99 protein-coding genes, 2 tRNA genes and 3 pseudogenes (2 of these 104 only partly in view) are annotated in these 113553 nt (G+C 67.1%); 65 read left to right on the plus strand and 39 right to left on the minus strand.

The genetic code is table 11. The features are described 5' to 3' along the window. Positions 1-582 carry the 3' portion of an aspartate aminotransferase family protein gene (locus tag NWE53_RS05290; protein ID WP_265053323.1) on the plus strand. It extends 825 nt beyond the left edge of the window, so 582 of the gene's 1407 nt are visible here — the last part of the coding sequence; the start codon falls outside the window, past its left edge; it ends in the stop codon at positions 580-582. 94 nt (positions 583-676) lie between these two features. On the opposite strand, the gene NWE53_RS05295 is transcribed toward NWE53_RS05290, so the two are convergent. Next, positions 677-1267, minus strand: a complete 591-nt coding sequence (locus NWE53_RS05295) for an amino acid synthesis family protein (protein WP_265053324.1) — start codon at positions 1265-1267, stop codon at positions 677-679. Between the two features lie 145 nt (positions 1268-1412). Here NWE53_RS05295 and NWE53_RS05300 point away from each other — a divergent pair, with 145 nt between their 5' ends. The 10 genes from NWE53_RS05300 to gabT all read left to right on the plus strand — a co-directional run bounded on the left by NWE53_RS05300 (position 1413) and on the right by gabT (position 13114). Beyond that, positions 1413-3224: a helix-turn-helix domain-containing protein gene (locus NWE53_RS05300; protein ID WP_265053325.1), complete on the plus strand. Its 1812-nt coding sequence runs from the start codon at positions 1413-1415 to the stop codon at positions 3222-3224. A 127-nt stretch (positions 3225-3351) separates the two neighbouring features. Further along, entirely contained in the window at positions 3352-4332 is a 981-nt protein-coding gene (locus tag NWE53_RS05305; protein ID WP_265053326.1) for a flavin reductase family protein, read from the plus strand. A gap of 15 nt (positions 4333-4347) precedes the next feature. Beyond that, positions 4348-5859 carry an aldehyde dehydrogenase gene (locus NWE53_RS05310; protein ID WP_265053327.1) on the plus strand — a complete coding sequence of 504 codons (1512 nt, stop codon included), beginning with the start codon at positions 4348-4350 and terminating at the stop codon, positions 5857-5859. A gap of 19 nt (positions 5860-5878) precedes the next feature. Beyond that, positions 5879-6967, plus strand: coding sequence for an LLM class flavin-dependent oxidoreductase (locus NWE53_RS05315; RefSeq protein ID WP_265053328.1), 1089 nt, complete (start codon positions 5879-5881; stop codon positions 6965-6967). Between the two features lie 3 nt (positions 6968-6970). After that, the gene (locus NWE53_RS05320; protein ID WP_265053329.1) at positions 6971-7819 is read left to right on the plus strand and encodes an alpha/beta fold hydrolase; all 849 of its coding nucleotides are present in this window, start codon (positions 6971-6973) and stop codon (positions 7817-7819) included. Then, positions 7816-8130, plus strand: coding sequence for an NIPSNAP family protein (locus tag NWE53_RS05325; RefSeq protein ID WP_265053330.1), 315 nt, complete (start codon positions 7816-7818; stop codon positions 8128-8130). The genes NWE53_RS05320 and NWE53_RS05325 overlap by 4 nt, the downstream gene beginning before the upstream one ends. A 158-nt stretch (positions 8131-8288) precedes the next feature. Then, positions 8289-9476: a quaternary amine ABC transporter ATP-binding protein gene (locus NWE53_RS05330; RefSeq protein ID WP_265053331.1), complete on the plus strand. Its 1188-nt coding sequence runs from the start codon at positions 8289-8291 to the stop codon at positions 9474-9476. After that, positions 9469-10422, plus strand: coding sequence for an ABC transporter permease (locus NWE53_RS05335; RefSeq protein ID WP_265053332.1), 954 nt, complete (start codon positions 9469-9471; stop codon positions 10420-10422). Before NWE53_RS05330 ends, NWE53_RS05335 begins: the two co-directional genes overlap by 8 nt. A 141-nt stretch (positions 10423-10563) precedes the next feature. Continuing rightward, on the plus strand, positions 10564-11601 hold the full coding sequence (gene proX / locus NWE53_RS05340) for a glycine betaine/L-proline ABC transporter substrate-binding protein ProX (RefSeq protein WP_265053333.1): 1038 nt from the start codon (positions 10564-10566) through the stop codon (positions 11599-11601). Positions 11602-11824: 223 nt separating this feature from the next. Further along, positions 11825-13114: a 4-aminobutyrate--2-oxoglutarate transaminase gene (gene gabT / locus NWE53_RS05345; RefSeq protein ID WP_265053334.1), complete on the plus strand. Its 1290-nt coding sequence runs from the start codon at positions 11825-11827 to the stop codon at positions 13112-13114. A gap of 146 nt (positions 13115-13260) precedes the next feature. Here gabT and NWE53_RS05350 read toward each other — a convergent pair whose 3' ends face one another. From NWE53_RS05350 to NWE53_RS05375, 6 genes are all read right to left on the minus strand, one after another. Continuing rightward, on the minus strand, positions 13261-13503 hold the full coding sequence (locus NWE53_RS05350) for a hypothetical protein (RefSeq protein ID WP_265053335.1): 243 nt from the start codon (positions 13501-13503) through the stop codon (positions 13261-13263). Positions 13504-13554: 51 nt separating this feature from the next. Continuing rightward, positions 13555-14997 carry a metal-dependent hydrolase family protein gene (locus NWE53_RS05355; protein WP_265053336.1) on the minus strand — a complete coding sequence of 481 codons (1443 nt, stop codon included), beginning with the start codon at positions 14995-14997 and terminating at the stop codon, positions 13555-13557. A gap of 148 nt (positions 14998-15145) precedes the next feature. Beyond that, positions 15146-15412, minus strand: coding sequence for a YMGG-like glycine zipper-containing protein (locus NWE53_RS05360; protein ID WP_265053337.1), 267 nt, complete (start codon positions 15410-15412; stop codon positions 15146-15148). 274 nt (positions 15413-15686) lie between these two features. Beyond that, positions 15687-17516: an SLC13 family permease gene (locus tag NWE53_RS05365; RefSeq protein ID WP_265053338.1), complete on the minus strand. Its 1830-nt coding sequence runs from the start codon at positions 17514-17516 to the stop codon at positions 15687-15689. 50 nt (positions 17517-17566) lie between these two features. Continuing rightward, positions 17567-18772 carry a M20/M25/M40 family metallo-hydrolase gene (locus NWE53_RS05370; RefSeq protein WP_442864965.1) on the minus strand — a complete coding sequence of 402 codons (1206 nt, stop codon included), beginning with the start codon at positions 18770-18772 and terminating at the stop codon, positions 17567-17569. Positions 18773-18827: 55 nt separating this feature from the next. Next, positions 18828-20378, minus strand: coding sequence for an AbgT family transporter (locus NWE53_RS05375; protein WP_265053340.1), 1551 nt, complete (start codon positions 20376-20378; stop codon positions 18828-18830). Between the two features lie 169 nt (positions 20379-20547). Between NWE53_RS05375 and NWE53_RS05380 the strand changes: the two genes are divergently transcribed. The 11 genes and pseudogenes from NWE53_RS05380 to NWE53_RS05430 all read left to right on the plus strand — a co-directional run bounded on the left by NWE53_RS05380 (position 20548) and on the right by NWE53_RS05430 (position 35933). Then, positions 20548-21891, plus strand: coding sequence for an alpha/beta hydrolase (locus NWE53_RS05380; protein ID WP_265053341.1), 1344 nt, complete (start codon positions 20548-20550; stop codon positions 21889-21891). A 176-nt stretch (positions 21892-22067) separates the two neighbouring features. Beyond that, a complete protein-coding gene (locus tag NWE53_RS05385; protein ID WP_265053342.1) occupies positions 22068-23087 on the plus strand; it encodes a helix-turn-helix transcriptional regulator in 1020 nt (339 codons plus the stop codon). A 25-nt stretch (positions 23088-23112) separates the two neighbouring features. Next, positions 23113-24333: an MFS transporter gene (locus NWE53_RS05390; protein WP_265053343.1), complete on the plus strand. Its 1221-nt coding sequence runs from the start codon at positions 23113-23115 to the stop codon at positions 24331-24333. Positions 24334-24564: 231 nt separating this feature from the next. Then, entirely contained in the window at positions 24565-25665 is a 1101-nt protein-coding gene (locus NWE53_RS05395) for an efflux RND transporter periplasmic adaptor subunit (RefSeq protein WP_265053344.1), read from the plus strand. Then, positions 25662-28742, plus strand: a complete 3081-nt coding sequence (locus NWE53_RS05400) for an efflux RND transporter permease subunit (RefSeq protein ID WP_265053345.1) — start codon at positions 25662-25664, stop codon at positions 28740-28742. The genes NWE53_RS05395 and NWE53_RS05400 overlap by 4 nt, the downstream gene beginning before the upstream one ends. Beyond that, positions 28739-29887: an efflux RND transporter periplasmic adaptor subunit gene (locus tag NWE53_RS05405; RefSeq protein WP_265053346.1), complete on the plus strand. Its 1149-nt coding sequence runs from the start codon at positions 28739-28741 to the stop codon at positions 29885-29887. Before NWE53_RS05400 ends, NWE53_RS05405 begins: the two co-directional genes overlap by 4 nt. A 91-nt stretch (positions 29888-29978) precedes the next feature. Then, entirely contained in the window at positions 29979-31472 is a 1494-nt protein-coding gene (locus tag NWE53_RS05410; protein ID WP_265053347.1) for a M17 family peptidase N-terminal domain-containing protein, read from the plus strand. Continuing rightward, on the plus strand, positions 31469-31978 hold the full coding sequence (locus NWE53_RS05415) for a DUF1269 domain-containing protein (protein WP_265053348.1): 510 nt from the start codon (positions 31469-31471) through the stop codon (positions 31976-31978). Before NWE53_RS05410 ends, NWE53_RS05415 begins: the two co-directional genes overlap by 4 nt. Continuing rightward, positions 31975-33705, plus strand: coding sequence for a hypothetical protein (locus tag NWE53_RS05420; RefSeq protein ID WP_265053349.1), 1731 nt, complete (start codon positions 31975-31977; stop codon positions 33703-33705). Before NWE53_RS05415 ends, NWE53_RS05420 begins: the two co-directional genes overlap by 4 nt. 106 nt (positions 33706-33811) lie before the next feature. After that, positions 33812-34809, plus strand: a pseudogene (locus NWE53_RS05425) (patatin-like phospholipase family protein). A gap of 65 nt (positions 34810-34874) precedes the next feature. Next, positions 34875-35933, plus strand: coding sequence for an AI-2E family transporter (locus NWE53_RS05430; protein ID WP_265053350.1), 1059 nt, complete (start codon positions 34875-34877; stop codon positions 35931-35933). On the opposite strand, the gene NWE53_RS05435 is transcribed toward NWE53_RS05430, so the two are convergent. Then, complete coding sequence (locus NWE53_RS05435) at positions 35923-37668, minus strand: metallophosphoesterase family protein (protein WP_265053351.1); 1746 nt, start codon at positions 37666-37668, stop codon at positions 35923-35925. The two genes, NWE53_RS05430 and NWE53_RS05435, sit on opposite strands and share 11 nt — an antisense overlap. 269 nt (positions 37669-37937) lie before the next feature. On the opposite strand from NWE53_RS05435, the gene NWE53_RS05440 reads away from it, so the two are divergent. Genes NWE53_RS05440 through NWE53_RS05475 form a run of 8 tightly spaced genes read left to right on the plus strand, consistent with a single transcriptional unit; the run spans position 37938 to position 45247 of the window. Beyond that, a complete protein-coding gene (locus NWE53_RS05440) occupies positions 37938-38447 on the plus strand; it encodes a Na+/H+ antiporter subunit E (protein ID WP_265053352.1) in 510 nt (169 codons plus the stop codon). Then, positions 38440-38727, plus strand: coding sequence for a monovalent cation/H+ antiporter complex subunit F (locus NWE53_RS05445; RefSeq protein WP_265053353.1), 288 nt, complete (start codon positions 38440-38442; stop codon positions 38725-38727). Before NWE53_RS05440 ends, NWE53_RS05445 begins: the two co-directional genes overlap by 8 nt. Next, on the plus strand, positions 38724-39017 hold the full coding sequence (locus NWE53_RS05450; protein WP_265053354.1) for a cation:proton antiporter: 294 nt from the start codon (positions 38724-38726) through the stop codon (positions 39015-39017). Before NWE53_RS05445 ends, NWE53_RS05450 begins: the two co-directional genes overlap by 4 nt. Continuing rightward, entirely contained in the window at positions 39014-39946 is a 933-nt protein-coding gene (locus tag NWE53_RS05455; RefSeq protein WP_265053355.1) for an MnhB domain-containing protein, read from the plus strand. Before NWE53_RS05450 ends, NWE53_RS05455 begins: the two co-directional genes overlap by 4 nt. After that, on the plus strand, positions 39943-40278 hold the full coding sequence (locus NWE53_RS05460) for an NADH-quinone oxidoreductase subunit K (RefSeq protein WP_265053356.1): 336 nt from the start codon (positions 39943-39945) through the stop codon (positions 40276-40278). Before NWE53_RS05455 ends, NWE53_RS05460 begins: the two co-directional genes overlap by 4 nt. Continuing rightward, positions 40275-41798: a complex I subunit 5 family protein gene (locus NWE53_RS05465; RefSeq protein ID WP_265053357.1), complete on the plus strand. Its 1524-nt coding sequence runs from the start codon at positions 40275-40277 to the stop codon at positions 41796-41798. The genes NWE53_RS05460 and NWE53_RS05465 overlap by 4 nt, the downstream gene beginning before the upstream one ends. After that, positions 41795-43426 (plus strand): complex I subunit 5 family protein, encoded by a 1632-nt coding sequence (locus NWE53_RS05470; protein ID WP_265053358.1) that lies wholly within the window; start codon positions 41795-41797, stop codon positions 43424-43426. Before NWE53_RS05465 ends, NWE53_RS05470 begins: the two co-directional genes overlap by 4 nt. Before the next feature lie 21 nt (positions 43427-43447). Further along, positions 43448-45247 carry an SLC13 family permease gene (locus tag NWE53_RS05475; RefSeq protein ID WP_265053359.1) on the plus strand — a complete coding sequence of 600 codons (1800 nt, stop codon included), beginning with the start codon at positions 43448-43450 and terminating at the stop codon, positions 45245-45247. Between the two features lie 19 nt (positions 45248-45266). Here NWE53_RS05475 and NWE53_RS05480 read toward each other — a convergent pair whose 3' ends face one another. Next, positions 45267-45557 (minus strand): GlsB/YeaQ/YmgE family stress response membrane protein, encoded by a 291-nt coding sequence (locus NWE53_RS05480; RefSeq protein ID WP_265053360.1) that lies wholly within the window; start codon positions 45555-45557, stop codon positions 45267-45269. Between the two features lie 446 nt (positions 45558-46003). Further along, on the minus strand, positions 46004-46891 hold the full coding sequence (locus NWE53_RS05485) for a LysR family transcriptional regulator (RefSeq protein WP_265053361.1): 888 nt from the start codon (positions 46889-46891) through the stop codon (positions 46004-46006). A gap of 85 nt (positions 46892-46976) precedes the next feature. On the opposite strand from NWE53_RS05485, the gene NWE53_RS05490 reads away from it, so the two are divergent. Beyond that, on the plus strand, positions 46977-47552 hold the full coding sequence (locus NWE53_RS05490; protein ID WP_265053362.1) for an NAD(P)H-dependent oxidoreductase: 576 nt from the start codon (positions 46977-46979) through the stop codon (positions 47550-47552). Position 47553: 1 nt separating this feature from the next. Here the strand turns inward: NWE53_RS05490 and NWE53_RS05495 are convergent, their stop codons facing one another. Then, positions 47554-48354, minus strand: coding sequence for a class I SAM-dependent methyltransferase (locus tag NWE53_RS05495; protein ID WP_265053363.1), 801 nt, complete (start codon positions 48352-48354; stop codon positions 47554-47556). Positions 48355-48536: 182 nt separating this feature from the next. Between NWE53_RS05495 and NWE53_RS05500 the strand changes: the two genes are divergently transcribed. The 6 genes from NWE53_RS05500 to NWE53_RS05525 all read left to right on the plus strand — a co-directional run bounded on the left by NWE53_RS05500 (position 48537) and on the right by NWE53_RS05525 (position 52462). Continuing rightward, positions 48537-49055, plus strand: a complete 519-nt coding sequence (locus tag NWE53_RS05500; protein ID WP_265053364.1) for a GAF domain-containing protein — start codon at positions 48537-48539, stop codon at positions 49053-49055. A 9-nt stretch (positions 49056-49064) separates the two neighbouring features. Next, positions 49065-49415: a winged helix-turn-helix domain-containing protein gene (locus NWE53_RS05505; RefSeq protein ID WP_265053365.1), complete on the plus strand. Its 351-nt coding sequence runs from the start codon at positions 49065-49067 to the stop codon at positions 49413-49415. A 328-nt stretch (positions 49416-49743) separates the two neighbouring features. Next, a complete protein-coding gene (exbB, locus tag NWE53_RS05510; RefSeq protein ID WP_442864971.1) occupies positions 49744-50814 on the plus strand; it encodes a tonB-system energizer ExbB in 1071 nt (356 codons plus the stop codon). A gap of 3 nt (positions 50815-50817) precedes the next feature. Continuing rightward, positions 50818-51267, plus strand: a complete 450-nt coding sequence (gene exbD, locus NWE53_RS05515; RefSeq protein WP_265053367.1) for a TonB system transport protein ExbD — start codon at positions 50818-50820, stop codon at positions 51265-51267. Then, complete coding sequence (locus NWE53_RS05520; protein WP_265053368.1) at positions 51264-52130, plus strand: energy transducer TonB family protein; 867 nt, start codon at positions 51264-51266, stop codon at positions 52128-52130. The genes exbD and NWE53_RS05520 overlap by 4 nt, the downstream gene beginning before the upstream one ends. A gap of 83 nt (positions 52131-52213) precedes the next feature. Next, entirely contained in the window at positions 52214-52462 is a 249-nt protein-coding gene (locus NWE53_RS05525) for a hypothetical protein (protein ID WP_265053369.1), read from the plus strand. 396 nt (positions 52463-52858) lie between these two features. On the opposite strand, the gene NWE53_RS05530 is transcribed toward NWE53_RS05525, so the two are convergent. The 3 genes from NWE53_RS05530 to NWE53_RS05540 all read right to left on the minus strand — a co-directional run bounded on the left by NWE53_RS05530 (position 52859) and on the right by NWE53_RS05540 (position 57378). Then, positions 52859-54277, minus strand: coding sequence for a M20 family metallopeptidase (locus NWE53_RS05530; protein WP_265053370.1), 1419 nt, complete (start codon positions 54275-54277; stop codon positions 52859-52861). A gap of 166 nt (positions 54278-54443) precedes the next feature. Beyond that, positions 54444-54854 carry a Cu(I)-responsive transcriptional regulator gene (cueR, locus tag NWE53_RS05535; protein ID WP_265053371.1) on the minus strand — a complete coding sequence of 137 codons (411 nt, stop codon included), beginning with the start codon at positions 54852-54854 and terminating at the stop codon, positions 54444-54446. Position 54855: 1 nt separating this feature from the next. Beyond that, positions 54856-57378 (minus strand): heavy metal translocating P-type ATPase, encoded by a 2523-nt coding sequence (locus NWE53_RS05540; RefSeq protein ID WP_265053372.1) that lies wholly within the window; start codon positions 57376-57378, stop codon positions 54856-54858. On the opposite strand from NWE53_RS05540, the gene NWE53_RS05545 reads away from it, so the two are divergent. Further along, positions 57368-57580, plus strand: coding sequence for a hypothetical protein (locus NWE53_RS05545; RefSeq protein ID WP_265053373.1), 213 nt, complete (start codon positions 57368-57370; stop codon positions 57578-57580). The genes NWE53_RS05540 and NWE53_RS05545 overlap by 11 nt on opposite strands. A 30-nt stretch (positions 57581-57610) precedes the next feature. Here NWE53_RS05545 and modC read toward each other — a convergent pair whose 3' ends face one another. The 3 genes from modC to modA are packed head-to-tail and all read right to left on the minus strand — an operon-like array spanning position 57611 to position 60200. Beyond that, entirely contained in the window at positions 57611-58705 is a 1095-nt protein-coding gene (gene modC / locus NWE53_RS05550; RefSeq protein ID WP_265053374.1) for a molybdenum ABC transporter ATP-binding protein, read from the minus strand. After that, positions 58702-59400: a molybdate ABC transporter permease subunit gene (modB, locus tag NWE53_RS05555; protein ID WP_265053375.1), complete on the minus strand. Its 699-nt coding sequence runs from the start codon at positions 59398-59400 to the stop codon at positions 58702-58704. Before modB ends, modC begins: the two co-directional genes overlap by 4 nt. After that, positions 59397-60200 (minus strand): molybdate ABC transporter substrate-binding protein, encoded by an 804-nt coding sequence (gene modA, locus NWE53_RS05560; RefSeq protein ID WP_442864972.1) that lies wholly within the window; start codon positions 60198-60200, stop codon positions 59397-59399. Before modA ends, modB begins: the two co-directional genes overlap by 4 nt. A 126-nt stretch (positions 60201-60326) precedes the next feature. Here modA and NWE53_RS05565 point away from each other — a divergent pair, with 126 nt between their 5' ends. Both NWE53_RS05565 and tsaA read left to right on the plus strand, forming a co-directional pair. Further along, positions 60327-60533, plus strand: a complete 207-nt coding sequence (locus tag NWE53_RS05565; RefSeq protein ID WP_265053376.1) for a TOBE domain-containing protein — start codon at positions 60327-60329, stop codon at positions 60531-60533. A 5-nt stretch (positions 60534-60538) separates the two neighbouring features. Then, a complete protein-coding gene (tsaA, locus tag NWE53_RS05570; protein WP_265053377.1) occupies positions 60539-61030 on the plus strand; it encodes a tRNA (N6-threonylcarbamoyladenosine(37)-N6)-methyltransferase TrmO in 492 nt (163 codons plus the stop codon). Positions 61031-61178: 148 nt separating this feature from the next. On the opposite strand, the gene NWE53_RS05575 is transcribed toward tsaA, so the two are convergent. The 3 genes from NWE53_RS05575 to NWE53_RS05585 are packed head-to-tail and all read right to left on the minus strand — an operon-like array spanning position 61179 to position 63320. Beyond that, complete coding sequence (locus NWE53_RS05575; RefSeq protein WP_265053378.1) at positions 61179-61700, minus strand: cupin domain-containing protein; 522 nt, start codon at positions 61698-61700, stop codon at positions 61179-61181. Between the two features lie 13 nt (positions 61701-61713). Next, entirely contained in the window at positions 61714-62571 is an 858-nt protein-coding gene (gene sseA, locus NWE53_RS05580) for a 3-mercaptopyruvate sulfurtransferase (protein WP_265053379.1), read from the minus strand. 32 nt (positions 62572-62603) lie between these two features. Continuing rightward, positions 62604-63320, minus strand: coding sequence for an alanyl-tRNA editing protein (locus NWE53_RS05585; protein WP_265053380.1), 717 nt, complete (start codon positions 63318-63320; stop codon positions 62604-62606). 169 nt (positions 63321-63489) lie between these two features. Between NWE53_RS05585 and NWE53_RS05590 the strand changes: the two genes are divergently transcribed. Further along, positions 63490-64275 carry an SDR family NAD(P)-dependent oxidoreductase gene (locus NWE53_RS05590; protein WP_265053381.1) on the plus strand — a complete coding sequence of 262 codons (786 nt, stop codon included), beginning with the start codon at positions 63490-63492 and terminating at the stop codon, positions 64273-64275. 6 nt (positions 64276-64281) lie between these two features. On the opposite strand, the gene NWE53_RS05595 is transcribed toward NWE53_RS05590, so the two are convergent. Continuing rightward, a complete protein-coding gene (locus tag NWE53_RS05595; RefSeq protein ID WP_265053382.1) occupies positions 64282-65736 on the minus strand; it encodes a cryptochrome/photolyase family protein in 1455 nt (484 codons plus the stop codon). Positions 65737-66220: 484 nt separating this feature from the next. Here NWE53_RS05595 and NWE53_RS05600 point away from each other — a divergent pair, with 484 nt between their 5' ends. Further along, positions 66221-66844 (plus strand): hypothetical protein, encoded by a 624-nt coding sequence (locus NWE53_RS05600; RefSeq protein WP_265053383.1) that lies wholly within the window; start codon positions 66221-66223, stop codon positions 66842-66844. A 381-nt stretch (positions 66845-67225) separates the two neighbouring features. On the opposite strand, the gene NWE53_RS05605 is transcribed toward NWE53_RS05600, so the two are convergent. Further along, a tRNA-Cys gene (locus NWE53_RS05605) sits at positions 67226-67299 on the minus strand. Positions 67300-67469: 170 nt separating this feature from the next. Between NWE53_RS05605 and NWE53_RS05610 the strand changes: the two genes are divergently transcribed. The 4 genes from NWE53_RS05610 (at position 67470) to NWE53_RS05625 (ending at position 70732) form a co-directional block, all read left to right on the plus strand. Continuing rightward, positions 67470-67544, plus strand: a tRNA-Asn gene (locus NWE53_RS05610). A 185-nt stretch (positions 67545-67729) separates the two neighbouring features. After that, positions 67730-68371 carry a protein-L-isoaspartate O-methyltransferase family protein gene (locus NWE53_RS05615; protein WP_265053384.1) on the plus strand — a complete coding sequence of 214 codons (642 nt, stop codon included), beginning with the start codon at positions 67730-67732 and terminating at the stop codon, positions 68369-68371. 172 nt (positions 68372-68543) lie between these two features. Beyond that, positions 68544-69938 (plus strand): TolC family outer membrane protein, encoded by a 1395-nt coding sequence (locus NWE53_RS05620; protein WP_265053385.1) that lies wholly within the window; start codon positions 68544-68546, stop codon positions 69936-69938. A gap of 191 nt (positions 69939-70129) precedes the next feature. Continuing rightward, complete coding sequence (locus NWE53_RS05625) at positions 70130-70732, plus strand: PopZ family protein (protein ID WP_265053386.1); 603 nt, start codon at positions 70130-70132, stop codon at positions 70730-70732. 25 nt (positions 70733-70757) lie between these two features. Here the strand turns inward: NWE53_RS05625 and NWE53_RS05630 are convergent, their stop codons facing one another. Both NWE53_RS05630 and NWE53_RS05635 read right to left on the minus strand, forming a co-directional pair. Beyond that, positions 70758-71057: a hypothetical protein gene (locus NWE53_RS05630; protein ID WP_265053387.1), complete on the minus strand. Its 300-nt coding sequence runs from the start codon at positions 71055-71057 to the stop codon at positions 70758-70760. Between the two features lie 23 nt (positions 71058-71080). Then, positions 71081-71563 (minus strand): pyridoxamine 5'-phosphate oxidase family protein, encoded by a 483-nt coding sequence (locus tag NWE53_RS05635; RefSeq protein ID WP_265053388.1) that lies wholly within the window; start codon positions 71561-71563, stop codon positions 71081-71083. A 179-nt stretch (positions 71564-71742) separates the two neighbouring features. On the opposite strand from NWE53_RS05635, the gene dps reads away from it, so the two are divergent. The 5 genes from dps (at position 71743) to NWE53_RS05660 (ending at position 78963) form a co-directional block, all read left to right on the plus strand. Further along, the gene (gene dps / locus NWE53_RS05640) at positions 71743-72300 is read left to right on the plus strand and encodes a DNA starvation/stationary phase protection protein Dps (protein ID WP_442864973.1); all 558 of its coding nucleotides are present in this window, start codon (positions 71743-71745) and stop codon (positions 72298-72300) included. Between the two features lie 149 nt (positions 72301-72449). Further along, positions 72450-75269: a valine--tRNA ligase gene (locus NWE53_RS05645; protein ID WP_265053389.1), complete on the plus strand. Its 2820-nt coding sequence runs from the start codon at positions 72450-72452 to the stop codon at positions 75267-75269. 150 nt (positions 75270-75419) lie between these two features. Continuing rightward, positions 75420-76001 carry a YqaA family protein gene (locus NWE53_RS05650; RefSeq protein WP_265053390.1) on the plus strand — a complete coding sequence of 194 codons (582 nt, stop codon included), beginning with the start codon at positions 75420-75422 and terminating at the stop codon, positions 75999-76001. A 285-nt stretch (positions 76002-76286) separates the two neighbouring features. After that, positions 76287-78017 (plus strand): dihydroxy-acid dehydratase, encoded by a 1731-nt coding sequence (ilvD, locus tag NWE53_RS05655; protein ID WP_265053391.1) that lies wholly within the window; start codon positions 76287-76289, stop codon positions 78015-78017. Next, complete coding sequence (locus NWE53_RS05660) at positions 78004-78963, plus strand: tetratricopeptide repeat protein (protein WP_265053392.1); 960 nt, start codon at positions 78004-78006, stop codon at positions 78961-78963. Before ilvD ends, NWE53_RS05660 begins: the two co-directional genes overlap by 14 nt. A 36-nt stretch (positions 78964-78999) precedes the next feature. On the opposite strand, the gene xth is transcribed toward NWE53_RS05660, so the two are convergent. Continuing rightward, positions 79000-79779, minus strand: coding sequence for an exodeoxyribonuclease III (gene xth / locus NWE53_RS05665; protein WP_265053393.1), 780 nt, complete (start codon positions 79777-79779; stop codon positions 79000-79002). Between the two features lie 136 nt (positions 79780-79915). Next, on the minus strand, positions 79916-80353 hold the full coding sequence (locus tag NWE53_RS05670) for a BA14K family protein (protein WP_265053394.1): 438 nt from the start codon (positions 80351-80353) through the stop codon (positions 79916-79918). Positions 80354-80601: 248 nt separating this feature from the next. Here NWE53_RS05670 and NWE53_RS05675 point away from each other — a divergent pair. Continuing rightward, positions 80602-81173, plus strand: a pseudogene (locus NWE53_RS05675) (TIGR00645 family protein). Between the two features lie 228 nt (positions 81174-81401). Here the strand turns inward: NWE53_RS05675 and trpE are convergent. Both trpE and NWE53_RS05685 read right to left on the minus strand, forming a co-directional pair. Continuing rightward, positions 81402-82916: an anthranilate synthase component I gene (gene trpE, locus NWE53_RS05680; RefSeq protein WP_265054825.1), complete on the minus strand. Its 1515-nt coding sequence runs from the start codon at positions 82914-82916 to the stop codon at positions 81402-81404. 2 nt (positions 82917-82918) lie between these two features. Then, the gene (locus tag NWE53_RS05685; RefSeq protein WP_265053395.1) at positions 82919-84832 is read right to left on the minus strand and encodes a SurA N-terminal domain-containing protein; all 1914 of its coding nucleotides are present in this window, start codon (positions 84830-84832) and stop codon (positions 82919-82921) included. Between the two features lie 192 nt (positions 84833-85024). Between NWE53_RS05685 and tpiA the strand changes: the two genes are divergently transcribed. From tpiA to NWE53_RS05700, 3 genes are all read left to right on the plus strand, one after another. After that, on the plus strand, positions 85025-85789 hold the full coding sequence (gene tpiA / locus NWE53_RS05690) for a triose-phosphate isomerase (protein ID WP_265053396.1): 765 nt from the start codon (positions 85025-85027) through the stop codon (positions 85787-85789). Between the two features lie 141 nt (positions 85790-85930). After that, positions 85931-86344 (plus strand): preprotein translocase subunit SecG, encoded by a 414-nt coding sequence (secG, locus tag NWE53_RS05695; RefSeq protein WP_265053397.1) that lies wholly within the window; start codon positions 85931-85933, stop codon positions 86342-86344. Positions 86345-86508: 164 nt separating this feature from the next. Then, on the plus strand, positions 86509-88137 hold the full coding sequence (locus NWE53_RS05700) for a CTP synthase (protein WP_265053398.1): 1629 nt from the start codon (positions 86509-86511) through the stop codon (positions 88135-88137). Between the two features lies 1 nt (position 88138). Here the strand turns inward: NWE53_RS05700 and NWE53_RS05705 are convergent, their stop codons facing one another. Then, positions 88139-88522: a GFA family protein gene (locus NWE53_RS05705; RefSeq protein ID WP_265053399.1), complete on the minus strand. Its 384-nt coding sequence runs from the start codon at positions 88520-88522 to the stop codon at positions 88139-88141. A 116-nt stretch (positions 88523-88638) separates the two neighbouring features. On the opposite strand from NWE53_RS05705, the gene NWE53_RS05710 reads away from it, so the two are divergent. The 4 genes from NWE53_RS05710 to NWE53_RS05725 all read left to right on the plus strand — a co-directional run bounded on the left by NWE53_RS05710 (position 88639) and on the right by NWE53_RS05725 (position 91783). Beyond that, positions 88639-89040 (plus strand): DUF350 domain-containing protein, encoded by a 402-nt coding sequence (locus tag NWE53_RS05710; protein WP_265053400.1) that lies wholly within the window; start codon positions 88639-88641, stop codon positions 89038-89040. Positions 89041-89047: 7 nt separating this feature from the next. After that, a complete protein-coding gene (locus tag NWE53_RS05715) occupies positions 89048-89656 on the plus strand; it encodes a DUF1190 domain-containing protein (protein WP_265053401.1) in 609 nt (202 codons plus the stop codon). Position 89657: 1 nt separating this feature from the next. After that, positions 89658-90827: a glutathionylspermidine synthase family protein gene (locus tag NWE53_RS05720; protein ID WP_265053402.1), complete on the plus strand. Its 1170-nt coding sequence runs from the start codon at positions 89658-89660 to the stop codon at positions 90825-90827. Positions 90828-90901: 74 nt separating this feature from the next. Beyond that, a complete protein-coding gene (locus tag NWE53_RS05725; RefSeq protein ID WP_265053403.1) occupies positions 90902-91783 on the plus strand; it encodes a VOC family protein in 882 nt (293 codons plus the stop codon). Positions 91784-91942: 159 nt separating this feature from the next. Here NWE53_RS05725 and mdoH read toward each other — a convergent pair whose 3' ends face one another. Further along, complete coding sequence (gene mdoH, locus NWE53_RS05730) at positions 91943-94126, minus strand: glucans biosynthesis glucosyltransferase MdoH (protein ID WP_442864974.1); 2184 nt, start codon at positions 94124-94126, stop codon at positions 91943-91945. Further along, complete coding sequence (locus NWE53_RS05735; RefSeq protein WP_265053404.1) at positions 94114-95673, minus strand: OpgD/OpgG family glucan biosynthesis protein; 1560 nt, start codon at positions 95671-95673, stop codon at positions 94114-94116. Before NWE53_RS05735 ends, mdoH begins: the two co-directional genes overlap by 13 nt. Positions 95674-95986: 313 nt before the next feature. Here NWE53_RS05735 and glmU point away from each other — a divergent pair, with 313 nt between their 5' ends. After that, positions 95987-97354 carry a bifunctional UDP-N-acetylglucosamine diphosphorylase/glucosamine-1-phosphate N-acetyltransferase GlmU gene (glmU, locus tag NWE53_RS05740; RefSeq protein ID WP_320109579.1) on the plus strand — a complete coding sequence of 456 codons (1368 nt, stop codon included), beginning with the start codon at positions 95987-95989 and terminating at the stop codon, positions 97352-97354. A gap of 122 nt (positions 97355-97476) precedes the next feature. Further along, complete coding sequence (glmS, locus tag NWE53_RS05745; protein ID WP_265053406.1) at positions 97477-99303, plus strand: glutamine--fructose-6-phosphate transaminase (isomerizing); 1827 nt, start codon at positions 97477-97479, stop codon at positions 99301-99303. A gap of 153 nt (positions 99304-99456) precedes the next feature. Here the strand turns inward: glmS and NWE53_RS05750 are convergent, their stop codons facing one another. Next, positions 99457-99843 carry a YbaN family protein gene (locus tag NWE53_RS05750; RefSeq protein ID WP_442864975.1) on the minus strand — a complete coding sequence of 129 codons (387 nt, stop codon included), beginning with the start codon at positions 99841-99843 and terminating at the stop codon, positions 99457-99459. Positions 99844-99969: 126 nt separating this feature from the next. Here NWE53_RS05750 and NWE53_RS05755 point away from each other — a divergent pair, with 126 nt between their 5' ends. After that, a complete protein-coding gene (locus tag NWE53_RS05755) occupies positions 99970-100701 on the plus strand; it encodes a DUF502 domain-containing protein (protein WP_265053407.1) in 732 nt (243 codons plus the stop codon). Positions 100702-100707: 6 nt separating this feature from the next. Here NWE53_RS05755 and NWE53_RS05760 read toward each other — a convergent pair. Together NWE53_RS05760 and recG are read right to left on the minus strand one after the other, a co-directional pair. Beyond that, positions 100708-101546: pseudogene (locus NWE53_RS05760) on the minus strand (AraC family transcriptional regulator). Between the two features lie 88 nt (positions 101547-101634). Beyond that, a complete protein-coding gene (gene recG, locus NWE53_RS05765; protein ID WP_265053408.1) occupies positions 101635-103737 on the minus strand; it encodes an ATP-dependent DNA helicase RecG in 2103 nt (700 codons plus the stop codon). 172 nt (positions 103738-103909) lie between these two features. Between recG and NWE53_RS05770 the strand changes: the two genes are divergently transcribed. The 3 genes from NWE53_RS05770 (at position 103910) to NWE53_RS05780 (ending at position 109168) form a co-directional block, all read left to right on the plus strand. Then, the gene (locus tag NWE53_RS05770; RefSeq protein ID WP_265053409.1) at positions 103910-104206 is read left to right on the plus strand and encodes an FAD assembly factor SdhE; all 297 of its coding nucleotides are present in this window, start codon (positions 103910-103912) and stop codon (positions 104204-104206) included. Between the two features lie 121 nt (positions 104207-104327). Next, complete coding sequence (gene mfd, locus NWE53_RS05775) at positions 104328-107876, plus strand: transcription-repair coupling factor (protein ID WP_265053410.1); 3549 nt, start codon at positions 104328-104330, stop codon at positions 107874-107876. A 341-nt stretch (positions 107877-108217) separates the two neighbouring features. Beyond that, the gene (locus NWE53_RS05780; RefSeq protein ID WP_265050007.1) at positions 108218-109168 is read left to right on the plus strand and encodes an IS110 family RNA-guided transposase; all 951 of its coding nucleotides are present in this window, start codon (positions 108218-108220) and stop codon (positions 109166-109168) included. 43 nt (positions 109169-109211) lie between these two features. On the opposite strand, the gene pcaG is transcribed toward NWE53_RS05780, so the two are convergent. The 5 genes in view from pcaG to NWE53_RS05805 are tightly spaced (at most 39 nt apart) and all read right to left on the minus strand, a layout consistent with a single transcriptional unit that may run on beyond the window. Further along, the gene (gene pcaG / locus NWE53_RS05785) at positions 109212-109928 is read right to left on the minus strand and encodes a protocatechuate 3,4-dioxygenase subunit alpha (RefSeq protein ID WP_265053411.1); all 717 of its coding nucleotides are present in this window, start codon (positions 109926-109928) and stop codon (positions 109212-109214) included. Then, a complete protein-coding gene (pcaH, locus tag NWE53_RS05790) occupies positions 109912-110631 on the minus strand; it encodes a protocatechuate 3,4-dioxygenase subunit beta (protein WP_265053412.1) in 720 nt (239 codons plus the stop codon). The genes pcaG and pcaH overlap by 17 nt, the downstream gene beginning before the upstream one ends. 39 nt (positions 110632-110670) lie before the next feature. Beyond that, positions 110671-112578 carry a bifunctional sugar phosphate isomerase/epimerase/4-hydroxyphenylpyruvate dioxygenase family protein gene (locus tag NWE53_RS05795; RefSeq protein ID WP_265053413.1) on the minus strand — a complete coding sequence of 636 codons (1908 nt, stop codon included), beginning with the start codon at positions 112576-112578 and terminating at the stop codon, positions 110671-110673. A 13-nt stretch (positions 112579-112591) separates the two neighbouring features. Further along, positions 112592-113422, minus strand: a complete 831-nt coding sequence (locus tag NWE53_RS05800) for a shikimate dehydrogenase family protein (RefSeq protein ID WP_265053414.1) — start codon at positions 113420-113422, stop codon at positions 112592-112594. Continuing rightward, positions 113419-113553, minus strand: partial view of a Gfo/Idh/MocA family protein gene (locus NWE53_RS05805; protein WP_265053415.1) — the end only. It continues 930 nt past the right edge of the window; the window shows 135 of its 1065 coding nt (coding positions 931-1065); its start codon lies off the right edge, out of view; the stop codon is at positions 113419-113421. The genes NWE53_RS05800 and NWE53_RS05805 overlap by 4 nt, the downstream gene beginning before the upstream one ends.

Here is a 113553-nt window from a genome sequence, read left to right on the forward strand (position 1 = left end):
TCGCATCTCTATGGCATCGAGCCCGATCTCATCACCGTCGCCAAGGGGCTGACCTCGGCCTATTTCCCGCTCTCGGCAGCGATCGTCGGCGAGAAGGTCTACAAGGTGATGGAGGAGGGCGCGGACCGCGTCGGTGCCTTCTCTCACGGCTACACCTATTCCGGCCATCCGATCGGCGCTGCGGCGGCCAATGCCGTGCTCGATATCGTCGAGAAGGAGGATCTGGCGGGCAAGGCGCGCGATGTCGGCGGTTATTTCCAGGAGCGGCTGAAGGCGACCTTCGCGCAGCTCCCGATCGTCGGCGAGGTTCGCGGCGTCGGCATGCTGGGCGCGCTCGAATTCGTCGCCAATCGCGAGGCCAAGACGCGCTTCGATCCCGGCCTCAAGGTCGGCGCCCGCATCTCCAAGGCGGCGCGCGATCGCGGGCTGATCGCCCGCGCCATGCCACATGGCGAGATCCTCGGCTTCGCGCCGCCGCTGGTGACGAGCCGCGACGAGATCGACGAGATCGTCGCCATCGCCGAGAAGGCCGTGCGGCAGGTGATGGAAGAGCTTGCCCGCGACAAGGTCGCGCTCGCCTGAGATGATGACGCGGTCCTCACAGGACGGACATGAAAAAGGGGCCCGCCGATCCGGCGGGCCCCGCAAGGCCGGAAGCGTTGCCCGGCCTGATGGCTCAGGCGTCCTCCAACTCCCGCTTCATCTCCTCCATGTCCTGGAAGCGGTCGGCGAGGCGGGGATGGGCGCGGCTGTTGTCGGCGGCGCCGATGGCGACCAGTACCTCGTCGGCGGCGGGGGCATCCGGAATCTGGAACTGGGCGGTGAGGAAGTGCGAGCGCTTGCCGGTCTCGCTCTTGTGGATCATCGGCAGCGAGAGCAGGGCGCCCGGCGCGTTGCGGGTGTTGGTGAAGCTCAGATAGGCTGTGCCCTTGACGGCATCGCGGAACATGTTGCCGAAGCGCAGCGTGTGGATCAGCGCCGAGGCATGCTCGATCTCGCCATTGGTGCCGACGGCCGCTGCCTTGCCATAGGCCTCGACCTGCTCGGCCGGCATCACCGCGACGAGGCGCTTGGTCAGTTCTGCGCCAAGATGCGGGGCGATCCGGAATATCTCGGGGCGCAGGTTCTCGACGAAGCCCTGGCCGGCCCACGGATTGCGCAGCACGGCGGCGACGATGACGAAGCGCACCGGCTTGTCGGCAGCCTTGCCGCCCTCGATGAAGGTTTCCTCGACGAAGGTCGAGATCTTGCGCAGGCCGTAATCCATGGCGTGTCCACCTGTTGCGATCGTGAAAGGGTGGCGAAGCGTAGCGGCGGCATTCCAGTCGCGTCTTCCATCGGATCGCGGGAAGAAATGCGTGGATGGACCTGCGATGCGGCGTAAGATCGAGCGTGGTGAATAGGAGAAGCCCATGGCGGATCAGGCATCGCAGATGCGCTCGCTGCGCGACGTCGCCAGCCAGATCAACTCGGGCGGCGATCTCGATACGGTGCTCCGCGATCTCATCCGCGCGGCCTGCGAACACGGCGGCTGGGCGCTTGGCTCGATCATGGCGATCGATGCCCCCCACGGCGAGGCTCATGTCGTCGTCCGGCACGATCCCACCCTGCTGCGTCGGCGTCTCGAGAACCGCTGGGAACTGGCCACCAGCCCGGCCCTGATTGCGCTCCAGCGCAACGAGCCCGTCTACATCCGGGATGCGCGTGCTTCGGACGAGTTCCCCGGCTATCGTCGCGAGGCCTTCGAGCGCGACTATCGCACCGTGCTGGTGCTGCCGATGAGCTGTTCCGACGAACAGGGCCGGCCGATGGTGCTGAACGTCGTCGCCCGCGACGTGACGGATGTCTCGGCAGACGATCTCGCCTTCATGAGCATGATCGTCCATCTCGGCGGCATCGCCGTCGAGCGCGAGCACCGCCTGCGCGCGCAGCGCCAGGCGGCGGAGCAACTGCAGAATGCCTTGCAGACGCAGACCATGCTGCTGCAGGAGGTGCTGTCCGGCGGATCGGCCTCGGCACTGTCCGAGATGCTCGCGGAGCTCCTCCCGGATGCGATCCTCGTCGTCGATTTTGCCGGCAATGCGCTCGCGGCGAGCCGCTCGCCGGCGCCTCTGCATTTCGACGACACGGCCTGGCAACGGGCGCTCGATGGTCCAATCGGCAGCCAGATCACCGCGGCGGCTCGTGACGCCGTGGCGGCGGGGCGGGCCGAGCCACAGAGCCTGCGGCTTGACGATGCGGGCCGGCGGCTTCAGGTCATGGCCCGCATAGACGCGCTCAACGTCGACGGGCAACCGGTCGGCGCTCTCGTGATCTTTCCGGAGGCGGGCGAGGCGACGGGTGACCTCCAGCGATTGCTGCTCGACAGCGTGAAGTTCGCGCTCAGTGTCCAGATGATGCGCAGCGTCATCCGGTTTCGCTTCGAGACGCGCACGCTCACCGAACTGTTCTTCGAGATCGTCGAACGGCGCTGGCGCGATGCGGATGACATCATCCAGCGCGGCCGCCGGCTCGGGCTCGCGCTGGCCGCACCCGCCCGGATGATCGTGGTCGACTTCCCTGATGGTGCGTCCCTGCCGGCCGATATCGGCGTCGATTCCCACCACGCCGTGACGCGGCTCGCGCGGCAGATGAACCTGGCGGTCAGCGTGGTCGCGGTCGGCGGCGGCCTTGTCTGCCTCGTTCCGGAGGAGAAAAGCGGAGAGGCCGAGCGGGCGGGGCGGCTGGCGCGGCGCATGGTCGAGGCGCTCAGGCACAGCTTCAACCGGGAGCCGATCGTGGTGCTGGGCGGCATCTGCGACGGGCTCGACAGCTACCCGAAGGAATGGGAGCGCTGCTGGCGCATGATCCGCATCGCGCGCTCCTTCGGGCGCAGCGGAATCCTGTCGGCCTTCGATTTCGGGCCGATGCCGATGCTGATCGGTGCTGCCGAGTCGGTGGATGTGCGCAGCTTCGTCGACGGGGCGATCGGCGCGGTGATTGCGCATGATCGCAAGCACGAGACGCCTTACCTGGAGACGCTGTCCGCCTATCTGCGCGAAGGCTGCCGCGCGCAGGCCTGCGCCGATGCGATGGGGCTGCACGTCACGACCCTGCGCTACCGGCTCTCCCGCATCCAGGACCTCTTCGGCATCGATCCCGAGACGGCCGACAAGCGCTTCGCCATCGAGCTCGCCATTCGGCTGCACGGCGTCATCGAAAGCAGCCAGGTGCCGGCGGCCTGAGGTTTTCGCCGGCTCCATCGGTTCAGCGAAACATTTCCTCCATTCCTCCCATCGTTCATAGGAAGAAGCGGGCCTATCCGAAGCCTAACCTCTCGCCACGATCCCCGCATTGATCGAGGTGAGGCGGATGCTCGCTCCCGCGGAAAAGACAGCCAACCTGATCGACCCGGTCGCTCTGCGCCGCGCGTTCGGAACTTTCGTCACCGGCGTCACCGTCATTACGACGCGCGATGCCGACGGCACGCCGCGCGGCATGACCGCGAATTCCTTCACCTCGGTCTCGCTCGACCCGCCGCTGCTGCTCGTCTGCGTCGGCAAGGGTGCCCACAGCTACGGCGCCTTCAACAGCTCGGACTCCTTCGCCGTCAACCTGCTGCACGAGGCGCAGACGGACGTCTCGAACTTGTTCGCCTCCAAGGCGGCGAACAAGTTCGACACCGTCAGCCATGACCGCGTCCATACCGGCGCGCCGATCCTGACCGATTGTCTGACCTGGTTCGATTGCACGATGCACAGCCGCGTCGATGCCGGCGATCATGTCGTGCTGATCGGCGAGGTGCAGGCTTTCGGCACCAGCCCCACGGCGCCGCTCGGCTTCTGCCGCGGCCGATACGCCAATGTGAAGGATCCGCTGCCACCGGGCTGGCTCGAATCGCAAGGCATGATCGTCGGCTACCTGATCGAGTCCGACGGGCATCTGCTGCTGCGTTCGGACGGGAAGGGCGGCTGGGGGCTGCCCAGCGCGAAGCGCCGCATCGCCGACAACGAATTGAAGCTCGACGGCGGCGACGCGCTGACGCTCGTACCCGACGATACCTTCCTCTACTCCGTCTTCGACGTCAGCGATGGCGATCCCGGCTATCTGATCTACCGCGCCCGGCTCGCGCAGGATTCCGCCTCGGTCGCGCTGTCGCCAGGGCTCAAGTTCTTCCCGATCGACCAGCTTCCCTACGACGCGATCCCGACCCGCGAGATCAGCTCGATGCTGCGCCGCTATGCCCGGGAGAGCGCCAGCAAGCGCTTCGGAATCTACATGGATTCCAACGATGGCGGCCGCCTCGCCATGGTCGGCGAGGCGCAGCCCTGGGCCACCCTTCCGCAATCCTGAGCCGGCAGAGCGAGCATGAAGACCACTGTCCAATCCCTCGAAGGTTCGCGCCAGGGCCTGTTCATCGACGGCGCCTTCGTCGCGCCGAAGAGCGGCGTCTACGTGCCGTCCTTCGATCCGACGACGGCCGAACCCTGGTACGAATTCGCCCAGGGCGATGCCGCCGATGTCGATGCCGCCGTTCGCTCGGCCCGTGCCGCCTTCGTCAACCCGGCCTGGCGCCGCATGACGCAGACGGAGCGCGGCAAGCTGGTGCGCCGCCTCGGCGAGCTCGTGCTCGAAAACGCCGACGAGCTGGCGATGATCGAATGCCGCGACAACGGCAAGCTGCTCAAGGAGATGCGCGCCCAGATGCGGGCGATCCCGGACTCCTATCTCTACTTCGCCGGGATGGCCGACAAGCTCCAGGGCGACACGATCCCGGTCAACAAGCTCGACTCGCTGAACTTCAACCTGCGCGAGCCGCTCGGCGTGATCGGCATGATCATCCCGTGGAACTCGCCGCTGATGATGCTGACGGGCACGCTCGCGCCCTGCCTCGCCATCGGCAACACCATCGTCGTGAAGCCCTCCGAACACGCGACGGCGTCGAGCCTCGCGCTGGCGGAACTCGCGATCGAGGCCGGCATTCCGCCTGGTGTCGTCAACGTCGTCACCGGAGATGGTGCCGTCACCGGCGAGGCGCTGACGCGCCATCCCGGCGTCGCGAAATACGTCTTCACCGGCTCGACCTTCACCGGCCGCAAGATCGCCGGCAACGCCGCGCAGAACCTCGTGCCCTGCCAGATGGAGCTGGGCGGCAAGTCCCCCCATGTCATCTTCTCCGATGTCGATATCGACCGCGCCGTCAACGGCGTCGTCTCCGGCGTCTTCGCGGCGGCCGGCCAGACCTGCGTCGCCGGCTCGCGCTGCTTCGTCGAGCAGCCGATCTACGATCGCTTCGTCGAGGCGCTGGTCGACCGCACGCGCCGCATCAAGGTCGGCCATCCGCAGACCGAGGACACCGATATCGGCCCGGTCGCGCTGGCTTCCCAGCTCGCGAAGGTCGAGGACTATGTCGGCTCCGGCGTGCGCGAAGGCGCCAAGGTCGCGGTCGGCGGCCGCAAGCCGCAGGACGGCGAGCTGGCGCGCGGCTGGTATTTCGAGCCCACGGTGATGACCGAGGCCAGCAACGACATGCGCTTCATGCGCGAGGAGATCTTCGGACCGGTCGTCGGCGTCGTGCCGTTCAAGACCGAGGAGGAGATGATCCAGCTCGCCAACGACACGGAATACGGTCTGGCTTCCGGCATCTGGACCAGGGACATCGACCGGGCCATGCGCTTCGCCCGCAACATCGATGCCGGCACCGTCTGGATCAACACCTACCGCTCCGCCGCCTACATGTCCGCCAATGGCGGGATGAAGAACAGCGGCTATGGCCGTCGCGGCGGCTTCGAGGTCATGCGCGAGTTCTCGCGCCTGAAGAACGTTCTCATCGACTATTCGGGCGCCATGCAGGACCCGTTCGTGATCCGCCTGCGCTGAGCTAGAACGGAGGAAAGCCATGAAATTCGCCGTTTCCATCAGTATGGAGCGCTTCTCGCCGGGCGAGTCCGTGCAGGACGCCCTCAGAAACTTCCGCGCCCTGGCGAAGATCGCCGACGAGGGCGGTTTCGAGACTCTCTGGACCGCTGAGCACCACACCATCGAGTGCACGATCTCGCCGAACCCCTTCCAGACGCTGACCTGGCTTGCCCAGCATACCGACCGCATCCGGTTGGGCACCGCGACGCTGGTCGCGCCTTACTGGTCGCCGATCCGGCTCGCCGGCGAGGCGGCGCTTTGCGACCATCTCACCGGCGGACGCCTCGAATTCGGCATCGCGCGCGGCGCCTATCAGTACGAGTTCGACCGCATGGCCGGCGGCATCCCGCAGCAGCAGGGCGTCGCCTACATGCAGGAGCTGGTGCCGGCCGTGCAGAAGCTCTGGGCTGGCGACTACGCACATGACGGCCACTACTGGAAGTTCCCGCTCGCGACATCGGTGCCCAAGCCCCTGCAGCAGCCGCACCCGGCGATCTGGGTCGCGGCGCGCGATCCCGGCACCTTCGACTGGGCGGTCGGCATCGGCGCCAACATCCTCTCGACCCCGCTTTCGGCGCCGCCTGCCGAAGTCGGCGTGCTCGGCGAGAAATTCCGCAAGGCCGTCGCCGACCATCCCGAGCGCCCGCGTCCGCGCCTGATGATGCAGCGGCGCACCTGCGTCTACGACCGTAAGGAGGACTGGGAGCTCGCGGTGCGGCACTCGGTCGATTACGGCGGCTATTTCGAGAACCTGATGCAGAACAGCGGCACGGTGACGAACGGCTTCCCCGAGGCCATTCCCTTCGAGACCATCGCCAACCGCGACAACTACAATCCGCAGGCGGTGCGCGACAATCTGATGTTCGGCACGCCGGACGAGGTGATCAGGAAGCTGCAGGTCTACGAGGATGCCGGCGTCGACCAGTATACGCTCGGCCTCTCCTTCAACCTGCCCTTCGAGCTGCAGGTGAAGACGCTGCGCCTCTTCATCGACGAGGTGATGCCGCATTTCGCCGCCCGCGAGCGGGACAGCGCCAAGGCGCCGCGCCTGGCTGCTGTGGGGCACTGAGCCATGGCCGGAGGCTCGACCGCTCGGCGTCTCGAGGCTGCGGAAGGGGCGCAGAGCCTGACCGTCGGCGGCGTGACGCTCAACTATCGCGTGGTGGGGCAGGGCGAGCCGCTCATCTGCATCCATGGCGTCGGCTCTTATCTGGAGGCCTGGGAAGGCGTTGCCGAGCGCCTCTCCGACCGCTTCCGCATCCTGACTTTCGACCTGCGCGGCCATGGCCGGTCGAGCAAGGTGCGCGGGCGCTACGAGATCGACGATTTCGTCGGTGACGTGCTGGCGCTGGCCGACCATGCCGGCTTCGACAGTTTCAATCTCGCCGGCTTCTCGCTCGGCGGGCTGATCGCGCAGCGCATCGCGCTGACGCATCAGCAGCGCATCCGCCGGCTCGTGCTGCTCGCGACGGTGGCCGGGCGGACGGAGGAGGAGCGCGAGCGGGTCGAGGCGCGGCTCGCGGCCCTGCAGGCCGGCGATCGCGGCTCGCATTACGACGCCTCGCTCTCGCGCTGGCTGACCGAAGGTTTCCAGGCAGAGAACCCTGAGCTCATCACGAAGCTGCACCAGCGCAACGCGGAGAACGACCCGGAGTGCTATGCTGCGGCCTATCGCGTGCTGGCGCAGACGGATTTCGGCGGGCTGCTCGACCAGATCCGCGTCCCGGTCCTGATCGCGACCGGCGAGGAGGATGCCGGCTCCAATCCGCGCATGGCGCTCTACATGCACGAGCGCATCACCGGCTCGAAGCTGCATATCCTGCCGGGCCTGCGTCACTCGATCCTAACCGAGGCGCTCGGACAGGTCGCCGGGCTGATGCGCGATTTCCTCGGCGACGGCAGGGAGGAACAGCAAGCATGATCGTAGAGGAACGCATCTACCGCATCCGCAACGGGCGCATGGGCCGCTATCTGCAGCTCGTGCGCGAGGAGGGGCTGGCGATCCAGCAGCCGATCCTCGGCCAGCTGGTCGGCTACTTCACGACCGAGATCGGGGCACTCAGCCATGTGACCCATCTCTGGGCCTATGCCGATTTCGAGGACAGAACACGCCGGCGCCAGCAGCTCGCGGATGATCCGCGCTGGCAGGCCTTCCTGCCGAAGCTTTCGGAGAACATCGAGCAGGCCGAGAACCGGATCCTGCTGCCCACGGATTTTTCGCCGCTGCGCTAGCGGCGGCCGCGCGCGTGTTCCTCCGGGGGGACGAGGGAGGGTTTCGATCCTCCATCGGATCGGAGGAAGACGCGTCATCTCGGCCGGCACTTAATCGGTGTCGGCAGGCAGGTCGAGCAAGCCCGGTTCAATCGGGCGCCGAGAAGAGGGGGCGGGACATGACCGAGCGACTGCAGATCCAGAATCTGTACAAGATATTTTCCAATACGCCTGCGCCCGCGCTGGAAATGCTGGCGAAGGGCGGCAACAAGAACGAGGTCTTCGAGAAGCTCGGCGCGGTGGTCGGGCTCAACGACGTCTCGCTGAGCGTCCCGCAGGGCGCCATGTACATGGTCATGGGCCTTTCGGGTTCCGGCAAGTCGACGCTGGCCCGCTGCATCAACCGGCTGAACGAGCCGAGCGCCGGCAAGATCCTGCTCGACGGGCGCGACATCGTCCCGCTCGGGGAGGAGGATTTGCGAGAGGTGCGCCGCACACGCATCTCGATGGTCTTCCAGCATTTCGCGCTGCTGCCCAACAAGCGTGTCATCGAGAATGTCGAGTTCGGCCTGAAGCTGCGCGGCATCGCCCCGGCCGAGCGCCGTCGCCGTGCCGAGGAGGTCCTGACCGTCGTCGGCCTCGGCCGCTGGGGATATCATTACCCGCACGAGCTTTCGGGCGGCATGCGCCAGCGCGTCGGCCTCGCCCGCGCGCTCGCGACCGATGCCGACATCCTGATCATGGACGAGGCCTTCAGCGCGCTCGACCCGCTGATCCGCACGGAGATGCAGGACGAGCTGCTGCGCCTGCAGCGCACGCTGAACAAGACGATCCTGTTCATCACCCACGACTTCCAGGAGGCGCTGAAGCTCGGCACCCGGATCGCCATCATGTCCGAGGGCGAGTTGGTCCGCGAAGGCACGCCGCAGTCGATCGTGCTGGAGCCGGGCAGCGACTATGTCGCCGCCTTCACCCGCGAGATCGACCGGGCGCGCCTGTTCGACGCGCGCTCGGTGATGCGGCCGGCCGAGCCGATCCTGCAGTCCGAGCGCGGCACGCTCGTCGGCGAGACGGGTGGTTTCGGATTCGTGCTGGACCGCGACGGCAAGGTGCTCGGGGCGCTCGATGCCGAGGCCTGTGGCCGTGCCCGCGCCAGCGGAGAAATCGCTGTGCCGAGCGGCGACTATGTCAGCGTCCGGCCCGGCGCGAAGCTCCTGGAGGTCGCGCGCAGCTATCGCGACGGCCAACCGATCGCGGTCGTCGACGAGCAGGGCAAGTTCATGGGCTCGCTCGGGGCCGACGACATCCTGGCCCGCATCTCCTCCACCACTCCCAAGACCGTTCCCGCTGGAGAGCGCCATGTTTAAGGCCGACGATCTTGCCGTCTTCCCGATCGACGCCTGGATCCAGCAGGGCGTCAGCTGGGTCGCGCTCAACCTGCGGCCGATCTTCCTGGCCATCAAATGGCCGGTCGAGAGCCTGCTCAGCCTGAACGACTGGGTTCTCCACGCCATTCCGTTCCCACTTTTCGTGGTCGGCTTCTTCCTGCTGGCCTGGCGGCTCTCGACAGTGGGCATCGCCGTGTTCAGCGCCGTCTCGCTGATCGTCATCGCCATGCTCGGCGTCTGGAACGAGGCGATGACGACGCTGTCGCTGATCTCGACCGCGATCGTGTTCTGCGCGGTGATCGGCATCCCGATGGGCATCTGGTGCGCGCGCAGCGACCGGGTCTGGAACGTGGTGCGCCCGATCCTCGACATCATGCAGACGACGCCGAGCTTCGTTTATCTCGTTCCCGTCGTGATGCTCTTCGGCGTCGGCACGGTGCCGGGCGAAGTCGCGGTCGTCACGGCCGCCGCGCCGCCGCTGATCCGCTTCACCAATCTCGGCATCCGCATGGTCGAGCACGAGATCGTCGAGGCCGGCCTCGCCTTCGGTGCCGACAAGCGCCAGCTCCTCTTCGAGATCCAGCTGCCGCTCGCGATCCCGACCATCCTCGGCGGCCTGAACCAGACGGTCCTCACGGCGATGGTCCTGTCGGTCGTCGTCGCGATGATCGGCGCCGAGGGCCTCGGCCTCGTCGTGCTCCAGGGTCTGGGTCGCCTCGATGTCGGCCGCGCTGCGGTCGGCGGCATCGCCATCGTCCTGCTCGCCATGGTGCTCGACCGGATCACGCAGAAGCTCGCCGCGCCGAAGGCAGGCGGCAGGTCGGCCGCGCGCGCCTCGCTGCTCGGCACGGTGGCGCGCCTGTTCAAGGGCGGGCGGCCCGATGATGCCGGCGCGGTGGCCGCATCGGCCAAGCAGGCTGTCTGACGCATCGCCAGATGCGCCGGCAAACCGGGCCGGAGTGCGGTTGCACCCGGCCTGGAAGGCCCGCCGCGAGGCGGGAAGGGGAATAACAAAAAGCAGCGCAAGGCAGGCCGGCACGAAGTGCCGGACAACGAGGAGAACGAGATGATGACCATCAACAGGCTTAAGGTTCTGACGGCCGCCGCCGCAGTAGGCGTGCTCGCCTTTGCTGCCGCCCCGTCGCAAGCGCAGGAGCTGCCGGGCAAGGGCAAGACGATCCGCTACGCCCAGAGCGACAGCCTCGGCGCGAACTATGTCACCGCCCAGATCGTGATGAAGGCGCTGAAGGAGCTCGGCTACGACATCAAGCTCAGCACCGTGAACACGACGCTGTTCTTCCAGGCCGCGGCGCAGGGCGACCTCGACCTCGCGACCGACGTGAACTTTCCGCAGCGCGAGCCGGGTTTCCGGGCGGTCGAGAAGGATGCGGAGATCGTCGGCGGCGGCCTGATCGTCGGCGGCGGAATCAACGGCTATCTGATCGACAAGAAGACGGCCGACGCCAACAACATCACCTCGCTGGTCCAGATGAAGGACCCGAAGATCGCGGCCCTGTTCGGCAAGGACGGCAAGGCCGATCTCATCAATTGCGACCCCGGCTGGAGCTGCGGCGACGTCGTCGATTTCCAGCTCGACAAGTTCGGCCTGAAGGACAATGTGAAGTCCATCCGCGGCAAGTACGAGGCGCTGATGGTCGAGGCCGTGGCGCGGGTGAAGCGCGGCGAGCCGGCCTTCTTCTACGCCTGGAGCCCGTCCTGGGTGAACAACGCGCTCGTCCCGGGCAAGGACGTCGTCTGGCTGCCGACGCCGGAGGATGCGCTGCCGGCTTCCGTCCCGAACAAGGGCTCGGCGCTGGTCAAAGGCGTCAAGGGCTGCGCCGGCGGCGCCGATCCCTGCCGCATGGCCATGGCTTCCTGGAACTGGGGCTCGGTCGCGAACAAGAAGTTCATTGCCGCCAACCCGGCCGTCAAGGCGCTCATCGAGAACATGAAGTTCCCTCTCGAGGAGTGGTCGTACTGGGAGTTCAACATCAACAAGAACGGCGGCAACAACGCCCTGATCACCAAGATGGCCGACGAATGGATCGGCGCGCGCAAGACGCAGTTCGACAGCTGGGTCGCGGCCGGGCGCGCGGCGAAGTAAGCCGAAACTCCAGTCTGAGCTTTCAGGGGCGAGGCCGGTCTCCGGCCTCGCCCCTTTCTTTGTTTCCGGACGGCAAGCACTGGCCGTGGCCGGCAGCATTCGCTGCGGCGAGCCCGCCCGCATACAGCCAAAGATGCCGGATGGCGCGCAGGCTCGGCAGTCCTGGCCGGCATGATCTCCTAAGCTCCAGACCATCGAAGGACGTGTTCAGGAGAAGAGACCGATGCCGAGCGCTTCACGCACCAATGCCGAGCTTTTGACGGCGCGCGAACGCAATGTCCCGCGTGGCGTCGTCACCGCCCATCCCGTCGTCGCGGCGCGCGCCGAAGGCGCCTATCTCTGGGACGTCGAGGGGCGCCGCTATCTCGACTTCGTCGGTGGCATCGGCGTGCTGAATGTCGGCCATAACCACCCGCGGGTCGTCGCCGCGGTGACAGAGCAGCTCACGCGGGTGAGCCATACGGCATTCCAGGTCGCTGCCTACGAGCCCTACATCGCCTTGGCGGAGCGGCTGAACCGCCTCGTCGGCAAGGGCGAGCCCCACAAGACCATCCTGCTGACCTCGGGCGCCGAAGCGGTCGAGAACGCCATCAAGATCGCACGAGGCTACACCAACCGCCCCGGCGTCATCGCCTTTCGTGGCGGTTTCCATGGCCGCACCCTGCTCGGCGTCTCGCTGACGGGAATGAGCCAGCCCTACAAGCAGAATTTCGGCCCCTTTGCCGGCGAGATCCATCACGCGCCCTATCCGGACGCCTATCGCGGCGTAACGACCGCTGCCGCGCTGGCGGCGCTCGATGAACTCTTTGCTACCCAGATCGCGGCGGACCGCGTCGCAGCGATCATCATCGAGCCGGTGCAGGGCGACGGCGGCTTCCTGCCTGCTCCGCCAGCCTTCATGCAGGCACTGCGTGCGCTCACCGAACGCCATGGCATCGTCCTGATCGCCGACGAGATCCAGACCGGCTTCGGCCGGACGGGGAAACTCTTCGGCTTCGAGCATTCCGGCATTCAGCCCGACCTTGTGACGGTGGCGAAAAGCCTCGCTGGCGGCCTGCCGCTCTCCGGCGTCGTCGGCAAGGCCGCGATCATGGACGCGCCGCTGCCGGGCGGGCTCGGCGGCACCTATGGCGGGAATGCGCTTGCGTGCGCGGCTGCTCACGGCGTTCTCGACGCCTTCGAGCAGGATGGATTGCTCGCCCGCGCCGAGGCGCTCGGCAACCAGCTTGGCGCCGGGCTCGAGCGGCTCGCCGCCGCCTATCCGGCGATCGGCACCGTGCGCGGTGTCGGATTCATGCGGGCCATCGAGTTCGTCACCGACCAGGCCAGCAAGACGCCGGACGCAGACACCGCCCAGAAGGTCATCGACGAAGCACGCGAGGGCGGGCTGCTGGTGATCAAATGCGGCGTTCACCGCAACATCGTGCGCTTCCTTGCTCCGCTGGTGCTCAGCGACGCCGATCTCGCCTCGGCGCTGGACACGTTGGCGGTCGCATTGAAGAAAGTATGCTGATCTCGGTGGGGCAGAGCCTGTTCGAGCCCGCTGTTACCGGCAGCTGAGGGAATGCTGCATCAAGGACCTGAGCCGCATTTCAGATAGCCCACTCACATCGTGATCCGCGGTACTGAAAGGGGCGGGCCGAGCGAGGCCTGCCTCGATCAGCGATGCCGCCGCGGCGCACGCCGCCGGTGACGTTGGCGCGGCTGATGCTGACGCTGGCGGTTGTAGTGCACTTGCGGCCGCTGGCTGAAGGCGATGTCGGCCTCGTCCAGCGCGCGTGCCGTCTCCTTGGCTAGCGGGCGGTCATCGCCCGGTGGAACCGTCGCTCCGATGGCGATGCCGCTCGGCGCGAGGCCAATTCCACCTAAAAGTCCGAACAGGAAAGACCGCCTGGTCGTCATGCTGTTGCGCTCCCTCATCGTGCGACGACGCACGGCATCCTGTCGGCTCGGCTAGGAAGCCAGCGAATTCCTGTAGAGCTTGCCGTCCTTCATGATGACGGCGAGGTTCCTGTCGGGCTGCTCGATCAGCCTGAGATCATCGAGCAGGTTCCCGTTCACGACGAGGATGTCCGCCAGCGCTCCAGCCTCGATGACGCCGAGCTTGCCGGGGTAGGGGTTGCGCGGTCCGGACAAGGCCAGGAGCTCGGCATTGCCCGCGGTCGCCATGCGCAGCGCCTCGGCGTTGCTGTACCATTGGCCAAGATGGGTGAGCATCACGCTCTGGCGCGGCGTCAAAGCGGGCGAGAACAGCAGGTCCGATCCCCAGGCCGTCTTGATGCCGTGCTTTCGGACGAGCGCGTAGGCCCGCGGCGTGTTGCCGAAGACCTCCAGCATCCTCTCGCGGCTCGGCCCCGTCAGCGGCACCGCATCCGCCTCGCTCAGGAAGGGCTGGATGCTGAGCCAGATGCCCTTCTGGGCCATCAGCCCGGCCGTTTCCTCATCCATCAGATGGGCGTGCTCGATGCAGGTCGCCCCCGCCGCGATGGCGCGCTGGACCGTATGCGGCGCATAGGCATGGACGGTGACATAGGTGTTCCAGTCGCGGGCGATAGCGACGGCGGCCCTGAGATCGCTCTCGCTGAAGGTCGTCATGTCGAGCGGGCTGCGCGGCGAGGAGACGCCGCCGCCGCCGACGATCTTGATCTGTGAGGCGCCCTGCACCAGCTGCTCGCGGATCCGCATGCTGAGATCGCCGAGGCTGTCGGCGATCGCCGCGCCGCCGATGGTCTCGATCAGGCTGAGGCGCCCGGAATCGCGCGGAATGTCGCTCGGCATGCGCAGATCGGCATGCCCCCCGGTCGTCGTGATCATCGCGCCGGAGGGGAAGATGCGCGGCCCCGGGATGATGCCCGTATCGATCGCCTGCTTGAAGGCGAAGACCGGGCCGCCGAGATCGCGCACGGTGGTGAAGCCGCGGAGCAGCGTGCGGTTGGCTTCGGCGGTCGAGGCCGTGAAGATCGAGCCGGGCTCGCCGGACATCAGCATCGGCGCCGGCACCGCCGCGAACAGCGTGTGCCAATGGGCATCGATCAGGCCCGACATCAGCATGCGGCCGCCGCAATCGATCACCGTCCATTCCGGCTTCGGCGGAGCGTTGCTGGTATCGACCGCGGCGATGCGATTGCCTTCGACCAGGATCTGGACATTCGTCCGCAAGCTGTTCGACTTGCCGTCGAACAGGCTGGCCTGCCGGAACAGGATTGCGGCAGGCTGAGCGGTGCCCTGCGCCAAACTGGGCGCTGCCGCCGCACCGGCGAGCAGGGCCGCGCCCGACAGCAGGCCGCGGCGCGTGAACGCATCCAGACGACGAGACGCCTGGACGAGCATCGGATTGGAGCAGCCGCAAGCCGCGTCATGGATCAGATGCTGATATTTGCTGCCTACGCGGATCATGGCTCCCTCCGATCGGCCGACGCTTTCCGCGGGGTGCTGGTGCGGCGCCTCGCGGGGCGCGCGTCATGAAGGATAGAATGAGCCGTCTACCGGCGAGCGCAATTGCCGGTGCCGCCTTTGAGCTGGCCGCACCGGGAATTGGGCGCCGTCAGGGGCAGCGCGCCTCGAAGGTACGGCCTTCGCGGTCGCGATAGATGCAGTTGTTGGGGGTGGTCGCACGTCCGATCACCGCGCCGGCAACGCCGCCGACGGCTGCGCCGATCGCCGCGCCACGGCCACCGCCCGCGATGCCACCGATCACGGCTCCCGTACCAGCGCCGATGACACCGCCGCCCAGCGTCCGCTGATCGGCCGAGTTGGCATTGCAGCCCGCAAGCGCCAAACCGACGGCGAGCACGGCAAATTTCCAGCGCATTTCGATTTCTCCTCGTGTTCAGGCTGACGCGCCAAATGAGTTCCGTATCGAACGGGACGCGCAAATGGGAGGATCGGATGAATGTCGATCTCCCCGCGCGCCGAGCGATGAACAATTCTGCTCCGGCTCAATATTAGCGCCTGACCTTGGCGCTGCATCGGCCGAGAATCCCAAACCCTAGACCCGTCGTCTCAAACCGACGGCGGGAGATCTTTCCAAAGGCAGGAGATCTTTCAGCTCCAACCCGAGAACAGGCCGATGGCGAAGTCGTCCCTCAGAAGCGCCAGATCAGCGGCACGATGAAGACCGCGACGACGAAGAACCAGATCAGGAGCGGCAGGCCGAGCTTCCAGTAGTCGCTGAAGACGTAACCGCCGGGGCCCATCACCATCAGGTTGGTCGGCGTCGCGATCGGCGTCAGGAAGGCGCCGGCGGCCGCGACGGCCGTGCTCATCAGCACGGGCCGGGGCGAGATGCCCATGGAGGCGGCGGCGGCAACGCCGATCGGAATGACGATCAGCGCCGTCGCGGTGTTGCTGATGAGCTGCCCCATGATCGCGGTCAACACGAACAATCCGGCGAGAAGCGCCGTCGGCCCGGCATCGCCGACGAGTGCGACGAGCCGGTCGGCCAGCATCTTCGCCGCGCCCGTCTCGATCATAGCGGTCGAGAGCGGCATCATCGCGCCGACCAGGATCACGGTCGTCCAGCTGATCGCGCGGTAGGATTGTTCGACGGTCATGATGCCGCACAGGATGATCGCGCCGGCCGCAAGCAGCCCGGCCACGGCGGAGGGAACGATGCCCGTCGCAAGCAGCAACACCATCCCGAACAGTATGATGATCGCCTGCTTGGCTCCCGGGCCCATCGGAACGGCCTGCCGCCGCACCAGCTCCGGCGAGCTGACGACCAGCACGTCGGGATCGTCGAGATGGGTGTCGAGCGCCTTCCAGGTGCCCTGCAGCAGCATGGTGTCGCCGGCCTGCAGCACGACGCCCGCCGCCTTCGTCGCGCCAGTGCTGGGAGCTTCGCCCCCACCGCGCTGGACCGCGAGGATGATCAGGTCGCCGCTTTCGGTGACCATGCCCGGAAACACGCTCTGGCCGATCAGGCCCGAGCGCGGCGGGATCACCACCTCGGCGAGGCCGGAGCGACGGTTGAACAAGGTCTCTTCGCTGTCGCCTGCGCCTTCCTCGCGGAAGGCGAGATGCATCTGTGCCGCGAAATTGGCGGCAACTTCAGCATCGCCGCGCAGCAGCAGATGGTCGCCCTCGGCGATCGCCGTCCGGCGCAGCGGCCCGGCCGTGTCGCCATCCTGGATCGCCACGAGCTGAAGCCCGGGCCATTCGCCCAGATCGATCGCATTGGACGGCGTCCCGATATAGGGACAGGTCGCGCGGATGCGCAGCTGATGGATGCCGCTCGCCAGGCCGTACTGCTCCACCAGCGTCTTGGCGTGGCGGCTGAAATCGGCCGGCATCGTCGCGCCGTTGCGCTGGGGCAGCAGCTTCTCGCCGAACAGGACGATGATCGCCATGGTGCCGGCGAGCAAAGGAATGCCGGCCAGCGCGAACTCGAAGAAGCCGAAGCCGCCGACGCCGGCATCGAGCCCGGCTTCCGAGACCAGCACGTTCACCGGCGTTCCGGTCAAGGCGAGCATGGAGCCGGCATGGCCGGCGAAGACCAGCGGCATCAGCAATTGCGAGGAGTTGCGCTTGAGGCGGACCGCGATGACGACGACGACGGGGAGCAGCGCCGCGACGGCGCCGTTGAGGCTGATCAGCGCGACCAGAAGTGCGACAAGCCCCATCATCAGCACCAGGAGCCGCGTCCGGCTCTCCTCACCCGCGCCCTTGATCAGGAGCTGCCCCGCCCACGCCGTGACGCCCGTGACCTCGAGCCCCGAACTGACGACGAAGAGCGACGCGATGAAGATGACCGCGGGATCACCCAGGCCGCCGAGCGCCTGCGGCAAGGTGAGCACGCCGGTCGCCCAGAGGCCCAGAGCCGTGCCCATCGCGACGAGCACGACGGGCACCTTGTTCGTGATGAACAGAACGACGGCAATGGCGATGATGATGCCAGTATAGGCGATCGGGCTCACGCATCAGCTCCTTGTAGGTCCTGCTCGATCGCAGACCCGTTTGCAGGGTCTCAGTCTTCGAGCGTCGCCATCAGGATGCCGAGACGGCAACCCTTCTCGTACTCGGTGAGATTTACGTATTCCTTGATCGTGTGGATCTCGGCCTGGCCGGCACCGATGGTGATGGTCGGCACGCCGTGCTTGTCGAGCCAGTTCGCATCGAGGCCGCCATTGGAGAACAGGTAGTTGGGCTCGATGCCGAGAAGGCCAAGCGCCTTGGCAGCGCGCTTCACCACCGGCGAATCCTTGGCCAGCTCGAAGGGCGGATAGGCCGGCTTATGGGTGAAGGTCACCTTCGCCGTTTCGCCGCCATCGTCCTTGACCTCTGCCTGCGCCTTGGCGAAAGCGGCCTTGAAGGCCTCGGCGATTTTCGTGGCGAAGGCGGCCTCGGGGCTGCGCGCCTCGCCACGGATATAGGCGTAGTCGGTGACGACATTGGTCGCGTCGCCGGCGGCGGTCGTGCCGCCCTTGCCGCCGAAGATGCCGACATTGCTGGTGCCGCGGCCATCGGGCTTGACGATCTTGCCGAACCAGCCCTCGCGGCGCGCCTCGGCAATGGCGATCGAGCCGACGAGCGTCGCCGAGATGCCCTTTTCGGGAGCGACGCCGGCATGGGACGCCTTGCCGGTGATCTCGACCTCCCAGTTCTCCTGGCCGACCGCGCCGATCAGCAGCTCGGAAGCGAGTTGGCCGTCGACATTGATGCACATGACCGCGCCGCCGAGATCCTTGGGGTTCAACTCGCGGGCGCCATGCAGGCCGCTTTCCTCGCGCACCGTGAACAGCAGCGTGATCGGCGGGTGAGGCAGCTTGTGCTTGATCAGCGTTTCCGCGAGCACGACGAGCAGCGCGACGCCGGTGCGGGCATCGCCGCCCAGCGCCGTCGTGCCGTCGGAGACGATGCGGTCGCCCTCGCGCTTCGGCTTGGCGCCGGCGCAGAGCGGCACGGTGTCGAGATGGGTCGAGAACAGCAGGCGCGGGCCGGCCTTCGTCCCGGGCAGGTCGACGATCAGGTTGCCGGTCTCGGTCGGCAGCGGAATGCGCTTGTTGGCGTCGTCGAAGCGGATGGCGGAGGCCGGAACGCCCACGGCCTTCAGCGCCTCGCTGACGGCGGCGCCGATATTGGCTTCCTTGCCGGTCACGCCTTCGACCGAAAGGAAGCGCATGAGGTGCGCGATGGCGGCTTCGACGTCGAGAGGGATCGATGGTGTCGTCATGATCTGCATCCGGTCGGTTTGAGAGTGGCGTCGGGAGGGATGAGCGCCTGTGCGATCACAGCCCCCAGGGCAGGCCGAGCATCTTCCAGACGGCGAAGAGTGCCGTCCACAGCACGAACATCCACACGACATAGGGCAGCATCAGCGAGACCACGGTGCCGACGCCGGCATTCCTGTCGTATTTCTGGATGAAGCCGACCACGAGGGCGAAATAGGCGTTGAGCGGAGTGATCGCGTTCATCGGGGAATCGCCGATGCGATAGGCCGCGAGCACGGCTTCCGGCTCGACGCCGAGCTTCATCAGCAGCGGCACGAAGACGGGGGCGAAGATCGCCCATTTCGCGATCGCGCCGGTCAGCAGCAGGTCGATGAGCGCGACCACCACGATGAAGCCGATCAGCAACGGCAGCGCGCCGATATTGGCGGCCTGCAGCACGCCTGAAAGGCTCAGCGCCATCACCGTGCCGATATTGGTGTAGGTGAAGTAGGCGACGAACTGGCTCAGCACGAAGAACAGGAAGATCGTGCCGCCCATGCTCTTGATCGATTTCTCGATCGCGGCGATGACCTCGGACAGCGTCTTCAGCGTGCCGGCGCCGATGCCATAGGTCCAGCCGGTGACGAGGAACATCAGCATGATCAGCGCGATCAGGCCGTTCATGAAGGGCGAGTTGCCGATCAGCTCGCCGGTCGTCGGGTTGCGCAGCGGGGCGCCCGAGGGCAGCGTCAGAAGGCAGAACACCACGATCAACCCTAGGAGGCCGAACCCCGCGAAGCGAAGGCCGCGCGTCTCCGCCTCGGAGAGCACCGCGCCTTGCTCGGTGACCGTTCCCTCGGCCGCCAGCTTGGGATCGTAGGGGCCCAGACGCGGCGCGATCATCTTGTCGGTAATGAACGCGACGATGACGGTCAGGAACAGCACCGAGGCGATCGAGAACCAGAGATTGGAGGCGAGGCCGATCGTGCGGTTGGGGTCGACGAGGCGCGCCGCGTCGTTGGTGAACTCGACCAGAACCGCATCGAGCGGCTTGATCAGCATGTTGACGGTGAAGGCGCCCGCGACCGCTGCGAAGCCCAGGGCCAAGCCTGCAACCGGATGGCGTCCGACGGCGAGATAGGCGATGCCGGCCAGCGGGATCAGGACGAGGTAGCCCGCATCGGCCGCGATGCTGGCGATGATGCCGACGAAGGCGAGGATGTAGGTCAGCGCCCAGTGCGGCGAGACGATCACCAGCTTGCGGATCAGCGCGGTGACGAGCCCGGATTCCTCGGCGACGCCGGCGCCGATCATCGCGACGATCATGAGCCCCACGGCCGTGAAGCTCATGAAGTTGGGGATCAGCGACGAATACATGAAGCGGATGCCGTCGATGGTCAGAAGGCTCCTGATCGCCGTGCTCGCCGTCTCGATCTTGTGCGTGTCTGGGTTGATCCGCTCGAAGGTGACGGCCGCTCCGAAGAGGCCCAGCACCGCGGACAGGGCGATGACGATGCCGATCAGGATGAGGAAGATGACGACGGGGTGGGGAACCATGTTCCCGACCTTCTCGACGGTGTCGAGGAACCTTTGCATGACCGTCTTCGGCGCAGCGGTGGCAGTCGTCATCGCATATCCCCCTTGAGCCAAAGCCTGCGACGCCAGATTCAGCGATATGCGCACGCGAGCCGGCGTTTCCCGGACCGACAAGACTCCGAGTCTCCACGGCGAACCATAAATCCGGATGCGGGGAGGGCATCGGCAGAGAATCCCAAACTCTGGACCACCTGTCCCAAAGTTGAGGCCGTCACCCGCGCTGAAAGCCCTTGGACTTGCCGCCGGCAGTGCTGTTTTCTACGGTCCGCCCGCATGCGAACCCCGCCTACAGGTCATGGACAGAATCGAAGCGATGCCAGGTCGAGGCAAAGTTCAGGGCCGCGCGATCCGGGGCAGGTCTTGCTTCGCGGCTTACGGCCTGCTTTCGCCGGGCCGGCGCTTGCTTAGCGGTCGCATGGCGCTTTTTCGGCTGTCTTCCCTGGCACTGACCGTCGGCCTGGGCGCTTGCGCGTCGGTTCCCCAGGGCCTGCTGCGCCCTGTCGCCCCCGCTCCCGGGACAGAGAAAGTCAACATGCTGGCGGCGACGACCCGCGCGCCGTCGCCCGATCCCGGCATCCTGTTCAGCGGCGATCGGGGGGAGGGCGTTTCGTTCAGCAACATCGTCGTCTCGATCCCGCGCGACCGCGAGGTCGGCACGATCCAGCTGCCCCGATCGGTTCCCGGCAATGCAGCGACCGATTTCGTCGTCACCTCGTCCACGCCGCTGTCGAAACCAAAGCTCGCCGACTGGTTCCGGTCGACGAGCGGCCGCTCGAAGCGCGTCTTCGTGTTCGTCCACGGCTTCAACACGCCGTTCGACCGCGCGGTCTTCCGCTTCGCGCAGCTCGCGCACGACGCAGATGCCGATGCCGCGCCCGTACTGTTCTCCTGGCCGTCGCGCGGCTATCTGCTCGACTACAGCCGCGATTTCGACAACGCCTCCTATTCGCGGTCTGATCTGGCGGATCTGCTGCGCGTGGCCGCCGCGAGCCCCTCGGTCCGCGAGATCGTGATCCTCGCTCATTCGATGGGGAGCTGGCCCGCGGTCGAAGCCGTCAGGCAGATCGCGCTGAGGGACGGTGGCGTCCCCGGCAAGATCAGCAACCTCATCCTGGCGTCGCCCGATCTCGATGTCGGCGTGTTCCGGCGCCAGCTCGAGGATATGGGCCCCAGGCGCCCGCGGGTCACGCTGTTCACCGCGCAGCACGACCGCGCCTTGCAGTTGTCGCGCTTCATCTCGCGCGGCGCGACGAGGCTGGGCGGCATCGATCCAACGCAGGAGGAATACAGGAGCCAGTTCGCCGGGCTGTCCGGAATCACCGTCCTGGACCTCACGGCCATCAATGCGGGTGATCGCATCAACCACGATCTCTTCGCTGCCAGCCCGGACGCGGTCCGCCTGATCGGCGACAGGTTGCTGCAAGGGCAGGTGGTCACGGACTTCGATGTGCCGGCTCCCCTGGTCGCGGCGGGGGCGATCGGCTCGGCGGCGACCCTCCTGGTTACGGCTCCGATCAGGGTGTTCGATGCCGCGGGCAGCCCTTAGGGTTGACGCGATCTGTGCCAGATGCCAATATTTAAACGATGCTTTTAAGCTTAAAATACTGATCGACGAGTACTGCTATCACCATTCTATATTGACCTCAGTCAATTTCGGTCGAATTTGATCGGTGTTAAATCCATAGCCTATCTCTGTAGAACGCAGAACGATCGGAGTGTCCGATGCCGGCTTTCTCTCATGGCGGGGTGAGGAAGGACGTCAACTTGTTTTCCGTGGCGCATTTCTGCACCACGGGGCTGAAGGCCGAAGAACAGTTCGATGCCTGGCGGACCCTGCACAGGGATACGATCGAGCTTCTGCCGACGCGCGAGACATCGGCCGGCTTTGCGGCCGAGTTCTCCTCCTGGCAGCTCGGCGAACTGGTGCTGACGCATATCGCCTATTCGGGCGCGCCCGACAGGCAATGGCGACACCATCCCAAATCCTATCTCGATCACTGGTGTCTGGTCCTGGCGCGGACGGCGTCTGCCAGCGGCTGGACCAGCGAGGATCTGAGCTTCCGTTCGCTGGCGATGCCCTTTGAGGGACGCGCAGAGGATAGCGAGGTCATCACCCTCTACATCCCGCGCGATCAGCGCCCGACCGACGAGCAACGCTTCGACGGCGTCCATGGTCTCGAGGTGAGCCAGGATTTCGCACCCTTGCTCATCGGCTACATCGACAGCCTGGTCCGGCAACTGCCGCATGTCTCGCCCGAGCATGCCGCCAATCTCGAGATGCCGACCCGGGCGCTGGTCGCGGCCTGCATCATTCCGCAGTCGGTGTATCAGGAAGCGGCGCGGGCCTCGCTCGGCTCGGTTCTCGTCGACAGGGCGCGCAACGTTGTGCGGCAGAACATGGCTTCGCCCGATTTCGGCCCGGAGCGATTGGCCCGCCTGCTGGCGATGTCCCGCTCGAAACTCTACCGGCTTTTCGAGCAGAGCGGCGGCGTCGCCCATTTCATCAACCGCGAGCGCCTGCGCGAGGCGCATCATCGGCTGAGTTCGCATCGCGAAACGCTCTCCATCCATGCGATTGGGAACGAGGTCGGCTTCATCGATCATTCCACCTTCAGCCGGGCCTTCAGGCGGGAGTTCGGCTACAGCCCGACCGAGGCGCGCGAGCGCGGCCTCGCCCAGTCCTTCGTCGACGAGCCTGAGACGGCCGGCAGTGCTGAGCCATGCCTCTCCCGCGCGTCCTGAGCCCATCTCGATCGGCCGAAGCCGCGTGAGCCGCCTGTCCGCCGATACCGGCACAGCGGCCCTTGCCACGGGTGCGGCCGGCGGACGGCTGTCGTTTCTCTACGCGTTCCTGTTCTTCGAGCTGGGCGTCAACCTTCCCTTCTTTCCGCTCTGGCTGCAGTCGCAGTCCCTCGGCAGCGACGCGATCGGCATCATCCTCGCCGCGCCGCTGCTGACACGGATCGTGGCGAACCCGATCGTCGGGGCGCTGGCCGATCGAAGCGGGCGCATATCCCTGGCGCTGGCGATCTGCGCGATAATGGTTGCGGCGGGGACCGGCCTGCTGGCTCTCGCGGCGAGCTTCTGGACAATCCTCGCCGTCGTCGTCGCAATCGCCCTGGCACAGGGACCCTTGATCGCGCTCGCCGATGCCGTGACGCTCGGCCGCCTCGCCGAAACGCCGCGATCCGAGCTGGCATATGGCCGGATCCGCCTCTGGGGATCGATCGGCTTCGCCGTCGCCAACCTGGCGGCAGGCTGGGCGCTCGAATGGTTCTCGGCCTCGTCGGTCATAGCGTTGCTGCTGGTATCGGCGACGCTCACGGCCATTGCGGCCGTGGGTTGCATGGGGTCTGCGCCGGGCAGCCCCGAAAGAATGCCGCGAGAGGACGAGGGACTGATGCGCCCCCTTCTTCTCGCCGGCACGATCGCCGGCGCCGCCCTGGTGCAGGCGAGCCATGCCGCGTTCTATGGTTTCGGTACGCTGCACTGGCAGGCGCTCGGGATTTCCGGCGCGACGATGGGCGGGCTCTGGGCTCTCGGCGTGCTCTCCGAGATCGTCCTGTTTGCCTTTCTGGGCTACCGCATGCGCGGGCCTGCAAGCGCTGCCGGCCTGCTGGTCGTGGCGGCGGCGATAGCGATGCTGCGCTGGAGCTGCATGTCGCAGGACCCCGGCGTCGCCGCGCTCGTTCTTCTGCAGCTGACTCACGGCATGACCTTCGGTGCCGTCCATCTCGGCAGCATCTTCCTGCTGGCGCGGCTCGCACCGGGCGGGATGCAGGCGCGCGCCCAGGCCTGGCTTGCCGGCGGATGGGCCGGCGTGATGGCGGTCCTGACGACGCTCAGCGGCCGGCTCTACGAAAGCTGGGGAGAGCAGATCTACCTCGTCATGGTCGTCGCCGCGGCGGCCGGGCTGCTGCTGCTATCCGCCGTCGCCCTCGGGCTGCGTAGCGCCCCGGTGCAACAGCCGGCAGGCTCGGCGCCGTGAGGAGCGTTCCCAACAATGGGATGACCAGCCCAGAGTTGGGATTCTGAGCTAATCCGAACCCCTTCCGGTGTTGCTAGCGTCGAGGCGTCGTCCCGAAAAGCTTCGCAGGGCGCAAGCGCGCTTGCGGATATGCGGGCGCGGCAGCGGGCAGAGGAACAGTTCGATGCAGAGGCGAGGCTTGCGGGAGTGGATGCGCTGCCGCAGCGCCGGGAGGCGGCCGAGGGGGCAGGCATGAGGCATAGTGGAGCTTCGTCACGCCTGGGCTGCTTTGCCGCCGCGACCGTCATCGCGTTTGCCGTCGCCTCCTGCAACCGGGAGGAACAGGCGACGCCTGCGCCCGTGCGCGTCGTCCGAACCATCACCGTCGAGCCGCCCCGCCAGGCGCCCGACCTGACCTTCACCGGCCATATCGAGGCACAGGACCAGGCTTCCCTTTCGTTCCGGATCGGCGGCCGGCTGGCGGAGCGCCTCGTCGGCCTCGGCGCAAGCGTCCGGGAGGGAGAAACCGTGGCGCGGCTCGATCCCGAGAACGAGCTCAACGATCTCCGCTCGGCTCAGGCCGTGCTGACGGCGGCGCAGGGCGACCTGCGCAAGGCGGAAAACCAGTTCCAGCGGCAAAGCCATCTGCTCGAGCGGCACATCACCACGCAGGCCGATTTCGAGAGTGCCAAGCAGGCGCTCACAGCCGCCCGCGCCCAGGTCGATGCCGCTCAGGCGCGCGTCCGGTCGGCCGAGGATGTCGTCGGCTTCACGACGCTGAAGGCCGATGCGCCCGGCATCGTCACGCGCGTCGGGGCCGAGCCCGCCGAGGTCGTCGCCGCCGGCCGGATGATCGTCCAGCTCGCCAGGCGCGAGGGCCGCGACGCGGTCTTCGAAATCCCGGCCGATCTGGCGCGCCAGCTCACGCCCGACATGCAGGTGCGGGTCGCTCTGGCCGGTGAGGCAGGGGCCGAAGCGACCGGCCGGGTGCGCGAGATCGCGCCGCAGGCCGACCCCGTCACCCGCACATTCCAGATCAGGGTGGGTCTCACCGATCCGGCGCCGGCCTTCCGTCTCGGCGCGGCCGTCTCGGGCTCGATCCGTGACAGCGGCGGCGGAGCGATCGCCATCCCCGCCACCGCGCTGACACAGCGGGACCAGGGCATCGGCGTCTGGGTGGTCGATCCCAAGGCCCTGACCGTTTCCCTGCGCAAGCTCGACGTGACCAGCTCCGACCCGGCCGCCGCCCGGATCGCCAAGGGTTTGGACATAGGCGACATCGTCGTCACCGCCGGCGCCGGGCTTCTGCGTGAAGGCCAGCGCGTGCGCCTGATCGGAGCGGAGCCGCGATGAGCTTCAACCTCTCGGAATGGGCGCTTAAGAGCCGCTCGGTCGTGATCTACCTCATGATCGTCGCGGTTGCCGCAGGCGTCTTCGCCTTCATCCGGCTCGGCCGCAACGAGGATCCGGCCTTCGTCATCAAGACGATGGTCGTCTCGGCGATCTGGCCCGGCGCCACCATGGAAGAAACGCTGAGCCAGGTGACCGAGCGTCTCGAGCGGCAGCTCGAGGAGACGCCGGGCCTCGACAGCCTGCGCAGCTTCACCAGGCCCGGCGTGACGACGATCTTCGTCAACCTGAAGGGCGAGGTTCCCGGCCGCCAGGTTCAGGACACCTGGTACAGGGTGCGCAACCTCATCGCCGACATGCGGCACACGCTGCCTTCGGGCACGCTCGGGCCGTTCTTCAACGACCGCTTCGGCGACACCTTCGGCATCATCTACGGCTTCACCTCGGACGGCTTCAGCAGCCGGGACCTACGGGACCATGTCGAGACCATCCGGTCTCGGCTGCTGCTCGTACCTGATGTCTCGAAGATCGAGATCATCGGCGCGCAGGACGAGCGCATCTTCATCGAATTCTCGGTGCGGGAACTCGCCAATCTCGGCCTAAATCGCTCCGCGCTGCTCGCGGCCCTGCAGGCCCAGAACGTGGTCCGGCCGGCGGGCGAGGTGCAGACGCAGGACGAGAAATTCTCGGTGCGGGTCTCCGGCGCATTCCAGTCCGAGTCCGATCTGCTGAACATCAACTTCCCGGTCGGGGACCGGATGGTACGCCTTGCCGACATCGCGACTATCAGCCGCGGCCAGGCCGACCCGCCAACGCCGATGTTCCGCGTGAACGGGCGGGAAGCGATAGGACTCGGCATCGCCATGCGCGATGGCGGCGACATCCTGGCGCTCGGCAACAACGTCAAGAAGGCGATGGCAGAGGTCACCGCCGGCCTGCCGCTAGGCATCGAGCCCTATCTTGTCGCCGACCAGGCCGTGACGGTCTCGCATGCGATCGACGATTTCATGATGTCGCTCTGGCAGGCGGTCGGCATCATCTTGGTCGTCAGCTTCATCAGCCTCGGCGTGCGGCCGGGCCTCATCGTCGCGCTCGCGATTCCGCTGACGCTCGCCATCGTTTTCGCCTGCATGCTGGTGGCCGGCATCGACATGCAGCGCATCTCGCTCGGCGCCCTGATCATCGCGCTGGCGCTGCTGGTCGACGACGCCATGACCACGACAGACGCCATGGTCACGCGGCTCGCCGCGGGCGAGGAGAAGATGAAGGCGGCGACCTTCGCCTTCGAGAAATACGCGACCGCGATGCTGGCTGGCACGCTGGTGACGATTGCCGGCTTCGTGCCGATCGGCTTCGCCGCGAGCTCCGCCGGCGAATACACCTTCTCGCTCTTCGCGGTGGTGACGATCGCGCTCGTCGTCTCCTGGTTCGTGGCCGTCCTCTTCGCGCCCGTGCTCGGCGTCGCCATGCTGAAGGCGCCCGACGCTTCAGCGCAGAGCAAGGAGCCGGGGCGGGTCGAGCGCGGCTTCCGCTCGTTCCTTTCGGGGGCGATCAAGCTGCGCTGGGTGACCATCGCGGTGACGCTTGCCCTGTTCGCTGCGTCGATCCTTGCGCTGCCGCTCGTGCCGCGGCAATTCTTCCCGGCCTCGGACCGCCCGGAGCTGCTCGTCGATCTCACTTTGCCGCAGAATGCCTCGATCTATGCCAGCGAGGACCTCGTCAACCGCTTCGAGGCGTCGCTCAAGGGCGATCCCGATGTCGAGCGCTGGAGCACCTATGTCGGCCGCGGCGCGATCCGCTTCTACCTGCCGCTGAATGCGCAATTGCCGAACGACTTCTTCAGCCAGGCCGTGATCGTCGCCAAGGACGTGGCGGCGCGCGAGCGGCTCCAGAAGAAGCTCGAAGCGCTTCTCGCCAAGGAATTCCCCAACGTGGTCGGGCGCGTCTCGCCGCTTGAGCTCGGTCCGCCCGTGGGCTGGCCGGTGCAGTATCGCGTCAGCGGGCCCGATATCGCGGAAGTCCGCACCGTCGCGATGAAGCTCGCGCAGGTGGTGGCGGCGAACCCCAAGGCGCAGCAGATCAATTTCGACTGGATCGAGCCGGCGCGGGAGCTGCGCCTGCGCCTCGACCAGGACGAGGCGCGTCGTCTCGGCCTCAGCTCGCAGGCCGTCGCCGCGATCGTCAACACCGTGGTCTCCGGCACGGTCGTGACGCAGGTTCGCGATTCCATCTATCTCGTCGATGTCGTCGTGCGGGCCCAGGATTCCGAGCGCGCCTCGCTCGACACGTTGCGCAGCATGCAGGTCGCGCTGCCCAACGGCCGCTCGGTGCCGGTGTCGCAATTCGTCAGCTTCAGCTACGGGCTGGAATCGCCCCTGATCTGGCGGCGGGACCGCGTGCCGAACCTGACGGTGGCGGCCGATGTTCCACCGGGCACCTTGCCGGACGTGGTGGTGAGCGCGCTGCAGCCTTCCGTCGACGCGCTCCGGAAAACGCTGCCCGCCGGCTATGACATCGCCGTCGGCGGCACGGTCGAGGAAAGCGCCAAGTCGCAGGCCTCGGTCATCGCGGTCATCCCCGTGATGCTGCTGATCATGTTCACGGTCCTGATGGCTCAGCTCAGGAGTTTCAGGCTCTTCGCGATCGTGCTCAGCATCGCGCCGCTCGGTCTCATCGGCGTCGTCGCAGCGCTGCTGCTGTCAGGCAAGCCGCTGGGCTTCGTCGCCTTGCTCGGCATTCTCGCCCTGATCGGCATCATCACCAAGAACGCGGTGATCCTGGTCGGTCAGATCGAGGACGAGCGGGCGGCCGGCAAGAGCGTCATCGAAGCCGCCGTGGACGCTGCCGGCACGCGCTTCCGGCCGATCGTGCTGACCGCCATCTCGACCGTGCTCGGCATGATCCCGATCGCACCGACCGTGTTCTGGGGCCCGATGGCCTTCGCGATCATGGGCGGCCTGCTGGTCGCGACGGTCCTGACCCTCGTCCTCCTCCCCGTCCTCTATGTCACCGTCTTCGGCGCCCCCTCGGCGCGCGGCAAGGCGCAGCGGACGGCCAGCGCGGGAGCGTCCCGGTCATGAGCGCAATCTCGACGAGGCATATGCCGAGGAGCCGCCTGGGGCGGGTGGCCGCCGTCACGATGCTTGGTGCGGTCCTTGTCTCCTGCGGCAACGAACAGGCGCCGCAATCCGAGGGGCGGCCCGTCGGGGTCGTCACGGTCGAGGCGGGGCAGTTCGCCGACGATATCCAGCTCAGCGGTGAGATCCAGGCGAAGAAGGATGTCGGGCTCGGCTTCCGCATCGGCGGGCGGGTGCTCGAACGGCCCGTCAATGTCGGCGACCGGGTGACGGCGGGACAGGTCGTCGCCAGGCTCGAGCCCGCCCTTGAACAGAATGCGCTGGCCGCGGCCAAGGCAGCGTTGGAGGCCGCGCGCGGCGAGGTCAACACGGCGCGCAACACCTTCGAGCGTCAGGAGCGGCTGATGAATCAGGGCTTCACCACCCGGCCGCGCTTCGACCAGGCGCTTCGCGCCCAGGAGACGGCGCAGGCGCAGCTGGAGAATGCGGAGGCGCAGCTCGAACTGGCGCGCGACCGGCTCGGCTTCACCGAACTGCGCACCGACGTCGCAGGCGTCGTGACGGCACGGCGGATCGAGCCGGGCGAGGTCGTGCAGTCCGGCCAGATCGTCGTCCAGATCGCCCGCGACGACGATCGGGACGCGGTCTTCAACGTACCGGCGTCGGTGCTGGACACCCATCTTTCCGACGCGAAAATCCGCGTCGCGCTGGCGGATGCGCCCGCCGTCACCGCCTACGGCACGGTGCGGGAGGTGGCGCCCCAGGCCGACCCCGTGACCCGGACCTTCGAGATCAGGGTCGGGTTGCAGAATCCGCCGGAGACGATGCGGCTCGGTTCCACCGTGGTCGGCACCATCGAACTCACGACCGCGGCGATCGTCTCGATTCCGGCGAGCGCGCTGACGCAGCAGGGCCGGTCGCCCGCCGTGTGGATCATCGACCCCGCCAAGTCGACCGTCTCGCTGCGCAGCGTCGACGTGCTGCGCTTCGACCCCGGCAAGGTGATCCTCTCCCAAGGGCTGGAGCCCGGCGAAACAATCGTCTCGGCCGGAATCCAGACTCTGCACCCTGGCCAGCGCGTCAGGCCCCTGCGCGGGGACGGAGATCGCCCCCGACAGCAGGCAGCGGCCGCGGCTCGCCGGCCGTGACCATCGGCAATATGAGACCGGCGCGGTCACCGCGCCGGGACGTTTCAGAATCCAGCCCGCCGACATGATGTTTCCTTTGCAGAGGGCATCGATGGAGATCATCCCGGCCGTCGGAGAAGCCGAGAAACTCGGGACCGAGCTGCTCGTCCTGGGCGTGTTCTGCGACGGCCCGCTGACGGGCTCGGCGCGGGCCGTGAACGACCGCTCGGCAGGTCGGCTGGCAGTGTCCATCGCCCAGGCCGATCTCGGTGAAAACGTCGGTGCGACGCGCCTGATCGAGGCGTTGCCCGGTGTCGCGGCGCGACGCCTTCTGCTGGTCGGCCTCGGGCGGGCCGAGACCTTTTCGGAGCGGGCCTACCGGCAAGGACTCGCGGCGGTCGCGAAGGCCCTGAACCACGATCCGGCAAGAGAGATCGTGGTCACGCTGGCGGAGAACGAGGTTCCGCGCCGGGCGCTGAGCTGGCGGATGCAGCAGGCGGGGCGGATTCTCGCCGATGGCCGCTACGACTTCGGACTTCCCGACCGGGCGATGCGCGAGGAGCAGCGCAGCATCATGTTGCTCGTCCCCCACGCCCTGACCTCCGAGCTCGTCGCGGCGCTGCGGCAGGGCGTGGCGATCGGGGAGGGCGTTTCCTTCGCCAAGGAGCTGGGAAACCTGCCGCCGGATCTGTGTACTCCGGCTTTCATCGCCCGGACGGCGTCGGCAATGGCAAGCCAGTTCGACTTCAGCGTCGATGTGTTGGGGCGGAGCGATTTCGAGAATCACGGAATGGCGACGTTCCTTGCATGGGAGAAGGCCTCGGCCGGCGCCTGCAAGTTGATCGTCCTGCGAAGCGACCGGCGCATGGCGGCCGGCCGACCGATCGTCTTGATCGGCAATGGCGGGGCGGAGCTCGACCTTCAGCACGAGCAGCGCCTACGTCACGCCCCGATCCGCGACATGCGCGGCATCGCCGGCGTGCTGGGCGCGATGCGGACGGTCGAGCGGCTCGGCCTCGCCCTCAATGTCGTCGGCCTCATCGTCGCCAGCGAGGGCGGGGCGCCGCGCGGCGGATGCCGGCCGGCCAGGCCGAAGGAGATCCGCTCTCCCCATGTACCCGCGCCATCGCTGCTGGCCGACGTGCTGAGCTATGCCGCGCAATTCTCGCCGAACTGCGTCATCGATGTCGCGGCGCTGACCCGCGCCTCTACAGCCGCGCTGGGCAGCCATGCCAGCGGCCTTTTCGCCAATGACGACGCCCTGGCATCGGAGCTGGTGAAATGCGGCGGAAGCTCCGGCGACGCCGTCTGGCAGCTGCCGCTCTGGGATGACCATCCGCGATCTTCCGCGATGCATGGCGTCGAGTCCGACCCTGTAGACGGCCCGCCGGAGGCGATTGCCGCCGCTTCGGATCTCGCCCGCTTCGCCACCGCCTATCCCTGGGCCCATCTCGACATCTCCGGCACGGGCTCGACTGCCGGCCGGATGCGCAGCGCGACGGGGCGCCCGGTGCCGCTGCTTGCAGAATTCCTGATCGGCCGGGCACGGGCGGTGCCGGGCAATGCGATCTTTTCCCCCCGCTCAAGAACGGAGCTTCATTCATGAGTGATCTCGTTTTCATCGCCTTCCCGACCGAGCAGAAGGCCGAGGAAGTCCGCCAGAAGGTCCTTTCGCTCCAGCGCGAATACCTGATCGAGCTCGGCGACGCCGTCGTGGTCGTCAAGGACGACAAGGGCCAGGTGAAGCTCAACCAGATGATCAACCTGACCGCGACGGGCGCCGCCTCGGGCGCGCTCTGGGGCACGCTGATCGGCTTCATCTTCCTGGCGCCGCTGGTCGGCACGGCGCTCGGTGCCGCCTCCGGCGCGCTGAGCGGCAAGTTCACGGACATCGGCATCAACGACCAGTTCATGAAGGATGCCGCCTCGGCATTGCAGCCGAACACGGCGGGCCTCTTCCTGCTGATCCGCAAGATGACGACGGACAAGGTCCTCGCTGACCTCAAGGGTGTCGGCGGCACTTTGATCAGCACCTCCTTCGACGAGACGAAGGAAGGCCAGCTACGCGAGGCCCTGTCGGCCGTGGCGAGCACCGAGGCGTCGCCGGCGTGACCTCCGACTGGAGCCTGGGCGCGGAGGCCGCCATGTGGGCGGCCTCGACGGCGCGCCTCGACGATTTCCGTCCTCTGCTGCCGGCAGAGGAGGAGATCGTCGCCCGGCTCCAGTCCGGCAACTTCGACCGGCTCGGCGACGGCATCCTGCCCACCGAGCCGGACCCTGCGCGCATCGTGCGGGCCACCTTCCTGCGCTTCCTGATTCTGGGCGGCGAGGCCGGATGCCGCCCGCATGAGAAGGGCGTCCTCGTCCGCGGCGCCTGGATCTCGGAGGTCCTCGACCTCGAAGCCTGCCGCGTCTTTCGCGACATCGGCCTGAACGATTGCCGTTTCGAGGCGACGCCGATCCTGCGCGCCGCCATCATCAACCGGCTCTTCCTGGACGGCTCGCGGCTTCCCGGCCTGCAGGCGGAGCGGCTGGAGGCGCGCGGCGGCGTCTATCTGCGCGGGGCAGAGGTCGAAGGCGGGATCGACCTCGACCAGGCGCGCCTCGGCGGCAATCTCGAATGCGACGGCGCGACGATCCGCGATCGCGGCGGCTACGCCCTGCTGGGTCGCAGCCTGGAGGTGCGCAACGTCCTCCTGCGCGGCGCGACGATCCGCGGCGGCATCAATCTGGCGGGCGCCGTCCTGGCAGCCGATCTCGATGCCGCGGGCGCGACCATTCCGGCCTTCGCGCGAACCGCGCTCGATGCGACCGAGATCACCTGCAACGGCAGCATCATCCTGAGAAATGCCCATGTCACGGGCGAGGTACGGCTGACCGGTTCCGCCATCGCCGGCGATCTCGATTGCTCCGGCACGCTCGTCGACAATGCCGGGGAAGCGGCGGTCGAGGCCAGCCGTGCCGCCATCAAGGGGGCGTTCTTCCTGCGCCGTGACGCCCGGCTGGACGGCACGCTGGCGCTGACCGGCGCCTCGATCGGCACGATCCATGACGAGGCGGCCTCATGGCCGAAGCCCGGCGACTTGCTGCTCAATCGCTGCCGCTACGGGGCATTCATCGACGGGCCGGTCGATGCCGACAGTCGGCTGGACTGGCTCGCGCGTCAGAGGCCCGAGCGCTGGGGCGAGGATTTCTGGCCCCAGCCCTATGAACAGCTGGCGGCCGTGTTCCGCGAAATGGGGCATGGCGAGGATGCCCGCTCCGTGCTGGTCATCAAGGAGCGGCTGCAGCGCCGGGCGCGCCGGGCGCGGACGGAGAACGCGGTCTGGCGAGGGATGCTGTCCGTCGCCGACGGCATTCTCGGGATCACGCTCGGCTATGGCCGCAGGCCGTTCCTCGCCTTCATCTGGCTCATCTGCTTCTGGCTCGCGGGCGTGGCTATCTTCGCCTATGCCGAGCGCCATGGCGCCATCATGCCGAACAGCGCCGTCGTGCTCCGCGCGCCGGAATGGACTTTGTGCGGCATCGAGCAGGGCGAGCAGCGACCTCTGGTCGCCAGCGGGCCGTCGCAGGGGTTGGCCGCTCCGGGGCAGAACCAGCTCGCTTGCTTCCGCCAGCGCTGGGAGGCTTCGAGCTATCCGGCCTTCAGCCCGTGGATGTACTCGCTCGACACGCTGCTGCCCGTGCTCGACATGGGCCAGCGCACGTTCTGGCGGCCGAACCCGACGAAGCCCGGGGGCCGCGTCGCGATCAACTATTTCTATTTCCAGTCGGTCGTCGGTTGGGCCTTGAGCCTGCTGGCGGTTGCGGGTTTCTCGGGACTGGTGAAGTCGTCATGACCTTGCCGCCCCCTTCAGGTGGAGTGATGTTCCGGTGAGCAAGACGCCTTCTCCCTCCAGCGGCCCCTCCAAGGATCGCGGCACCCAGCCCCGCGAGTCGCTCGACATCGATCTCGCGCTGCAGGGCGGCGGGGCGCACGGCGCTTTCGCCTGGGGCGTATTGTCCCGGATCCTCGAGGAGGACTGGCTCGAGATCGAGGCGATCTCCGGCACCTCGGCCGGCGCCATGAACGCCGCCGTGCTCGCTTCCGGCTTTGCCAAGGGCGGGCGCGACGGCGCGCGCGAGGCGCTCGACCGGTTCTGGCGGAAGGTGTCCGAAGCAGCGCGATTCAGCCCGTTCCAGCGCACGCCGCTCGATGTCCTGCTCGGGCGCTGGACGCTCGACACCTCGCCGCTCTTCGTGGCGATGGACATGATGTCCCGGGTCGTCTCGCCCTACAGCCTCACCCAATGGGCACCAATCCGCTGACCGATATCCTCGCAGAGGTCATCGATTTCGAGGCGCTCGCGACATGCCCGATCAAGCTGTTCATCACCGCGACGAATGTCCGGACCGGCCGCAGCCGCGTCTTCCGCAACGCGGAGATCACGCCGGAGGTGCTGCTCGCCTCCGCATGCCTGCCGACCCTGTTCCAGGCGGTCGAGATCGACGGCGAGAGCTATTGGGACGGCGGCTATTCCGGCAACCCGACCATGACGCCGCTTATCGAGGAGAGCAATGCGCGCGACACGATCCTCGTCCAGATCAACCCCGTCGAGCGGCCGGGCACGCCCCGGACGGCGCGCGACATCCTCAACCGCCTCAACGAGGTCTCGTTCAATGCGGTGCTGCTGAAGGAGCTGCGCATGATGGCGCTCCTGCAGCGCGAGGCGGTTTCCGGCGCGGGCGAGGGGGCACGATGGGCCCGCATGCGCATCCACCGCATCGCCAGCGACGCCATGGCCGAGCTCGGCTACTCTTCGAAGCTCAACGCCGAATGGGAATTCCTGACGATGCTCCATGACGAGGGCAGGCGCTCGGCAGAGGCATTCTACCGGGAGCACCGGGACGAGATCGGCAAGCGCTCGACGCTGGATCTCGACGAATTCACCAAGGGCGTCTGACGGGTGTCGATGCTGAAGGATTGCGCCACGCCGACAGGGCGATGGGTGCGGAACGGGGTCTGTCTATGACGAGCGGTAATGTCCACCAGGCGGCTCAGGTCGTGATCGCCACGATCCTGGTGATCGCGGCGCTTTCCGTCGCGAGCTCGGTCTTCGCGCCGGTCGCCTTCGCGCTGTTCATCATCGCGCTGGTCTGGCCTCTCCAGAAGATGCTTCAGGGCTTTCTGCCGCGGCTGCTCGCTCTCGCCGTCAGCGTCATCGTCATGACCGTCGCATTCGTCTATGTCGGCTCGCTGGTTGTGTCCGCGTTCGGACGTGTCGGGCGCTGGATCGTCGCCGACGCCGCCCGATTCCAGGCGTTCTACGACCAGGTCACGCTCTGGCTCGAAGGGCATGGAATCGCAGTGGCGGGAGCATGGTCGGAGGCGTTCAGCGTCGGCTGGATGCTCCGGACAGCCCAGACCGTCACCGGCCGGCTGAACAGCACGATGAGTTTCTGGCTCGTGGTGCTGGTCTATGTCTTTCTCGGGCTGCTGGAGGTCGATGATTTCGGCCGCAAGCTCAAGGGCATGCGCAACCGCGCCGCCGGCGCCCTGCTGCTGCAGGGCAGCATGGAGACCGCCGCCAAGATCAGGCGCTACATGCTGGTCAGAACCCTGATGAGCGTGATCACCGGCATCCTGGTCTGGCTCTTTGCCAGGGCCGTAGGGCTTCAGCTCGCGGAGGAATGGGGCTTCATCGCCTTCTCGCTGAACTACATTCCGTTCCTCGGCCCGCTCGTCGCCACGGTCTTCCCGACCCTGTTCGCGATGACGCAGTTCGGATCGTGGCAGGCCGTGGTCGCGGTCTTCGCCTGTCTCAACCTGATCCAGTTCGTCGTGGGCAGCTATGTCGAGCCCCGCGTCGCCGGCAGCGCGCTCTCGATCTCGCCGGCCACCGTGCTGTTCTCGGTGTTCTTCTGGAGCTATCTCTGGGGCGTCTTCGGCGCCTTCATCGGCGTGCCCATCACCATCGCCTTCCTCACCTTCTGCGCCCTGCACCCGTCGAGCCTGTGGCTCGCGGAAATCTTCGGCTCGCCGCAGAAGGACGCACCCGTTGTGGATGGCGAGCCGGTCACGCGCTGACGGCGGAAGCGCGCGGCTCGATCACGATGCGCTGCGGCTCCAGCAGCGCGATCCCGGCCTCGGCGGCCGCCAGCGTGTGGATGTAGAAGCAGGTCGGGTCGGCCTCAGTCGCCTCCATGACGGGCGAGGGGGCGGATACGATCTTCAGCGCGCCGCAACGGCCGATCCAGTCGATATGGCGGTGCCCATGCATCGCGACCATTCTGTGTGACACCGGCCGCAGCAGCCGCAGCAGGCGGCTGCCATTGATCAGCGCGGTTCCGATACGCTCCGAAAAAGCCTTCGCCGGCCGCGGATACTCGATCGGATGGTGGTGGAGGGCGAGGACCCAACGCGCCTGCGGGAATTCGCGGATGACGGCGAGGACGGCCTGCATGTCCTCCTCGGCGACGAGGCCGAGCGCGTTGGTGAAGGAGAAATGCGCTTCCGCATTGGAGTTCAGCAGGATGACGCCGAGCCCGTCGGGCTCCGCCGGCGGCAGCACCATCGGAAAGACATCGACCCAGATCGTGCCGAGCCCCACCGAAAGCCGCATGCCGCCGGCATCGGCGAAGGCGGCGATCCTGTCGCGATGCGGCGCTAGTGCGCTCGTAAGGCTGCCGGCCAGCTTCGTCCGGCTCTGGTCGAAGACCCGCACGCGCTCGCCCTGCAGGGCCGCGATGGCCGAAAGCGTCCGCATCTGGCGCAAGCGCTTGCCGGGGCTGCCGGGCAATTCGAGCCGGGCGGGGTTGGCGCGATCGACGATGTTGACGTCGTGGTTTCCGGGCAGGATCAGGCTGCGCTCGGCAAGCGCGGGATGGCGTTGCATCGCGTCGAGGAATTCGGCCCATTCGGCCGAGCGCCCGGCATCGGTCATGTCGCCGGTGATGAGCAGCAGGTCGAGGGGCTCGGCCGCGTGGATCTCCGCCAGCCTGTCGAGCACTTGCAGGAACCGCTCGTTGCCGCGCGGGCCGGCGCGCCCGCTCTCGATCCTGAAGCCGTAGCGCTCGCCGACGACATGCACGTCCGAGAGATGCGCGACGCGCCATCGGCGGGCCGACGCCGGCACGACATCGAAGCCCCCCAGATCGCGCGGCTGATCCATGAAGCCGTCGGCCATGCCCCAGAACAGCGAGGCGGCGGCCAGATACAGCGACATCACGGCGACGGCATTGGCGAGAGCCGGGACGACGAGCCGCAGCGGGTCGATGAAATCGGCGAAGCCGCCGGACCAGCGGGTGGCCGGCCAGACGAGAGCGCACACGGCGCCCGAGACGAGGCAGCCCAGCAGGCCGGCACCGATCGCGCTGCCGGCGCGCCAGGTTGCGCGCCTGTCCGGGTTTCGCCCGGCGGAGAAGAAGCGTTCGGCGAGGTGCTGCAGGCCTTCCCGGCAGACGGCATAGCCCGGCTGTACCACCAGCGCGTTGAGCGACCAGAAGCTTCTCTCCGCCATGCGAAACAGCGGGCGGAAACCGTACCAGCCGACCGTTCCGACCAAAGCGAGCAGGATCAGGGAGCTGATCCCGGCGAGCGCGGTGACGCGGCCCGATATCGAGGCGACCCAGGCGGTGAGGACGAGGGGGGCCGCGCCCAGCAGCAGGCTCGGTAGCAGCGCCCCGATGACCCAGGCGAGCGCGAGCTTGGGCAGGCTGATCTCGCCGAGCAGGCTGCCGGCGATCGCGATCAGCGAATGCGTCTTGGTGCTGCTCGCATCGTCCTCGGCATCGCCGTTTCGCGGCTCGATAATCATCGGCATGGGGGCCCGGCCGGGCAGGGGGCCGATATCGGCGAAAACCTCGACTGGTGCATGCGATCTCCAAGAACCGGCGCCGGCGATATCCGGCGGCTCCGGCCGGATATCGCGCCGGCGCCATCCTGCGCAGATCGAGCAGGCGCTCGCCAGCCGATGGAGCCGAGAATGGGACGTGGCGCACAGGACTGAGACGTCGGGCTGATGTTGCCCGGAAGGGCCGGCGCTACCTTGCCGAGGTGGATCCCAGGCATCGGCCAAGGGCGGGAGATACGATGGAGGGATCGGCCGCAGCCGACGACGTGCCGCTCTCGACGCTCCTGGCTCGGGGGCTGGGCCTGCTGCTGCTATGGGTGATCCTGATGGGCCCAGCGCTGGCGAATCTGCCGGTCGGGCTCGCCGCCAGCGCCGCGGGCGTCTGGGCGAGCACGGCCCTCTGGCCGGCCGGCGGGAAGCTCTCATTGCCCGGTCTCGCGCGGTTCCTGGCCCGCTTCCTGCCGCAGTCCGTCGTCGCGGGGCTCGATGTCGCCCGGCGCGCCTTTGCACGCGAACCCGACCTGAGGCCGGGCTTCACGACCTGTCGTTCCACCGTACCCGTCGGCTTGGCGCGTGACTCGGCTTGCGCGGTGATGAGTTTGCAGCCGGGCAAGCTTCCTGTCGCCGTGGAAACCGACGGCACGCTGCATATCCATTGCCTAGACCTGCGCGAGGCCGTGGCCGAGCAGGTCTCTGCCGACGAGGCGGCCTTCAACCGTGTTCTCAAACCGGAGAAGCGCGATGGCTGATGTCCTGACGGGCGCAGCGCTGTTCATCCTGGCGGTGACCGCAGTCGCGCTGTTCCGGGTTCTGCGCGCCCGGACGGTCGCCGAGCGCATGATGGCGGTGCAGTTGCTCGGCACCGGCGGGGCGGCGGCGCTCCTGCTGCTGGGCGCGGCGTCAGGATCGGCGGCGACGATCGACGTGGCGCTGCTGCTCGCCCTGTTCGCGGCGTTCTCCTGCGTCGCCTTCGTTATGGGCGGGGCCGGGCAGGGCGGGGATCGCAAGCCATCGGAAGATCGGCCATGAGCGCGCTCGCGGATCTCTTCACCATCGTTCTGGTGACGGCAGGCGCGCTGCTCTTCCTGGCCGGCACGCTCGGCCTGCTGCGGTTCCCCGATACGCTGAGCCGGCTTCACGCCATCAGCAAGGCCGACAATCTCGGGCTCGGGCTGATCGTCATCGGCCTCCTGCCGCAAGCTACGAGCGTCGCGGGCGGGTTGAAGCTCGTCTGCGTCTGGCTGCTGGCGCAGCTTTCGGCCGCGACGGCGAGCCAACTGCTCGCCAACGCCGTCTATCGCGACAAAGCCGACCCATGACGACCCTGCTGGACCTCGCGCTCGTCGCCTGGTTGCTGGCGCTCGCGGTTCATGTCGTGGCGCAGCCGGACGAGCGCAGCGCGATCGTCGCCTTTCTCGCCTTCGGGCTCCTGCTCGGGCTCGGTTGGGTCAGACTTGCCGCCCCCGATGTCGCCTTGACCGAGATCGCCATCGGCGGCGGCGGAACCGGCATCCTGCTTCTGCGGGCGGAAGCCGCACTCCGCGGCCGCGACAAGAATGCCGAACCGATGAGCACAGCGGGAAAGGCGGCGGTCGCGCTGGGCTGCGCCGCGGTCTCCGCCGGGCTGGGCCTGGCCGTGCTGACATTCTCCTCGCCCCCTCCCACGCTGGCTCCCGCCGCTTCGGCCGCGCTCGGCGCCACCGGCCTCGGCAATCCCGTCACGGCCGTGCTGCTCGCCTATCGCGCGCTCGACACGCTTCTGGAGAAGGTCGTGGTGCTGCTCGCCCTGATCGGAGTCTGGTCGCTGGCGCCGGATGGCCTGTGGGGCGGCGCTCCGGAGGTGAAGCCGGCCGCGGTTCCCGGGCCGCTCGCCTATCTCGCGCGCGTCCTGCCACCCTTCGGCGTGGTGATCGGCGTCTACATGTTCTGGGTCGGGGCCGATGCACCGGGCGGCACCTTCCAGGCCGGCACCGTGCTCGCCGCGATGTGGCTGCTGGTGATGATGGCGGGGTTGTATCCCCCTCCCGATACGGCCCGGCCGCTGCTGCGGCTCGTGCTGGTCGGCGGCCCCGCCTTGTTCCTGGCGATCGCCTTTCTCGGCTTCGTCTTCGCGGACGGCTTCCTCGCCTATCCGGAAGCCATGGCGAAGCCGCTGATCCTGGCGATAGAGGCGGCCTTGACGCTGTCGGTCGCGGCGGCGCTGGCGATGCTGGTCGCCGGCCCTGCCCGAAAGGCGCCGGCGCGATGACCGCGGTGCTGCAGCCCGGCGTGCTGTTCGGCCTGTGCGGCGCAGGGCTCGTCGGCATCGGGCTTTTCGCCGTCGTGACGCAGACTGGGCTGCTGCGCCGGATCGTCGGCTGCAACATCCTCGGCGCGGGCATCTTCCTCGTTTTCGGCGCCGTCGCGCGACGCGGCGCGGGTGCCGGATTCGACGCTGACCCCGTGCCACAGGCGCTGGTGATCACCGGCATCGTCGTCGCCTTTTCCGCAAGCGCATTGGCCGTCGCCCTGCTGAAGCGGCTATCCGAGCTGACCGACGGCGATCGGGCGGAAGCCGCCGAACGGGAGAGCGGCTCATGACGCCGCTCGTCCACGCGACCACACCGGGCGGCTATCTGCTGGTGCTGGCCGTGATCCTGCCGGTCTGCGCCGTGCTGGCCATCGTCGCCTGCGGACCGCGGAGCGCGGCGCGCATCGCGATGGTGACGCTCGCGGCAGGGCTCGCCATCGCCGTCGCGATCGCGGCCGAGCTGATCTCGAGCGGGGCCGCGCTTTCCTATGTCGTCGGCGCCTGGCAGCCGCCGCTGGGAATCGCGCTGCGGGCGGACGGGCTGTCGGGGGCAATGCTCGTCATGACGGCGCTGGTCGTGGTCGCGGTCGGGCTGTTCGCACGGGTGCAGCACGGGCTCGACGAAGGCGCGCGCGACGGGCGGGCGCAGACCACCTTCTGGCTGATGCTTCTCGCCCTCTGGAGCGCGCTGAACGCAGTCTTCGTCGGCGAGGACCTGTTTAACCTCTATGTCGCGCTGGAACTGCTGACCTTTGCCGCGGTGCCGCTCGTCTGCCTCGACGGCCGCTCCAAGACCATCATGGCCGCGCTGCGCTACCTGCTGTTCGCGCTGCTCGGTTCGCTGCTCTATCTGCTCGGGACCGGCCTGCTCTACGGCCAGTACGGCACGCTCGATCTGCTCGCGCTCTCGCGGCTGAGCCGGCAGGACCCGGCGCTTTCGGTCGCCCTGGCGCTGATGATCGTCGGCCTGCTCGCCAAGGCCGCGCTGTTTCCGCTGCATCTGTGGCTGCCGCCCGCCCATGCCGGAGCGCCGGCGCCGGCGAGCGCCGTGCTCTCGGCGCTGGTGATCAAGGCGCCGGTCTTCCTGATCCTGCGGCTGGTGCTCGATGTCGCCCCGCCGCAGGCGGCCGCGATCGCAGGGCAGTTGCTCGCCGTCCTCGGTGCCGCCTCGATCCTGTTCTGCAGCGTCATGGCGCTCAGGCAGGCCCGGCTCAAGCTGATGATCGCCTATTCGACCGTGGCGCAGATCGGCTATCTCTTCATCGTCTTCCCGCTCGCCGCCGGCAGCGCCGACCTGCCGCCCTGGGGCACCATCGCCTGGACCGGCGGCGCCCTGCAGTTGGTCTCCCACGCGCTGGCGAAGGCGGCGATGTTCCTGGCCGCGGGCGTCATCGCCGAAGCCTTCGGCCATGACCGCATCGCCGACCTCGGCGGCTTCGGCCGGGTGCTGCCCTTGAGCGCTGCGGCCTTCGGCCTGGCCGGGCTCTCGCTGATGGGTATTCCGCCGAGCGGCGGCTTCGTCGCCAAATGCCTGCTGCTGACGGCTGCGGTGATCGGCGGCTACCCCTGGCTGGCGGCGACCATCCTCATCGGCGGGCTTCTCGCCGGCGGCTATGTCTTCCGCGTGATCGACAAGGCGCTGGCGGTCCCCACGGTTCCGGTAAAGACCCTCAGGCCGATTCCGCGCCGCCTCGAATTCGCGGCGCTCGCGCTCGCGGTCGCGGCGGTGCTGATCGGCTTCGTGCCGCTGCGCCCCTTCGGCTTCTTGCAGATCGGCCGCGACGGCCTGGCCATGGCGTTGACACCATGACTGCCGCCGGCCTGCTCCTCGCTGCGGCGTTGCTCGTCCCGCTCCTGCTCGCGGCCTGCTGCCTTTCGGCATGGTTCAGGGCCAGGGCAACGGCCGTGCTGGTCATCGCTCCTTTGCCGGCTTTGTTGGCGGCGCTATTCGTAACCGAAGGACGCTTCGCCTTCTTCCCGGCGCCGTTCCGGCTGACGTTGGTGCTCGACCAGCCGGGCGCCATCCTGCTCGGCGGCGCCGCATTGCTCTGGAGCGCCGCCGGGGCCTATGCAGCCTCGCTCATGGGCCGCGATCCCGGCGCACCGCGCTTCGCCATCTGGTGGCTGCTGACGCTGGCCGGCAGCCTCGGGCTCTTCATCGTCGGCGACGTCGTCAACTTCTACCTGCTGTTCACGCTGGCGAGCCTCGCGGCCTACGGCCTGATCATCCACGAGCAAAGCGCCGCCGCGCACCGGGCCGGCGTGATCTATGTCGTGCTCGCGCTGGCAGCCGAGGCGTTCCTTTTGATCGCGCTGGTGATGCTGGCCGCCAACCACCCCGACGCCAACCCGCAGATCCGCAGCGTCGTCGCCGATCTGCCGGCAAATCCGATGCGCAACGGCATCATCGCGCTGTTCATCCTCGGCTTCGCGCTGAAGATGGGGCTGGTGCCGCTGCATGTCTGGCTGCCGCTGGCACATCCGGCCGCGCCGACGCCGGCCTCGGCCGTCCTGAGCGGCGTCGTGGTCAAGGCCGGCGTGATCGGGCTCATCCGCTTCCTGCCTTTCGAGGCGGGCGAGCCCTTCTGGGGCGGCGTGCTGGTCGGCGTCGGCGTTGTCACGGCCTATTACGGCGTCCTCGTCGGCATCACCCAACGGCGGGCCAAGACGGTGCTGGCCTATTCCACCGTGAGCCAGATGGGGCTGCTGGCGGTGCTGCTCGGGGTCGGTCTCGGCACCGCTGACCCGGCCGCGACGCAGCTGACGGCCTATTACGCCGTCCACCACACGCTGGTGAAGGGCGCGCTCTTCCTCGGCGTCGGCATCCTGGCCGCGACGGGTGGCCGCCGGTTGAGGCTGGTGCTGCTGCTGATGGCGGTTCTCGCGCTGAGCCTCGGCGGCATGCCGCTGACCAGCGGCGCGCTGGCCAAGCTCGCGACAAAGCCGATTCTCGGCTATGGCTGGCTTGCCGGCGCGATGTCGCTCGCCGCGGCCGGCAGCACCGCGCTGATGCTGCATTTCCTGATGATCGTCCGCCGCGACACGCTCGACAATCAGGTCTCCTTGCCGCCACCGGGCCAGCTTGTGCCCTGGCTGGTGGTGGTCGCCGCTGCTTTCGTCATTCCCTGGTCGCTCTATCCTGCGATCTCTGACGAAGCGCTGGCCAGCCTGCTCCAGCCGGAGGCGCTCTGGAAGGTGCTCTGGCCCATGCTACTGGGCGCGGCGGTGATGCTGTTCGTGCAACGTTTGCCGCGGCGTCTGGGCATGATTCCCGAGGGCGACATCGTCGTCCTGGCCCAGGCGGGAGGGCCATTCGTTCGCGGATTCTCGAATGGCGTCGCGGAGATCGACGCCTATCTCCGGCGCTGGCCCGTGGCCGGGCTGGGCTTGATCGCTCTTGCCATCCTGCTCGGCGGGGCTTTGATGCTCCGGGCCTGACGCCGGCCAGAGGACTGCGACGTGACACCGATCGAAAGCACTGCCCTGGTTACGGTCGTCACGATCGCACTGTTCACCTGGAACAGGCTGCCGGTCGTCGTGGTCGCGATCGGAGCGGCGCTGGCGCTATGGGCGACGGGCGTGGTTACGCTCGATCAGGCCTTCGCCGGCTTCGGCGATCGCGCCGCGCTCTTCGTCGCCAGCCTCTTCGTCATCAGCGCGGCGCTGGAGAGGACCGGCGTCACTGCCTGGGCGGGGCAGTATCTGATCGCCAAGGCCGGTGCCGACGCCCGAACCCGCCTGCTGATCATCATCATGGTGGCGGCCGGCTGTCTCAGCGCGTTCATCAGCGGCAGCGGCGCGGTCGCGGCGTTGATGCCGGTCGCGGTCATGGCGGCGGTGCGTTTGCACCAGTCGCCATCCCAGCTCCTGATGCCGCTCGCCTTCGCCTCCCATGCCGGCTCCAACCTGCTGCTGACGGGGGCGCCGAAGAACATCCTCGTCTCCGAAGCGCTGGAGGATGCCGGCCTGCACGGATTCGCTTTCGCCGAGTTCGCGCTTGTCGGCCTGCCGCTGCTGGCCGGCACGATCGCGATCATCCTGTTGCTCGGTCGCCGCCTGCTGCCGCAGGAGAGCAGCGCGCGGCTGCCGGCCGATTTCAGCCGGCATGCCCAGACCCTCGTGGAGCATTACGGGCTGAGCGACGGCATCTTCAGGCTGCGCGTGCGCGCGACCTCCTCCTATGTCGGCATCGCCTCGGCGGATATCGATGTCGGCGCGGACGGGCGGCTCAGCCTGATGGCCGTGCAGGCTGGGGCCTCCGGCACGCCGCTGCGCGCGCCCGCCGTTTCGGAGGGCGACTATCTGCTGGTGCGCGGCGATGCGGAGGCCATCGCGACGCTGGCCGCCGAAAAGCATCTCGCCCTGCGCGACGAGCAGACGGAAACGGGGCTGTTCAGCCGTCGTTCGGGTCTCGCCGAGGTGGTGATCCCGCCGCGCTCGGCGCTGATCGGCCGCGCGCTGTTTCCTGGCATGGTCACCGATAGCGGCGATCTCGTCGTGCTGGCGGTGCAGCGGGCGGGCGTCGATCTCGATCCTGGCGATACGCTTCTGGCCGGCGACACGCTCCTGCTCGAAGGCAGTTGGGAGGCTCTCGATCTGCGTCTCGACGATCCCGATGTGCTCGTCGTCAACTCTCCCGACCTCGTCAGGCGACAGGCCGTGCCGATGGGCGCAGGCGCAGGCGTCGCGCTGGCCGTGCTGGCCTGTCTCGTCACGCTGCTCGCGACCGGCATCGTCCCGCCCGCCGTCGCCGGATTGCTCTGTGCCAGCGCGCTGATCGCAGCTGGCATCATGACCGTCGAGCAGGCCTATCGCGCGATCAACTGGACGACGGTGATCCTGATCGCGGCGATGATGCCGCTCTCCACCGCCATGGTGCAGTCAGGCGCGGCCAAGGTCGTCGCGGACCATCTGGTGACGCTGACCGGCGGGGCAGGGCCGATCGTCTTCCTCGCCGGCCTCTTCGTGCTGACCGCGAGCCTCGGCCAGGTCATGAGCAATACGGCGACGACCATGCTGGTCATCCCGATCGCCATGGCTGCCGCTGCCGGCATGGGCGTCTCGCCGCGCCCGGTGCTGATGAGCCTGTGCATCGCCGGCTCGGCGTCGTTCCTGACGCCGATCGCGACCGCGACCAACATGATGGTCATGGGCCCGGGTGGCTACAGCTTCAACAGCTACTGGAAGCTCGGCACGCCGCTGATGCTCTGGTTCTTCGTCATGGCCGTGTTCTACGTGCCGCTGGTCTGGCGGTTTTGAGGGCGCCCGGCCCGCCGCTTCAGGCCCTGTGACCTCCGAAACGCCTCCAGGCCCACAGCGCGACGAGGACGATGAGCGAGCCGACGAAGGCCGCGATCACGTCCCTCAACGAGATCGCGATGCCGTCGAGGCTGGGCAGAAGCTGGAGCCAACGGAAGAGCAGGCCGCCAATGACGGCGCCGATCAGGCCGACCGCCAGATTTCGCAGCAGGCCGAAGCCGCGCTTGTCCCATTTGATGACCAGGCCCGCGAGGCTGCCGCCGATCACGCCGATGATGATCCAGACAATGAGATGATCGAGCGTCTGCATGCTTCCCCCTGCCGCATTCGATGAAACGAGTCCGAGCGGCGCGCTGTCCGCCCACCCGGCTGATGAAGACTAGACTCAGACCAAACGGCACCGACGGATAAACCCGCCGAACCGGTCGCGATAGATACGGCATACCGGCCGGCTACGGCGGTAGTGACGGCGATGCCAGCGGCGATAACGATGGTGATGCGGCCGGCGGTGATGATGATGCCCCCGACGCGACCAATCGATCGGCGTCCCGTCCGACAGCCTGATATCCTGATCGGGCAGCAGGGGCGGGCTCGGCTCGGCTGGGGCCGCTTCAGCCTGCTTCGCCGGCAAAGCCGAGGCGGCGCCGGCCGCAATGGCAAACAATCCGAACAGGACTGACCGTCGTTCCATGGAACCGACTCCAAGCTCGCTTCGCGAGTAGCCTAGATCGTTCGCAGGCTGGCCGCCAACATTCATCATCGGAACAGGCCGGTCAGGATCGCGGCGACATGCTGCAGCGCGAGGTCCTTCATGCGCCGCCGGTGCCAGGCGAGATGCAGGGTGAAACCGGCCACGTCGATCGGCGGCGGAAACGAGACGAGCCCATCGAAATCGGCCAGGACGCGCGACGGGAGCAGCGCGATCATGTCCGAGCCGTGCAGCAAGGTCGGGACCATCTGGAAGTTCGCCACGACGAAGCCGACGCGTCGCGACAGGCCGCGGCTGGCCAGCTCGATATCGATCGGGGTGCGCGTGTCGCCGCGACCCGAAACCAGGATGTGCGGATAGGCGAGCCAACTCTTCAGGTCGAAGGCGTTTGCCGCCGGATGCCCGCGCCGCATCGCGACGGCGTAGCGTTCGACCAGCAGCTCCTCACGATGGAGATCGTCCACCGCCGGAGGGAACACCGAAATGGCGAGATCGCTGGTGCCGTCGACCAGCGCGGCCCGGGCCGTGTCGGCGCCGTGCCAGGGCTGGATCACCACATCGATCCCCGGCGCCGAATGCTGCAGTTCCTGCTGCAACGGCCCGATGATGAACAGCGCCGGATAATCGGCCGTGGTGATGCGCAGCGTCTGGCGGATCTCCTCAAGCGGCACGGCCGGCGGATCAACGAGCTCGGTCACGCTCGCCAGCAGCGATTTCAGTGGCGCGCGCAGCGCTTCCGCCTTCGGCGTCAGCGACATCGTTCCCCGTCCGCGTTCGAGAAGCTCGTCCCGAAACAGATGGCGGCAACGCTGCAGCGCCGCCGAGGCCGCCGGCTGCGACAATCCCAGCCTGTCGGCCGCGCGGCTGACATGCGCTTCGTCGAGCAGCGCGTCGAGGACCACCAGAAGGTTGAGGTCGAGCGATCGTAAATTCATGGATCGAATAACAACATAGATCTATAATCGATTGGAGTAATTTCTTGGCTGGCCACAGGGTCGCTCCATCCCCAAGGAGACGACCATGACCAAGACGCTGATCCTCCTTTTCCACCGCGACCTGTCGCAATCCAATGCCAATGCCGCGATGGCGGCGGCCGCCAGCAGGCTGCCCGACGTCGAGATCGTCGACATGCAAGCGGCCTACCCCGGCGGGATCGACATCTTCCGCGACGGCGAGCGCGAGGCGGCCCGGCTGCTCGCCACAGACCGCATCGTGCTGCAGTTCCCGATCCAGTGGTATTCGACCCCGGCTCTGCTGAAGTCCTGGCAGGATGCCGTGCTCACCCGGATGTTCTATCTCGCCTATGAAGCGGAGGGGCGATTGTTGGAAGGAACGCCGCTGATGCTGGCCGCGACCGCCGGCAACGTGCCCGAGGCCTATCGACCGGGCGGGCGGAACATGTTCCCGATGATCGAGCTGCTTGCCCCCTTGCGCGCCACGGCCCATCGCTGCGGCCTGCCCTGGAGCGAGCCCTTCATCCTCTACCAGGCGGACAAGCTCTCGCCGGAAGCGCTCGAAGACGCTGCCGCCGGTTATGTGTCCGATCTGGAACGATGGGTCGCGGCGACCCCTGCGGCCCGAACGAGAGCTGCCTGAGTCAGGGCCGTGCGATGACGAGTCGCAGCGAGCCTTCGAAGCTGGGCTGGCGGCGCAGGAAGCCGTAGCAGCAATCCCAGGCGCCGGATTCGATATCCTGCCGCAGATGCTCGATCGAGGCGGCGTTCTCGGTTTCGCTCACGAAGCTCCAGGCCGAGCAGGCCGAACGCGCACCCGGCTCGAGGAAAAGCTCAGGCCGGCCGTAATAGGCCTCGTTGAAGCCGTCGCGGCAGGCGAGGGGAATCGGGACCGCGACGATCTCGACATCGCCGCCCAGTACGGCACCGATATGCCCGAGCGAGGGATAGCGCCGCGCCTCGGTCGCCAGCACCGCAGGGGCGTAGTGATTGAGCCAGAAGGCCTCCACCAGCTCCGGATCGCAGGACAGGATGACGACCGGTCCGCGCGTGACCCGGCGCATCTCGCGCAGACCCGCGTCGAGGTCCTGCCATTGATGCACGGTGAAGGTTGCCATGCTCGCGTCGAAGAATTGGTCGGGGAAGGGCAGTTTCTCCGCCGTCGCATCGATCGCCACGGCGATGTCGGCCGGCCGCTGCGCCCGCATCGAGGCGGAGGGCTCGATACCGGTCACGTCGCGGCTGCGCGGCTCGTAGGAGCCGGCGCCGGCCCCGACATTGAGGATGCGTCCGGCCGGGCCGAGCGCCGCCTCGATCAGGGCGGCGATGGCCGGTTCCGGCTGGCGATAGGAGGCGTAGCCCAAGCCGATCCGGCCATAATCGGCGTCGCCTGCGCTGCCATCCGCGCGGCGGGCGCTCGCCGCCGGTTGCAGGTCACTAGTCATGCAAGGGCCTCCGCTGCGCAGCCGCCGGATATCTCGGCGCGGGGCCGATTCCCTACCAGATGGCGTGGGCGAGGATTGCCATGATCCGCCATCGCTCGGGAAGGCCTTCGTTGTCGCCTGCCGGACGATGGTGGTAGGACACCGGCCAGACTTCAGCCGGACATTCAACGAGGCGCAGGACCATGTTCGAAGCACATCGCATCGACAGCACCGACAAGGCGTCATTCCATCGCGAACTCGCGGCGCAGCTCGAGGCCCTGCTCGCGGGCGAGCCCGACCCCATCGCCAACGCGGCCAACACATCGGCGCTGCTCTTCCAGACGATGCCCGACCTGAACTGGGCCGGCTTCTATCTGATGCGCGACGGCGAGCTCGTGCTCGGCCCGTTCCAGGGCAAGCCGGCCTGCGTCCGCATTCCGGTCGGCAAGGGCGTCTGCGGCACGGCTGCAGCGCGCGGCGTCTCGGTCCTCGTCGAGGATGTGCACGCCTTTCCGGGCCATATCGCCTGCGATTCGGCTTCGCGTTCGGAGCTCGTCGTGCCTCTGATCGGTCGCGACGGCGTCGTCGGCGTCATCGATTTGGACAGCCCGTTGACCGGGCGCTTCGACGCCGCCGATCAGGCCGGCATCGAGCGGATCGCAGCGATTTATCTGGCCGCCTGCGGCGAGACTGAGGGCGCCGCCCTGGCCAAGGCGTCCTGAGCGGCCGCGATGGCTTCGCTCAGCCTGCGCATTCAGCTCAATCCGGAAGGCCGGATCGGCCCGGGCAAGATCGAATTGCTCGAGCAGATCGCCGCGCAGGGCTCGATCTCGGCCGCGGGCAGGGCGATGGCGATGTCCTATCGTCGGGCCTGGGAGCTGGTCGAGGAACTGAACGCCCTCTTCGGCAAGCCGGTGGTCGAGCGACAGACCGGTGGCCGCAATGGCGGCGGAGCCAAGGTGACCGATCTCGGCCAGGCCTTGATCACGCGCTTCCGCGCCGTCGAGCTGGCTGCCGCCGCGGCGGCAAGCGAGCATCTCGCCGCTCTTCAGGCCGAGATCGACCGACCGGCCGATTCCTGAAAACCAGCGTCGGCATTGCACTCATCGAATAGCGGATATGTGAGAATGGCGCGATCGTCGATCGGCGCCGGGAAAGCAGCACAAGCGTGCCTGCATCGAGGCTGGTTTGCCTTGACATGACCGGTCGATTCGCACAGGCGTATCGCATATGCAGCATGGGTTCTGCAAGCCTTTTTTGTAATGATTCCAATGAGGAAGCAACGGAGACCTTGATGCTCGGGATGCGCCCTTCGCACGGAGGCGATGGCCTCCTTGAAGAGCGCAAGTCGAGAGGCTCCGGGCCGGCAACAGCCGGGCGGCTTACCTCCAGCGAAGACTGGACTGGATTATGATGCGTGCGTTTCGTCTGGTTCTTGTCGCGGCGGGCCTTTCGGCCTTGTCGGGCCTCGCCGTTCAGGCCCAGAGCCAGCCGACCCAGAATCCGCCGGCAACGACTCCGGCCCAACCGGCCCCCGCACCCGCTCCATCTCCCGCCGTCCAGTCGCCTCCCGCCGCGCAGGCTCAGCCAGCGACGCCCACCAATCCCCTGCCATCGGTTCCGTCACAGCTCGGCATGAACCCGCCGACCACCGCGCACCCGCCGCTGACGGCCGGCGAGCCGCCTGCTCCTGCTCCGGCCGCACCGGTAGCCACGGCCGTGCTGCCGCACGACCTGTCGCCCTGGGGCATGTTCATGGCGGCCGACATCGTGGTGAAGGCCGTGATGCTCGGCCTCGCCTTCGCCTCGCTGGTGACGTGGACGATCTGGCTCGCCAAGGTGATGGAACTGGCCGCGGCGAAGACGGCCGCAGGCCGTGCCGTCCGCCGCATCGAGGCCGCCGACAGCCTTGGCGCTGCAGCCGGCGCCGTAGCGTCGAAGAGCGGAAAGCTGCGCGGACCGGTCGGAGACCTGTTGTCCGCCGCCCTGACCGAGACGCGCCGTTCGGCCGATCTCGGCGAGGACGGCATCAAGGAGCGCGTTTCCATCGCCCTGTCGCGGATCGAGGCGCGGGCCGGACGTTCCATGGCGCGCGGCACCGGCCTGCTCGCCACGATCGGCTCGACCGCGCCCTTCGTCGGCCTGTTCGGCACGGTCTGGGGCATCATGAATTCCTTCATCGGCATCAGCCAGGCGAAGACGACCAATCTCGCGGTCGTGGCGCCGGGCATCGCCGAGGCGCTGCTGGCGACCGCGATCGGCCTCGTCGCGGCCATCCCCGCCGTCATCATCTACAACGTCTTCGCCCGCGCCATCACCGGCTACCGCGCGACCTTGTCGGACGCATCCGGCGAGATCCTGCGCCATCTCTCGCGCGATCTGGAGCGGCGTCAGCGCGCGATCGCGCCGTCGCCGCGCGCAGCGTCGTCCTCTTCTTCGGCAGCCGCGTCTTCCTCCGTATCGCTCGTTCCGGCGGAGTGAGCCATGGCCGTCTCCCTCAAGGATCCGCAGGACGGCGATCTCGGCGAGGTCAGTGACATCAACGTCACGCCCTTCATCGACGTCATCCTGGTGCTGCTGATCATCTTCATGGTCGCGGCGCCGCTCTCCACCGTCGACGTCGCGGTCGATCTGCCGGTCTCGAATGCACAGCCGCAGCCGCGGCCGGATACACCCGTCTTTCTCACCGTGAAGGGCGACCTCTCGCTGGCGCTCGGCAACGACCCCTTGCCGCGCGAAGCGCTGCAGGCGACGCTCGACCAGCGCACCAGCCATGATCGCGAGCAGCGCGTCTTCCTCCGGGCCGACGGCACCGTCGCCTATCGCGAGCTGATGGAGGTGATGAACCTGCTGCGCAACGCCGGCTATCTGAAGATCGCCCTCGTCGGGCTCGAGGATACCGGGCAGGGCGCCGCCGCGGGGCCCAAGCCATGAGCATGGAACGCCCGTCGCTCTCCCGTTTCGCACCGGCGGCGCTGCGCTGGAGCCTGGCGGCGCTCGTCGTCGTGAGTGCCCATGGCGTGGCCGGCTGGGTGGTAGCCAACTGGCAGCGTGCGGAGGCCGCGATCGGCGCTCCACCGGCCGCCGTGATGATCGAACTCGCCCCGCTCGCGGTCGCGCCCGAATCGCCGCAGCAGGACATCGCGCCGGGGCCGGAGATGGTCGAGGCGCAGCCGGAACCCGAACCGCCGCCGCCCGAGCCGGTCGAGCAGCCGAAGGAGCCCGAGCCGCCACCGCCGGAACCGGAGCCCGTCGTGATCCCGGAGCCGGAGATCAAGATTCCCGAGCTGCCGCCGCTGCCGGACGCCGCCGCGATTCTGACGCCGCCGCCCAAGGAGCAGCCGAAGCCTCCGCCGCCGGATGTGAAGCCGAAGCCCAAGCCGAAGCCGAAGATCGTGGAACGGCGCAAGCCGGTGAACCCGGACAAGCCGAAGGCCGAGCAGACCACGGCTCCGCTCGCGCAAGCGCAGGACGCGCCCCGCGCTGCGGCGCCTGCTTCGGGCGCTTCGTCGGCTTCGCCGGCCGCCAACGCCAGCTGGCGCGGCTCGCTGATCGCCCATCTCAACCGCTTCAAGCGCTTCCCGAACGGCGCCAGCCCGGGTACCGTCCAGGTCGCTTTCAGTATCGATCGCGGTGGGCGAGTGTTGTCGGCCCGGCTGGTCCATGGATCGGGCGATGCGGCGCTGGACGAGGAGGCCGTCTCGATGGTTCGGCGGGCAAGCCCCGTTCCTGCGCCGCCGGACGGCATAGGCGGCAGCTCGATCGCGCTTGCGGTCCCCGTCCGGTTCTCCCGCTGAAGCGGTGCGGAACGCTCGGGGCCGTTAGCGCGTAAACGCGTCAGGGTTATCGCGCAAAGGAGACGCGCCATGGGTATCGCAAAATGAGTATCGCAAAGCTCGCCGCCGGGGCGCTCCTGGCGCTCGCCTGCAGCGGCTGCGTGACCAGTGCGGAACTACGGGCGGCGGATGAAGCGCGCTGCCGCTCCTTCGGCTTCCGTGCATCGAGCGACGGCTTCGCGAACTGCCTGCTGCAACTCGATCTCGATCGTGCGGCGGATCGGCGCTACCGCTTCGATCGGTTCGATGCGTCCTTCGGTGGACCGCCCTGGTACTACGGCCGCCGTTGGTGAGGCCGCCCCCTCCGCAAAGAAAAAAGGGCCGCGCGGGAAGCGCAGCCCAAGTCTAGGGAGGAAACGCCCAAGGAGGGCGGCGCAACATCGCTGCTGCGCTGCACCCTAGATAGGAGCGTGACCGCGGCCTCGCAAGAGAAAAAGGGCAGCACAGCTGACTTATTTTTAAGCGACTGATTTCCGTTTGAAATCAATGAGCTTGCCGCGGCGCCCGCTATAATTTGGGCAGTGCCTGTCGGCGGCCGTACGCGACTGCATCGCCCCCGCGGATTTCGGTCGGGGACGACATCGGGGCGGAATCGCGGATGAAGAGGGCTTCATTCTCGGGCGCCGCGCAGCGGCGACCCGAGAATTTCGTCGAAGCAAGGCTCGGGTCGCGCCCGAGCATGACGGAGTTTAACCGAGCGACATCGTCAGCGGCGGCTTCACTTCGGGCGGGAGCGGCGAGGTGTAGCCCTCCTTGCCGAGCCGGGCCTTGTGGTCGGCCTTGGCCGCTTCCATCAAAGCGGGATCGCTCAGCACGGCCGCACCGGTCGCAGCCATCGCCTTGGCGACATGGACCATCGCCTTGTGCGCGGCGGGAGCCTTGCCCTGCGCCACGACCTGCCAGGTGTGGAACGGCGTACCCATCGCGACGGTCGGTGCATGGGCCTGCACGGTAGGCACCGCCCAGCTGACATCGCCGATATCGGTCGAGCCGATGGCCGGATTGCGCTTGGCATCGCGCGGGACGAGGAAGTCGGCCAGCGGCGCGCCCGTGTCCTGCATGCCGACGGTGCGCCAGATCGCAGCGATATCCTGCGGCGACAGCGTGCCGCGGATCTGCTCGGCATAGGCCTTGTCGGCATCGTCGAAATGTGGAGCGCCAAGGTCTTCCATCACCTTGTGCATGGCTTCTTCGAGCGGCGTGTTGGCGACGAGATCGGAGACAGCGCTGACGATACGCATCTCCATCTTGGTTTCCGTCATCAGAGCCGCGCCTTCGGCAATCTTCTTCACGCGCTGCACGAGCTCCAACATGCCGCGCAGGTCGCGGGCGCGGATCGAATAGCGCACCCGGGCATGGGCCTGGACGACGTTCGGCGCGATACCGCCGGTGTCGAGCAGCGCGTAGTGGACGCGGGCATCGGACGGCATGTGCTCGCGCATGTAGTTGACGCCGACATTCATCAGCTCGACGGCGTCGAGCGCCGAACGGCCGAGATGGGGCGCAGCCGCAGCATGCGAGGCGCGGCCGGTGAAGACGAAATCGGCGCGGGTGTTGGCGAGCGCCAGCGCCGGAGCGACCTCCCAGAAGCTCGACGGGTGCCAGGAGATCGCGACATCGGCGTCGTCGAAGGCGCCGGCACGGACCATGAAGGCCTTGGCAGCACCGCCTTCTTCCGCCGGGCAGCCATAATAGCGCACGCGGCCGGGGATCTTGTTCTCGGCCAGCCAGTCCTTCATCGCAACGGCGGCGAGCAGCGCGGCCGAGCCGAGCAGGTTATGACCGCAGCCATGGCCGTGGCCGCCGGTCTCGATCTCCTTGTGCTCGGCAAGGCCGGCTTCCTGCGAGAGGCCGGGCAGGGCGTCGTATTCGCCGAGGAAGGCGATCACCGGGCCGCCTTCACCCGCCTCGCCGACGACGGCGGTCGGGATGTCCGCGACGTTCTCGGTGATGCGGAAGCCCTGGTGCTTCAGCTCGGCGACATGCTCGGCTACCGAGCGCTTCTCGGTGTAGCACACCTCCGGCATGCCCCAGACCCGGTCGCTCAGCGCGATCAACCGCTCCTTGTTCGCATCGACATGCCGCCAGAGATCGTTTCGATTGTCCATGATCGTTCCGCCTGGGGACCGCGCGGGCGCTCCCCGTCTTTCGTTGAGAGGCGGATTCCCCGACGGGGCCGATGCAGCCGGGCCGGACCCGCCTCTGGTGGGCCGCGGCATATGAGCAATCTCAGCCGGTGCCGTCCAGACATTCAGCGCATGGCGGAACAGCGTCTCAGGCTTTGGCCTGCGCGAGCGACGCTGCGGCGAAATCCGCCAGGATTGGGCAATCCGGCCGGTGGTCGCCATGGCAATGCGTCGCGAGATGCCGCAGCGTGTCGGCCATCGCCTTGAGCTCGGCAGCCTTCGCCTCGAGATCGCGCACATGCGCCATGGCAAGGTTCTTCACGTCGGCGCTGGCCCGGCTCTTGTCGCGCCAGAGCGCGAGCAGCTCGCGCGTCTCCTCCAGCGAGAAACCGAGATCGCGGGAGCGGCGGACGAAGCGCAGCGTATGGACGTCGTCGGGAGCATAGACACGGTATTGGGCCGCCGTGCGGGCCGGCGGGCTGATCAGCCCGATGCTCTCGTAATAGCGGATCATCTTGGCGCTGACGCCGGAATGGGTCGATGCCTCGCCGATATTCATCTCACGACCCTTTCTGCGCGGCGTCATGCGAGGCCGGCACGCGAAAACGCTTCAGTCGCAGCGCGTTGGCGAGCACGCTGACGCTCGACAGTGCCATGGCGAGCCCGGCGAAGACCGGCGACAGCAGGATGCCGAAGGCCGGGTAGAGCACGCCGGCCGCGACCGGTACCAGCAGCGCATTGTAGCCGAAGGCCCAGGCGAGATTCTGGCGGATATTGGCGATGACCGCTTGCGACAGCGCGATGGCGCGCGGCACGCCCATCACGTCGCCGGACATCAGCACGACATCGGCGCTCTCGATCGCGATATCCGTGCCGGTGCCGATGGCGATGCCGACATCCGCCTGGGCGAGGGCAGGGGCATCGTTGATGCCGTCGCCGACGAAGGCGACCTTGTTGCCGCCCTTTTGCAGCGCCTTCACCACCTCGGCCTTGTCGGTCGGCAGCACCTCGGCCCTGACCTCGTCGATGCCGAGCGTACGGGCGACAGCCTCGGCCGTGCGCCGGTCATCGCCGGTGACCATCGCGACTTTGAGGCCGAGCCTGTGCAGCGCGGCGATGGCCGCGGGCGTCGTCTCCTTCACGGCGTCGGCGACGGCGATGACGGCTGCGATCCTGCCATCGATGGCGGCATAGAGCGGCGTCTTGCCGGCTTCGGCCAGGGCCTGGGCGCGGGCGGCGAAGGGCGCGATGTCGAGACCGGCCTGCTCCATCAGCCTGTGGCCGCCGATCGCGACGCCGCGACCCTCGACCGTCGCGGTGACGCCGCGGCCGGGATCGCTCACGAAATCGGCCGGCTCGGCTAGCGCGAGACCACGCGCCTTGGCTGCCGCGACGAGGGCCAGCGCCAGCGGATGCTCCGAGCGGTTCTCGGCCGAGGCGACGAGGCGCAACACGTCATTGGTGTCGAAGCCGGAAGCAGGCTCGATATCGGTCAGCTCCGGCCTGCCCTTGGTCAGCGTTCCCGTCTTGTCGAGCGCGACGATCTGGACGTCCTTGAGTGCCTGCAGGGCGTCACCCTGCCGGAAGAGGATGCCCAGTTCCGCGCCCCGGCCGGTGCCGACCATGATCGAGGTCGGCGTCGCCAACCCCATCGCGCAGGGGCAGGCGATGATCAGCACGGCGACGGCATTGACCAGCGCATGCGACAGGGCAGGGCTCGGCCCGAAGACGAGCCAGACGACGAAGGTCGCCAGCGCCAGCGCCATCACGGCGGGAACGAACCAGAGCGTGACACGGTCGACCAGCGCCTGGATCGGCAGCTTGGCGCCCTGCGCGGCCTGAACCGTCCGCACGATCTGGGCCAGCAGCGTCTCAGAACCGACCTTGCGCGCGGTGAATCGCAACGCGCCCGAGCCGTTGACGGTGCCGCCCGTGACGGCGCTTCCGGCCTCCTTGCGCACGGGCGCAGGCTCGCCGGTGATCATCGACTCGTCGACGAAGGAGGCGCCGTCCGTGACCTCGCCATCAACCGGCACGCGCTCGCCTGGCCGCAGGATGACGATATCGCCGGCCCGGACGGTGTCGACGGGCATGTCGGCTTCCACGCCATCGCGCAGGACGCGCGCCGTCTTCGGCTGGAGCGCGATCAGGCTGCGGATCGCGGCGCCGGTCCGGCTCTTGGCGCGCGTCTCGAACCAGCGGCCGAGCAGGATCAGCGTCACGATCACCGCGCCGGATTCGAAATAGGTGCCGTCCGCGCCCGCCGGCATCAGCTGGGGCAGGAAGGTCGCGGCGGTCGAGTAGAGATAGGCCGCGCCGGTGCCGAGCATGACGAGCGAGTTCATGTCGGGCGCGCCGCGCAGCAGCGCCGGAAAGCCCTTGCGCAGGAAGACGAGGCCCGGTCCGAACTGCACGATGGTCGCAAGCGCGAAGGAGAAGACGCGGACATTCCATTCGCCGAAGGTGCCGGCGAGCCAATGGTGCAGGGCCGGGACCATATGGCTGCCCATCTCGACCACCAGCAGCGGCAGCGTCAGCACGGCGGCGAGGATGACCGAGCGCAGCAGCTGCGCCTGCTGCTCCTCCTTCATCATGGCCATATGGTCGTGAGGGCCTGCCGCATGGGCGGCCTCGGGCTGGAGACGGCTCGCCTCATAGCCGGCGCCGGCGACGGCCTTCACGAGGGCGGGGGTGATGTCGGTGCCGGCCAGGGTCCTTACCGTGGCGCGCTCGGTAGCGAGATTCACGGTCGCGTCGACGACGCCCGGCACGGCGCGCAGCGCCTTCTCGACATGCCCGACGCAGGAGGCGCAGTTCATCCCCGCGACAGAGAGTTCCATCGTCGTCTCGACCGGCTTGTAGCCGGCCTGCCGAACCGCATCCTCGATCTTGCGAAGATCGGTGCCGCCCTTGACGAAAGTGACGCGCGCCCGCTCGGTCGCGAGGTTGACCGCGACCGCGTCGACACCCGGAACCGTCGCGATGGCTCGCTCGACGCGCCCGACACAGCTCGCGCAGGACATGCCTTCCACGCCCATATCGAGCGTTTCGAGATTGTCCCTGACCTTGTCGATGACCGTCATCGCCGTCTCCTTCATGGTGATGACGCTGCATATGGGGCTTCCCATCATGGGAAGGTCAAGGGGCATGCCGGTTTTCGAAAACTCCATCGCCAGCCTGGCGTCATGCTCGGGCCTGACCCGAGCATCTCATGCCGAAAGAGGCTCCCTTCACCTCATCCTGCCTGAGATTCTCGGGTCTACGCTTCGCTTCGCCCGAGAATGACGGCAACCCAGTCGAATCGGCGCAACCGGTTCAAGGCATCTCGACTGAGACGCTCTTGATCACCGCATAAACCGGCTTGCCGGGCGCGAGCCCGAGTAGGGCAACGGATCTCGCGGTCAACCGCGCCGCCAGTTTCGCTTCACCGCAGGAGAGGAGCAGATGCACGGTGCTGCCGCCGGCACCGCTGCGTTCGCCGATCTCGGCGACCGTTCCTGCGAGCACGTTAAGCGCGCTGATCTCGGCCGGCTGACCGAGGCTGAGCATGACGTCGCTCGCCAGGATGCGGATCTTGATCCGCTGACCCTGCCGGAGCACCCCGCGCCCGAACGTGAGCGGCCCGGCCGGCGTCGCGAGCCGCGCCAGGCCGAATTCCTCGTCGAACGCGACGACCTCCGCCGCGAGGAGCGAGCTTGCCTCCGGCGCGCCGGGCCGTGCCGCCAGATCGGGCCGCGAAAGGATGTCGGCCGTCGGACCGCAGGCGGCGACGCGGCCGTCCTCGACCATGGCGACGGTCGTGGCGAGCCGCGCGACCTCCGCCAGCGCATGCGAGACATAGACGATGGGTATACCGACCTCGTCGCGCAGCCGCTCGATATGCGGCAGGATCTCCGCCTTGCGGGCTTCGTCGAGCGCCGCCAACGGTTCGTCCATCAGGAGCAGTCGCGGCTGCGCCAGCAAAGCGCGGCCGATGGCGACGCGCTGTTTCTCGCCGCCGGAGAGGGAGCCGGGACGCCGGCGCAACAGATGGCCGATGCCGAGCAGGTCGAGAACCTTGTCGAGCTCGGCCGGCTTGCGGGCCTCACGCGGCACGAACCAGTGCCCGAACAGCAGGTTCTGCCGCACGGTGAGATGCGGGAAGAGCCGCGCTTCCTGGAAGACATAACCGATCCGCCGGCGATGCTTGGGCAGATAGATGCCACGTTCGGTATCGACCAGCGTCTCGCCATCGACGCGAACATGGCCTGCCTGGGGACGGATCAGCCCGCCGATGACGTTGACCAGAGAGGTCTTGCCCGAGCCGGAACTGCCGAACAGCGCCGTCAGGCGTCCGTCGGAGACGAAGGAGGCAACGAGCTGGAAGTCGCCGAGCCGGTGTCGGACGGCGATATCGAGGACGGGACTCATTCGACGGCGATCCGGCGGCCAACCATCCGCGCCATCAGCTCCGAGAGCACGAGCGCCGCGACCGAGATCGCGATCGAGATCAGCGTCAGCCGCAACGCGCCAGCGTCGCCGCCCGGCACCTGGGTGAAGGTGTAGATCGCGGTGGGCAGCGTCTGCGTCTCGCCGGGAATGTTGGAGACGAAGGTGATCGTCGCGCCGAATTCGCCCATCGCCTTGGCGAAGCACAGGATCATGCCGGCGATGATGCCGGGCAGGCAGAGCGGCAGGGTGACGACGAGGAAGACCCAGAGAGGGTTCGCGCCGAGCGTGCCGGCGGCGGCCTCAAGCTTGCGGTCGACGGCCTCGATCGAGAGGCGAATGGCGCGGACCATCAGCGGAAAGCCCATCACGGCACAGGCCAGCGCCGCGCCCGTCCAGCGGAAGGAAAAGACGATCCCGAACCAGTCATACAGGAACTCGCCGATCGGCCCGCGCCGGCCGAAGCCGAGCAGCAGCAGATAGCCCGTCACCACCGGCGGCAGGATCAGCGGCATATGGACGATCGCATCGAGCAGCGATTTGCCCCAGAAGCGCCCGCGCGCCAGCAGAAGCGCGACGCCCAGCCCGAGGGGCAGGCTCGCGAGCATGGCGGTGGTGGAGACGATCAGGCTGAGCCTGACCGCCGTCCATTCCTCGGGCGAAAGCCAGTCGCTCACGAAGAGCTGGCGGCCTTGTTGAGCACCGTGAAGCCCTGCTTCTCGAAGACGGGCTTCGCGCCGGCGCCCCGCAGATAGGTCAGGAAAGCCTGGGCGTCGGGATTGGCCGAATCCTTGAGGACCGCGACCGGATAGACGATCGGCGGATGCGAATCCTCGGGGAAGGTCGCGACGACCTTGACCTGCGGGTCGGCGGCGGCGTCGGTCGCATAGACGATGCCAAGCGGGGCTTCGCCGCGCGAGACGAGCAGCAGCGCGGCGCGGACATTGTCGGCCTGCGCGATCTTGTCCTTCACCTTGTCCCAGGCGCCGAGCTTCTCCAGGGCGGCCTTGCCGTATTTTCCGGCCGGGACGGAATCGACATTGCCCATGGCCAGCCGGTCGGAGCCGAGCACCGCCGCGACATCGACGCCGGGCTTCAGGTCGAGCTTGGCGGTCGAATCCTTGCCGGCGACGAGCACGATGCGGTTGGCGAGCAGGCTGACGCGCGTGTCCGGCTTGATCAGGTTCTTGCCCGCCACATAGTCCATCCAGTCGAGATCGGCCGAGACGAAGAGATCGGCCGGTGCGCCGCTCTCGATCTGCTTGGCCAGCGTGTTGCTGGCGGCATAGGAGATCTTTGGTGCCGGCCTGCCGCTCTCCTTCACCCAGTTGGCGGCGGCCTCGTCGAGCGCATTCTTCATGCTGGCGGCGGCGAAGATGACGAGGTCCTTCGTCTGTGCCTGCGCGGCATCGAAGGCAGGTGCCATGCTCATGGCGAAAGCCAGGCCCAGGCCCAGCATTGTCCGGCGCTTGATCATGCTCTTCCTCGCTGTCTTATCGTTGTATATCACTGGATATAGCGATCGTTGCCGTGCGCTCGCAGGCGAGTCAAGGAGCGGCGACAGCAGCGACATGACCGCAGCATCGACAAAGCAAGAGCAACCATGAAGATCAGCGCGCGCAACCAGCTCAAGGGCAGGATCGTCGAGATCACCAAGGGCGCGACCACGGCCCATGTCCGCATCGATATCGGCGGTGCTATCGTGACATCCTCGATCACCAATGCGGCGGTCGACGACCTCAAGCTGACCGTCGGCAAGGAAGCCTATGCCGTGGTGAAAGCCTCCGACGTGATGATCGCGATCGACTGAAACAGATGGTCCGCGAGAACGAGATCCGCGACAAGGAGGTCGCCGTCGCGCCGCCGCAGGCGACCGATGCCGGCCTCGTCTTCATCGGCACCATCCGCACGCCGTGGACCTCGCGGCTGACCTGCCCGCGCCAGGGCAGGGCGGACGGTCCGGTCTGCCGCATCGAACTGTTCCCGCCCTGGGACGAGGCGTTGGACGGGATCGAGCGCTTCGAGCGGCTGGAGGTGCTGTATTGGCTGCACCAGTCGCGCCGCGACCTCGTGCGCCAGAGCCCGGCCAACAATGGCGAGACGCACGGGACCTTTGCCCTGCGCACGCCGGTCCGGCCCAACCCGATCGGCACCTCGATCGCGACGCTGGTCGCGCGGGAAGGGCGGGTGCTGCTGGTGCGTGGCCTCGACTGCCTCGACGAGACGCCGCTGCTCGACATCAAGCCCGATCGCACGTTGTTCACCCCGATCGCACCGCCGCAGCCGGGCGATTTCGAGACGGGGTGAGGCGGCCAACCTGAAACCCGCCGTCATTCTCGGGCGAAGCCAAGCGCAGACCCGAGAATCTCTGGCAGGAGATGCTCGGGAGCCTCATTCGGCAGGAGATGCTCGGGTCAAGCCCGAGCATGACGGAAGGTTTCCCTTCGCCGCCGGCTCACCCGTGCGGGTGCTTGTGGATCGGGTCGACCCAGTAGACTTCTTCCGGCTTCTCGACCGGATCGACATCGCTGATGTTGACGACCACCGCCTCGTTGTCGGAGCGCACCAGCACGCATTGCAGCGGGTTGTCGGGATCGGCGTTGATCTCCTGATGAGGCACGAAGGGCGGCACATAGATGAAGTCGCCCGGTCCCGCTTCGGCGACGAATTCCAGTCGCTCGCCCCAGCGCATGCGAGCCTTCCCGCTCACCACATAGATCACGCTTTCAAGCTCGCCATGATGGTGCACGCCGGTCTTGGCGTTGGGCTCGATCGCGACCGTGCCGGCCCAGATCTTCTGCGCGCCGACGCGGGCATGGTTGATCGCCGCCTGCCGGAACATGCCGGGTGTCTGGGCGGTGTTCGGATCGAGCTGATCGCCCGAGATCACCCGGACGCCGTCATGCTTCCAGCGCGGCTCGCCGTCATGGGCGTTGTCGTGGGAATGATCGTGCGAATGGTCGTGTTCTTGGCCCATGGCAGTCTCCCAATCAGCCCTGCTTCGCCGGCCCCGTTGCGACGGGCCGCTCGCCCATGCCCCATTCGGACCATGAGCCGTCATAGATTGCCTTGGCCGGCTTGCCGACGGTCTCGAGCGCCGTCGACAGGATCACGGCCGAGACGCCCGAGCCGCAGGTCATGATCGAGGGCTTGTCAAGATCGACGCCGGCATCCTGGAATAGCTCGACGATCTCTTCCGGCTCCTTCAGCCTGCCATCGGTGGTGAGCTGCGAAGACGGCAGGTTGAGCGAGCCGGGAATATGGCCGGAGAGCAGGCCGGGCCGGGGCTCCGCCGCCTCGCCGCGGAAGCGATCGGCAGCGCGCGCGTCGACCACCTGGATCGCTTGCGAGGCCGTCGCGCGCGCCACGTCCTCCGCATCGGCGACGGCGCCGTTGTCGAGCCGGGCGGTGAAGACGCGGGGCTGGCGCGGCTGCGGGCTGTCTTCCTCGACGGGGCGTCCCTCGGCGAGCCATTTCGGGAAGCCACCGTCCAGGATGACGACGTCTCGTGCGCCGAACACCTTGAAGGTCCAGCGCACGCGCGGCGCCGAAAAGAAGCCGAGCCCATCATAGACCACGATGCGCATGCCGTCGCCGATGCCGAGCGCGCCCACGGCGGCCGCGAATTCAGGGGCCGATGGCAGCATGTGGGGCAGCGAGGAGCGGGTGTCCTTGATCTTGTCGATGTCGAAATGGACGGCGCCCGGAATACGGCGCGCGGCGTATTCGGCCGCTCCGTCGCGCTTCTGCGCCGGCAGATACCAGGACGCATCGATCACGACGATGTCGGGCGCGTTCAGGCGCTCGGCCAGCCACTCGGTTGAAACGAAGACGTCTTCACGGGCCATAGGCGTATCCTCTGGGCATCAGCTTTGGTGTTCTAGGCCAGCGCGATCCGGACGCGCCGGTTCTGCTTGCCCTTCTTCTCGATATCGGTGACGGCGACCGCCCCGATCTCCGCGGTGTTGCGGACATGGGTGCCGCCACAGGGCTGCAGGTCGATATCGCCAATGGCGACGAGCCGGACCCGGCCGGAGCCGCGCGGCGGCTTCACCGACATCGTCTTGACGAGGCCCGGATTGGCGTCGAGCTCCTCATCCGTGATCCAGCGCTCGGTGACATCGGCGTCGCGCGCGACGAGCGCATTGAGCTTCTCGGCGATCTCCGCCTTGTCGAGCCCGCCTTCGGGAATGTCGAAATCCAGCCGCCCGTCGCCTTCGCCGATCGATCCACCGGTGACGGGGTATGCCAGCACGACGCTGAGCAGATGCAAGGCCGTGTGGATGCGCATGCGCTTGAGACGGCGCTCCCAGTCGAGCACGGCGGTGACGGCCTCGCCCGCGGCAGGCAGCGCCTGGCCTTCGAGCGGCACATGGATGACCCGGCTCTTGTCCTCGGGATCGTAGATTGCGGTGCCCACGGCGATGAGGCCGCCATCGGCCCGGCGCAGATGCCCGGCATCGCCCGGCTGCCCGCCACCGGTCGCATAGAAGACGGTGCGGTCGAGGATGATTCCGCCGCGCTCGTTGACGGCCTCGACAGTGGCTGGCGTCTCTTTCAGATAGGCGTCATCGCGGAAGAGCAGTTCGGTCGGCATGGTCCGGTCATCTCGCTAGCGGCGGCAAAGCGCCTTCGCGGCGCAGACTGCACCGATTGCGCCGCTCATGCCACCGCCTTGGCAGGATAGCGGGGATGATCCGATGCGCATGGCTTTCGGCGCGGTGGTTTCGTGCCTAGATGGCAGGCTCGACCAATCCGGAGTGGCCATGGCCTTAGCCCGCATGAAACCGCAGGACGGCGTGGCCTGGGTGACCGGCGCCAGCTCCGGCATCGGCGCGGCGGTCGCGCTCGAACTGGCGCGACGCGGCTGGACGGTCGCGATCACCGCGCGACGGACGGATGCGCTGGAAACCGTGGCGCGCGAGGCTGAGGGCCTGCCCGGCCGGATCGTCGCCCATGCCGGCGACGTCACCGAGGCGCAGTCGATGCTGGGCGTCGTTGAAGCGATCGAAAGCATTCACGGGCCGATCGCGCTCGCTTTCCTCAATGCCGGTGTCGCATCCGGCATCGAGGGCCGGCCCTTCGATGTCGAGACCGTCGAGAATGTCATCGCGGTCAATCTGCTCGGCGTGGTGAAGAGCCTCTCCGCCGTGCAGCGCCGGATGATCCCCCGCGGACGCGGGCAGATCGCGGTGAATGCCTCGCTCGTCGGTTATCGTGGCCTGCCCGGCGCTGCGGTCTATGGGGCGACCAAGGCGGCAGCGATCCATCTGTGCCAGTCGCTGCGCTTCGACTGCGAACCCGCCGGCATCCGCCTGCAGGTGGTCAATCCCGGCTTCGTCGACACCCCGATGACGCAGGGGCGGCGCTTCCCGATGCCCTTCCTGATGACGGCGGCGGATGGCGCCAGCCGAATCGTCGACGGTTTCGAGCGCGGCGGCTTCGAGATCGCCTTCCCGCGGCGGCTGGCCTGGTCGATGAAGGCACTGCGGCTGTTGCCCGATCCGGTCTATTTCACCCTGATGTCCAGATTCGCCGCCCGAAGCCGCTGAGGTGCCTCAGCGATTGCGGATCGTCGCGAAGGCATCGAGCGCCCGTTGCCGGCCGAAGGCGAGGTCGATGATCGGGGCAGGGTAGGTCTCGCCGATTCGAACGCCTGCCTCCCGCAGGGGCGCCTGGGACGCCTTCCAGGGCTGATGGATATCGCTGTTGGAGAGCCCCGACAGCTCCGGCACCCAGCGGCGGACATAATCGCCCTTGGGATCGTGGGTTTCGCCCTGCGTGACGGGGTTGAAGATCCGGAAATAGGGCGACGCATCCGCACCGGACCCCGCGACCCATTGCCAGCTCGCAGCGTTGCTGGCCGGGTCGGCATCGACGAGCGTGTCCCAGAACCAGGCTTCGCCCGCGCGCCAATCCTGCAGCAGATGCTTGATCAGGAAGGACGCGACGACCATCCGGACGCGGTTATGCATATAGCCGGTCGCCCAAAGCTCGCGCATGCCGGCATCGACGAGCGGGATGCCGGTCTGCCCGCTCTGCCAGCGGCGCAACGCCTCCTCGTCCGCCCGCCAGGGAAAGGCGTCGAAGCGCCTGTCGTAGTTGCGCGTCGGCAGCTCGGGATTGTGGAAGAGCAGATGGTAGGAGAATTCGCGCCAGCCGATCTCGGCCAGGAACTTTTCCGCATCGCCTTCCGATCCGACGGCTTTCCCGGTTTCGCGGGCGTGGCGGAGCGCATGCCAGATCTGGCGCGGCCCGATCTCGCCGAAGCGCAGATGCGGCGAAAGCCGCGACGTCGATTCGCGGCCCGGCCGGTCGCGGCCTTCGGTGTACCCATCGAGCGAACGCGTGAGGAAATCGTCGAGACGCTCGGCTGCGCCTTGTTCGCCCGGTATCCATTCGGCCCGCAATCCGCCGGCCCAATCGGGCTTTCGGGGCTCAAGCCCCAGATTCGCCAGCGACACCGCCAGCGCCTCGATCGATTCGGGCAGTGCGAGCGCGTCGATCCGCGAGGGCGCCGGAATCGGCGCTGCCGGCTCACCCTTTTGCCGGGCCGCGCGCCAATACGGCGTGAACACCTTCGTCGGCTGACCCGTCGTCGTGGTGACCTGCCATGGCTCGTTCAGAAGATGGCTGTTGAAGCTGCGGACGCTGATTCCACGCGCTGTCAGCTGGTCCTTGAGCCTGGTATCCAGGGCGATGGCCGGCGCTTCGTAGCGGCGGTTCCAGGTGACGAGGTCGATGTCCGCAGCCGCGGCAATGCGCGGAATGATCTCGGCCGGGTCGCCTTGCATCAGGACGAGCCGACCACCTTTCCGCGCCAGGGCCTCGCCAAGCGCATCCAGCGAACGCGACAGCCACCAGCGCGAGGCACCGCCGAGCGCGCGCCGATCGGGGCCATTATCGAGGATATAGAGGCAAAGAAGCTGGCCGGCCTCTGCCGCGGCCGAAAGCGCTGGGTTGTCAGCCAGCCGCAGATCGTTCCGGAACCAGTGCAGGGCGCGTTTCGTCATCATCCCTTATCCCGAGCGAGAGCGTGTCGGACAAGCCGCGGCCCACGCGAAGGCAAACGCTGGATGAGCGCGATCGGCATCAGGGGTGATGATGATGTTGGAGGCCTCGCCCGAAGCCTTCGAAGTCAGAATTTTCAATGACTTAATCGCAACCTTCGTCCCGCCGTCCATAGTCTCTTTACGGGGCTTTCCGGAGAGATTGTCCCGGCAATTTTGAAGTCCGCTCTCGACCCCTTGCGGACGCTCGGGACGTCCGCTTTGCGGCCGTTCGACGTACCCATCGTTCTGGACGCTACAACGAGGCTGATGACGTCGGCTCCGATGAGGGACTGACGCTTTCCTTTACACGGCAGGAGGCTCAGGTTCGGCGATAGCCCATTTTTTGGGGAGCGGTTTGCCGCAGTCATGGCTGCTCTTGCATGAACCGATTTGGGCATGGCCGCGACAACACCGCAGGGGGTTCGAACGCGGAGGTGGCCGTCAGATGACTCTGAAGCAACAGGTTGTTCGCATATTGCGCGGTCCTACGGCGACCCGCATCCGTTTCACCTTTCCCTCCGGGGGCAGGACCATCGCGATTTCGCCCGGCACGTTTCACTACGTCGCGAGGGCGCTGGAGAACGGCCGAGCAAGGGTGTCACCCCCGGCGGCGATGGTTCCAGGGGCGGCCGCCCAATATACCGGCTTCAGCGGCGGTGCCGTGCCGGCGAACACGATGGAGGTGCCGCGCATTCTCGGTCGCATCGAGGAGGGGCATATCCTGCACGAGTCCCTTCATTGCGCTTATGATCTGCTCGGCACCAACATCGCCGCCGCCGATGACGAGGCATCGTGTTATGTCGTCTCCGCCCTGGCGTTCCTCATGACCGGTGTGCGCCCGCCTCGCTGGAGCAACGAACCCTTCGTCTCCGCCGGTCGGGTGGCGAGAGGTCTGCTTGCCCGATATCAGCGCGGGGATCGAGGTGCGCATCCCGTCGACCCGACAAACTGGCAGGTCTTGCGCGCCGTCTTGATGACGCACCCTCTCTACATGTTCCCGTGGAGTGGCACCAACAACTGGACGCTTGGCCCGGTACCTACCGGCGGCAGCTACACCCACGACGGCTGACCGACCGTCCACCGCATTTTGCTCTACGGGCGTCGGAGGCTGTCGTACTTCTCCCGCGTCTACGTTCGCTCGCTGGAGTATGGGGAACAGATCAACGGAGTTCCATCCCGCGGCGCCGGTGACGTTGCGCAGGATCCGCCGTCCCCAACTCGTGAGTTCGATCCAAGATCGACCTGGATCGCTAAGGCGACCTTGCACGCGATGGCAGTAAATGTTCGGTGTCCGCTTCCGACCCATAGCGGCCCCCCCGCATCTTGCCTCGATTCGGCGTCAGGAGCAGGGAATTTGGCCAGCGGTTTGTCCCGCAGAATCGGGGATGGAGTTCTCGGCAAACCGACCTCCAATAATTGATCAACAATTTCAGATATTTAGGGGATTTTTTGGAGGCCTCGCCCGGAATCGAACCGGGGTGCAAGGATTTGCAGTCCTCTGCGTAACCACTCCGCCACGAGGCCTTCCGGCGAAAGCGGCGCAGGCCGCTTCAGCGAGAGCGCAATAACCACAAGCCGTCGCGCGCCGCAACCCGCCATCGCATCTTCCACAGCGGGGGGCGACAAATCTGTTTGGCTGGCTCGCAAGGGGCTTGCGCTACCGGGAACGCCCCGCTATGACGCCGCCACGTTGTTCCCGGATAGCTCAGCGGTAGAGCAATCGACTGTTAATCGATTGGTCGCAGGTTCGAATCCTGCTCCGGGAGCCAGCTCACCCCCCAAAATTCCCAGGTACAGGCGGTGCTTCGCAGTCTTGCTGCGATGCAAGGCGCGCTTGCCTTTTGCTCCCGGGTCGAACACAAAGCTGCCGTGAACGGCGCCGAGGCGGCTGGACGCAAGCTGCCCTTCGCAGCCGACGCTTGCCGGTGACAGCGCAGACGGAGAGTTCAGGGTTATGGACGATTTCAGCGGGCTGCGCCGCAACATGGTCGATTGCCAGTTGCGCACCTATGACATCACCGACCGCGCTGTGCTGGCGGCGGCGGATTCGGTGCCGCGCGAGGCCTTCGTCCCCGAGAATTTCGCTCATCTCGCCTATCTCGATCAGTCCATCGCTCTGCCCGGCACCGGCCGCGCGCTGATGACGCCGATGGTGATCGTCCGGATGATCCAGCTGCTTGAACTGCAGCCCGGCGATGATGCGCTCGAATACGGCGGCGGCTCCGGCTACGGCGCCGCGCTGATGGCCCATATGGGTGCGAAGACGACGCTCTGGGAGCCCGATGCTCCGGCCCGCGCGCTCTCCGAGAGCGCCCTGCGGGCAGCGGGCGCCGGAGAGGTTTCGATCGTCGCGACGCAACCCAGCCGCGAATCATTCGATGCGATTCTGGTGAGCGGCGCCTGCGAGATGCAGCCGGAATCGCTTTTTCCCTTGCTACGCACTGATGGGCGGTTGATCGTGGTCGAAGGGACAGGGCGTTCCGCCCGCGTCAAGCTCTATCGGAAATCCTCGGATATCGTCGCCGGACGCCCCGTATTTGATGCGGCGGCTCCCGAATTATCCGAATTCCGTCGCCCGGAAGCATTCGTATTCTGAGTGCATCTGTTTCTTAACGGAGGTGTCGCATTTTTGTGGCAGGTTCCTAGGGAAATGCTCCCGACGTCGACCGTGCGTTGGCGCATTGCGTCAGGAAGGGTATGACATTGAGACTTATGCCGAGGCTGGGGCGATGCCTGGGCGCGACTTCAGTGCGCACAAGAGGCGTCCAGTGAAAAGACGATACGACAAGATTTACGGGTTCGGGCTCTCCGCCGTCATCGCTTTGGCGATGTCCGGGGGCTGGGCTCTGCCGGCAGCGGCCCAGACGATGGATTCGGCGCTGGCGCGGGCCTACTCCGGAAATCCGACCCTGAATTCCCAGCGCGCCGCAGTGCGGGCGACCGACGAGAACGTTCCCCAGGCCCTTTCTGGTTATCGCCCCAGGATCACCGCTTCCGCCGACATCGGCGCGAGCATCATCGATTCCAACCTTCCGGGATCGCCCAATTCGACGAGCCGGCTGGCGCCCCGCGGGGCCGGCGTCCAGGTCACGCAGAACATCTTCGACTCCGGCAGGACCCGCAACACGGTGAGCCAGTCCGAATCGCAGGTGCTCGGCGCGCGAGCCACGCTGCGCAATACCGAGCAGAACGTCCTGCTCGATGCCGCGACGTCCTACATGAACGTCCTGCGCGACACGGCCATCCTCAATCTGAACCGGAACAACGTCGAGGTTCTGGAAGAGCAGCTGCGCCAGACGCGGGACCGGTTTCAGGTCGGCGAAGTGACGCGCACCGACGTCGCGCAGGCTGAAGCCCGGCTTTCGCAGGCCCAGTCGCAGGCGATTCTCGCCGAATCGAATCTCAAGACCTCGGTAGCGCGCTTTCGCCAGAATATCGGCGTCGAACCACGCCAGCTCGCACCCGGCCGTCCGATCGAGAATCTCCTGCCGAAATCCCTGTCGGTGGCGTTGACCGGTGCGCTGAGCAATCACCCTGCGATCATCGCCGCACTGCACGGTGTCGATGCGGCCGAACTGCAGGTAAAGGTGACGGAATCGGATCTCTATCCGACCTTCGGCGTGACCGGTACCGTCCAGCAGCGCTACGACAGCACGCTCTTCGGCGACAATCGTCTGTCGGCGAGCATCGTCGGCGCGCTGACGATCCCGATCTACGAGGGCGGCCAGGTTTATGCCCGGACGCGTCAGGCCAAGGAAACGGCCGGCCAGCGCCGCATCGATGTCGATACCCAGCGCGATACCGTCCGCGCCGCCGTCGTTTCCGCCTGGGGCGGGCTGGATGCGGCCAAAGCGCAGATCGTGGCCGCGCAGGCCCAGGTCGAAGCGGCTTCCACCGCGCTCGCCGGCGTGCGCGAAGAGGCGAAGGTTGGCCAGCGCACCACGCTCGACGTCCTGAACGCCCAGCAGGAGCTGGTCATCGCGCGCTCGACCCTGGTGACGGCACAGCGCGACCGCGTCGTGGCTTCCTATGCCGTCCTCTCCGCCATCGGCAGGCTGTCCTCGCAGACGCTCAAGCTCAAGGCCGAGACCTACGACGCCCGCCAGCACTACGACCAGGTCAAGGGTCTGTGGTGGGGCACCCAGACACCCGACGGCCGCTGAGGCGATCCATCGAGCACTGATCGCGGCTGGCACGCGCCAGCCGCCAGGGCCGGCGCATTCAGGCAACAGCGCCGATTTCTCCTGTGGGAGAGCCGGTCCTTGCCTTGTCTGACCCGCGAGTCGTGGAATACTCCGCTCTCGGAGCAGCGTTGATTCCATTGGCGCGCCCGGTGTCCAACGGTCAGGCCTTCATGAGCGCGCAAGCCAAGCCCAGCGAACCGTCGATGGAGGAGATTCTCGCCTCCATTCGCCGGATCATTTCGGATGACGAGGCGAAACCGGGCGAAGCAGCCGCTCCGGCTCCTGAAGCCGCCCCCGAGCCGGAACCGCTGGCGGCAATCGACGACGACGTGCTCGACCTCGGTGCCGAAGCGGCTTTGATCGCCGCCCCGGTGCCGGCACCCGAGCCGCAGCCGGAGCCTGCTCCATCGCAGGTCGAAATTTCCGACGAGTCCGACGTCGCCTTCGTCGAGGAACCGCCGGTCATCGCTGCGGCCGCGCCGCCTCCGCCAGCGCCGGAGCCCATTCCGGCCGCGCCCGCGCAGATGACATCCGCTGCTCCGGCCGTCGACATGGCGAGCCTTTTGTCGGATCAGGCAAGCTCGGTGGTGACGAACGCCTTCGGCCAGCTCGCCAGCACCGTGCTCAGCAACAATGCCCGGACGCTGGAAGACCTCGTCAAGGACATGCTGAAGCCGATGCTGAAGACATGGCTCGACGACAATCTGCCGACGATGGTGGAACGCCTCGTCCGCGCCGAGATCGAACGGGTCGCACGAGGCGGGCGGAGCTAAGTCCGCCCGCGCCGACAGGACCCAGTCAGCCGTTGCTAGCCGCGCGGCTTCCACGTCCCGCGCCTCTGCGGCTGGCGGCAGCCAGCGCCGGGCGTCGCGCGCGCGCCGGGCGTGTCGTCCGCGCTCGCGGCGCTTCCCAGCTGTCGAAGGCGCCGGCTTCCCTGAGTGATTTCAACCCGTAGCCGAGCATCGCGAAAGCGGTCGCGGGGGCGCCCAGCCGCGAGACCAGCATCGTCAGGCCGACAGCGACCGGACGCGGATAGCGCCCGGAAGCAGCCTCGACGGCAAACCAGGCCCCGAGACCGTGAACAATGAGTTTCAGCATGGTTCTTCCCGTTTATCAGTGAGTTACAGAGAAACCTTGCGGTTCTCGCCGAATTCGAGCTTCGCTCCGGTCAGGGCCGCAGCGGCCATCTTGACGGTGGTGACGATCTTGCCGGGGCTGTCCCAGAATTCCGCCATCGCCGGTCGCACGCGCAGGACGCGGATATCGGGATCGTTCTCGTCGTCCCAGAAGGCCTTGTTGCTCGGCTCCCACAGCTCCTGAACGAGGGCGCGGTCGTCGACCACGGTCGCAGTCCCGCTGATCGACAGGTAGCGGTGCCCGCTCGTATCGGAAAAGGCGAGGCAGACATTTTCGTTGATCTGGATCTCGTCATCCTTGTGATGGCGGCGATCCGTGAGGAAGTAGATCGTGTCGTCCTCGCGCTTGCCATGGGCGTGCATGGGGCGCGCACGAAGCTCGTCGCCATTGCCGTCATGGGTCACGAGCATGGCGAACTTGATCGCGTCGATGAGGCTCCAGACCCGGTCCTGATCACTGTGAGACATGCCGATTCTCCTGTTGCAGTCGTTGTCGATGCAACGGATCGCCGGACGGCAAGTTCCCTGCCGCCGCTGGGAAGAAGTCAGGGAACAACCGGCCCGCTCGCGCGTAAGGTGTGACGCGCCTTGCAGCCGCCTGCGCATCGCGCTTTCATTCGCCGTTTTTCCGCTCCGGGGGATCTGCCATGGCCAAGCCTGCCGCCAAGACACTTGCTACCAAGACGCCTGCCAACAAGACCGCGCCGAAGACATCCGCATCCACGCGGATCGTGAAATCGAGCAAAATCGATCTGGCTTCGAACACCAAAACGAAGGTCGTCGGCCTGCTCAACGAACGGTTGGCTGACGGTATCGATCTGGCGCTGGTCACCAAGCAGGCGCACTGGAATCTGAAGGGCCCTGGCTTCATCGGCGTCCACTTGATGCTCGACGGCTTTCGCGACCAGCTCGACGAGCATGTCGACACCGTCGCCGAGCGTATCGCCCAGCTTGGCGGCATTGCGTTCGGCACCACGCAGACGACGGCGGAATCGACCTCCCTCAAAGCCTACCCGACCGAGATCGTCGCCGTTCAGGACCACCTCAACGCGCTGATCGAGCGCTATGCCGACGCCGCCAACAAGGTTCGCGAGGCGATAAACGCCTGCGACGAAGCGGGCGATGCCGATACTGCCGACATCCTGACGGCCTATTCGCGCATGCTCGACAAGTCGCTCTGGTTCCTGCAGTCGAACCTGGGTTGAGGCGGCTTTCTCGCGAGGCGCTGCGGCGCGCGGCATCGAAAACGTTGACGCGCGCCCCGCGCATGGGCTCTTAAGACGCCAGAGACCTTTTGGCCTGTGATCTTCCGGCCGGGGCAGGTTCCCCGGCCTTTCTGCGTTCGAGCGATGCGATGATGGACAAGACTTTCGAACCGGCAGCCGTCGAGGCCCGGATCAGCCAGGCCTGGGACGAGGCTGAGGCCTTCAAGGCAGGCAGGGGCGCTGAACCCGGCGCCGAGCCTTATTGCATCGTCATCCCGCCGCCGAACGTCACCGGCTCGCTCCATATGGGCCACGCGCTCAACAACACGCTGCAGGACGTGCTCTGCCGCTTCGAGCGCATGCGCGGCAAGGATGTGCTCTGGCAGCCCGGCATGGACCATGCCGGCATCGCCACGCAGATGGTCGTCGAGCGCAAGCTTGCCGGCGAGAACAAGACCGACCGGCGCACCATGGGCCGCGAGGCTTTCCTCGAGGAAGTCTGGCGCTGGAAGGACGAATCCGGCGGAACCATCGTCAACCAGCTTCGCCGCCTCGGCGCCTCCTGCGACTGGTCCCGCGAGCGCTTCACCATGGACGAGGGGCTGTCGGCCGCAGTCCTTAAGGTCTTCGTCGGCCTGCACAAGCAGGGGCTGATTTACCGCGCCAAGCGGCTGGTGAACTGGGATCCGAAGTTCCAGACCGCGATCTCGGATATCGAGGTGCTGCAGGTCGAGAAGACCGGCTCGTTCAAATGGCAGCGCGGCGACGAAGAACCTTTCGATGCGGCCAAGCTCGACAAGGCGCTGGGCCGCGATCCGAACGGCCATCTCTACTACTTCAACTACCCCCTCGAAGGCGCGACCTATGACCCGGACGACGCCTCGACGTTCATCACGGTCGCGACCAGCCGGCCCGAGACCATGCTGGGTGACACCGGCGTCGCCGTGCATCCGGAAAACGAGAAGATCGGCCACCTGATCGGCCGCAATGCCGTTCTGCCGCTGGTCGGCCGGGTGATCCCGATCTTCGGTGACGACTATGCCGATCCCGAAAAAGGCACTGGGGCGGTCAAGATCACGCCGGCGCATGATTTCAACGACTTCGAGGTCGGCAAGCGTCACCAGCTCGACATCATCAATATCCTCGATGGCGAGGCGCGGGTCACGCTCGCTGGCAACGAGGACTTCCTGGCCAGCGCCAAGCCGGAAGCCGAGACGCTGGCGCTCGACGGGCTCGACCGCTTCGCGGCGCGCCGCCGCGTCGTCGCTCTGATGGCCGAGCGCGGGTTCCTCGCGAAGATCGAGCCGCATGGACATACCGTCCCGCATGGCGACCGCTCCGATGTCGTGATCGAGCCGTGGCTGACCGATCAATGGTATGTCGACGTCAAGCCGCTGGCCGAGCGCTCGATCAAGGCGGTCCGTGACGGCCGCACGAAATTCACGCCCGAGAACTGGACGAAGGTCTTCTACGACTGGCTCGAGAACATCGAACCCTGGTGCGTCTCGCGCCAGCTCTGGTGGGGCCACCAGATCCCGGCATGGTACGGGCCGGACGGGGAGGTCTTCGTCGCCGAATCGGAGGCGGGCGCGCAGGCGCTGGCGGTCGGCCATTATGGCGGGCCGGTCGAGCTGAAGCGTGACGAGGACGTCCTCGACACCTGGTTCTCCTCGGCGCTCTGGCCGTTCTCGACGCTGGGCTGGCCCGAGGATACCGCCGAGCTCAGGCACTATTACCCGACCGCGACGCTGGTCACCGGCTTCGACATCATCTTCTTCTGGGTCGCCCGGATGATGATGATGGGCCTCAACTTCATGGACGAGGTGCCGTTCCGCGAGGTTTACCTGCACGCCATCGTTCGCGACGAGAAGGGCGCGAAGATGTCGAAGTCGAAGGGCAACGTCATCGATCCGCTGGTGCTCGTCGACAAGTACGGGGCGGACGCGCTGCGCTTCACCCTCGCGGCGATGGCAGCTCAAGGGCGCGACATCAAGCTCGCCACCTCGCGCGTCGAGGGCTACCGCAACTTCGCGACCAAGATCTGGAACGCCGCGCGCTTCGCCGAGATCAATGGCTGCCTGCGCGCCGCCGATTTCGACCCGGCGTCGGTGAAGCAGCCGCTCAACCGCTGGATCCTCAGCGAAGCCGCGCAAGCCGCCGAGGAGATCGCGGCCGGCATCCCCAGCTTCAAGTTCAACGAGGCGGCAGGCGGCGCCTATCGCTTCGTCTGGAACCAGTTCTGCGACTGGTATCTCGAGCTTGCCAAGCCGGTGCTGCAGGGCGAGGGCGTCGATGAGGCCGCAAAGGCCGAGACGCAGGCCACCGTCGCCTATGTCATCGACCTGATCTGCCAGCTGCTGCATCCCTTCATGCCCTTCCTGACCGAGGAGCTCTGGGCCCAGAAGGCCGAGGCCGGCGCGCCCCGCAAACTCTCCGCCGGCGATGATGCGCTGGTCTGCCTGACGCGCTGGCCCGATCTCGCGGTGCTGAAGGATTCGGCGGCGGAGGCCGAGATCGGCTTCGTCGTCGACCTGATCTCCGACATCCGTTCGGTCCGCTCGGAGGTCAATGTGCCCGCGGGCACGCAGGCTCCGCTCGTCCTCGTCAATGCCTCCGCCGCGACGCGGGCGACGATCGAGAGCTGGCGGCCGATGATCGAGCGGCTGGCGCGCGTTTCCGACATTGCGTTCGAGACGGCCGCGCCGGGACAGTCGGCGCAGATTCTCGTGCGTGGCGAGGTCGCGGCGCTGCCGCTCGCCGGCCTGATCGATCTCGACGCCGAGCGCTCCCGCCTGAGCAAGGAGCTCGCAAAGCTCGACCAGGACATCGCGGTCGTCGAGAAGAAGCTCGGCAACCCCGATTTCATGGCCCGCGCGCCCGAGGAGATCGTCGAGGAGAACCGCGAGCGCAAGGCTGCGGCGGAAGCCCGCAAGCTCAAGATCGCGGAGGCTCTGGCGCGGCTTTCCTGATCGGGTATCGCAATCCGGTCACGGCGGCGTCGTCAAATTGACGTTGATCGAAGAGAGGACTCGCATTCTCCAGCGGACCCCGCTTAGATGCGCCCAACGCAAATCCGCCATGCATCTGCGTGGCGGCAAAGGACCGGCTGTTCACGACCCATGCTCAAGCGAGCCTATGACTGGTGCGTTTCCTACGCATCCCATCCAGGTGCCCCCTGGCTGCTTTTCGCGCTCACTTTCGTCGAGAGTTCATTCAGCCCGCTGCCGCCGATCCCGCTGCTGCTGCCGATGTGCATCGCGCGGCCGGATCGGGCCTGGTTCTACGCCGGCATCTGTTCGCTGGGCGCAGTGCTCGGCGGCTATCTCGGCTACGCGATCGGCGCTCTGCTCTACGAGTCGCTGGGGTCCTGGCTGATCAGCCTCTATGGCTTGCAGGACAAGGCGGCCCACCTGATCGCGACCTCGCAGGACTACTGGTTCTGGGTGCTGGTCACCAAGGGGCTGACGCCGATTCCGTTCAAGATCGTCACGATCATGTCGGGCTTCCTGCATTTCGATATCTGGAAGTTCACCATCGGCATGGTCGTCTCGCGCGTCACCTTCTTCATGATGATCGCCGTAGCTCTGCGCTTCTATGGCGACGACATCCGCATCTTTATCGAGAAGCATCTGCCAATGACGGCGCTCGCGCTTCTCGTGGTTGTCGTCGGTGGCTTCTTCGTCCTGCCGATGGTGCTGTGAGCAGCGGATTCATGGCATGCGCCTCGCGTGTTTGTGACATCGACGCAACACTGGAATGAGAACGGCGTAGCGCGCCGTCCATGCGGTCACAATCGCCGCGAAGCCGCCACAAACAACGCCCAGCAAAAGGGCGCGTTAAGTCCCTCAGATATAGTGAAATCTGACCTTGACGCGCCGGTTCGGAGACGGTTCCGGTCGTTGACGGGTTCTCGGGGGCGTAGATTGCTCCTGGATGGCGTGGCACATCTCTGCGCCGGGCTAGGTCGGGGGACAGGACGAGTGGCAATGGATGCGCGTGTGTTCGACAAGTCGAGGCTGCCGAGCCGGCATGTGAGCGTCGGCCCCGCCAAGGCCCCGCACCGCTCCTACTATTATGCGATGGGCATGACCGCGAAGCAGATCGCGCAGCCCTTCGTAGGCGTCGCCTCCTGCTGGAACGAAGCGGCTCCCTGCAACATCTCGCTGATGCGCCAGGCCCAGGCGGTGAAGAAGGGCGTCGCGTCCGCCGCCGGCACCCCGCGCGAATTCTGCACCATCACCGTCACCGACGGCATCGCCATGGGCCACCAGGGCATGAAGTCGTCGCTGGCCTCGCGCGAGGTCATCGCGGACTCGGTCGAGCTGACCATGCGCGGCCATTGCTACGACGCGCTCGTGGGCCTCGCCGGCTGCGACAAGTCGCTGCCGGGCATGATGATGGCGATGGTCCGTCTCAACGTGCCCTCGATCTTCATCTATGGCGGCTCGATCCTGCCCGGCACCTTCAAGGGCCGCCCTGTGACCGTGCAGGACGTCTTCGAGGCGGTCGGCAAGCATTCGGTCGGCGCGATGTCCGACGAGGACCTGAAGGAGCTCGAGGAGGCTGCGTGCCCCTCCGCTGGCTCCTGCGGCGCCCAGTTCACCGCCAACACCATGGCGACCGTCGCCGAGGCGATCGGCCTGGCGCTGCCCTATAGCTGCGGCGCGCCGGCGCCCTACGACGTCCGCGACACCTTCTGCTACACCGCCGGCGAGATGGTGATGGAGCTGATCGCCCGGAACATCCGCCCGCGCGACATCGTCACCCGCAAGGCGCTGGAGAACGCGGCGATGGTCGTCGCCGCCACCGGCGGCTCGACCAATGGCGCGCTGCACCTGCCGGCGATCGCCCATGAATGCGGCATCGACTTCGATCTTTTCGAGGTCGCCGAGATCTTCAAGAGGACGCCCTATATCGCCGATCTCAAGCCGGGCGGAAAATACGTCGCCAAGGACATGTTCGAGGTCGGCGGCATCCCGCTGGTGATGAAGAGCCTGCTCGATGCCGGCTACCTCCACGGCGACTGCCTGACCGTGACCGGCCGCACCATCGCCGAGAACATGGCCTCGGTGAAGTGGAACGACCAGCAGGATGTCGTCTACCGTGCCGACAAGCCGATCACGGTCACCGGCGGCGTCGTCGGCCTGCAGGGCAATCTCGCGCCGGAAGGCGCGATCGTGAAGATCGCCGGCATGCCCGAGGACCAGCTCGTCTTTACCGGCCCGGCACGCTGCTTCGACCGCGAGGAGGACGCCTTCGAGGCCGTCAAGAACCGGACCTACGAGGTCGGCGACGTGCTCGTCATCCGCTATGAGGGCCCCAAGGGTGGCCCCGGCATGCGCGAGATGCTGTCGACGACCGCAGCCCTCTACGGCCAGGGCATGGGCGACAAGGTCGCGCTCATCACCGACGGCCGTTTCTCAGGCGCTACGCGCGGTTTCTGCGTCGGCCATGTCGGGCCGGAGGCCGCTGTCGGCGGGCCGATCGCCCTGGTCCGCGACGGGGATATCATCGAGCTCGATGCCATCACAGGAAAGCTCGCAGTCCGCCTTTCTGATGCCGAACTTGAAGAGCGTCGTAAGAGCTGGGTGCCGAGGAAGACCGACTACAATTCCGGAGCGCTGTGGAAATACGCGCAGACGGTCGGCTCCGCCAAAGGCGGTGCCGTCACCCACCCAGGAGGGGCGGCCGAAACCCATTGCTATGCGGATATCTAGCTCGACCATAGCATGCCTGTTCCTGTTCCTCGGCGGCCAGCAAGCTGCCTGGGCACAGGATTTCGCAGGCGGAAAGCCGGTCCCGCCGCGCTCCATTCCGGGCGCTGCGCTGCCGGAGCCGGGCGATTCCCTCTCGCGCGCTCCCGGGGCCGCAACGCTCGCTCCCGCGCCCGATACGCCCACGGCGCACACGGCACTGCCGCTCGTTCCCTTCAGCAGCGCCCGCGATGCGTTGCGCGCCTGGATGCGGGATTCCTCGGCCGGCGATAAGGTCGGCGCCGTGCGCGCGCTCGAATATGCTGCCTCGCAGGGCCATCTCACCGCGCAGTACAAGCTCGGCCGGATGTATGCCGGGGGCGAGGGCGTTCCGACGAACGATCTCAAGGCCTTCGAGTATTTTTCGAAGATCGCGGACGAGAACGCCGACGCGATTCCCGGCACCGCCGACGGCCGCATCGTCGGCAGCGCCTTCGTCGCGCTCGGCGGTTATTTCAGCGACGGCATCAAGGGCAGCTATGTGAAGCCCAATCCCGATCGGGCCTTCGACATGTTCCACTATGCCGCCTCCTATTTCGGCGACCCGGACGGCCAGTACAATCTCGCCCGTCTCTACATGACCGGGCAAGGCACGGGTCGCGATGCGCGGCAGGCGGCGCGCTGGATGAAGCTTGCAGCCGAGAAGGGCCATGCGCCGGCCCGCGCCGCTTTCGGCGAGATGCTGCTGCGTGGCGGCGACGGCGTGCCCCGGCAGCCTGTGCTTGGCCTGATGTGGCTGGCCATGGCCCGCGAAGGCGCGGACCCCGCTCGCGAAACCTGGATCATCGAGCGCCACGACGCGGCCTTTGCCGCTGCATCGGCGGCCGATCGTTCGGCTGCGCTGGCGCTGGTCGAGCGTCAGCAGGTTGTGAGCTCGCGTAGCGGCAGTAGCAACAACGGCCAGAACTGAGCGCAGCCGCGGTCCTTGGTGACCGCGCGGTGCTCCTCAGTGCAATTCCACCATCACAGGCACATGGTCCGACGGCTTCTCCCAGCCGCGGACATGCTTGACGATCTTGACCCCTGCGAGCCTGTCCGCCGCCTGGGGGGAGAGCAGCAGGTGGTCGATGCGGATGCCGTTGTTCCGCTGCCAGGCGCCGGCCTGGTAATCCCAGAAGGTGTAGAGCCCGCCGGCATCGGTCGTGCTGCGAACGGCCTCGGTCAGTCCGAGATTGATCAGGCTGCGGAAGGCCGCGCGCGTCTGCGGCAGGAAGAGCGCGTCGCTGACCCAGGCACCGGGATCGCGCGCATCGCGTGGCTCGGGAATCACGTTGTAGTCGCCGGCGAGCACGAGCGGCTCCTCCTGCTCCAGCAGCATCCGGGCATGGGCCGTCAGCCGCCGCATCCAGCCGAGCTTGTAGGGGTATTTCTCGGTATTCGGCGGGTTGCCGTTCGGAAGGTAGATCGAGGCCAGGCGCACCACGCCGTCACCGAGCGGCAGCACGCCTTCGAGATAGCGCGCCTGTTCGTCGCCATCATCGCCGGGCAGGCCGCGCCGGACGTCTTCCAGCCGCGACCGGCTGAGGATCGCGACGCCGTTGAAGGTCTTCTGCCCGTGGGTCTCGACCTGCCAGCCGGCAGCCTCGATCTCGGCGCGCGGGAAATCGCCGTCCACGCATTTGATCTCCTGGAGGCAGAGCGCGTCGGGCTCGGCTTCGTTCAGGAAATCCAGCAGATGGCCGAGGCGCTGGCGGACCGAATTGACGTTCCAGGTGGCGATACGCACGAGACGCTCCGATGTGAGACGAGCCGCAGGATAAGCGGGATCGCCGCCGCCAAGGCAAGCCGCTTTCCGCCGCAAACAAAAACTCCCCGCATAGCTGCGGGGAGCCATTGATTCTCGATCGGACTGTCGGCCGCTGTCAGGGACAGGCGCGAACCACGCCGCCCGAGCCGATATAGGTTCCGGTTTCCGGGTTGTAGGTCCTGAAGCGGCGCGAGCAGTAAGCCACCGCATCGACATCCTCGACGCTGTAGCCGTAAGGCGGCGGGGGCGAGGCATAGACCGGCGCCGGATACCCATAAACCGGAGGCGGAGGCGGCGCGGCCAATGCGCCGGCAGCGAGCGCTCCACCGATGACACCCGCCGCGATCCCCGCGCCGACAGCCGGCCCGCGACGATAACCGCCATAGTAGCGCGGCCCGTAATAGCCATAGGGACGCCACTGCACGGTCTGGACGAGGTTGGCATCGCCCTTGGCCGCGGCAACAGCGGCGGAGGCGGGCGCGAGCGGCGCGGCCGAGGCGGCGAGGGCGACACAGCCGGCCAGAGCCGCTGCGACGGCGAACATCTTGATCATGACGGAACTCCTATGCTGTCCTGCGCGAGTGGAACGCCGCATGTTCCCCCGATGGGCCCGGATTGTAGCGATCTGTCGACCCTGCGGAAAGACTAGCCTGCAATCTCGGCGCAAAATAGGCGTCACAGCATTGTGGCTCTTGGATGCGAGAGCTCCATCGAGTGGGTTGCGCGGAGGCGTTTTCCTCGCAATCTAGCGCTTCACCGTACCGAAACCCCCATCACGCATTCGAAGGACCAGGATCCACAATGGCCCAAACCGGCAGTCCGCCCTCCCGACCTGAAACGTTCGGCGCGATGAAGCCGCTGCCGGCGCTCATCTTCAGCTCCCGCTGGCTGCAGCTGCCGCTCTATATCGGCCTCATCGTGGCGCAGTGCGTCTATGTCTTCCTGTTTCTCAAGGAACTCTGGCACCTCGTCACCCACGCCTTCGACTTCAGCGAGCAGCAGATCATGCTGGTCGTCCTCGGCCTGATCGACGGATCTCGAACCTGCTGATCATGGTCATCGTCGGCGGTTACGAGACCTTCGTCTCGCGGCTGCGGCTGGAAGGCCATCCCGACCAGCCGGAATGGCTGAGCCACGTCAACGCCAGCGTGCTCAAGATCAAGCTCGCCATGGCGATCATCGGCATCTCGTCGATCCACCTGCTCAGGACCTTTATCGAGGCCGGCAATATCGGGATCGTCGGCAAGACGGCGAACTACACCGAATCCGGCGTCCTGCTGCAGACGCTGATCCATGTCGTCTTCATCCTGTCCGCCATCGGCATCGCCTGGGTGGATAAGATGACGTCAGGGCCGTCCGGCAAGGCGCATTGAACGAGGCCCGTTGAAACAGAAACGCCCCGCCGAATCGGCGGGGCGTTTTGCGTTGGGGACATGCCGATTTCTGACGAAAACGGGGTGTCATCCCGGACAAGCTGCAAAGCAGCGCCGATCCGGGATCCATCGTAGAGCTCCGGAGCCCTTCGATGGATCCCGGCTCAAGGCCGGGATGACGAAGTGGTTCCGAGAAAACCCAGCACGCTCTTGGCCGGTAGCTGCGTCTTACTGGCCTCGCCCGGTCCGGGCGGCGAAGCGGATCGCCTCCTCGGCGGAGCGGAACAGGGCCTTGGCCTTGTTGATGCACTCCTCCTGCTCGGAGGCCGGGTTCGAATCGTAGACGATGCCGGCGCCGGCCTGGACATGCATGCGCCCGTCCTTGACCACCGCCGTGCGCAGCACGATGCAGGTATCCATCTCGCCATTCGCGCCGAAATAGCCGATGCAGCCGCCATAGGCGCCGCGCGCATCGCGCTCCAGCTCGTCGATGATCTCCATCGCGCGGACCTTCGGCGCGCCCGACACGGTTCCGGCCGGGAAGCCTGCGACCAGCGCCGACAGCGCGTCATGACGCGGGTCGATCTCGCCCTCGACGTTCGAGACGATATGCATCACCTGGCTGTAGCGCTCGATGAAGAAGGAATCGGTCACCTTGACCGTGCCGATCTTCGCGACGCGCCCGACATCGTTGCGGCCGAGATCGAGCAGCATGAGGTGCTCGGCGCGCTCCTTGGGATCGGCCAGGAGTTCGTCGGCCAGCGCCTCATCCTCGGCCTCGGTCGCGCCACGGCGGCGCGTGCCGGCGATCGGGCGGATCGTGACCGTGTCGTCGCGCAGCCTGACCAGAATCTCCGGGCTCGAGCAGACGATCTGGAAGTCGCCGAAATCGAGATAGCAGAGGAACGGCGCCGGATTGACCCGCCGCAGCGCCCGATAGAGCGCGAAGGGCGGCAGGGCGAAGGGCGCCTCGAAGCGCTGCGAGAGCACGACCTGGAAGATGTCGCCGGCGCGGATGTACTCCTTCGCCTTCGCCACCATCTCGTGATACTCGGCCTCGCTCGTATTCGAGGTCGTCGCGGGCTCCGGCAGGTTGGCGATATCGATGTCGGCTTCGGCGGGCAGGGCGCCTTCCAGCGCCAGGACGACCGCCTCCAGCCGCTCCTGCGCCCGCTCATAGGCGTGACGCGCGCCGACGCCCGGCATATGCCGCACGGGGGTCACGACGTGAATCTCGTCGCGGACCGAATCGAACACGACCATCAGCGTCGGCCGGGTCAGGATGGCGTCGGGCACGCCGGTACCGGTCTCCTTCGGTTCCGGCAGACGCTCCATCAGCCGGACCATGTCGTAGCCGAGATAGCCGAAGACGCCGGACGCCATCGGCGGTAGCCCTTCGGCTTCCGGGATGGCGCTTTCATCCAGCAGCGCGCGCAGGCTTTCGAAGGCCGGGCGTGGATCGGGCAGGAAGGTCCCGCCAAGCGCGGTCCGGCAGAGCGAGGCCTCGCCACGGTGGCAGCGCCAGATCAGGTCAGGCTCCAGCCCGATCATCGAATAGCGGCCGCGCACGGCGCCGCCCTCGACCGATTCGAGCAGGAAGGCCGGGCCGGACGTGGCGTGGCGCAGCTTGAGGAAGGCGGCGACCGGTGTCTCGCAATCGCCGACCAGAACCTGACGCAGAAGCTGCGGTGCGCCCGTCTCGTAGATCTGCGCGAAGCGCTCGAACTCCAGGAAGGGCTGCATCGTCAATTCGTCGCTCCGCCCGTCGCGTTGCGGAAGGCCGCCTCGTTGATGCTGACGCCGAGCTGCGCCTGCCGCCTGGCGACGTATTGCACCAGGATATCCTCGCTGATGCTGGAAGACAGCAGGCGCTCGAAATTGCCGGCTTCCTGCGTCGTGCGGACATAGGGCGGCACGGTCGCCGAATCGACTTTGAACAGGATGCGACCGCCATCCGCGCCCGCAGCGGAGTTGCTCTTGCCGGCGACGGTGCCGAAGACTTGGGCGACGACGCCGGCCGGGAGTTCCGGCCGCTGGTCCTGCCGGCCGATATCGGCCGCGGTCTCGATGGTCAGCCCGGCGGAGGCCGCGACGACATCGAAGCTCTCGCCCTTGTCGAGCCGCTCCGACAACTCGCGGGCCTTGGCGGCAAGCTTGGTCGCGGTCTCGTCGGCGCGCCATTGCTTCTCGACCTCGGCCTTGACCTCGTCGAAGCTGCGCTCCCGCGCCGGGTCGATCTTGGTGACGTCGAACCAGACATAGCCGGTGTCGCGCGGCAGGCGGATCGCCTCGTTGTCGACGCCGATATCCGAGCGGAAGATCGCCTGCAGCGTCGCGTCGGCGCCCGGCAAGGCCTCTTCCTTCGAGCCATCGGGCCTGGTGAGGCCCGCGCTCATCGGACCGGCGGTGCGAAGCGTCAGCTTGAGCTCCTTCGCGATCTCGGCCAGCGGCTTGGCAGCGGCGCGCTGATCCTCGATCTTGTCGTGAAGCTCGGTGATCTGGCCGGCGGCGCGGCTGGTCGCGAGTTCCTGCTTCACCTCGGCCGCGACCTCCTCGAACGGGCGCACATGGGCAGTATCGACCGTCGTCACGCGCAGCAGAACCGTTCCGAAGGCGCTCGCGACCGGCCCGCTGACGTCGCCCTGCTCGAGCGCGAAGGCGGCCTCCCGCACGGCGGGGTCGAAGATCTGGTCGCGGGTGAAGGTGCCCAGCGTCAGGTCGTTGAAGGCGACGTTCCGTTCGGTGGCGATCTCGTCGAAGGTTTCGCCGCCGTCGATCTTGGCCTTGGCGGCCTGGGCTTCCTCCAGGTTCGGGAAAGCGATCTGCTGGACGGTGCGCTTCTCGACGCTGGTGAAGCGTTGCGCCTTCACGGCATCGTAGCGCGCCTTGGCTTCCTCGTCCGTGACCTTGGCCGGATCGGCGATCGTTTCGGCCGAGAGCGAGAGGATGTCGGCCGTGCGGTATTCCGGCGCGCGGAAGGCGATCTTGCGATCGTTGAAGAAGCTCTTGAGCTGGTCCTCGGTCGGCGCCGCGATCTCGCCGGCAGCGCTCGCCGGCAGCCGGGCAAAGGTGATGGCGCGCTTCTCGTTGCGCAGGCGGCTGCCGAGTTCCTGCAGCGCGAGCGGGGCGGTGACGCCGCCGACCAGCATCTCCGAGAGCTGCTGGCGCAGGATCGTCGCGCGCTGGAGGGTGACGTAGCTCTGCTCGGTATAGCCGTTCGTGCGCAGGAGGTCGTTGAAGCGCGCGGCGGAGAACTGGCCGGAGGCATCGCGGAAGACCGGATCGTCGAAGATCAGGTTGCGGATCGTCTCGTCGGAGACGGCAAGCCGCATGCCTTGCGCCGTCTGGTCGAGCGTCGCTTCGCTCATCAGGCGGGACAGCACCTGGCGATCGAGGCCGAGCGCACGCGCCATCTCGGGCGAGATCTGGCGGCGCTGCTGGCGCGTAAGGTTCTGGATCTCGTTCTGATAGGCCGTGCGCATCTGCTCGAGGCCGATCTCGCTCTTGCCGACGCGGGCGACCTCGTTGCGGCCATAGCCGCGAAAGATGTCGCCGACGCCCCAGATCGCGAAGGCGAGGATCAGGACGCCGAACATGACGCTGACGAGGAGCTTGCCGAGAAAACCCTGACTCGCCTTGCGGATGCCCTGCATCATCATGGAAGCTGTCTTTCCCTGTTCCTGTTCGCCGCGCTGGATCGTGGCCGCGCGCGTGTCCGTTTCGGCGCTGCTTATAGGAACCGGCGGCGAAAGCCGCAATCGTCGTGGCGGAATCGTGTCGTGACGTCGCATGCGATTGCGGCACGGGCCGGGCGTTGCTAGAGCGCAGGGAGCTGATTTCGGAGGAACGACGTGACGCGCAGCATCAGGCCGCTGGTAGCCGGAAACTGGAAGATGAACGGCCTCAAGGCCGAGCTCGCCATCGCAGCCGAGGTGGCGAAGGGCTACGACGCCGGGCTGAAGCAGGCCGTCGACCTCGCCATCTGCCCGCCCGCGACCCTGCTGTTCGCCGGCTCGGCCGCGCTGATCGGCTCGCGCATCGCCACTGGCGGGCAGGATTGCAGCACGCAGGTCTCCGGCGCCTTCACCGGCGAGGTGTCGGCCGCGATGCTGGCCGATGCCGGCGCGACCTTCTGCATCGTCGGCCATTCCGAGCGCCGCACGCTGCACGGCGAGACCAACGCCACCGTCAAGGCCAAGGCCGAGGCTGCCCAGAAAGCGCTGCTGGTGCCGATCGTCTGTGTCGGCGAAACGAAGGATGAGCGCGAGGCCGGCAAGGCGCTGGCCGTGGTCAAGAAGCAGCTGCGCGGTTCGATCCCGGAAGATGCGACCGCGACGACGCTCGTCGTCGCCTACGAACCGGTCTGGGCGATCGGCACCGGCCTGACGCCGACCGCGGCCGATGTCGCCGAGATGCATGAGGCGATCCGCGCCGAGCTAGGCCGTCTGCTCGGCAAGGCAGCCGCCGCCGGCGTCAGGCTGCTCTATGGCGGCTCGGTGAAGCCCTCCAACGCCGTCGAGCTGATGAATGTCGCCCATGTCGATGGCGCGCTCGTCGGCGGCGCGAGCCTGAAGGCCGAGGAATTCCTGGCGATCGCGCGGGCCTGCTCCGGCTGAGCGGCAATGTGAATCACACGCCCCGCAGGGGTGGCGCTGTCGGCGCACGCATGTTATGTGCCGCGCCGAATTCGCCTCGATCTTCGAGGAGGAGCGGGTGGCCCTTGCGGCGGCCCGCGCCATGCCCATTTTCGTGAGACCATGCAGAACGTTCTCATCGTCATCCACCTGATCATCGTCGTCGCGCTCGTCGGCGTGGTGCTGTTGCAGCGTTCCGAAGGCGGCGGCCTCGGCATGGGCTCTGGCGGTGGCGGCGGTGTCGGCGGCTTCATGACCGGCCGTGGCCAGGCCAACGCATTGACGCGTGCAACGGCGATTCTCGCCGGTCTCTTCTTCCTGACTTCGGTCGTGCTCGCCGTCATGGCCAACCGCGGCCGCGTCCAGCGTTCGATCATCGACGGCGCGCCTACGACCACCGCACCGGCTACCCCGGGCGCGCCCGCAGCTCCGAGCGCCCCGAATGCCGGCGGCGTCCTCGACCAGCTGCGCCAGATGCAGAACCAGAATCAGGGCGGCGCACAGCCGCCGACGCCGCCGGCGGCGCCGCAGCAATAGGATAGGGCAGGGGCCGGGTGACCGGCCCTTCTCTTTTGTGTGGGCAAAAGGCTTCGAGGCCGGGCGACCGGCCTCCTCTTTTTGTGGACAAGCGTCCAGGGCAGGTCGGGACTGCACTGCTTGCGCTTAGCGAATCGAACCCGTGGCGATAGAGGTGACCTCCCATGACGCGGTATGTTTTCATCACCGGCGGCGTGGTGTCCTCGCTTGGCAAAGGCCTGGCGGCGGCGGCTCTCGCAGCCCTTCTGCAGGCGCGCGGCCACACGGTCCGCCTGCGCAAGCTCGACCCATACCTCAATGTCGATCCGGGCACGATGAGCCCGTATCAGCACGGTGAGGTCTTCGTCACAGACGACGGCGCCGAGACCGACCTCGACCTCGGCCATTACGAGCGCTTCACCGGCCGGCCCTGCAACAAGGGCGACAACATCACCACCGGCCGCATCTACATGGACATCCTGACCAAGGAGCGCCGGGGCGACTATCTCGGCGCGACGATCCAGGTCGTCCCGCATGTCACCAACGCCATCAAGGAATTCATCCTCACCGGCAACGAAGGCTACGACTTCACGCTGGTCGAGATCGGCGGCACGGTCGGCGACATCGAGAGCCTGCCCTTCCTCGAGGCCATCCGCCAGACCAACCAGCAGCTGCCGCGCGGACAGTGCATCTTCATCCACCTGACGCTGCTCCCCTATATCCCGACAGCCGGCGAGCTGAAGACCAAGCCGACCCAGCATTCGGTCGCCGAGCTGCGCTCGATCGGCATCCAGCCCGACATCCTGCTCTGCCGCACCGACCGCGAGATTCCGCGCGAGGAGCGCCGCAAGCTCGCTCTGTTCTGCAATGTCCGCGAGACCGCCGTGATCGAGGCCCGCGACGTCGCCTCGATCTACGACGTGCCGCTCTCCTACCATGCCGAGGGCCTCGACAACGAAGTGCTCGCCGCCTTCGGCATGGACGCGCAGCCCGAGCCCGACATCGCGAACTGGAGGCGCATTTCCGAGCGCGTGAAGAACCCCGAGGGCGAGGTCACCATCGCCGTCGTCGGCAAGTACACCGGCATGAAGGACGCCTATAAGTCCCTCATCGAGGCGCTGACGCATGGCGGCATCGCCAACAACGTGAAGGTCAATCTCGACTGGATCGAATCGGAGGTCTTCGAGAAGGAGGACCCCGCGCCCTTCCTCGAGCATGTCCACGGCATCCTGGTGCCCGGCGGCTTCGGCCATCGCGGCGCCGAGGGCAAGATCAAGGCGGCAACCTTCGCCAGGCAGCGCCAGGTGCCCTATTTCGGCATCTGCTTCGGCATGCAGATGGCGGTGATCGAGGCGGCGCGTTCGCTCGCCGGCATCGAGAACGCGAATTCGACCGAGTTCGGCCCGGCCGAGGAGCCCGTCGTCGGCCTTATGACCGAATGGATGCGCGGCAACGAGCTGGAGCAGCGCGCCGCGAACGGCAATCTCGGCGGCACGATGCGGCTCGGCGCCTATGCCTCGACGCTCGCAGCCGGTTCGAAGATCGCCGAGATCTACGGCTCGACCGAGATTTCCGAGCGTCATCGGCACCGCTACGAGGTCAATATGGGCTATCGCGAGAAGCTCGAGGCGAAGGGCATGCGCTTCGCGGGGCTCTCGCCGGACGGCCTCCTGCCGGAGACGGTCGAGTATCCCGACCATCCCTGGTTCATCGGCGTGCAGTATCACCCCGAGCTTAAGTCGCGTCCCTTCGAGCCGCACCCGCTCTTCGCGAGCTTCATCGAGGCGGCCAAGGCGCAAAGCCGCCTGGTCTGACCTAGCCGCCGAGCGCGACCGCCGCCCAAGGGTGACGGTGCTGTTCGAAGACGACTTTTTGCGGGGCTGGAAACGCGGGATCGGCGAAGGCTCCGACAGCCACCGCCATCAGCTCCGGCCTTCGAGACGGCTCCCACAGGACCGTGCTGCCGCAGGCCGGGCAGAAATGATGCAGGACGCGAGAGCCGCTGTCGGCCGGCCTCTCGTAATCGACATAAGCGCCAGAAACGACGACGGCCTTCCGAGGAAAGAAGGCCGCGACGCCATAGGTGCTGCCTGTTCGCCTCTGACACTCGCGACAATGACAAAGCGCGACGATTGCCGGCTCGCCCTCGCATGTGACGCGCAGCTGGCCGCAACTGCAGCGGGCTTCCCGGGTCGTCATCGGCTTGCATCCTCCCTTTAGATGACGGCTGGCACAGCTTTTTTGGATAGCTCCGGTAGCGCGCGACGATCGCGGCCGTATAGTACGGCCTCGGATTGGCGACGGGGCAGGGCGGCATGACGATCTCTATGGCGGGCCTGCCCGCCTTCCTCCTCTATTTCGTCGTCGGCGTGGCGCTGATCGCGGCCTTTGCTGCGATCTACCTTCGGTTGACGGCCCATGACGAAATCGCCCTGATCCGCAGCGGCAATCTTTCCGCAGCGGTTGCGCTCGGCGGCAATCTCGTCGGTTTTTCGGTTCCACTCGAGAAGGCGATCGCCCAGGCGAGCAGCATTCCCGACTGCATTCTCTGGGCTGTCGCCGCGATGATCGTCCAGTTTGCCGCCTATGGGCTGGCGCGGCTGCTCATCCCGGAATTGTCGCGCAAGATCGAGCAGGACAAACTGCCGGCCGCGGCGATGCTGGCGGTGATCGCCGTGATCTCGGGAACGCTGGCAGGCGCCAGCATGACGGTGTGAGGCGGCGATGAAACGCTCTTCGCAGATCGGCCTCGCAGCAGCCGGCGTGCTCCTGGTCGCGACAGTCTGGTCGATGACGGGCGAGGAAACGCAGGAGAGCCTCGTCTACAACAACCTGAGCGAATGCCAGGCCGACGGGCAGATCGGCTACCAGCAATGCGAGGCGGCTTTTTCGGAAGCCGCAGCCGCGCGCCTCAAGGATGCGCCGAAGTTCCGCAGCCAGAGCGATTGCGAGGCGCAATACGGCGCCAGCGGCTGCAACACGGCCAGCATCGGCGGGGCGCAGTACTTCATTCCCGCGCTTGCCGGCTTCATGCTGGCGCGCGGGATGGCGGGCAACCAGGCCCAGCCGCTCCTGCCGCCGACGACCGCGGCCTGCCCGCCTGGAGCGGCTCAGCCGGAATGCCAGCAGGCGCGCAGCTCGTCGTCCAGTTCGTCCAGCAGTGGCGGCGGTTCCGGCGGCAGCAGCCGCTCGCGCGCCTATTCGACGACGACCGGCCGCGGCTTCACGGCGGCGGCCGTGGGCGCGCGGGGCGTGGTCTCGACCACGAGCGTGTCCTCGCGCGGCGGCTTCGGCTCGTTTGCCCGTTCCTTCTCCTCGCATTCCTCGTCCTGAGATGCGCCGGGTCACGATTGCGCCCCGGCCGGACTGGGTCGAGCAGGTCGAGCGGCTGGGCTTCGCCTTCCACACCATCGACGGCGAGACCTATTGGGACGAAAGCGCCGCTTACGCCTTCACGCTGGAGGAGATCGAGCGCGACATCGAGGCGCCCACGGAAGCGATCGAGCAGCTTTGCTTCGCTTTCGTCGAGAAGGCGCTCGGCAATGAGGAAATCCTGACCCGGCTCGCCATTCCGGCCGAGCACTGGGACTATATCCGGGAGAGCTGGCAGCGTGGCGAGCGCAACCTCTACGGCCGTCTCGACCTCGCCTATGACGGGCATGGGCCCGCCAAGCTGCTCGAATACAATGCCGATACGCCGACCGCGCTGTTCGAATCGAGCGTCGCGCAATGGGACTGGCTAGAGCAGGCGATGGCGCGCGGCACGATCCCGAAGGGAAGCGACCAGTTCAACTCGCTGCATGAGCGCCTGATTACCGCCTTCATGGCCTTGCGCGAGCCCTCGCCCTACCGCCTGCATCTGACCTGCGTGCAGGGCAGCGCCGAGGACAAGGGCACGGTCGACTACCTGACCGATTGCGCCGTGCAGGCCGGGCTCGATGCCCGTTTCACCTATATCGAGGAGATTGGCCTGCTCTCGGATGGGCGCTTCTGCGACGGTGCCAACCAGCCGATCGAAACGCTGTTCAAGCTCTATCCCTGGGAATGGCTGTTCCGCGAAAGCTACGGCAAGTCGCTGGCAGGCTCGCGCTGCCAGTTCATCGAGCCGCCCTGGAAGGCTGCTCTCTCCAACAAGGGCCTGCTCGCCTGTCTCTGGGAGATGGAGCCGGGCCATCCCAACCTGCTGCCGGCCTTCTTCGAGGGCGATCCGCGTTGCGCGACATTGTCGCCCCGGCGTGTCCGCAAACCGCTCTATTCCCGCGAGGGCGCCAACGTCACGCTCATGGAGCGCGACCGGATCGTCGATAGCGACGACGGCCCCTACGGCGCCGAGGGATACGTGCTGCAGGACGCGGCGGCGAACCTGTTCTCGGCCGATGGCAACTATGCCGTACTGGGCTCATGGCTCGTCGCCTCGCAGGCCTGCGGGCTATGCGTGCGCGAGGATTCCTCGCCGATCACCAAGAACACCTCCCGCTTCGTGCCGCACTATATCGAGCCCTGAGCGCAGCGGGACATGACCGCGCCGTGAAGTGTTGCTAGCCTTGGGTTCCGATACGCCTGTCGAAAGAGCCTGCCATGCCTGCAACAACCTCAACGCCTCGCGGCCTCGACCATCTCGTCATCGGCGTCCGCGATCTCGATGCCGCATGGCGCTTCTACGAGAAGCTCGGGTTCCGCGTCGGTACCCGGAACCGCCACCCCTGGGGCACCGAGAACCGGATCGTGCAGTTTCCCGGCTCCTTCCTCGAACTCGTGACGATCGTCGACGACGCTGCCATCCCGCCGCATGGCGAACGCAGCTTCTCCTTCGGGGCCTTCGTCCGCGAGGCGCTGGCTGGGCAAGGGGAGGGCCTGTCGATGCTGGTGCTGGAAAGCACCGACGCCAAGGCCGATGCAGCCGCTTTCAAGGCCGCCGGAATCGGCGATTTCGAGCCGTTCTTCTTCGAGCGCCAAGGCAAGCGGCCGGACGGCACCACGGTGCGCGTCGCCTTCGAGCTCGCCTTCGCCGCGGATTCGCGGGCGCCGGAATGCGGCTTCTTCGTCTGCCGGCAGATCGAGCCGCAGAACTTCTGGAACCCCGAGTTCCAGCAGCATCCGAACGGCGCCACTGCGCTCGCCTCGGCGGTGATCGTCGCCGAAGACCCGGCGCTGCACCGCGCCTTCCTCACCACTTTCAGCGGCGGCGCCGAGGTGCTGGAGGGCAACGAGGACTATGTTCTCGCCCTGCCGCGCGGGCGCATCGACGTGCTCGATCCGGAGGCGGCGCAGGGTGCCTACCTCGTCGAGCCCGACACGACGCCGGCCCGCTTCCTCGGCTTCTGCGTCTCGGTCCCCGATATCGAGGCGGTGGCGGAACGCCTGACTGAGGCCGAAATCTCGTTCCAGCGCGGCGAGGAGCGGCTCTTCGTCGAACCGGAGCACGCCTTTGGCTGCATGATCGCGTTCGAGCAGGGCTGAGCGCCGCGGTCAGGCTATCGTTTCGGAGCCGCCGCCGTCTTTTCGGACAAGCTGCGTAGCAGCGCCGATCCTGCATCCATCCCAGGGCTCCGGCACTCGACGATGGATTCCGGGTCAGGCCCGGGATGACGGCGTGGTTCCGCGTAAAACCGGCCGGCGTCAGCCCTGCGCCTCGACCGGCGGCAGGGAGGCCAGCAGGCCGATCAGCGCCCGGTCGTGCAGCACGACCATGCGCTCCTTCGGCTTCAGCCAGATCGCGGCATCGTCGATCGTCTCGGCATCGACCAGCTTGGCCTGGGCGACCGCGCGGTCCGGCTCGATCTCGCCGCGCCGGCGGGATTGGCCATAGGGCAGCATCAGCTCATGGGCATGGCGCAGTTCGGGATCGCCGTGGAGCGCCTTGATCCCGTCCGCGTCGTCATAGCCGGCCTTCTCGAATTCCGCCTGGAGCTCGTTGGCGCGCAGGGCGATCGACGGCGGGGCGCCTTCCTCGGGCGTCATCAAGAGCTTGTGGCGCTTGAGCCAGAGGCCGATCGCGAGCTGGCCGGACGCCCATGACAGCGGGATCGCCAACACGAGGCCGACGATCGTGGGAGACATCCAGGCGAAGAGTGATGTCGCGATCAGGAAGGCCGACAGGCCGGTCACGAGCCCCAGGACCGTATGGGTCCTGTGCCGGCGCACGATGTCCTTGAACGGAATCGAGCCGTCGTCGCGCCGCTGCGGGTTCCAGCCGGTGTCGCGGCCGAGCAGGATCTGGAAGACGGACCCCGACTGGATCAGCATCATGATCGGCGCGAAGAACGCCGAGAACAAAACCTCGATCAGCGCCGAGACGGTGAGGCGGATCGTGCCGCCGCCGGCGCGCCTGAGCTTGGTGTTGAACAGCGTCAGCAGCAGGCCGAACAGCTTCGGCGCCAGCAGGATCGCCATGGTCAGCGCGAACAGGCGCAAGGCGCGTTCGGGGTCGAAGCGCGGCCAGACCGGGAAGAGCGTAAACTCCTGGGTGAAGTACTCCGGCCGGGCATAGTTGACCTGCAGCACGATCAGAATGCCGACCACCAGCTGCATCAGCCAGAAGGGCGAGGCGAGGTAACCCATGATGCCGGTCGCGAAATGCTGGCGCGTGGCCAGCACGAAACCCTTGGCGCCCATGACGCGCGAATGCTGGAGATTGCCCTGGCACCAGCGCCGGTCCCGCACCGAGACGTCGATCAGCGAGGGCGGGCTTTCCTCGTATGAACCCGTCAGGTCCGGCAGCATGTAGACAGACCAGCCGGCGCGGCGGATCAGCGCCGCCTCGACGAAGTCGTGGCTCAGCACATGGCCGCCGAAGGGCGGCTTACCCTTGAGATCGGGCAGGCCGCAATGGTCGGCGAAGGCCTGCGTCCGGATGATGGCGTTGTGGCCCCAGTAGTTGCCGTCGCGGCCGGACCACATGGCGAGGCCGGTCGCTATGACAGGCCCGTAGACCCGCGCCGCGAACTGCTGCAGCCGTGCGAAGAAGGTGTTGCGATTGATGATCAGCGGCAGCGACTGGATGATGCCGGCGTCGGGATCGGCCTCCATCGCGGCGGCGAGGCGCACGACGCAGGTGCCCGTCATCAGGCTGTCGGCGTCGAGCACGACCATATGCTCGTAATGCCCGCCCCAGCGCGTGACGAAATCGGCGATGTTGCCGGCCTTGCGGTGGTGGTTCTTCGGTCGGTGGCGGTAGTAGACCCGCGAATTGGGGCCAAGCCGCTCGCGCAGTGCCAGGAAGGCGCGCTCCTCTGCAACCCAGATATCCGGGTTGGTGGTGTCGGAGACGATGAAATAGTCGAAATGATCGCCGAGCCCCGTCGCATCGACCGACTCGCGTATGGCCGCGACCGCGGCGAAGGTTCGCGCCGACGACTCGTTGTAGATCGGCATCACCACGACGGTGCGATGCTTCAGGCTTTCCGCCCGCTCCGCGCGGCCGGCGCCGAACAGAACGCCGAAGAAGCCGAGGATCGAGCTGGTGAAGGCAAGGGCGATCCACGAGAAGTTGATCGTGAACAGCACGAGCAAGGCATACTGCAGCGAGGTCGTGCGGCTGACCGACACGACGTTGTACATCTCCCAGGCGCCGAAGGCGGTGAGAGCCAAGCCGCCGCCGAAGACGAAGAGGCGCTTCAGCCAGGGCGTCTTCCAGTTGCCGGGCGCCGCGGGCTTGCGCCGCTCCGACATGTTCCAGCTCTTGAAGGACTGCAACGGCATGATCAGCCGCTCTTCGGGTGGGGTCGCAGGCTCCCGAGCTGGGTTGAAGCTGCGGGCCTCCACCTCTGCAGTGTCCTGGCGGGTGGCGGTCACCACGTCCATCGATTCAACCATGTTTCCGAGACGGGCTGGCCGCCGGATTGCAGGACGAGCCTGAGTTCAGAGAGCGTTTCGGTGCCGGGGTCCACCTCGAACCCGACGCGCATCATCTTGCGCTCCGGATAAGGCCAGAGTCGGACGCCCTGCACCGCGCCGGGCTGGGCCGTGACTGTCGCCCGCGTCGAAGCGATCAGCGCCGGGTCGGCAAGCCGGTCGCCGGTGAACTCGACGATGAAGCGGCGGCGCCGGCCTTGCGAGCCCTTGCCCTGACGGGTGCGCGTCGCGATCGCCAGCGGCGGGCGTTCGGGGGGCTGCCAGCACCAGGCCTGGCGATAGCTGATCGAGGTCTCGCTGCCGGCCGCCAGCGGCTGCTTCGGCCGCCAGTACATGATGATGTTCTTGTTCGGCTCGGAATCGCTGGGGATCTCGATCAGCTGGACCGACCCCGCGCCCCAGTCCCCGAGCGGCTCGTTCCAGACGCTGGGGCGCAGTTCGAAGCGCTGGTCGTCGTCCTGGAAGGCGGCCGGGTCGCGCTCGCGCTGCACCAGGCCGAAACCCTTCGGATTCTCGTCGACGAAGGAAGAAACCTGCAGCGTCGCGGGGTTGTTCACCGGCCGGTAGATCCACTCGCCACCGCCCGACAGCATCTGGACGCCCGAGACCTCGCCGATTGAGGGCCGCACATCGTCGAAGGTGCGCCGGCTCTGCGGACCGGAGAGGAAGGTCGCGCTCGTGCAGCCGAACCCGACATGCTCCAGCGCCTGGCGTGCGAACAGGGTCATCTCGACATCGATGAAGGTCACGTCGCCGGGCCGCAGCGTCATCCGCACCGCACCGCTGACGCTCTCCGAATCGAGCAGCCCATGGATGACGAGCGAGCCGACGGCAGGACTCGGACGCTCGATCCAGAAGGCCCGGAAGAAGGGCAGTTCCTCGCCGCGGGTCTCGCCGGGGCGCAGAATCAGCGCGCGCGACATCGCACCGAAATTCTGGCCTCGCGCCAGGGCACGGAAGAATGTGGCGCCCTGGAAGATCGCGACCTCGAACGGTCGCTCGAGCCCGGCCGCGATCCGCATCCCGGAGAACTGCAGATCGAGATTGGCCGCCGGCGGGGCGACGCGGCCGTAATCGAACCTGGCGCGGTCGAAGGCGACCCTGCGCACCGTGCCGTCCTCAATCGTGAACAGGCTGACGGGATTGGAGAAGACATAGCCGCGATGCAACGGCTCGACCGTGAAGCCGCGATTCTCTCCGGCCCAGATCGTAGACTCAGGCCGCATGCGAATGCCGGCATACTGATCGGCCGGCAGGCTCGCGTAGTTTTCCGGCAGATCGGTTGCGGCCAGTGGAATCAGAGGGCGCTGCGACAGGGCGCGGGCGGCATCGACGACCAGCGCAGAGTCGAAACGCTGTCCATCGGCGAGGGAGGGAATATTGAAGGCGGCAGCGCCCGTGGGCGCCTGCGCCGCAGAGGGGCCGGCAAGGGACAGCAAGGCTGCGCCGCCGGCGGCACCTTCCAGAAATTGCCTGCGATTCAAGGGTTTCGACATCTTATCCATACTGCACGGGCGACGCCCTTCGCCCTCCGCGCTTCTAGAGCATTTCCAGCTCGGCTGAAAAGCGTTTCCGATCAGGAAAATAGTGGTGATTGAACCCGCCGGAGCCGCTTGCGAAAACGGCTTAGTCCAGTTGATGGGTGACGATCATTCTCGGAAGGCCTCTTTTGATCCGTCTCCACTTTGGCAAAAGCCAAACGGATCGGCTATCCACGGCGCCTGCAACGCCAGCATGCGTAAAAACGACCGTGAAGAGCGGGCAACAGTCCAATCATGCCCTGCAAGGGAAACGACAAAGATGACCGAAATGCAGCCGGCTTGCTCCTGCCTTGCGATCGTTCTGGCCGCCGGCGAGGGCACCCGCATGAAATCGCTGCTGCCGAAGGTGCTTCATCCCGTTGCCGGCCGCTCTCTCCTTGGCCATGTCCTGTCCTCGGTCGCGCGGGCCGGCGCCGACGCAGTTGCAGTCGTGATCTCCTCGGAACGCCCCGAGGTCGGAGAGCAGACGCTCAAGCTCCTGCCGTCGGCACGGATAGCGACGCAGCATGAGCGGCGCGGAACGGCCCATGCGGTGCTTGCGGCAAAGGACGCTTTGAAGGCCGGGCACGATCATATCCTGGTCGCTTTCGCCGATACCCCGCTCGTCCGGCCGGAAACCTTCGCGGCGCTGCGCGGCGCGCTGGCCGGGGGAGCAGCCGTCGCCGTTCTCGGCTTCGAGGCGCAGGACCCGGCCGGCTATGGCCGGCTCGTCGAGCACGACGGCAAGCTCGAAGCGATCGTCGAGCATAAGGACACGACGCCGGAGCAGCGCCAAATCAAGCTCTGCAATGCCGGCCTGATGGCGCTCGCCGGCGAACATGCGCTGGCGATTCTCGAAGCGATCGGCGACGACAACGCCCAGCGCGAGTTCTATCTGACCGACGCCGTCGCGGTCGCACGATCGCACGGGTTGGAAGCCGTCGTGCTGAAGGCGCCGGAGAGCGAGGTCCAGGGCGTCAACGACCGTGCGCAACTCGCTGGCGCGGAAGCCGAATTCCAGCGGCGCAAGCGGCACGCCGTGATGCTCGAAGGCGCGACGCTGATCGCGCCCGAAACCGTCTTCTTCAGCTTCGACACCGAGATCGGCCGCGACGTGACGATCGAGCCCAACGTCGTCTTCGGCCCGGGCGTTCGCGTTGCCGATGGCGCGGTGATCCACGCCTTTTCACACCTGGAAGGCGCCGAGGTCGGCCCGGCCGCCAGCGTCGGTCCCTATGCACGCCTGCGGCCGGGCACGGTGCTCAGCGAGAAGTCCCGGGTGGGCAATTTCGTCGAGGTGAAGGCCGCCGATATCGGGCCCGGCGCCAAGGTCAACCACCTGACCTATATCGGCGATGCCAGCGTGGGCGCGGCGGCCAATATCGGTGCCGGCACCATCACCTGCAACTACGATGGCTTCGTCAAATCGAAGACGACGATCGGTGCCAATGCCTTCGTCGGATCGAACTCGTCCCTGGTCGCGCCGGTGACGATCGGCGACGGCGCCTATATCGGCTCCGGCTCGGTCATCACCAGCGACGTCGCGCCCGATGCGCTCGCCATCGGCCGTAGCCGGCAGGTCGAGAAGGAGGGCTGGGCCAAGATCTTCCGGAAGGAAGCGGCAGCCCGGAAAGCGGCCAAGAAGGCAGCCGAATAGACCGGAATTGCGGTGGATCGGGCAATCCGCCGTTCACAGTTCGTCATGTAGATTGATTGGGCAGGCGCGCTTTTCGCGGCTATGCGCTTTCGCCAACGGCAATGGCTTGAGAGGTTCGCCCCATGTGCGGCATCGTCGGGATTCTCGGCAAGGAAGCAGTCGCGACGCAGGTCGTCGAGGCGCTGCGGCGGCTGGAATATCGTGGCTACGACTCCGCCGGCGTCGCAACGCTGGAAGCGGGAAGGCTGACCCGCCGCCGGGCCGAGGGCAAGCTCAAGAACCTCGAGATCCGCCTCTCGAACGAGCCGCTCGAGGGCCTCATTGGTATCGGCCACACCCGCTGGGCGACCCATGGCAAGCCCAACGAGACCAATGCCCATCCGCATGCCACCGAGAAGCTCGCGGTCGTCCATAACGGCATCATCGAGAACTTCCGCGAGCTGCGAACCGAGCTGCAGGCCGACGGCTACGTCTTCGCGACTGAAACCGACACCGAGATCGTCGCCCATCTCGTCACCCGAGAGCTCGACCACGGCAAGACGCCGGTCGAAGCCGTGGCGGCGAGTCTGCCGCGCCTGCATGGCGCCTTCGCGCTCGCCTTCCTGTTCCAGGGCGAGGAAGACCTGCTGATCGGCGCTCGCAAGGGCTCGCCCCTGGCGGTCGGCGTCGGCGACGGCGAGATGTATCTCGGCTCGGACGCGCTGGCGCTCGCGCCATTCACCAACCTCATCGCCTATCTGGAGGAGGGTGACTGGGTCGTCCTCAATCGCAGGGGCGCGACTTTCTACGACAAGAGCAATGCGCTCGTCGAACGCCGCGCCCAGCGCGTCGCGACGGGTGCTTTTCTGGTCGAGAAGGGCAATCACCGCCATTTCATGGCCAAGGAGATCTACGAGCAGCCCGAGGTCGTCGGCCATACGCTGACCCAATACCTCGACATGGCGAACGGGACCGTGCGCCTGCCGTTCCAGGACAAGATCGACTGGAAGAAGCTGTCGCGGCTGTCGGTCTCCGCTTGCGGCACGGCCTATTATGCCGGGCTGACCGCGAAGTACTGGTTCGAGAAGCTTGCCCGCCTGCCGGTCGAGATCGATGTCGCCTCCGAGTTCCGCTATCGCGAGGCGCCGCTGCCGGCGGACGGGCTCGCGCTGTTCGTCTCCCAATCGGGCGAAACCGCCGACACGCTCGCTTGCCTGCGCTACGCGAAGCAGGAGAAGCAGACCGTCCTCTCGGTGGTGAACGTGCCGACCTCGACCATCGCCCGCGAGAGCGACGCTGTCGCGCCGACGCTCGCCGGCCCTGAGATCGGCGTCGCCTCGACCAAGGCCTTCACTTGCCAGCTCACCACGCTCGCCTGTCTGGCGCTGGCCGCGGCGCGCGGGCGCGGCACGCTGTCGGCCGCGGATGAAGCGCGCCATGTCGAGAGCCTGATCGCGCTCCCCGGCCTGATCGCCAAGGCGCTCGAGCTGGAGCCGCAGATCGAGCAGCTCTCGCACAAGCTCTCCCGGGCGAAGGACGTGCTTTATCTCGGCCGCGGCACCAGTTACCCGCTGGCGCTGGAAGGGGCACTGAAGCTCAAGGAAATCAGCTACATCCACGCCGAAGGTTATCCGGCGGGCGAGCTGAAGCATGGCCCGATCGCCCTGATCGACGAGGACATGCCGGTCATCGTCGTCGCGCCTTACGATTCGCTCTTCGAGAAGACCGCCTCGAACATGCAGGAGGTCGCGGCGCGCGGCGGCCGCATCATCCTGATCACCGACGCCAAGGGTGCCGCCGAATGCGGCATCGAGCCCGAAGCGACGATCATCATGCCGGATATGGACCCGACCTTCGCGCCGATCGTCTATGCCCTGCCGATCCAGATGATCGCCTATCAGACGGCGGTTTTCATGGGCAAGGACGTGGACCAGCCGCGCAACCTGGCGAAATCCGTCACCGTCGAGTGAGGTCGGCGGGCTTGCCGTCATTCTCGGGTGGAGCCCTCGGCTCCGATCTTTGATCGGCCCAAGGAGGCAGACCAGCCAGTCTCGGGCAGGAATAGGCTCTGGAACCCCTTCCTCGGAAGATGCTCGGGTCAAGCCCGAGCATGACGCGGGCTGTCAGGCTTCCGGCCGGCTCGCCACATAGGCGCCCGCGCTGATCAGGCAGAGCGCCGTGGTCACCAGCGCGATCGGCGGCGCGCTCGTCCGCGTCAGCAGGCCGAAGCTCAGCACCATCGAGCCGCAGGCAAGGTATTTCGCCCGCCGCGCGATGGCGCCGGTCTCGCGCCAGCGCCGCACATGCGGGCCGAGCCGCGGATGTCCGACGAGCCAGGCCTCGAAGCGCGGCGAGGAGCGCGAGAAGCACCAGGCAGCGAGAATCAGGAACACCGTGCCCGGCATCAGCGGCAGGATGAGGCCGACGATGCCGAGCGCCGTGAAGACCCAGCCCGCCGCGAACATAAGCGGCCGGTGCCAGCGGCGTCGCGCCGGATCGTCCTTATCCACGGCCTCGTCCTTGCTTGCATCTATCGGGGCTGGCGAATGCCGCAGCCTCGCCTATCTTGTCATATCGCGGTGCGAGACTGCGCCCGCAAGCGGGTGGGCAGGCACACCGGTGACGTGGGGAGACGAATGACTGCCGGCCCGCCCGATCCCCGCCTCGTCCTTCCGACGGAAATCCTGCGCCCGACCTGGGGCGCGCGCTTGCGTCGCTACTTCCTGACCGGGCTCGTCATCGCGGCGCCGCTCGCCATCACGGCATCTGTGACCTGGTGGTTCATCAACTTCATCGACGGGCTGGTGAAGCCGCTCATCCCGAATTCCTATCTGCCCGATTCCTATCTGCCTTATCCGATACCCGGCTTCGGCCTCATTATCGCGCTGATCGGGTTGACGCTGCTGGGCTTCCTGACAGCCAACCTCGTCGGCCGGTCGCTGCTCCGCGCCGGCGAGGCGATCCTCGACCGGATGCCGGTGGTGCGCAGCCTCTACAAGGGTGTGAAGCAGGTCTTCGAGACGATCTTCTCGCAATCGGGAACGTCGTTCCGCAAGGTCGGCATGGTGCAGTTCCCGCAGCCGGGCATGTGGTCGATCGTCTTCATCGCGCAGGAAGCGGCGCCCGAGATCGCCGGGCGCCTGCCGGATGGCCAGGAACCGGGCGACCAGCAGATCGGCGTCTTCCTGCCCTGCACGCCGAACCCGACCACAGGCTTCTTCTTCTATCTGCCGCGTCGCGAGGTCGTCGAACTGTCGATCTCGGTCGAGGACGGCGCCAAGCTCATCATGTCGGCCGGGCTGATCCAGCCCGGCGAGCAGAACGGCAAGCCGAAGTCCGGGACCGAGCTGCCGGCCCCTGTCGCCTGAGAAGGCTCAGGATTTGACCGGAATCCAGATTTCGACCTCGCCATTGCCGCTCTGCGGATCGAAGCGCTCGTCATAGAGCTCGTAGCAGGGGCCTTCCGTCAGGCTGTGGCCGGATTTCGGCAGCCAATCCCGGAAGATCGTGTCGAAGCTCGCCTTGATCGCGCTGATATGCTCGCGATGGGTGAAGACCGCGTAGCTCTGGGCCGGAATCCGCACCCGCGCGAAATCGTCGGACAGGCCGTCGAAGCCTTTGACCTCCACGCCGGCGATATAGTCGAAGGCGCCGTTGTCATCGGCGTTCACGCAGACGCCGTAGCTCGTCATTCCGCCGGCCTGTCCGGGCACATGCCCGATATGCGGGGCGAAACGCTGCCAGAGCGAGGGAATGCCGGCAGTGCTCGTCTCGTAAGTGAAATGGCCGCCGAGACCGGCGACGAGAAGGCTCTTGCCTTCGACGAAACGCGGCGGTGCGAGGGGGAGAGTGGGCATGCTGGTCATCAGGATCGGCTCCACGAGATTCAGGCCTTCGAGATCGCCCCTGTCGCGCAATTGCTCCGGCGTGATGCCGAACTGATCGCGGAAGGCGCGGGTGAATGCCTCGTGCGAGCCGTAGCCCCAGTCGAGCGCGACGAGAGGATATCCGGCGCGCCGTCTGCCAGCTTGCGGGCCGCTTCGGTCAGCCGGCGCTCGCGCACATAGCGCATCACCGATCGACCGGTCGCGACCCCGAAGGCCCTGCAGAGATGGAAGCGCGAGACCCCGCCGACTTCGGCGATCTCGTCGAGCGAGATTCCCGAAGCGAAGCGGCTTTCGACGCACCAGACGGCTTTGGCGACAGGGTCCATGGTCTCCTCACGAAGGCACGGGCGGCACCGTGACCGATCGTTCCGGCGGCCGCTTGATCGCGCTTGCTGCGACCGCAGCGCGAAGGCTCTAGCCCGCCCGCAGCAGCCGGATCGCAACATCCCGCTCGAACAGATAGAGCAGGATGCGCATCGCCTGGCCACGCGGCGTCTCCAGATGCGGGTCGCGCTCGATCATGAGACGCGCATCGTCGCGCGCCGCCGCCAGCAGGTCGCCGTCGGTTTCCGGGCGCGCGATGCGCCAGTCCGGCGAGCCCGATTGCTTGGTGCCGAGTACCTCGCCTTCGCCGCGCAGCCGCAGATCCTCTTCCGCGATGCGAAAGCCGTCCTCGGTCTCGCGCATGATGGTGAGCCGCGCCTCGGCGACCGGCCCGAGCGGACCCTTGTAGAGCAGCAGGCAGGTCGACGCCGCCGAGCCGCGCCCGATCCGTCCGCGCAGCTGATGGAGCTGGGCAAGGCCGAAGCGCTCGGCATGCTCGATCACCATGACGCTGGCGTTGGGCACGTCGACCCCGACCTCGATCACCGTGGTTGCGACGAGAATGCGGGTCTGGCCGGTGACGAAGGCGGCCATGGCCGCATCCTTCTCGCGTCCGGGCATCTGGCCATGCAGCAGCCCCACCTTGTCGCCGAAGATCTCGCGCAGCGTCTCGTAGCGCTCCTGCGCGGCAGCGACGTCCAACGTGTCGGATTCCTGCACCAGCGGGCAAACCCAATAGACCTGCTGGCTGGTCTCCACCGCCCGGCCGATGGCGCCGACGACCTCGTCATAGCGCTCGGAGGAGATGGCGCGGGTCACGATCGGCTTCCGCCCCGCCGGCTTCTCCGACAGGATCGAGACATCCATGTCGCCGAACCAGGTCAGCGCCAGCGTGCGCGGGATCGGTGTCGCCGTCATCACCAGCACGTCCACGGCCTCGCCCTTGGAGCCGAGAAGCAGGCGCTGGTGTACGCCGAAGCGATGCTGCTCGTCGACGACGGCGAGCGCCAGATCGTGGAAGCCGACGCCCTCCTGGAACAGCGCGTGAGTGCCGACCGCGATGTCGATGCTGCCATCCGCCAGCCCTTCGAGCACCTGTCGTCGTCCGGCGCCCTTCTCGCGTCCGGTCAGCAAAGCGAGCTTCAGCCCGGCCTTCTCGGCCAGCGGCGCCAACCGCTCGGCATGCTGGCGCGCCAGGATTTCGGTCGGCGCCATCAGCACGGATTGCCGGCCGGCCTCGGCAGCGGCAGCCATCGCCATCAGGGCCACCACCGTCTTCCCCGAGCCGACATCGCCCTGCAGCAGCCTGAGCATGCGCTCGGGCTTGGCCATGTCGGCATGGATATCGGCGATCGCCTTGCGCTGGCCCTCGGTAAGTTCGAAGGGCAGGGCGGATTGGATGCGGAAGCGCACCCCGCCATCGCCGCTGGTGGCGCGCCCGGCGATCTTCTTCTGCTGGCGGCGAACGAGAGCGAGGGCGATCTGGCTCGCCAGCAATTCGTCATAGCCGATGCGCCGGCGCGCGACGGTGTCGCCCTCGGCCGCCTTGCGGTCGACCGGGTGATGCAGCGCCTCGATCGCCGCATGGAAGGTTGGAAAGTCGCTCTTGGCCAGAAAGGCCGGGTCCTGCCATTCCGGCATCTCCGGGCAGCGATCGGCCGCCGCTTGCGCCGTCCTCATCATCATGCGCTGGCCGATGCCTTCGGTCAGCGGATAGACCGGCTCGAAGGCCGGCAGGGTGGATGCGAGCTGGGGGTCGAGGATGCGCTCGGGATGCACCATCTGGCGCATCCCTTCCCAAAGCTCCAGCTTGCCGGAAATGATGCGGAAGGCGCCGACCGGCAGGTTCTGGGCGAGATGCCTGGAATCGGCATGGAAGAAGACGAGCGTGACGTCGCCGGTCTCATCCTCGACGATCACGCGATAGGGCGCCTTGCCCTTGCCGGGCGGGCCGGCGCGATGTTCGCTGACGCGGGCGGTGAAGGTCGCGACGTCGCCGATCGGCGCATCCGCGATGGTCGGGCTCGGGCGCCGGTCGATGGCGCCGCTCGGCAGATGGAACAGCAGGTCGACGACGCGCGCCGGCTGCATCTCGTCGCCGAGGAAGCGGTCGAGAACCTTGCCGAGCTTCGGCCCGACGCCGGGAAGCGTCGTGGCCAGTGCGAAGAGCGGGTCGAGGATCGAGGGGCGCAAGTGGTCTCGGCAATTGTCAGGAGCGCGAAGATCGCGGCGGCTTGACCGCTGACTTCGCCGGGCTGCGTCGCTATATAGCCTGCTCAGGCAGGCTCCGCGACGGGGCCGGCCCGTTCGTCATTGCGCCATCCCCCAGGTTTTCGGACCTGATATTTTCTTGCCGAGGTTCTTCATGTCCGGCTCGACCCGCTCCAGCGCCGATCTCGACCCGCGCCGCCGCAAGATCCTCTTCCGCGCCTGGCATCGCGGCATGCGCGAAATGGATTTGATCATGGGCCGCTTCGCCGACGACGCGATCGCCGGCTTTGATGATGCCGAGCTCGACGAGTTCGAGCGGCTGATCGAGGTTCTGGATCGCGACCTGCTGAGCTGGGTGACCGGGGAAGCCGCAGTGCCCGAGAACTACGACACGGAACTGTTCCGGAAGCTCAAGGCTTTCCACCATCACGACAAGCCGATTCATGTCTGACCGGCCTGACAGCCGTCATGGCCGGGCTCGACCCGGCCATCTCTGAATCGGAACCCGCTCGTCCCGAGATTCTCGGGTCAAGCCCGAGAATGAAGCCTTTTGGTAGAACGATACCCGTCCGATGAGCATTCCTCCTCCGAGCCAGATCGCCAAACCGCAGCTCGACCGTCTGCTCGATGCGCTGAACCGCGGCGACAAGCCGACGCTTGCCGGCGTGCCGGACGGATTCGACGCCGTCGTCCTCGCCGACCTCACCCGCGCCCGCGCCAAGAAGGCCGAAGGGGCGGCGCTGCTCGTCTTCGTCGCCCGCGACGGCCAGCGCCTGCAGGTGCTGGAAAACGCGCTGCAATTCGTCGCGCCGGACCTGGAAGTGATGAGCTTCCCGGCCTGGGACTGCCAGCCCTATGACCGCGTCTCGCCCGCGCCCGCCATCGTGGCGCACCGGATGACGACACTGTCGCGCCTCGCCAAGACCAAGTCGGGCGACAGGCCGCGCCTGCTGCTGACCACAGTCAATGCCGCGCTCCAGCGCGTGCCCGCATTCAGCAAGGTGGCCTCCGAGAGTTTCTCGGCAGCGCCCGGCAACGTGGTCGATATCGAGCAGCTGGCGCGCTGGCTCGACATCAACGGCTACATGCGCACCTCGACCGTGCGCGAGACCGGCGAATTCGCCGTGCGCGGCGGCATCGTCGACCTGTTCCCGCCGGGCATGCCCGCGCCGATCCGGCTTGATTTCTTCGGCGACACGCTGGAATCGATCCGCACCTTCGATCCGGAGACGCAGCGCACCACCGGGCAGTTGCGCGGGCTCGACCTCGTGCCGATGTCCGAGGCGCAGATGACCAGCGAGAGCATCCGTCGCTTCCGCCAGTCCTACATCTCGACTTTCGGCACGCCCGGCCGCGACGACACGCTCTATGAGGCCGTGAGCGAAGGCCGCCGCCCGGCCGGCCTGGAGCATTGGCTGCCGCTGCTGGCGGAAAAGCTCGACACGCTCTTCACCTATCTGCCCGACGTGCCGCTGGTCCTCGACCATCAGGCGGAAGACGCGGTTGGCGAGCGGATCAGCCTGATCAAGGACTATTACGATGCCCGCAAGGCCGCGCTGGAGCAGGGCGCGGGCGGCGGCATTCCCTACAAGCCATTGCCGCCGGACGCGCTCTATCTCTCGACGGCCGACTGGCGCGCGGTGATGGACACATCCGGCGTCGCCAGCATGACGCCGTTTCAGCTACCGGACAGCGAGGGCAAGCTGATCCTCGATCTCGGCGGTAAGCAGGGCCGCAGCTTTGCGGCGGAGCGAGCAGGCGATTCCGGCAGCGTCTTCGAGGCCGCCGTCGCGCATGTGAAGGCCCTCGAAGCCGACGGCAAGCGCGTCATCCTCGCCGCCTGGTCGGAGGGTTCGCGCGAGCGACTTGCCCATGTGCTCGAGGACCATGGACTGAAGAGCGTCCAGATGACGGGCTCTCTGCGCGCGGCCTTCGATCTCAAGCCCGGTACGGTCGCGCTCGCGGTCTGGGGTTTCGAGACCGGCTTCGAGGCCGGACGCCTCGCGGTCATCGGCGAGCAGGACATCCTCGGCGACCGCCTGGTGCGTCCGCGCCGCAAGACCAAGCGCCCGCAGGACTTCATCGCGGAGCTCTCCTCGCTCGCGCCGGGCGACCTCGTCGTTCATGTCGATCACGGCATCGGCCGTTTCATCGGCCTGCAATCGATCACGGCCGCCGGCGCGCCGCATGACTGCCTCGAAGTCCATTATGCCGGCGATTCCAAGCTGTTTCTGCCGGTTGAGAATATCGAGCTTCTGTCGCGCTATGGCTCGGAAGATACCGAGGTCCAGCTGGACCGGCTCGGCGGCGGCGGCTGGCAGGCACGCAAGGCCAAGCTCAAGCAGCGCATCCGCGAGATGGCGAGCAAGCTCATCCAGATCGCAGCGGCGCGCGCGCTCAAGGATGCGCCGCGCCTCGTCCCGCCGGCCGGCGTCTACGACGAGTTCATTGCCCGCTTCCCCTATGAGGAGACGGAAGACCAGCAGAACACCATCGATGCCGTGCTCGACGATCTCGGCGCCGGCCGGCCGATGGACCGGCTCGTCTGCGGCGATGTCGGTTTCGGCAAGACCGAGGTCGCATTGCGCGCCGCCTTCGCCGCCGCCTTGAACGGCAAGCAGGTCGCGGTCGTGGTACCGACGACGCTGCTCGCCCGCCAGCACTACCGTAATTTCGCGGATCGCTTTGCCGGCTTACCTGTCAATGTCGGGCAGGCCTCGCGCTTCGTCGGCAGCGCCGATCTCAAGGCGGTGAAGCAGGGTGCGAAGGACGGCACGATGGACATCGTCGTCGGGACCCACGCATTGCTCGGCAAGGGCGTCGACTTCAAGGATCTCGGCCTCGTCATCGTCGACGAGGAGCAGCATTTCGGCGTCGCCCACAAGGAGAAGCTGAAGGAGCTGCGAGCCGAGGTGCATATGCTCACCCTCTCGGCCACGCCGATCCCGCGCACGCTCCAGCTCGCCATGACCGGTGTGCGTGAGCTCTCGATCATCGCGACCCCGCCGGTCGACCGCCTCGCGGTGCGCACCTTCGTCACGCCGTTCGATCCGCTGATCGTGCGCGAGGCGCTGCTGCGCGAGCGTTACCGGGGAGGGCGCTCCTTCTATGTCGTACCGCGCATCGAGGACATCGCCGAGGTCAAGGACTTCCTCGACAAGCAGGTGCCCGAGGCCAAGGTCGGCATCGCCCATGGCCAGATGGCGGCAGGCACGCTGGAAGATGTGATGACCGCCTTCTATGACGGCCAGTACGATATCCTGCTCTCGACCACGATCGTCGAATCCGGGCTGGACATCCCGACCGCTAACACGCTGATCGTGCATCGCGCCGACATGTTCGGCCTCGCCCAGCTCTATCAGCTGCGCGGGCGCGTCGGCCGTTCGAAGACGCGCGCCTATGCGCTCTTCACCGTGCCGGCCAACCGGAAGCTGACCGAGCAGGCCGAGAAGCGCCTCAAGGTGCTGCAGTCGCTCGACACGCTCGGCGCCGGCTTCCAACTCGCCAGCCACGACCTCGACATCAGAGGCGCCGGCAACCTGCTCGGCGACGAGCAGTCAGGCCATATCAAGGAAGTCGGCTACGAACTCTACCAGCAGATGCTCGAGGAAGCGGTGGCGGCGCTCAAGGCCGGCATCGAGTTCGAGACCGAAGCGCAATGGTCGCCATCGATCCAGGTCGGCGCGCCCGTGATGATCCCCGAGCACTATGTCGGCGATCTCTCGCTCCGGCTGTCCCTCTACAAGCGCCTCTCGACCATGGACGACGATGCCGAGCTGCAATCCTTCGGCGCCGAGCTGGTGGACCGCTTCGGCCCGCTGCCGGAGGAGGTCAATCAGCTTCTGGAGATCGTCGCGATCAAGGCGCTCTGCAAGCGCGCCAATGTGGAGAAGGTCGAGGCCGGGCCGAAGGGCATCATCGTCGCCTTCCGCGACAACGAGTTCGCCAATCCGGAAGGGCTGGTCTCCTATGTCGCGAAGATCGGCACGCTGGCGAAGGTGCGCCCCGACATGCGCGTCGTCTTCATCGACGATTTCGACAGTGTCGAGCAGCGCCTGAAGGCAACGCGGCGGTTGCTGACGGATCTGGCGCGGATCGCGGAGAGGAAGAAGGCGGCCTGAGCGGGCGCTTCATGGAGCCGTCATTCTCGGGCAGAGCGAAGCGAAGACCCGAGAATCTCATGCAGGAAAGGGCGCGTTCTCGTCCTGAGATGCTCGGGTCAAGCCCGAGCATTGTCTGTTTGTGATGGGGTATTGAGGTTTTGTTCCGCGTGAGCGGGATGTCTGGTCCGGCTGGCCGGCCGGACCAGACGCGACTCGTCGACCGTCCCGAGCCAGGGCTTTCGCCCGTCGTCATCGAGGTTGCGGGTCGCTTCCCTTGTCACGCTTGGTGAGTTGCCAGGGCCTCTTCGCATGAGCCGAACGCCCGCAGACAATCACAAGCCCTTCGAGGATAGCTCCCGATGCCGGTTTGCACCACGGTCCCTGAACCCTCCCGTTTCCTCGGCTGTGATGTCGGCAAGGCCGGGATCGTCGTCTTCGACAGCCGCGGCGACACCCTCGGCAGTCTCCCTAACGAGGCTTCGGCCCTGGCAGCCTTCGCAGCCGGGCTCGGCCCGGACTGCCTCGTCGTCTGCGAGGCGACGGGCGGCTATGAGGACGCCCTGCTGGCGGCGCTCGTCTCAGCCGGCTGCCCGGCCCATCGCGCCGATGCCCGCAAGGTCAAGGCCTTCATCCGCTCCTATGGGACGCTCGGGAAGAGCGATGCGCTCGATGCCAGGGCGCTTGCCCGCTACGGCGCCGAGCGCCACGCTCGGCTGATCCGCTGGCAGGCGCCCGCCCCGGCACGCGAGCGCCTCCAGGTCCTGGTGCGGACCAGAGCCGATCTCGTCGCCCAGAGAACGGCCTGCACCAACCGGCTCAACGCTCCCGGCATCGAACCGGTCAAAGCCCCGCTCCAGGCCCTGCACGACTGCCTCAAAGCCCAGATCGCCGCCCTGGCGCAAACCATCGCCGAGACCCTGCGCACCATCGCCCGCACCGACAGAAGCGAGCAGGCCTTGCGCTCCATCCGCGGCATCGGAACGACCACCGCCGCCACCCTCATCGCACTCATGCCCGAGCTCGGACGCATCAGCCGGCGCCAGGCCGCCGCACTCGCAGGCCTGGCTCCTCATCCAAACCAGAGCGGCAGTCGAGACGCCTACCGCCCAACCAGAGGCGGCAGGGCCGAAATCAAGGCCGCCCTGTTCATGCCCGCAATGGCCGCCGCAAGGCACGACCCCGCCATGCGCGACGCCTACACACGCCTCATCGCAAACGGAAAAAAGCCAATCGTCGCTCTCACCGCAATCATGCGACGCATCATCGTCATCGCAAATGCCCGCGTCAGAGACCAAAACAAACTGAGTTGATGACGGGCTGCGAAAAGGCCGGTTTCACGGCATCTCGCGCCCTCTACATATCGAAGAAGACCGTCTCGTTCTCGCCGGCCAGATTGATATCGAGCCACCAGGTTCCGTCCGTCTTGCGCTGGGCGACCAGGGTGTGGCGGCGCGGTTCGGGCACCAGAGCGAGGATCGGGTCGGTCTCGTTGCCCTCGCCATCGGCGAAGTAGAGCCGGGTCGGCAGGCGCTTCAGCAAACCGCGGCCGAAGACCGAGAGCGCGATATGCGGCGCCTGCAGGCTGTTGCCGGGGCCGGGCACGCGGCCGGGCCGGATCGTGCGAAAACGGAAGACGCCATCCTTGTCGGTCGAGGCGCGACCGAAGCCGATGAAATGCCCGTCGAGGGGAACCTCCTCGCGGGCGTCCTCGGGGCTGGCGTAGCGACCGGCGGCATTGGCCTGCCAGATCTCGATCATGGCGTCGTTGATCGGCGCACCCGCAGCGTCGTAGACGCAGCCGGCAAGCGCGATGACCTCACCCTCCGGCGTGCCGGAGCGGTTCGAGCCCGAGAGCAGGAAATGCTCCGGCGGCATCAGGTCCGGCCGCGCGCCCATCTCGGAACGGCCTACCAGATCGGCGCCGCCCTTCCAGGGCAGGCCGTAGTGGAAATACGGACCCACCGTCTGCCACGGTGTCTGGCCGAAGATCGAGGGGTCCTGGCTGTCCTGCCGCGGCGCCGCATTGCGGCTTTCCAGATCGGTGATTGCCAGATCAGTGGTCGTGGTCATGCTCGTCCTCGAACGGCGTCTCGTCGCGGCCCTTGAGCACGATGTCGAAAACATAGCCCAGCGCCCAGTTCGGCACGGTGGTGCCGATATCGAAGCGCGAGACCATGCGCTGGCGGTAGGGCATCGGCACCGCGTTGGCGATCGGGTCGATCTCGATCAGCGGATCGTCGGGGAAATACATCTGGGTCACGAGCCGCGTGGCGAAGGCCGGCCCCAGCAGCGAAAGATGGATATGGGCCGGGCGCCAGGCGTTCTTGTGGTTGCCCCAGGGATAGGCGCCGGGCCGGATCGTGACATAGCGATAGCGGCCCTGATCATCCGTGATGACGCGGCCGACACCGGTGAAGTTCGGATCGAGCGGCGCCGGCCAGTCGTCCTTGGCGTGGATGTAGCGGCCGGCGGCATTGGCCTGCCAGATCTCGACCACGGTGTTGGGAACAGGCCTGGCCTGCTCGTCGAGCACCCGGCCGGTGACCACGATGCGCTGGCCCTGAGGCTCGGCCTTGTGCTGGGCGGTGAGGTCGGTCATCGCCGGGCCCATCAGCTTCGCCCAGTCGCTCGGACCGGTGATCTCGGTCAGCGTCTGCGGGATCGCGATCGGCTGATGGCGCGGGCTGCGCGCCACGGTCGAACGATACTCCGCATGCAGCGAAGCCGGCTGGCCGGCATCCAGCGCCGAATAGGGAAGGATCAGGCGGCTCATCGGGAAGGGCTTCTCGCGAACATGTCGACGCGTCTCTCCTCAACCATGGCTCGGCGCCGGGACCGTGATCGGCCGGGCGAGCCTCGCCTGCGCGGTCAGGCGGATGCCGGCATTGGCAGCACCGTAGCCCGCATAGCCGTCGCGCTGGACGATCTCGAAGAACAATCCGCCATCGAGCGTCTGCGTATAGGCCTGCCGGAAGCTGCCGCCCGCATCGCTATCATAGAGGATGTTCAACGTCTTCATCGCGTCGATCTCCTGCGCCGTCAGGTCGGAGCGTGCCTCTAGGTCATCGTAGTAATTCTCGGGGATCGGTAGCATGGCGACGCCGTTCGCGGCCAGCCGCTCCACCGTCGTCGCGATATCGTGAGTCGCGAAGGCGATGTGCTGCACGCCGGAGCCGAAGAAGTCGGTGATGAAGCGGGCCGAGAGCGTGCGATGGCTCTGCGAGCCGTTGAGGATCAGCCGAAGGCCGTGATCGGTCTTCCCGTCGAGGCCGCTCTCGATGACCTGGCTCTGGACGACACCGCCGGGATCCAGCACTGCCTGGCTCGGCGTCTTCCTGGTCTCGAACAGCGAGGAATAGAACAGCAGCCAGGTCAGCATTTCCTCGTACTGCATGCTCTGCGAGACATGGTCGACGCCGACGAGGCCGGCGCCCGCGTCGCTCTCATCCGTCGGCGCGAAATCGACTTGCGACCAGCGGCCGAGCGCCGAGGCACGGTCGAGGAAATAGACGAGGCTGCCGCCGAGGCCGCGCACGGCGGGGATGTCGAGTTCGCCGGGGCCGATCGCTCCGGCATGGGGCACGTCGAGCAGGGCCTTGGCGCGTGCGATCGCAGCCTGCGCGTCCGGCACCCGCAGAGCCAGCGCGCAGACCGAGGTGCCATGCGTGATCTGGTAGCTATGGGCGAAACCATCCGCCTCGCTGTTCAGCACGATGCGGATATCGCCCTGGCTCCACAGATCGACATCCTTCGAGCGATGCGCGCCGGTGCGGCCGAAGCCGAGCGCGCGCAGCAGCTTCTCGAAGCCCGGGCGTTCCGCTTCGGAGACGGCGAATTCGATGAACTCGACAGCTTCGACCGGACCGGGCGGCGGCATCGCGACAGCACCGGGCACGGGCTTGCCGCTCTGCCGCGCGGTCTCGTCGAGCAGCCATATCAGCGAGCGATGGCCATCGAGAGCCACCGAGCGGGCTGAGCCGGCGCGGAAGCGGTCGTTGAAGATTTCAAGCGAGAGCACGCCGTCATAGCCGGTCGAGACCAGCGCGCGCATGAAACCGGAGAGATCGAGATCGCCCTGTCCCGGCAGGCAGCGCCAATGCCGGCTCCAGGAGAGCGGGTCCATCTGCAGCAGCGGTGCGTCGGCCATCTGCACCATCGCGATCTTGTCACGCGGGATCGTGCCGATCGCCGCGAGATCGAGCCCGCGCGCCAGGATGTGGAAGCTATCGAGCACGATCCCGACTTCCGGCCGGTTCGCCCGGCGCACGATCTCCCATGCGTCGCGATAGTCGAAGACGTGGCGCCCCCAGGCCAGTGCCTCATAGCCGACGCGCAGGCCGCGTTTGCCGGCCCGCTCGCCGAGCTCGGCGAAATCGGCCGCAAGCCGGTCGATGCCGGCCAGCGCCTCGGGCGAGACGGTGGAACAGACGAAGAGAAGATCCGTGCCCAGTTCCTGCAGCAGGTCGAACTTGCGCTCGGCCCTGTCGAAGACGCGTTGGCGGCGGCCTTCCGGCATGCCCTCGAAATCGCGGAAGGGCTGGCAGGTCACGATCGTCAGGCCGAGATCGCCGCAGATGCGCCGGACCTCAGTCGGAGAGCCGGGGAAGGCGATTAGGTCGTTCTCGAAGATCTCGACCGCCTTGAAGCCGGCGGCAGCGATGGCCTCGAGCTTTTCCTGCAGCGTGCCGGAGACGCAGACGGTGGCGATCGATGGAATCACGACGTGCCTCCTCTCAACCCAGCTTTGCGACGGCGCGGAGATCCTCGGCCGTGGTCGAGGGCAGGCCGAAGAATTCCAGATAGGCCGGGATCTGCTCGAACAGCATATCGGTGCCGACCTGCACCGCACAGCCGCGCTCGCGGGCTGCGGCCAGGAACGGCGTGATCTCCTGCGCCATCACCACCTCGCCGACGAAGGCGGAGGAGGGCAGGCGGCCAGTATCGAGCGGCAGCGGGTCGCCGGGCTTCATGCCGAGAGGCGTCGCGTTCACGACGATGTCGAATCCATCAGGATCGTTCGAGCCGGTGGCGACGCGCAAGGCGGGATAATGCGCTGTCAGCCGCCGGCCGAGCTCTTGGGCAGCCGTTCCCATTTGATCGTAAAGGCCTAGTTCGGCGACGCCAGCTCTGGCCAACGAGGCGGCGATCGCCGAGCCGACACCGCCGGCGCCGACGACGAGCGCGCGGGCGCCTGCAACGCTGCGCCCCTTGCGCAGCATGCCGCGCACGAAGCCTTCGCCGTCGAACATGTCGCCGGTCAGCCGTCCGTCGGCCTCGCGCCGCACCGCATTGCAGGCGCCGGCGATGGCAGCGGTCGGCAGCAGCGTGTCGACCAGCCCGATCGTTGTGACCTTGTGCGGCATCGTCACCAGCGCGCCATGGGCATTGGAGAGCCGGAAGAACAGCTTCAGGAAATCGGGATAGTCCTCGCTGCGGCAGCCCAGCGGCATGACGACGGCGTCGATCCCTTCGCGTTCGAAATAGGGATTGTAGATCAGGGGCGCCTTGAAGCTCTCGGTCGGGAAGCCGATATGGCCGATCATCCGGGTTCTGCCGCTGATCATGCGCCGACCCTCTCCGGAGCGGGCTCGGCCGAAACCTCGACCGCGCCGCCCGAGCGCGCCGCCTGCTTCACGGCCTCGATGACGGCGAGCGTTGCGAGGCCTTCACGCCCCGAGACGAGCGGTTCCTCCTC

The sequence above is a fragment of the Bosea sp. NBC_00550 genome (assembly GCF_026020075.1).
In the GTDB taxonomy this organism is placed as follows: Bacteria; Pseudomonadota; Alphaproteobacteria; order Rhizobiales; family Beijerinckiaceae; genus Allobosea.

Bases quoted from the DNA above. Each gene is read 5' to 3' on its own strand.
- NWE53_RS05295 (WP_265053324.1), bottom strand. From the start codon at position 1,267: ATGGATTACGGCCTGCGCAAGATCTCGACCTTCGTCGAGGAAACCTTC.
- NWE53_RS05300 (WP_265053325.1), top strand. From the start codon at position 1,413: ATGGCGGATCAGGCATCGCAGATGCGCTCGCTGCGCGACGTCGCCAGC.
- NWE53_RS05305 (WP_265053326.1), top strand. From the start codon at position 3,352: ATGCTCGCTCCCGCGGAAAAGACAGCCAACCTGATCGACCCGGTCGCT.
- NWE53_RS05310 (WP_265053327.1), top strand. From the start codon at position 4,348: ATGAAGACCACTGTCCAATCCCTCGAAGGTTCGCGCCAGGGCCTGTTC.
- NWE53_RS05315 (WP_265053328.1), top strand. From the start codon at position 5,879: ATGAAATTCGCCGTTTCCATCAGTATGGAGCGCTTCTCGCCGGGCGAG.
- NWE53_RS05320 (WP_265053329.1), top strand. From the start codon at position 6,971: ATGGCCGGAGGCTCGACCGCTCGGCGTCTCGAGGCTGCGGAAGGGGCG.
- NWE53_RS05325 (WP_265053330.1), top strand. From the start codon at position 7,816: ATGATCGTAGAGGAACGCATCTACCGCATCCGCAACGGGCGCATGGGC.
- NWE53_RS05330 (WP_265053331.1), top strand. From the start codon at position 8,289: ATGACCGAGCGACTGCAGATCCAGAATCTGTACAAGATATTTTCCAAT.
- NWE53_RS05335 (WP_265053332.1), top strand. From the start codon at position 9,469: ATGTTTAAGGCCGACGATCTTGCCGTCTTCCCGATCGACGCCTGGATC.
- proX (WP_265053333.1), top strand. From the start codon at position 10,564: ATGATGACCATCAACAGGCTTAAGGTTCTGACGGCCGCCGCCGCAGTA.
- gabT (WP_265053334.1), top strand. From the start codon at position 11,825: ATGCCGAGCGCTTCACGCACCAATGCCGAGCTTTTGACGGCGCGCGAA.
- NWE53_RS05350 (WP_265053335.1), bottom strand. From the start codon at position 13,503: ATGACGACCAGGCGGTCTTTCCTGTTCGGACTTTTAGGTGGAATTGGC.
- NWE53_RS05355 (WP_265053336.1), bottom strand. From the start codon at position 14,997: ATGATCCGCGTAGGCAGCAAATATCAGCATCTGATCCATGACGCGGCT.
- NWE53_RS05360 (WP_265053337.1), bottom strand. From the start codon at position 15,412: ATGCGCTGGAAATTTGCCGTGCTCGCCGTCGGTTTGGCGCTTGCGGGC.
- NWE53_RS05370 (WP_442864965.1), bottom strand. From the start codon at position 18,772: ATGACGACACCATCGATCCCTCTCGACGTCGAAGCCGCCATCGCGCAC.
- NWE53_RS05375 (WP_265053340.1), bottom strand. From the start codon at position 20,378: ATGACGACTGCCACCGCTGCGCCGAAGACGGTCATGCAAAGGTTCCTC.
- NWE53_RS05385 (WP_265053342.1), top strand. From the start codon at position 22,068: ATGCCGGCTTTCTCTCATGGCGGGGTGAGGAAGGACGTCAACTTGTTT.
- NWE53_RS05395 (WP_265053344.1), top strand. From the start codon at position 24,565: ATGAGGCATAGTGGAGCTTCGTCACGCCTGGGCTGCTTTGCCGCCGCG.
- NWE53_RS05400 (WP_265053345.1), top strand. From the start codon at position 25,662: ATGAGCTTCAACCTCTCGGAATGGGCGCTTAAGAGCCGCTCGGTCGTG.
- NWE53_RS05405 (WP_265053346.1), top strand. From the start codon at position 28,739: ATGAGCGCAATCTCGACGAGGCATATGCCGAGGAGCCGCCTGGGGCGG.
- NWE53_RS05410 (WP_265053347.1), top strand. From the start codon at position 29,979: ATGGAGATCATCCCGGCCGTCGGAGAAGCCGAGAAACTCGGGACCGAG.
- NWE53_RS05415 (WP_265053348.1), top strand. From the start codon at position 31,469: ATGAGTGATCTCGTTTTCATCGCCTTCCCGACCGAGCAGAAGGCCGAG.
- NWE53_RS05430 (WP_265053350.1), top strand. From the start codon at position 34,875: ATGACGAGCGGTAATGTCCACCAGGCGGCTCAGGTCGTGATCGCCACG.
- NWE53_RS05435 (WP_265053351.1), bottom strand. From the start codon at position 37,668: ATGCCGATGATTATCGAGCCGCGAAACGGCGATGCCGAGGACGATGCG.
- NWE53_RS05440 (WP_265053352.1), top strand. From the start codon at position 37,938: ATGGAGGGATCGGCCGCAGCCGACGACGTGCCGCTCTCGACGCTCCTG.
- NWE53_RS05445 (WP_265053353.1), top strand. From the start codon at position 38,440: ATGGCTGATGTCCTGACGGGCGCAGCGCTGTTCATCCTGGCGGTGACC.
- NWE53_RS05450 (WP_265053354.1), top strand. From the start codon at position 38,724: ATGAGCGCGCTCGCGGATCTCTTCACCATCGTTCTGGTGACGGCAGGC.
- NWE53_RS05455 (WP_265053355.1), top strand. From the start codon at position 39,014: ATGACGACCCTGCTGGACCTCGCGCTCGTCGCCTGGTTGCTGGCGCTC.
- NWE53_RS05460 (WP_265053356.1), top strand. From the start codon at position 39,943: ATGACCGCGGTGCTGCAGCCCGGCGTGCTGTTCGGCCTGTGCGGCGCA.
- NWE53_RS05465 (WP_265053357.1), top strand. From the start codon at position 40,275: ATGACGCCGCTCGTCCACGCGACCACACCGGGCGGCTATCTGCTGGTG.
- NWE53_RS05470 (WP_265053358.1), top strand. From the start codon at position 41,795: ATGACTGCCGCCGGCCTGCTCCTCGCTGCGGCGTTGCTCGTCCCGCTC.
- NWE53_RS05480 (WP_265053360.1), bottom strand. From the start codon at position 45,557: ATGCAGACGCTCGATCATCTCATTGTCTGGATCATCATCGGCGTGATC.
- NWE53_RS05485 (WP_265053361.1), bottom strand. From the start codon at position 46,891: ATGAATTTACGATCGCTCGACCTCAACCTTCTGGTGGTCCTCGACGCG.
- NWE53_RS05490 (WP_265053362.1), top strand. From the start codon at position 46,977: ATGACCAAGACGCTGATCCTCCTTTTCCACCGCGACCTGTCGCAATCC.
- NWE53_RS05495 (WP_265053363.1), bottom strand. From the start codon at position 48,354: ATGACTAGTGACCTGCAACCGGCGGCGAGCGCCCGCCGCGCGGATGGC.
- NWE53_RS05500 (WP_265053364.1), top strand. From the start codon at position 48,537: ATGTTCGAAGCACATCGCATCGACAGCACCGACAAGGCGTCATTCCAT.
- NWE53_RS05505 (WP_265053365.1), top strand. From the start codon at position 49,065: ATGGCTTCGCTCAGCCTGCGCATTCAGCTCAATCCGGAAGGCCGGATC.
- exbB (WP_442864971.1), top strand. From the start codon at position 49,744: ATGATGCGTGCGTTTCGTCTGGTTCTTGTCGCGGCGGGCCTTTCGGCC.
- exbD (WP_265053367.1), top strand. From the start codon at position 50,818: ATGGCCGTCTCCCTCAAGGATCCGCAGGACGGCGATCTCGGCGAGGTC.
- NWE53_RS05520 (WP_265053368.1), top strand. From the start codon at position 51,264: ATGAGCATGGAACGCCCGTCGCTCTCCCGTTTCGCACCGGCGGCGCTG.
- NWE53_RS05525 (WP_265053369.1), top strand. From the start codon at position 52,214: ATGAGTATCGCAAAGCTCGCCGCCGGGGCGCTCCTGGCGCTCGCCTGC.
- NWE53_RS05530 (WP_265053370.1), bottom strand. From the start codon at position 54,277: ATGGACAATCGAAACGATCTCTGGCGGCATGTCGATGCGAACAAGGAG.
- cueR (WP_265053371.1), bottom strand. From the start codon at position 54,854: ATGAATATCGGCGAGGCATCGACCCATTCCGGCGTCAGCGCCAAGATG.
- NWE53_RS05545 (WP_265053373.1), top strand. From the start codon at position 57,368: ATGACCGTCATCGCCGTCTCCTTCATGGTGATGACGCTGCATATGGGG.
- NWE53_RS05540 (WP_265053372.1), bottom strand. From the start codon at position 57,378: ATGACGGTCATCGACAAGGTCAGGGACAATCTCGAAACGCTCGATATG.
- modC (WP_265053374.1), bottom strand. From the start codon at position 58,705: ATGAGTCCCGTCCTCGATATCGCCGTCCGACACCGGCTCGGCGACTTC.
- modA (WP_442864972.1), bottom strand. From the start codon at position 60,200: ATGATCAAGCGCCGGACAATGCTGGGCCTGGGCCTGGCTTTCGCCATG.
- NWE53_RS05565 (WP_265053376.1), top strand. From the start codon at position 60,327: ATGAAGATCAGCGCGCGCAACCAGCTCAAGGGCAGGATCGTCGAGATC.
- tsaA (WP_265053377.1), top strand. From the start codon at position 60,539: ATGGTCCGCGAGAACGAGATCCGCGACAAGGAGGTCGCCGTCGCGCCG.
- NWE53_RS05575 (WP_265053378.1), bottom strand. From the start codon at position 61,700: ATGGGCCAAGAACACGACCATTCGCACGATCATTCCCACGACAACGCC.
- sseA (WP_265053379.1), bottom strand. From the start codon at position 62,571: ATGGCCCGTGAAGACGTCTTCGTTTCAACCGAGTGGCTGGCCGAGCGC.
- NWE53_RS05585 (WP_265053380.1), bottom strand. From the start codon at position 63,320: ATGCCGACCGAACTGCTCTTCCGCGATGACGCCTATCTGAAAGAGACG.
- NWE53_RS05590 (WP_265053381.1), top strand. From the start codon at position 63,490: ATGGCCTTAGCCCGCATGAAACCGCAGGACGGCGTGGCCTGGGTGACC.
- NWE53_RS05595 (WP_265053382.1), bottom strand. From the start codon at position 65,736: ATGACGAAACGCGCCCTGCACTGGTTCCGGAACGATCTGCGGCTGGCT.
- NWE53_RS05600 (WP_265053383.1), top strand. From the start codon at position 66,221: ATGACTCTGAAGCAACAGGTTGTTCGCATATTGCGCGGTCCTACGGCG.
- NWE53_RS05615 (WP_265053384.1), top strand. From the start codon at position 67,730: ATGGACGATTTCAGCGGGCTGCGCCGCAACATGGTCGATTGCCAGTTG.
- NWE53_RS05625 (WP_265053386.1), top strand. From the start codon at position 70,130: ATGAGCGCGCAAGCCAAGCCCAGCGAACCGTCGATGGAGGAGATTCTC.
- NWE53_RS05630 (WP_265053387.1), bottom strand. From the start codon at position 71,057: ATGCTGAAACTCATTGTTCACGGTCTCGGGGCCTGGTTTGCCGTCGAG.
- NWE53_RS05635 (WP_265053388.1), bottom strand. From the start codon at position 71,563: ATGTCTCACAGTGATCAGGACCGGGTCTGGAGCCTCATCGACGCGATC.
- dps (WP_442864973.1), top strand. From the start codon at position 71,743: ATGGCCAAGCCTGCCGCCAAGACACTTGCTACCAAGACGCCTGCCAAC.
- NWE53_RS05645 (WP_265053389.1), top strand. From the start codon at position 72,450: ATGATGGACAAGACTTTCGAACCGGCAGCCGTCGAGGCCCGGATCAGC.
- NWE53_RS05650 (WP_265053390.1), top strand. From the start codon at position 75,420: ATGCTCAAGCGAGCCTATGACTGGTGCGTTTCCTACGCATCCCATCCA.
- ilvD (WP_265053391.1), top strand. From the start codon at position 76,287: ATGGATGCGCGTGTGTTCGACAAGTCGAGGCTGCCGAGCCGGCATGTG.
- NWE53_RS05660 (WP_265053392.1), top strand. From the start codon at position 78,004: ATGCGGATATCTAGCTCGACCATAGCATGCCTGTTCCTGTTCCTCGGC.
- NWE53_RS05670 (WP_265053394.1), bottom strand. From the start codon at position 80,353: ATGATCAAGATGTTCGCCGTCGCAGCGGCTCTGGCCGGCTGTGTCGCC.
- trpE (WP_265054825.1), bottom strand. From the start codon at position 82,916: ATGCAGCCCTTCCTGGAGTTCGAGCGCTTCGCGCAGATCTACGAGACG.
- NWE53_RS05685 (WP_265053395.1), bottom strand. From the start codon at position 84,832: ATGATGATGCAGGGCATCCGCAAGGCGAGTCAGGGTTTTCTCGGCAAG.
- secG (WP_265053397.1), top strand. From the start codon at position 85,931: ATGCAGAACGTTCTCATCGTCATCCACCTGATCATCGTCGTCGCGCTC.
- NWE53_RS05700 (WP_265053398.1), top strand. From the start codon at position 86,509: ATGACGCGGTATGTTTTCATCACCGGCGGCGTGGTGTCCTCGCTTGGC.
- NWE53_RS05705 (WP_265053399.1), bottom strand. From the start codon at position 88,522: ATGACGACCCGGGAAGCCCGCTGCAGTTGCGGCCAGCTGCGCGTCACA.
- NWE53_RS05710 (WP_265053400.1), top strand. From the start codon at position 88,639: ATGACGATCTCTATGGCGGGCCTGCCCGCCTTCCTCCTCTATTTCGTC.
- NWE53_RS05715 (WP_265053401.1), top strand. From the start codon at position 89,048: ATGAAACGCTCTTCGCAGATCGGCCTCGCAGCAGCCGGCGTGCTCCTG.
- NWE53_RS05720 (WP_265053402.1), top strand. From the start codon at position 89,658: ATGCGCCGGGTCACGATTGCGCCCCGGCCGGACTGGGTCGAGCAGGTC.
- NWE53_RS05725 (WP_265053403.1), top strand. From the start codon at position 90,902: ATGCCTGCAACAACCTCAACGCCTCGCGGCCTCGACCATCTCGTCATC.
- mdoH (WP_442864974.1), bottom strand. From the start codon at position 94,126: ATGGACGTGGTGACCGCCACCCGCCAGGACACTGCAGAGGTGGAGGCC.
- NWE53_RS05735 (WP_265053404.1), bottom strand. From the start codon at position 95,673: ATGTCGAAACCCTTGAATCGCAGGCAATTTCTGGAAGGTGCCGCCGGC.
- glmU (WP_320109579.1), top strand. From the start codon at position 95,987: ATGCAGCCGGCTTGCTCCTGCCTTGCGATCGTTCTGGCCGCCGGCGAG.
- glmS (WP_265053406.1), top strand. From the start codon at position 97,477: ATGTGCGGCATCGTCGGGATTCTCGGCAAGGAAGCAGTCGCGACGCAG.
- NWE53_RS05755 (WP_265053407.1), top strand. From the start codon at position 99,970: ATGACTGCCGGCCCGCCCGATCCCCGCCTCGTCCTTCCGACGGAAATC.
- NWE53_RS05770 (WP_265053409.1), top strand. From the start codon at position 103,910: ATGTCCGGCTCGACCCGCTCCAGCGCCGATCTCGACCCGCGCCGCCGC.
- mfd (WP_265053410.1), top strand. From the start codon at position 104,328: ATGAGCATTCCTCCTCCGAGCCAGATCGCCAAACCGCAGCTCGACCGT.
- NWE53_RS05780 (WP_265050007.1), top strand. From the start codon at position 108,218: ATGCCGGTTTGCACCACGGTCCCTGAACCCTCCCGTTTCCTCGGCTGT.
- pcaG (WP_265053411.1), bottom strand. From the start codon at position 109,928: ATGACCACGACCACTGATCTGGCAATCACCGATCTGGAAAGCCGCAAT.
- pcaH (WP_265053412.1), bottom strand. From the start codon at position 110,631: ATGAGCCGCCTGATCCTTCCCTATTCGGCGCTGGATGCCGGCCAGCCG.
- NWE53_RS05800 (WP_265053414.1), bottom strand. From the start codon at position 113,422: ATGATCAGCGGCAGAACCCGGATGATCGGCCATATCGGCTTCCCGACC.